111 protein-coding genes and 1 other RNA gene (2 of these 112 cut by a window edge) are annotated in these 115,343 nt (G+C 47.1%); 80 read left to right on the top strand and 32 right to left on the bottom strand.

What is annotated here, in order from left to right:
- Window positions 1-236: the 5' portion of a M16 family metallopeptidase gene (locus K6Y21_RS11955; RefSeq protein WP_233072080.1), read on the bottom strand. It extends 2,569 nt beyond the left edge of the window; only the first 236 of its 2,805 coding nucleotides appear in the window; its start codon is at window positions 234-236; its stop codon lies beyond the left edge, outside the window.
- 241 nt (window positions 237-477) lie between these two features.
- Between K6Y21_RS11955 and K6Y21_RS11950 the strand changes: the two genes are divergently transcribed.
- The gene (locus K6Y21_RS11950) at window positions 478-2,100 is read left to right on the top strand and encodes a SulP family inorganic anion transporter (protein ID WP_233072085.1); all 1,623 of its coding nucleotides are present in this window, start codon (window positions 478-480) and stop codon (window positions 2,098-2,100) included.
- A gap of 111 nt (window positions 2,101-2,211) precedes the next feature.
- Window positions 2,212-2,883: an NINE protein gene (locus K6Y21_RS11945; protein WP_233072079.1), complete on the top strand. Its 672-nt coding sequence runs from the start codon at window positions 2,212-2,214 to the stop codon at window positions 2,881-2,883.
- Between the two features lie 274 nt (window positions 2,884-3,157).
- On the opposite strand, the gene K6Y21_RS11940 is transcribed toward K6Y21_RS11945, so the two are convergent.
- Together K6Y21_RS11940 and K6Y21_RS11935 are read right to left on the bottom strand one after the other, a co-directional pair.
- Entirely contained in the window at window positions 3,158-4,078 is a 921-nt protein-coding gene (locus K6Y21_RS11940; RefSeq protein WP_233072078.1) for a manganese-dependent inorganic pyrophosphatase, read from the bottom strand.
- A gap of 146 nt (window positions 4,079-4,224) precedes the next feature.
- A complete protein-coding gene (locus K6Y21_RS11935) occupies window positions 4,225-4,644 on the bottom strand; it encodes a CBS domain-containing protein (RefSeq protein WP_233072077.1) in 420 nt (139 codons plus the stop codon).
- Between the two features lie 447 nt (window positions 4,645-5,091).
- Here K6Y21_RS11935 and K6Y21_RS11930 point away from each other — a divergent pair, with 447 nt between their 5' ends.
- The 8 genes from K6Y21_RS11930 (at window position 5,092) to K6Y21_RS11895 (ending at window position 13,459) form a co-directional block, all read left to right on the top strand.
- A complete protein-coding gene (locus K6Y21_RS11930; RefSeq protein WP_233072076.1) occupies window positions 5,092-5,442 on the top strand; it encodes a DUF4870 domain-containing protein in 351 nt (116 codons plus the stop codon).
- Between the two features lie 405 nt (window positions 5,443-5,847).
- Window positions 5,848-6,885, top strand: coding sequence for an NADPH-dependent curcumin/dihydrocurcumin reductase (locus K6Y21_RS11925; protein WP_233072075.1), 1,038 nt, complete (start codon window positions 5,848-5,850; stop codon window positions 6,883-6,885).
- A gap of 172 nt (window positions 6,886-7,057) precedes the next feature.
- On the top strand, window positions 7,058-8,518 hold the full coding sequence (locus K6Y21_RS11920) for an HDOD domain-containing protein (protein WP_233072074.1): 1,461 nt from the start codon (window positions 7,058-7,060) through the stop codon (window positions 8,516-8,518).
- 43 nt (window positions 8,519-8,561) lie between these two features.
- Window positions 8,562-9,158, top strand: a complete 597-nt coding sequence (locus K6Y21_RS11915; RefSeq protein ID WP_233072073.1) for a sugar O-acetyltransferase — start codon at window positions 8,562-8,564, stop codon at window positions 9,156-9,158.
- On the top strand, window positions 9,148-9,705 hold the full coding sequence (locus K6Y21_RS11910) for a YceB family lipoprotein (RefSeq protein ID WP_233072072.1): 558 nt from the start codon (window positions 9,148-9,150) through the stop codon (window positions 9,703-9,705). The genes K6Y21_RS11915 and K6Y21_RS11910 overlap by 11 nt, the downstream gene beginning before the upstream one ends.
- Before the next feature lie 24 nt (window positions 9,706-9,729).
- On the top strand, window positions 9,730-10,884 hold the full coding sequence (locus K6Y21_RS11905) for a sugar diacid recognition domain-containing protein (RefSeq protein WP_233072071.1): 1,155 nt from the start codon (window positions 9,730-9,732) through the stop codon (window positions 10,882-10,884).
- Between the two features lie 137 nt (window positions 10,885-11,021).
- Entirely contained in the window at window positions 11,022-12,287 is a 1,266-nt protein-coding gene (locus tag K6Y21_RS11900) for a GntP family permease (protein WP_233072070.1), read from the top strand.
- A gap of 26 nt (window positions 12,288-12,313) precedes the next feature.
- On the top strand, window positions 12,314-13,459 hold the full coding sequence (locus tag K6Y21_RS11895; protein ID WP_233072069.1) for a glycerate kinase: 1,146 nt from the start codon (window positions 12,314-12,316) through the stop codon (window positions 13,457-13,459).
- A 63-nt stretch (window positions 13,460-13,522) separates the two neighbouring features.
- Here the strand turns inward: K6Y21_RS11895 and K6Y21_RS11890 are convergent, their stop codons facing one another.
- A complete protein-coding gene (locus K6Y21_RS11890; RefSeq protein ID WP_233072068.1) occupies window positions 13,523-14,416 on the bottom strand; it encodes a coiled-coil domain-containing protein in 894 nt (297 codons plus the stop codon).
- A gap of 83 nt (window positions 14,417-14,499) precedes the next feature.
- Between K6Y21_RS11890 and K6Y21_RS11885 the strand changes: the two genes are divergently transcribed.
- From K6Y21_RS11885 to K6Y21_RS11875, 3 genes are all read left to right on the top strand, one after another.
- Window positions 14,500-14,964, top strand: a complete 465-nt coding sequence (locus K6Y21_RS11885) for a chemotaxis protein CheX (protein WP_233072067.1) — start codon at window positions 14,500-14,502, stop codon at window positions 14,962-14,964.
- Window positions 14,965-14,968: 4 nt separating this feature from the next.
- A complete protein-coding gene (locus tag K6Y21_RS11880) occupies window positions 14,969-15,853 on the top strand; it encodes a response regulator (protein ID WP_233072066.1) in 885 nt (294 codons plus the stop codon).
- A gap of 181 nt (window positions 15,854-16,034) precedes the next feature.
- The gene (locus K6Y21_RS11875; protein WP_233072065.1) at window positions 16,035-16,256 is read left to right on the top strand and encodes a (2Fe-2S)-binding protein; all 222 of its coding nucleotides are present in this window, start codon (window positions 16,035-16,037) and stop codon (window positions 16,254-16,256) included.
- A gap of 46 nt (window positions 16,257-16,302) precedes the next feature.
- Here K6Y21_RS11875 and K6Y21_RS11870 read toward each other — a convergent pair whose 3' ends face one another.
- The 3 genes from K6Y21_RS11870 to K6Y21_RS11860 form a co-directional block, all read right to left on the bottom strand.
- The gene (locus tag K6Y21_RS11870; protein WP_233072064.1) at window positions 16,303-16,992 is read right to left on the bottom strand and encodes a flagellin; all 690 of its coding nucleotides are present in this window, start codon (window positions 16,990-16,992) and stop codon (window positions 16,303-16,305) included.
- A gap of 425 nt (window positions 16,993-17,417) precedes the next feature.
- Complete coding sequence (locus K6Y21_RS11865) at window positions 17,418-18,947, bottom strand: COG3650 family protein (RefSeq protein WP_233072063.1); 1,530 nt, start codon at window positions 18,945-18,947, stop codon at window positions 17,418-17,420.
- Between the two features lie 133 nt (window positions 18,948-19,080).
- Window positions 19,081-20,103 carry an alpha/beta fold hydrolase gene (locus K6Y21_RS11860; RefSeq protein ID WP_233072062.1) on the bottom strand — a complete coding sequence of 341 codons (1,023 nt, stop codon included), beginning with the start codon at window positions 20,101-20,103 and terminating at the stop codon, window positions 19,081-19,083.
- A gap of 73 nt (window positions 20,104-20,176) precedes the next feature.
- On the opposite strand from K6Y21_RS11860, the gene K6Y21_RS11855 reads away from it, so the two are divergent.
- The 6 genes from K6Y21_RS11855 to K6Y21_RS11830 all read left to right on the top strand — a co-directional run bounded on the left by K6Y21_RS11855 (window position 20,177) and on the right by K6Y21_RS11830 (window position 26,734).
- Entirely contained in the window at window positions 20,177-21,070 is an 894-nt protein-coding gene (locus K6Y21_RS11855) for a DMT family transporter (RefSeq protein ID WP_233072061.1), read from the top strand.
- Window positions 21,071-21,083: 13 nt separating this feature from the next.
- Window positions 21,084-21,707: a homoserine/homoserine lactone efflux protein gene (gene rhtB / locus K6Y21_RS11850; RefSeq protein WP_233072060.1), complete on the top strand. Its 624-nt coding sequence runs from the start codon at window positions 21,084-21,086 to the stop codon at window positions 21,705-21,707.
- Window positions 21,708-21,798: 91 nt separating this feature from the next.
- Window positions 21,799-22,704, top strand: coding sequence for an AAA family ATPase (locus K6Y21_RS11845; protein WP_233072059.1), 906 nt, complete (start codon window positions 21,799-21,801; stop codon window positions 22,702-22,704).
- A gap of 10 nt (window positions 22,705-22,714) precedes the next feature.
- A complete protein-coding gene (locus K6Y21_RS11840) occupies window positions 22,715-23,692 on the top strand; it encodes a DUF58 domain-containing protein (RefSeq protein WP_233072058.1) in 978 nt (325 codons plus the stop codon).
- Window positions 23,692-25,680 (top strand): transglutaminase TgpA family protein, encoded by a 1,989-nt coding sequence (locus K6Y21_RS11835; protein ID WP_233072057.1) that lies wholly within the window; start codon window positions 23,692-23,694, stop codon window positions 25,678-25,680. The genes K6Y21_RS11840 and K6Y21_RS11835 overlap by 1 nt, the downstream gene beginning before the upstream one ends.
- Before the next feature lie 91 nt (window positions 25,681-25,771).
- Window positions 25,772-26,734 carry a KpsF/GutQ family sugar-phosphate isomerase gene (locus tag K6Y21_RS11830; protein WP_233072056.1) on the top strand — a complete coding sequence of 321 codons (963 nt, stop codon included), beginning with the start codon at window positions 25,772-25,774 and terminating at the stop codon, window positions 26,732-26,734.
- A 196-nt stretch (window positions 26,735-26,930) separates the two neighbouring features.
- Here the strand turns inward: K6Y21_RS11830 and K6Y21_RS11825 are convergent, their stop codons facing one another.
- The 4 genes from K6Y21_RS11825 to K6Y21_RS11810 form a co-directional block, all read right to left on the bottom strand.
- Window positions 26,931-28,766 (bottom strand): methyl-accepting chemotaxis protein, encoded by a 1,836-nt coding sequence (locus K6Y21_RS11825; protein WP_233072055.1) that lies wholly within the window; start codon window positions 28,764-28,766, stop codon window positions 26,931-26,933.
- Between the two features lie 108 nt (window positions 28,767-28,874).
- Complete coding sequence (locus tag K6Y21_RS11820) at window positions 28,875-30,710, bottom strand: methyl-accepting chemotaxis protein (RefSeq protein WP_233072054.1); 1,836 nt, start codon at window positions 30,708-30,710, stop codon at window positions 28,875-28,877.
- A 209-nt stretch (window positions 30,711-30,919) separates the two neighbouring features.
- Window positions 30,920-32,008, bottom strand: a complete 1,089-nt coding sequence (locus K6Y21_RS11815) for a rhomboid family intramembrane serine protease (RefSeq protein ID WP_233072053.1) — start codon at window positions 32,006-32,008, stop codon at window positions 30,920-30,922.
- Between the two features lie 11 nt (window positions 32,009-32,019).
- Entirely contained in the window at window positions 32,020-32,613 is a 594-nt protein-coding gene (locus K6Y21_RS11810) for a hypothetical protein (RefSeq protein WP_233072052.1), read from the bottom strand.
- Between the two features lie 163 nt (window positions 32,614-32,776).
- On the opposite strand from K6Y21_RS11810, the gene K6Y21_RS11805 reads away from it, so the two are divergent.
- From K6Y21_RS11805 to K6Y21_RS11790, 4 genes are all read left to right on the top strand, one after another.
- Window positions 32,777-34,738, top strand: a complete 1,962-nt coding sequence (locus K6Y21_RS11805; protein ID WP_233072051.1) for an intermembrane phospholipid transport YdbH family protein — start codon at window positions 32,777-32,779, stop codon at window positions 34,736-34,738.
- Complete coding sequence (locus K6Y21_RS11800) at window positions 34,735-34,920, top strand: YnbE family lipoprotein (RefSeq protein WP_233072050.1); 186 nt, start codon at window positions 34,735-34,737, stop codon at window positions 34,918-34,920. The genes K6Y21_RS11805 and K6Y21_RS11800 overlap by 4 nt, the downstream gene beginning before the upstream one ends.
- 10 nt (window positions 34,921-34,930) lie before the next feature.
- Window positions 34,931-35,245: a YdbL family probable chaperone protein gene (locus K6Y21_RS11795; RefSeq protein WP_233072049.1), complete on the top strand. Its 315-nt coding sequence runs from the start codon at window positions 34,931-34,933 to the stop codon at window positions 35,243-35,245.
- A 77-nt stretch (window positions 35,246-35,322) separates the two neighbouring features.
- Window positions 35,323-37,380 carry a S9 family peptidase gene (locus K6Y21_RS11790; protein ID WP_233072048.1) on the top strand — a complete coding sequence of 686 codons (2,058 nt, stop codon included), beginning with the start codon at window positions 35,323-35,325 and terminating at the stop codon, window positions 37,378-37,380.
- Between the two features lie 44 nt (window positions 37,381-37,424).
- On the opposite strand, the gene K6Y21_RS11785 is transcribed toward K6Y21_RS11790, so the two are convergent.
- Both K6Y21_RS11785 and K6Y21_RS11780 read right to left on the bottom strand, forming a co-directional pair.
- Window positions 37,425-37,745 carry a hypothetical protein gene (locus tag K6Y21_RS11785; RefSeq protein WP_233072047.1) on the bottom strand — a complete coding sequence of 107 codons (321 nt, stop codon included), beginning with the start codon at window positions 37,743-37,745 and terminating at the stop codon, window positions 37,425-37,427.
- A 56-nt stretch (window positions 37,746-37,801) separates the two neighbouring features.
- Window positions 37,802-37,981 (bottom strand): hypothetical protein, encoded by a 180-nt coding sequence (locus tag K6Y21_RS11780; protein WP_233072046.1) that lies wholly within the window; start codon window positions 37,979-37,981, stop codon window positions 37,802-37,804.
- A 696-nt stretch (window positions 37,982-38,677) separates the two neighbouring features.
- Here K6Y21_RS11780 and K6Y21_RS11775 point away from each other — a divergent pair.
- The 26 genes from K6Y21_RS11775 (at window position 38,678) to tldD (ending at window position 70,882) form a co-directional block, all read left to right on the top strand.
- The gene (locus K6Y21_RS11775) at window positions 38,678-40,585 is read left to right on the top strand and encodes an EAL domain-containing protein (RefSeq protein ID WP_233072045.1); all 1,908 of its coding nucleotides are present in this window, start codon (window positions 38,678-38,680) and stop codon (window positions 40,583-40,585) included.
- Between the two features lie 221 nt (window positions 40,586-40,806).
- Window positions 40,807-41,721 (top strand): type IV pilus biogenesis protein PilM, encoded by a 915-nt coding sequence (locus K6Y21_RS11770; protein ID WP_233072044.1) that lies wholly within the window; start codon window positions 40,807-40,809, stop codon window positions 41,719-41,721.
- Window positions 41,718-42,317 (top strand): PilN domain-containing protein, encoded by a 600-nt coding sequence (locus K6Y21_RS11765; protein WP_233072043.1) that lies wholly within the window; start codon window positions 41,718-41,720, stop codon window positions 42,315-42,317. The genes K6Y21_RS11770 and K6Y21_RS11765 overlap by 4 nt, the downstream gene beginning before the upstream one ends.
- The gene (locus K6Y21_RS11760) at window positions 42,314-42,973 is read left to right on the top strand and encodes a type II secretion system protein GspM (RefSeq protein WP_233072042.1); all 660 of its coding nucleotides are present in this window, start codon (window positions 42,314-42,316) and stop codon (window positions 42,971-42,973) included. The genes K6Y21_RS11765 and K6Y21_RS11760 overlap by 4 nt, the downstream gene beginning before the upstream one ends.
- Window positions 42,966-43,286, top strand: a complete 321-nt coding sequence (locus K6Y21_RS11755; RefSeq protein WP_233072041.1) for an MSHA biogenesis protein MshK — start codon at window positions 42,966-42,968, stop codon at window positions 43,284-43,286. The genes K6Y21_RS11760 and K6Y21_RS11755 overlap by 8 nt, the downstream gene beginning before the upstream one ends.
- 33 nt (window positions 43,287-43,319) lie before the next feature.
- A complete protein-coding gene (gene mshL / locus K6Y21_RS11750) occupies window positions 43,320-44,996 on the top strand; it encodes a pilus (MSHA type) biogenesis protein MshL (RefSeq protein ID WP_233072040.1) in 1,677 nt (558 codons plus the stop codon).
- Between the two features lies 1 nt (window position 44,997).
- A complete protein-coding gene (locus K6Y21_RS11745; RefSeq protein ID WP_233072039.1) occupies window positions 44,998-45,903 on the top strand; it encodes an ExeA family protein in 906 nt (301 codons plus the stop codon).
- Complete coding sequence (locus K6Y21_RS11740) at window positions 45,900-47,459, top strand: tetratricopeptide repeat protein (protein WP_233072038.1); 1,560 nt, start codon at window positions 45,900-45,902, stop codon at window positions 47,457-47,459. Before K6Y21_RS11745 ends, K6Y21_RS11740 begins: the two co-directional genes overlap by 4 nt.
- Window positions 47,460-47,490: 31 nt before the next feature.
- Complete coding sequence (locus tag K6Y21_RS11735; RefSeq protein WP_233072037.1) at window positions 47,491-49,218, top strand: GspE/PulE family protein; 1,728 nt, start codon at window positions 47,491-47,493, stop codon at window positions 49,216-49,218.
- Window positions 49,218-50,435 (top strand): type II secretion system F family protein, encoded by a 1,218-nt coding sequence (locus K6Y21_RS11730; RefSeq protein ID WP_233072036.1) that lies wholly within the window; start codon window positions 49,218-49,220, stop codon window positions 50,433-50,435. Before K6Y21_RS11735 ends, K6Y21_RS11730 begins: the two co-directional genes overlap by 1 nt.
- Window positions 50,436-50,543: 108 nt before the next feature.
- A complete protein-coding gene (locus K6Y21_RS11725) occupies window positions 50,544-51,038 on the top strand; it encodes a hypothetical protein (RefSeq protein WP_233072035.1) in 495 nt (164 codons plus the stop codon).
- Between the two features lie 60 nt (window positions 51,039-51,098).
- Complete coding sequence (locus K6Y21_RS11720) at window positions 51,099-51,716, top strand: prepilin-type N-terminal cleavage/methylation domain-containing protein (protein WP_233072034.1); 618 nt, start codon at window positions 51,099-51,101, stop codon at window positions 51,714-51,716.
- Window positions 51,717-51,744: 28 nt separating this feature from the next.
- On the top strand, window positions 51,745-52,200 hold the full coding sequence (locus K6Y21_RS11715) for a prepilin-type N-terminal cleavage/methylation domain-containing protein (protein ID WP_233072033.1): 456 nt from the start codon (window positions 51,745-51,747) through the stop codon (window positions 52,198-52,200).
- A gap of 11 nt (window positions 52,201-52,211) precedes the next feature.
- Window positions 52,212-52,757, top strand: a complete 546-nt coding sequence (locus tag K6Y21_RS21275; protein WP_285229741.1) for a prepilin-type N-terminal cleavage/methylation domain-containing protein — start codon at window positions 52,212-52,214, stop codon at window positions 52,755-52,757.
- Window positions 52,747-53,382, top strand: a complete 636-nt coding sequence (locus K6Y21_RS11705) for a type IV pilus modification PilV family protein (RefSeq protein ID WP_233072032.1) — start codon at window positions 52,747-52,749, stop codon at window positions 53,380-53,382. Before K6Y21_RS21275 ends, K6Y21_RS11705 begins: the two co-directional genes overlap by 11 nt.
- Complete coding sequence (locus tag K6Y21_RS11700) at window positions 53,382-54,209, top strand: PilW family protein (protein ID WP_233072031.1); 828 nt, start codon at window positions 53,382-53,384, stop codon at window positions 54,207-54,209. The genes K6Y21_RS11705 and K6Y21_RS11700 overlap by 1 nt, the downstream gene beginning before the upstream one ends.
- A 12-nt stretch (window positions 54,210-54,221) precedes the next feature.
- Entirely contained in the window at window positions 54,222-54,623 is a 402-nt protein-coding gene (locus K6Y21_RS11695) for an MSHA biogenesis protein MshP (protein ID WP_233072030.1), read from the top strand.
- Entirely contained in the window at window positions 54,624-59,288 is a 4,665-nt protein-coding gene (locus K6Y21_RS11690; RefSeq protein ID WP_233072029.1) for a DUF6701 domain-containing protein, read from the top strand.
- 543 nt (window positions 59,289-59,831) lie between these two features.
- Complete coding sequence (locus tag K6Y21_RS11685) at window positions 59,832-60,878, top strand: rod shape-determining protein (RefSeq protein ID WP_233072028.1); 1,047 nt, start codon at window positions 59,832-59,834, stop codon at window positions 60,876-60,878.
- 294 nt (window positions 60,879-61,172) lie between these two features.
- Entirely contained in the window at window positions 61,173-62,108 is a 936-nt protein-coding gene (gene mreC / locus K6Y21_RS11680; RefSeq protein WP_233072027.1) for a rod shape-determining protein MreC, read from the top strand.
- A complete protein-coding gene (mreD, locus tag K6Y21_RS11675; protein WP_233072026.1) occupies window positions 62,101-62,583 on the top strand; it encodes a rod shape-determining protein MreD in 483 nt (160 codons plus the stop codon). The genes mreC and mreD overlap by 8 nt, the downstream gene beginning before the upstream one ends.
- A gap of 33 nt (window positions 62,584-62,616) precedes the next feature.
- Window positions 62,617-63,180, top strand: a complete 564-nt coding sequence (locus K6Y21_RS11670; RefSeq protein WP_233072025.1) for a Maf family protein — start codon at window positions 62,617-62,619, stop codon at window positions 63,178-63,180.
- 65 nt (window positions 63,181-63,245) lie between these two features.
- Entirely contained in the window at window positions 63,246-64,715 is a 1,470-nt protein-coding gene (gene rng / locus K6Y21_RS11665) for a ribonuclease G (protein ID WP_233072024.1), read from the top strand.
- 8 nt (window positions 64,716-64,723) lie between these two features.
- Window positions 64,724-68,650: a YhdP family protein gene (locus K6Y21_RS11660; RefSeq protein ID WP_233072023.1), complete on the top strand. Its 3,927-nt coding sequence runs from the start codon at window positions 64,724-64,726 to the stop codon at window positions 68,648-68,650.
- Window positions 68,601-69,434: a carbon-nitrogen hydrolase family protein gene (locus K6Y21_RS11655; protein WP_233072022.1), complete on the top strand. Its 834-nt coding sequence runs from the start codon at window positions 68,601-68,603 to the stop codon at window positions 69,432-69,434. The genes K6Y21_RS11660 and K6Y21_RS11655 overlap by 50 nt, the downstream gene beginning before the upstream one ends.
- Before the next feature lie 2 nt (window positions 69,435-69,436).
- Entirely contained in the window at window positions 69,437-70,882 is a 1,446-nt protein-coding gene (gene tldD / locus K6Y21_RS11650; RefSeq protein ID WP_233072021.1) for a metalloprotease TldD, read from the top strand.
- 60 nt (window positions 70,883-70,942) lie between these two features.
- Here the strand turns inward: tldD and yjgA are convergent, their stop codons facing one another.
- Window positions 70,943-71,446 (bottom strand): ribosome biogenesis factor YjgA, encoded by a 504-nt coding sequence (gene yjgA, locus K6Y21_RS11645; RefSeq protein ID WP_233072020.1) that lies wholly within the window; start codon window positions 71,444-71,446, stop codon window positions 70,943-70,945.
- Between the two features lie 109 nt (window positions 71,447-71,555).
- Here yjgA and pmbA point away from each other — a divergent pair, with 109 nt between their 5' ends.
- Complete coding sequence (gene pmbA / locus K6Y21_RS11640) at window positions 71,556-72,899, top strand: metalloprotease PmbA (protein ID WP_233072019.1); 1,344 nt, start codon at window positions 71,556-71,558, stop codon at window positions 72,897-72,899.
- 56 nt (window positions 72,900-72,955) lie between these two features.
- On the opposite strand, the gene mgtE is transcribed toward pmbA, so the two are convergent.
- The 11 genes from mgtE to K6Y21_RS11585 form a co-directional block, all read right to left on the bottom strand.
- Complete coding sequence (gene mgtE, locus K6Y21_RS11635) at window positions 72,956-74,317, bottom strand: magnesium transporter (protein WP_233072018.1); 1,362 nt, start codon at window positions 74,315-74,317, stop codon at window positions 72,956-72,958.
- Between the two features lie 82 nt (window positions 74,318-74,399).
- Window positions 74,400-74,675: an HPr family phosphocarrier protein gene (locus K6Y21_RS11630; RefSeq protein WP_233072017.1), complete on the bottom strand. Its 276-nt coding sequence runs from the start codon at window positions 74,673-74,675 to the stop codon at window positions 74,400-74,402.
- Window positions 74,676-75,521 carry an RNase adapter RapZ gene (rapZ, locus tag K6Y21_RS11625; RefSeq protein ID WP_233072016.1) on the bottom strand — a complete coding sequence of 282 codons (846 nt, stop codon included), beginning with the start codon at window positions 75,519-75,521 and terminating at the stop codon, window positions 74,676-74,678.
- A gap of 11 nt (window positions 75,522-75,532) precedes the next feature.
- Complete coding sequence (ptsN, locus tag K6Y21_RS11620) at window positions 75,533-75,979, bottom strand: PTS IIA-like nitrogen regulatory protein PtsN (protein ID WP_233072015.1); 447 nt, start codon at window positions 75,977-75,979, stop codon at window positions 75,533-75,535.
- A gap of 8 nt (window positions 75,980-75,987) precedes the next feature.
- A complete protein-coding gene (gene hpf, locus K6Y21_RS11615; RefSeq protein ID WP_233072014.1) occupies window positions 75,988-76,275 on the bottom strand; it encodes a ribosome hibernation-promoting factor, HPF/YfiA family in 288 nt (95 codons plus the stop codon).
- Window positions 76,276-76,295: 20 nt separating this feature from the next.
- Window positions 76,296-77,747, bottom strand: a complete 1,452-nt coding sequence (locus tag K6Y21_RS11610) for an RNA polymerase factor sigma-54 (RefSeq protein ID WP_233072013.1) — start codon at window positions 77,745-77,747, stop codon at window positions 76,296-76,298.
- Window positions 77,748-77,839: 92 nt separating this feature from the next.
- Window positions 77,840-78,565, bottom strand: a complete 726-nt coding sequence (gene lptB, locus K6Y21_RS11605) for an LPS export ABC transporter ATP-binding protein (protein WP_233072012.1) — start codon at window positions 78,563-78,565, stop codon at window positions 77,840-77,842.
- A complete protein-coding gene (lptA, locus tag K6Y21_RS11600) occupies window positions 78,565-79,086 on the bottom strand; it encodes a lipopolysaccharide transport periplasmic protein LptA (RefSeq protein ID WP_233072011.1) in 522 nt (173 codons plus the stop codon). The genes lptB and lptA overlap by 1 nt, the downstream gene beginning before the upstream one ends.
- The gene (gene lptC, locus K6Y21_RS11595; RefSeq protein WP_233072010.1) at window positions 79,073-79,627 is read right to left on the bottom strand and encodes an LPS export ABC transporter periplasmic protein LptC; all 555 of its coding nucleotides are present in this window, start codon (window positions 79,625-79,627) and stop codon (window positions 79,073-79,075) included. Before lptC ends, lptA begins: the two co-directional genes overlap by 14 nt.
- Window positions 79,624-80,172: a 3-deoxy-manno-octulosonate-8-phosphatase KdsC gene (gene kdsC, locus K6Y21_RS11590; RefSeq protein WP_233072009.1), complete on the bottom strand. Its 549-nt coding sequence runs from the start codon at window positions 80,170-80,172 to the stop codon at window positions 79,624-79,626. The genes lptC and kdsC overlap by 4 nt, the downstream gene beginning before the upstream one ends.
- A 17-nt stretch (window positions 80,173-80,189) precedes the next feature.
- Window positions 80,190-81,152 (bottom strand): calcium/sodium antiporter, encoded by a 963-nt coding sequence (locus tag K6Y21_RS11585; RefSeq protein ID WP_233072008.1) that lies wholly within the window; start codon window positions 81,150-81,152, stop codon window positions 80,190-80,192.
- 141 nt (window positions 81,153-81,293) lie between these two features.
- On the opposite strand from K6Y21_RS11585, the gene K6Y21_RS11580 reads away from it, so the two are divergent.
- From K6Y21_RS11580 to murA, 7 genes are all read left to right on the top strand, one after another.
- Window positions 81,294-82,088 carry an ATP-binding cassette domain-containing protein gene (locus tag K6Y21_RS11580; RefSeq protein ID WP_233072007.1) on the top strand — a complete coding sequence of 265 codons (795 nt, stop codon included), beginning with the start codon at window positions 81,294-81,296 and terminating at the stop codon, window positions 82,086-82,088.
- On the top strand, window positions 82,085-82,858 hold the full coding sequence (gene mlaE, locus K6Y21_RS11575) for a lipid asymmetry maintenance ABC transporter permease subunit MlaE (RefSeq protein ID WP_233072006.1): 774 nt from the start codon (window positions 82,085-82,087) through the stop codon (window positions 82,856-82,858). The genes K6Y21_RS11580 and mlaE overlap by 4 nt, the downstream gene beginning before the upstream one ends.
- A 9-nt stretch (window positions 82,859-82,867) precedes the next feature.
- Entirely contained in the window at window positions 82,868-83,344 is a 477-nt protein-coding gene (gene mlaD / locus K6Y21_RS11570; RefSeq protein ID WP_233072005.1) for an outer membrane lipid asymmetry maintenance protein MlaD, read from the top strand.
- A gap of 2 nt (window positions 83,345-83,346) precedes the next feature.
- Window positions 83,347-83,988, top strand: a complete 642-nt coding sequence (locus K6Y21_RS11565; RefSeq protein ID WP_233072004.1) for an MlaC/ttg2D family ABC transporter substrate-binding protein — start codon at window positions 83,347-83,349, stop codon at window positions 83,986-83,988.
- Window positions 83,989-83,990: 2 nt separating this feature from the next.
- The gene (locus K6Y21_RS11560; protein ID WP_233072003.1) at window positions 83,991-84,320 is read left to right on the top strand and encodes an STAS domain-containing protein; all 330 of its coding nucleotides are present in this window, start codon (window positions 83,991-83,993) and stop codon (window positions 84,318-84,320) included.
- A 175-nt stretch (window positions 84,321-84,495) separates the two neighbouring features.
- Window positions 84,496-84,753: a BolA family protein gene (locus tag K6Y21_RS11555; protein ID WP_233072002.1), complete on the top strand. Its 258-nt coding sequence runs from the start codon at window positions 84,496-84,498 to the stop codon at window positions 84,751-84,753.
- Window positions 84,754-84,765: 12 nt separating this feature from the next.
- Window positions 84,766-86,019, top strand: a complete 1,254-nt coding sequence (gene murA / locus K6Y21_RS11550) for a UDP-N-acetylglucosamine 1-carboxyvinyltransferase (protein ID WP_233072001.1) — start codon at window positions 84,766-84,768, stop codon at window positions 86,017-86,019.
- Between the two features lie 112 nt (window positions 86,020-86,131).
- On the opposite strand, the gene degS is transcribed toward murA, so the two are convergent.
- The 3 genes from degS to K6Y21_RS11530 all read right to left on the bottom strand — a co-directional run bounded on the left by degS (window position 86,132) and on the right by K6Y21_RS11530 (window position 89,743).
- The gene (gene degS / locus K6Y21_RS11545) at window positions 86,132-87,241 is read right to left on the bottom strand and encodes an outer membrane-stress sensor serine endopeptidase DegS (protein WP_233072000.1); all 1,110 of its coding nucleotides are present in this window, start codon (window positions 87,239-87,241) and stop codon (window positions 86,132-86,134) included.
- 93 nt (window positions 87,242-87,334) lie between these two features.
- Window positions 87,335-88,687: a Do family serine endopeptidase gene (locus K6Y21_RS11540; protein WP_233071999.1), complete on the bottom strand. Its 1,353-nt coding sequence runs from the start codon at window positions 88,685-88,687 to the stop codon at window positions 87,335-87,337.
- A 420-nt stretch (window positions 88,688-89,107) separates the two neighbouring features.
- A complete protein-coding gene (locus K6Y21_RS11530) occupies window positions 89,108-89,743 on the bottom strand; it encodes a Z-ring associated ZapG family protein (RefSeq protein ID WP_233072084.1) in 636 nt (211 codons plus the stop codon).
- 245 nt (window positions 89,744-89,988) lie between these two features.
- Between K6Y21_RS11530 and zapE the strand changes: the two genes are divergently transcribed.
- The 8 genes from zapE to K6Y21_RS11490 all read left to right on the top strand — a co-directional run bounded on the left by zapE (window position 89,989) and on the right by K6Y21_RS11490 (window position 96,209).
- Window positions 89,989-91,095, top strand: coding sequence for a cell division protein ZapE (zapE, locus tag K6Y21_RS11525; RefSeq protein WP_233071998.1), 1,107 nt, complete (start codon window positions 89,989-89,991; stop codon window positions 91,093-91,095).
- Between the two features lie 209 nt (window positions 91,096-91,304).
- The gene (gene rplM / locus K6Y21_RS11520; RefSeq protein ID WP_233071997.1) at window positions 91,305-91,733 is read left to right on the top strand and encodes a 50S ribosomal protein L13; all 429 of its coding nucleotides are present in this window, start codon (window positions 91,305-91,307) and stop codon (window positions 91,731-91,733) included.
- A 16-nt stretch (window positions 91,734-91,749) separates the two neighbouring features.
- The gene (rpsI, locus tag K6Y21_RS11515) at window positions 91,750-92,139 is read left to right on the top strand and encodes a 30S ribosomal protein S9 (protein WP_233071996.1); all 390 of its coding nucleotides are present in this window, start codon (window positions 91,750-91,752) and stop codon (window positions 92,137-92,139) included.
- A gap of 330 nt (window positions 92,140-92,469) precedes the next feature.
- The gene (petA, locus tag K6Y21_RS11510) at window positions 92,470-93,060 is read left to right on the top strand and encodes a ubiquinol-cytochrome c reductase iron-sulfur subunit (protein WP_233071995.1); all 591 of its coding nucleotides are present in this window, start codon (window positions 92,470-92,472) and stop codon (window positions 93,058-93,060) included.
- Entirely contained in the window at window positions 93,060-94,337 is a 1,278-nt protein-coding gene (locus K6Y21_RS11505) for a cytochrome b (RefSeq protein ID WP_233071994.1), read from the top strand. Before petA ends, K6Y21_RS11505 begins: the two co-directional genes overlap by 1 nt.
- Window positions 94,337-95,074 carry a cytochrome c1 gene (locus K6Y21_RS11500; protein WP_233071993.1) on the top strand — a complete coding sequence of 246 codons (738 nt, stop codon included), beginning with the start codon at window positions 94,337-94,339 and terminating at the stop codon, window positions 95,072-95,074. Before K6Y21_RS11505 ends, K6Y21_RS11500 begins: the two co-directional genes overlap by 1 nt.
- A gap of 83 nt (window positions 95,075-95,157) precedes the next feature.
- Window positions 95,158-95,793, top strand: a complete 636-nt coding sequence (gene sspA, locus K6Y21_RS11495) for a stringent starvation protein SspA (protein ID WP_233071992.1) — start codon at window positions 95,158-95,160, stop codon at window positions 95,791-95,793.
- Between the two features lie 11 nt (window positions 95,794-95,804).
- A complete protein-coding gene (locus tag K6Y21_RS11490; RefSeq protein ID WP_233071991.1) occupies window positions 95,805-96,209 on the top strand; it encodes a ClpXP protease specificity-enhancing factor in 405 nt (134 codons plus the stop codon).
- A gap of 84 nt (window positions 96,210-96,293) precedes the next feature.
- Here the strand turns inward: K6Y21_RS11490 and dolP are convergent, their stop codons facing one another.
- From dolP to K6Y21_RS11470, 4 genes are read right to left on the bottom strand one after another with little or no spacing between them, the layout of a single operon-like run.
- A complete protein-coding gene (gene dolP, locus K6Y21_RS11485; protein WP_233071990.1) occupies window positions 96,294-96,869 on the bottom strand; it encodes a division/outer membrane stress-associated lipid-binding lipoprotein in 576 nt (191 codons plus the stop codon).
- A gap of 8 nt (window positions 96,870-96,877) precedes the next feature.
- Window positions 96,878-97,465, bottom strand: coding sequence for an SIS domain-containing protein (locus tag K6Y21_RS11480; protein ID WP_233071989.1), 588 nt, complete (start codon window positions 97,463-97,465; stop codon window positions 96,878-96,880).
- 6 nt (window positions 97,466-97,471) lie between these two features.
- On the bottom strand, window positions 97,472-97,855 hold the full coding sequence (locus K6Y21_RS11475) for a YraN family protein (RefSeq protein ID WP_233071988.1): 384 nt from the start codon (window positions 97,853-97,855) through the stop codon (window positions 97,472-97,474).
- Window positions 97,809-99,779: a penicillin-binding protein activator gene (locus K6Y21_RS11470; RefSeq protein WP_233071987.1), complete on the bottom strand. Its 1,971-nt coding sequence runs from the start codon at window positions 99,777-99,779 to the stop codon at window positions 97,809-97,811. Before K6Y21_RS11470 ends, K6Y21_RS11475 begins: the two co-directional genes overlap by 47 nt.
- A gap of 250 nt (window positions 99,780-100,029) precedes the next feature.
- On the opposite strand from K6Y21_RS11470, the gene rsmI reads away from it, so the two are divergent.
- The 15 genes from rsmI to ftsA all read left to right on the top strand — a co-directional run.
- On the top strand, window positions 100,030-100,869 hold the full coding sequence (gene rsmI, locus K6Y21_RS11465) for a 16S rRNA (cytidine(1402)-2'-O)-methyltransferase (protein WP_233071986.1): 840 nt from the start codon (window positions 100,030-100,032) through the stop codon (window positions 100,867-100,869).
- A gap of 50 nt (window positions 100,870-100,919) precedes the next feature.
- Window positions 100,920-101,276, top strand: an RNA gene (rnpB, locus tag K6Y21_RS11460) — RNase P RNA component class A.
- A 319-nt stretch (window positions 101,277-101,595) separates the two neighbouring features.
- A complete protein-coding gene (gene mraZ / locus K6Y21_RS11455) occupies window positions 101,596-102,054 on the top strand; it encodes a division/cell wall cluster transcriptional repressor MraZ (RefSeq protein WP_233071985.1) in 459 nt (152 codons plus the stop codon).
- On the top strand, window positions 102,054-102,998 hold the full coding sequence (gene rsmH, locus K6Y21_RS11450) for a 16S rRNA (cytosine(1402)-N(4))-methyltransferase RsmH (protein WP_233071984.1): 945 nt from the start codon (window positions 102,054-102,056) through the stop codon (window positions 102,996-102,998). Before mraZ ends, rsmH begins: the two co-directional genes overlap by 1 nt.
- The gene (ftsL, locus tag K6Y21_RS11445) at window positions 102,995-103,306 is read left to right on the top strand and encodes a cell division protein FtsL (protein WP_233071983.1); all 312 of its coding nucleotides are present in this window, start codon (window positions 102,995-102,997) and stop codon (window positions 103,304-103,306) included. The genes rsmH and ftsL overlap by 4 nt, the downstream gene beginning before the upstream one ends.
- Window positions 103,303-105,045 carry a penicillin-binding transpeptidase domain-containing protein gene (locus K6Y21_RS11440; RefSeq protein WP_432757991.1) on the top strand — a complete coding sequence of 581 codons (1,743 nt, stop codon included), beginning with the start codon at window positions 103,303-103,305 and terminating at the stop codon, window positions 105,043-105,045. The genes ftsL and K6Y21_RS11440 overlap by 4 nt, the downstream gene beginning before the upstream one ends.
- Window positions 105,045-106,517, top strand: coding sequence for a UDP-N-acetylmuramoyl-L-alanyl-D-glutamate--2,6-diaminopimelate ligase (gene murE / locus K6Y21_RS11435; protein ID WP_233071982.1), 1,473 nt, complete (start codon window positions 105,045-105,047; stop codon window positions 106,515-106,517). The genes K6Y21_RS11440 and murE overlap by 1 nt, the downstream gene beginning before the upstream one ends.
- Window positions 106,518-106,581: 64 nt before the next feature.
- The gene (locus K6Y21_RS11430; RefSeq protein ID WP_233071981.1) at window positions 106,582-107,958 is read left to right on the top strand and encodes a UDP-N-acetylmuramoyl-tripeptide--D-alanyl-D-alanine ligase; all 1,377 of its coding nucleotides are present in this window, start codon (window positions 106,582-106,584) and stop codon (window positions 107,956-107,958) included.
- Window positions 107,952-109,034: a phospho-N-acetylmuramoyl-pentapeptide-transferase gene (mraY, locus tag K6Y21_RS11425; RefSeq protein ID WP_233071980.1), complete on the top strand. Its 1,083-nt coding sequence runs from the start codon at window positions 107,952-107,954 to the stop codon at window positions 109,032-109,034. The genes K6Y21_RS11430 and mraY overlap by 7 nt, the downstream gene beginning before the upstream one ends.
- Window positions 109,035-109,052: 18 nt before the next feature.
- Complete coding sequence (gene murD / locus K6Y21_RS11420; RefSeq protein ID WP_233071979.1) at window positions 109,053-110,375, top strand: UDP-N-acetylmuramoyl-L-alanine--D-glutamate ligase; 1,323 nt, start codon at window positions 109,053-109,055, stop codon at window positions 110,373-110,375.
- Window positions 110,366-111,538: a cell division protein FtsW gene (ftsW, locus tag K6Y21_RS11415; protein ID WP_233071978.1), complete on the top strand. Its 1,173-nt coding sequence runs from the start codon at window positions 110,366-110,368 to the stop codon at window positions 111,536-111,538. Before murD ends, ftsW begins: the two co-directional genes overlap by 10 nt.
- Window positions 111,528-112,628, top strand: a complete 1,101-nt coding sequence (murG, locus tag K6Y21_RS11410; RefSeq protein ID WP_233071977.1) for an undecaprenyldiphospho-muramoylpentapeptide beta-N-acetylglucosaminyltransferase — start codon at window positions 111,528-111,530, stop codon at window positions 112,626-112,628. The genes ftsW and murG overlap by 11 nt, the downstream gene beginning before the upstream one ends.
- A complete protein-coding gene (gene murC / locus K6Y21_RS11405) occupies window positions 112,625-114,088 on the top strand; it encodes a UDP-N-acetylmuramate--L-alanine ligase (RefSeq protein WP_233071976.1) in 1,464 nt (487 codons plus the stop codon). Before murG ends, murC begins: the two co-directional genes overlap by 4 nt.
- Before the next feature lie 179 nt (window positions 114,089-114,267).
- Window positions 114,268-115,071, top strand: coding sequence for a cell division protein FtsQ/DivIB (locus K6Y21_RS11400; protein ID WP_233071975.1), 804 nt, complete (start codon window positions 114,268-114,270; stop codon window positions 115,069-115,071).
- Window positions 115,052-115,343, top strand: partial view of a cell division protein FtsA gene (gene ftsA / locus K6Y21_RS11395; protein ID WP_233071974.1) — the beginning only. It continues 965 nt past the right edge of the window; only the first 292 of its 1,257 coding nucleotides appear in the window; its start codon is at window positions 115,052-115,054; the stop codon falls past the right edge of the window. Before K6Y21_RS11400 ends, ftsA begins: the two co-directional genes overlap by 20 nt.

Here is a 115,343-nt window from a genome sequence, read left to right as displayed (position 1 = left end):
TCAAGTAGATGAGCGCCGCCTTTTTGCTCGAATGTTTCGTCAATCGACCCTGCTTTAACCCACAGATAGATTTGCACTCGATCGCTGGGCTCATCGACCGAATAAAGCCGATATTGAAAACCGTTATCTAATTGGTGAATTTGCCAGTTAGGGTCGCTTGGCAGAGGCTTAGCTTGCAGTGGACTACTCAATAACAACGTGAGCAGGGTAAGTAACGCATAGTGCATTATTTTCATGGTTGTTCCTGATGCTTTTCTAATTTTGAATTAGGTTAGCCGTCTAGGACATAATATGTCAATATATTTATTTGATGTTTTTGAGTGCTTTTTGTTAAAGGGATTGAGGTGAGATAGCCGTCTCTAACATAAAAAACACTACTCATCTGTGATGCAAATGGTAGAATCCTCGAAATTTAACCTAACATGGAATGCTGTTGTGTCTCTTCAAAGGTTTAAAGAATTCAATTTAAAAGGGGATATGTTCGGTGGTGTGACCACGGCCATTGTCTCTCTTCCCTTAGCGTTAGCCTTTGGTGTGGCCTCCGGAGCGGGGGCTGAAGCCGGTTTATGGGGCGCTATCTTAGTTGGCCTATTCGCTGCCTTGTTTGGTGGCTCTTCATCGCTGATTTCTGAGCCAACTGGCCCTATGACGGTGATCATGACCGCGGTGTTGACCGCCATGGTGGCTAAATACCCCGAAGCGGGGGTTGCCATGACCTTTACCGTGGTGATGATGGCGGGTCTGTTCCAAGTTATTCTCGGCTCATTAAAAATGGGCAAATACATTACCTTAATGCCTTACAGCGTGATATCTGGCTTTATGTCGGGGATTGGCGTTATCTTAATTATTCTGCAATTAGCGCCGTTAATGGGCCAACCCGCGCCTGCGGGTGGGGTGTCGGGCACCTTGATGGCTTTGCCTGATACCTTGCGCAATATGCAGTTAAGTGAGCTGTTTTTAGGCGGCTTAACCTTAGCCATTTTGTTTTTAATGCCCAAGGCGTATCGCAAATATGTGCCTGCGCAGTTAGTTGCCTTGGTGGCGGTGACGTTGCTTTCGGTGATCTTATTTGATACCGACAGCATTCGCCGTATTGGCGAGATCCCAAGTGGTTTGCCCAGTATTGTTTTTCCTACCATTACGCCTGAGCTGTTCACTACCATGGTGATCGACGCCTTAGTGCTGGGTACCTTAGGTTGTATTGATACCTTGCTGACCGCGGTTATCGGCGATTCACTTACCCGTAAAGAGCATGACTCAGACAAAGAGCTGCGTGGCCAAGGTATCGCCAACATGATTTCTGGCTTGTTTGGTGCGCTGCCGGGTGCCGGTGCCACTATGGGTACGGTGGTGAATATTCAAGTGGGTGCGCGCTCGCCGTTATCGGGGGTTATTCGCGCACTGGTACTGGCGTTAGTGGTGTTGGTTGCAGGCGGGTTAACCGAGCCGATTCCTATGTCGGTGTTGGCAGGTATTGCAGTGTATGTGGGCTTTAATATTTTGGATTGGAGCTTCTTACAACGCGCCCATAAAGTGAGTATGCAAAGTACATTTATTATGTATGGCGTGATGCTGCTGACGGTGTTTGTCGACTTGATCGTCGCGGTTGGTTTAGGGGTGTTTATCTCTAACATCATCATTATTGAAAAGTTAAGCCGCGAGCAGGCTAAGCAAGTGAAGGCCATCAGCGATGCCGAGGAAGATGTGCCATTAACGCCAGAGGAGCGTGAGCTGCTTGATCAAACCAATGGCAAGGTGCTGTTTTTCTACCTATCTGGGCCGATGATTTTTAGTGTGTCTAAGGCGATTACGCGCCAGCACAGCAGTATCAGTAAGTACCAAGCCATGATTTTGGACTTAAGTGATGTGCCTATGATAGATGTGACCGTGGCCTTGGCATTAGAGAATGCGATTAAGGATGCGGTGGAAGCGCGTTGTCAGGTATTTATTATTTGTCCACATCAAGATACCCAAACGCAGTTAGATCGCTTGTCAGTTTCTGAAATGGTGCCTGCATCGCAGTTTTTACCAAGTCGTCAGGCGGCGCTCGAAGCGGCCCTTAAAGTGGTAGAAGCCTCGCGTTTACCTTATTACAAATAATCCCTTTAGCACTTTTAGGGGCAGTTCACAAAAAACCTAAAGCCGGATTTGGTTTTAGGTTTTTTTTATGTCTTAATGCCTATAAATGAACTGGTTTTAGGAGTCTCCCCCTTGCAAGCATCTGATGTTAATCCTCCCGTACATGTTGAAGTGAAATACAAAAGCCGCATCGCGGCTGCCTTGTTGGCCATGGTTGGTGGCAGTTTTGGTCTGCACCGGTTTTTTCTAGGCCAGTGGTGGGGCGTGGGCTATTTGCTGTTTTGTTGGACCTTGATCCCTGCCGTAATTGGCATCATTGAAGGCATCGTATTTCTCGCCAGCGACCAGCAGCAGTGGAACAATAAGTATAACCAAGGGCGTCAGCTGGGCAATGAAAGCGGCGGCGTGTTGGTGGCCTTGTTGCTCTTGCCTTTGATGGGATTGCCTATGTTAGGTGTGTTAGCGGCTATCGCATTGCCGGCTTATCAAACTTATACCCTAAAAGCCAATGCGGCGATGGGCCATAGCCAAGCGCAATTAGTCAAGCAGCAAGTAGCCACCTATGTGGCTAAGTATCATGCCTTGCCTAAAGATAATGAGGCATTAGGGGTAGATAGATACCAAGATAGCCCTGTGATTGCCTTGCTCGATGTGTATAACGGCCGTATTCGCGTGGAATTTACCCCTTCGTCTAAGGTGGAAGGTTCACTGATTTATCAAGTGGATGTCGTTGGCGATCAATTAGTGTGGGATTGTCGCGGCTCGACGGTGAAGCCAGATTATTTACCGAAAGAATGTTGGTAAACAGTGGGACCTGAGCTCGCTCAGGGAATGGGGGTTAAAGTTGCTGGATGTACTTGTTATTCGCCGAGTAAGCTAGCCTTCCACAGGTGTGTGGAGCTGTGAACGAGTGGGGAAACTGTGGGACCTGAGCTCGCTCAGGGAATGGGGTTTGCAGTTGGTGAATGTGTTTGATATTCGCCGAGCAAGCTCGCCTTCCACAGGGCATGTTTTTATCATTCAGGCATAAAAAACCGGCTGAAACTAGCCGGTTTTTAACTTGAAACGCGTTACTTAATTAAGCAAAAGCGTCTTGTAGTGGTGGTACGACTTGCTTTTTACGGCTTAGTACGCCGTCTAACCACACGCGGCCATTTTCGGTCGCTTTGCCATAAGCGGCTTCAATCTTGCTCACATCATCGCTGACCACTAATAGCTCAGAGCCTTCTTTCATGATGTCAGTAAGCAGTAAGATCACGCTGTGACGCTTGCCTTCTTCTTTTAGCGCAGCAATGTCGGCTTCTAGATCGGCCTTGATTTGGTCAAATACAGACAGATCGATTACTTCTAATTGACCGATACCCACTAGGTTGCCGTTCATGTTGAAGTCTTTAAAGTCACGCATCACTAGGTCGCGCACCGGTGTGCCTTCTACCGCTGATTTAACTTTAAACATGTCCATGCCTAGGGCTTTGAAGTCTTCAACGCCAGCAATTTCAGCTAGGGCTTCAACACACTTGATATCGGCTGTGGTACAAGTTGGTGATTTGAAGATGACGGTGTCGCTTAGAATAGCGCACATCATGATGCCTGCGATGTTCGCTGGGATTTCAACCTTGTAGAAGTCGTACATCATCTTGATCACTGTGTTACTACAGCCAACCGGACGGATCCAACATTCAAGTGGGGTAGACGTTGTTAAGTCACCGAGTTTATGGTGGTCAACGATACCAACGATAGTGGCCTCGGCAATATCATCAGGGGCTTGCGTTAGCTCTGAGTGGTCAACGATGTAAACTTCTTCACCAGCATAGCTTTCCTTGAATTCTGGTGCTTCAAAGCCAAATTTATCAAGAATAAAGGCCGTCTCTGGTGACACTTCACCAAGGCGAGTGGCCACTGCGGGTTCACCGATTTGGTTTTTTAAGTAGGCTAGGGCAATTGCGCCACAGATTGAGTCTGAATCAGGGATCTTATGACCCACAACGTACATTGGCATGGTGTTACTCTCCTTTAATTTTCGGCGATTTTAACAAAGTTCTTAAGGGTTCGGAAACCTTAAAACGGTTAAAAAGTAACGCAAATGTTAAAAAAGGAAAGCAGGGCTAACCCCATCGGGGCTAGCTAGGAGAGTCAATCAGAGGCTTACGCAGGCTGGCGGGTATAACAGCTATTAAGATGTTGATTCACCGCTTTTAGTACATCGCGTCGGGTGATAATGCCGACTAGCTTGCCCGCTTCAACCACAGGGTAGCTTTTTGGTTTTTGGCCCAGCATTTGGCTGGCTAAATCGAGCACGTTATCTTGTGGCGAAGCGCTCAGCACTTGCGGTTTCATGATGTCTTCTAATAAGGCTGAGCCGTCGCAGTGATAGCTAGATTTAAGCATTTTATCTAGGCAATCTTGCTCGGACACCCAGCCAATCACTTGTTTGTTATCATCGACAATCGGCGCGCCAATTTGTGATGACTTGATCAAACGCTCAACAGCAACGGCGATAGGGGTATTAGCACTAAAGCTGACCACTTGTTTATTCATGTAATCTTTAACTTGGAGTGTAGGCATACTGCCTCCTTAAGCTGTTAGCAAATCACTGACTTGGTTAGTTAAATTAAGTGTACACCTTTCTACAAAAAGGGTTAGTGGATTGTTTCTAAGTAATCAATAGCCTGTAGCTATCAAAACCACCCTTCACGCGCTATGGGCACCTGTGGGAGCTGCAGTAATTTGTGGGAGCTGCAGTAATGCAGCGATATATGGGGACGCCCCATTACTGGGGCTCCCACAGAAAAAGCCCCGGTCCTCCATGGAGCGGTTTTTAAACCGCGAAAAAAAAATCAACGCGCTGTCGCTAAATTGTTCGCGATATAAATATCGCTCCTACTCGGGAAATGGACAGGTAAAATATTAGTCAAGTTATCCTTTGGTTATCAACCTGCGCTCACAGAAATGCAGATGACTTAACAATATAATTTATTTCTGATTTTTTAATTTATTGAACAGGGATTTACTATGAGTAACGAGATAGTTGATACGGTGGCGACGCCGAATCAAGATGCGAAAAACATTGCTTTGATCGGCTGGATTGCGACGATTTTCTTTGGTTTTATTCCGGGCCTAGCGCTTTATCTATTAAAGGCGGATGATGTTTATATCAAGGATCAAGCAATGGAAGCATTGAATTGGTCTATTACCACTTTGATTGGCTATGCTATTGCGACTGTGTTGACCTTTATACTTATTGGTGGCTTGATTTTTCCTGTTATCATGCTGTGTAACCTTATTTTCTGCATCATGGGCGCAATGGCTGCGTCTAAAGGGGAACAATTTAGAGTGCCATTTGCGCTTCGCCTGATTAAATAATGTTTGCGATATAAATATCGCTCTTACGCGTGCAGCGGCTCTCTGTGGGAGCTGCAGTAATTTGTGGGAGCTGCAGTAATTTGTGGGAGCTGCAGTAATTTGTGGGAGCTGCAGTAATTTGTGGGAGCTGCAGTAATGCAGCGATATATGGGACCAAATCGCCCCATCACTGGGGCTCCTACAGAAAAAAGCCCCCGCCCTCTATGGAGCGGTTTTCAAACCGCGATAAACCCCCTTTGCGGTCATCTCTTCATCTTCCAAGGCTAGTCTTAGTAAAAAATAACTGAAATGCTACGCAGATCGGTTTAATGGCTTTGCACGTAGACACTGGCATTGTTGCATGCGATATTGCAGCCTCTGTACGTGACTTGCTGATGCAGGTTGTTATTGATTAAGGAAGATCATATGAGCCAAGCACATTCTTATAACCGTCAGATTTTATTGAACTCTCGTCCTGTTGGTGAGCCAACGGCTGACAACTTTGCCGTAAACGAAACGACCATTCCTGAGCCTAAAGATGGCGAAATTTTACTTCGTACTATTTACCTTTCCCTTGATCCTTACATGCGCGGTCGCATGAATGATACCGAATCTTATGCCCCGCCGGTGGGGTTAAAAGAGGTGATGGTGGGCGCAACCATGTCTCAGGTGGTGCGCACCAATAATCCGAATTTTGAGCTAGGCGATTGGGTGCTGAGCTACAGTGGTTGGCAAGATTACGCTGTGTCTAATGGCGAAGGCTTGTTTAATTTAGGCAAAAATCCGGTTAATCCTTCTTATGCGTTAGGTATTTTGGGGATGCCGGGCTTTACCGCTTACATGGGCTTGATGGACATAGGTAAACCCAAAGCGGGCGATACCTTAGTGGTGGCGGCGGCAACGGGCCCAGTAGGCGCAACGGTTGGCCAAATTGCTAAGCTGCAAGGCTGTAAAGTGGTTGGGATTGCCGGCGGCGCCGAGAAGTGTGCCTATGCCAAAACCGAGTTAGGCTTTGATGAATGTCTTGATCATCGCAGCGAGGATTTCGCAGAGCAGTTAGCCAAGGCTTGTGATAAAGGCATCGATATCTATTTTGAAAACGTCGGCGGTAAGGTGTTTGATGCGGTATTACCACTACTTAATACCGGTGCGCGCGTACCTGTGTGTGGCTTGGTGTCGCAATACAATGCTACCGAATTACCGGCTGGACCGGATCGTTTATCGCAATTAATGGCGACCATTTTAGTGAAGCGCCTAACGGTGAAAGGTTTTATTATTTTTGAAGATTATGGCCACTGTTATGACGCCTTTGTGCCTGTGATGGACCAATGGTTAAAGTCAAAACAAGTGAAGTACAAAGAGCATCTTTACCAAGGGCTAGATGAGGTGGTGCCTGCCTTTATCGGCATGCTTAAAGGCGACAACTTTGGCAAGGTTGTGGTGCAGCTCAATAGCGCGGTTTAAGCGTTTTTTTACCTCCGTGCGGCGACCCGTGCGTCGCACATTTTCGATTCACCTTATATCTAACCCTCTATTTTCTCTGCGCTAATTCACAGCCCTTGACTTGCGAACTGCCTTTGTCTAAAGAATTACCTACACTTAGCTGATAACACACTTGTATTTTTGGTAGCGGTTAATGAGCTGTAAAGGTCTGTTTGGTAAAGAAGCGTGGGTGCGCTATATCAGTGAGCATGAAATGCCTGTGCTGCGCGATACCGTGACTAAGTTAGAGGCCATCGCCCAAGATGACACGGCTTCTTTGTCAGAACTTGGACAAGAAATATTACACGACCATGGGTTAACGGCGCGGATCCTACGTATTGCTAACAGTGCCTGCTATAAGCGTGGGCGTCATCAGGTCACCACGGTAAGCCGAGCGGTGGTGATGCTAGGTTTTCAAGCGATTAAGCAGGTTTGTATCACTGCACAGCTGTTGGATTCCTTATTGGCGGAGCAAAAGGTAGACAACCAAGTTTACCAGCGGCTTGTGATCCTGATTGCGCGCTCGTTACTGGCGGGGATGCTGGTTAAAAAACTCCTTCATAAACAGCATAATGATATTCAAGAAGAGTACTTTTTAGCGGCCTTAATGCGCCGATTAGGTGAAGCGGCCTTTTGGCGAACCAATAGTGATGTGGCCATTCTACTTGACCAAAAGCTGACTTATGCTGAGCAGCACAGGCTGTCGAAAATTCAGCAAAAGGAAATCGTGAAAGAGTTACTGGGTACCTCTTTTGAACGCATGAGCCAAGGCTTAGCCACTAGCTGGCACTTGGGTGAAGTGGTAGAAGCATCAATGGCCGATAAACCACCTCAGTCGACGTTAATGCGTACCTTATTGCTTGCCGATGAACTCAGTGCACAGCTCATTTCATCGCAACCCGACGAGGAGCATAAGCAACAATTAGAAGCGCAAATGGGGCAAATTTTAGGGGTGGGACCACAAACGGTGGCAAAAGAAATTGCCGCTTGCCAGCAAGATACCATAGAGCTGATGAATTCCTATGGTGCCCATAAGTTGGTGCAATTTTTAAACGTTAAAGGTGAGGCTGCTAAGCAGGTCGAAGAAGCGTCGGTGAGTAACGAAGCTCTGCAGCTTAAAATATTACATGAGTTGACCAATATGGCGGTGGAAAAGGTCGATATTAACATGGTCATGCACTCGGCATTAGAAGGGATATACCGAGGCATAGGGATGGATACCGTGTTAATTTTCATGTTAACGCGAGATAGACGAAGTTTAAAAGCGCGCTTTGTGTCGGGTAAAGATGCAATGCACTTTAAAGATGACTTTTCTATTGCGATTGCCGGTGAGCAAAATCTATTTTCTCATTGTTTAAAAAGTTTTGAGCCGATTTGGTTTGATCCTAGTTTGAGTCAGTGGCAACGATTTCTGACGGCTAAGCTTGCCCAACTTACCCCTAGAAGCGGTTTTTACATTGCGCCATTAGCGGTGGATAAACGCAGTATTGGCTTAGTGTATGCCGACCGTAAATCGGGCTTGATTCCCCTTGAAGAAACCTCTTTTGTGGCGTTTCAGCATTTTGTACAGCAGACTAACCTATGTCTCACTAAAATGATGAATCCAAATAGCTAAAGATCCGTTATCATGCGCCTAGATTCAGTGAGCCGAGGTGAGCATGACCGAGCTAGAAAAGATGCAGCGGGGGGAACGCTTTGATCCCCGCGATCAAGAGATCCAAGCCCTACGCCAACAAACCTTTACTCTTTTACAGCAATTTAATCGTACCTTTTCCGACAAAGGCCGTAGCCTAGCGAAAAAGCTGTTCAAACAGATAGGCGCAAGATCGGTGATCTCGCAGCCTTTTCTTTGTGAATTTGGTAAAACCATCAGTATTGGCGACAACTGCTTTATCAATATGGGCGTGACCATGTTAGATAATGCACCCATTACCTTAGGTAACCATGTGTTAGTGGGGCCCGCTTGCCAGTTTTACACCGCTTCCCATCCGCTCGATTATCAAGGTCGGCGTGCTTGGCAATTTAGTTGCCAGCCGATCGTCGTTGAAGATGATGTTTGGATTGGTGGCAATGTGGTGATTTGCCAAGGGGTGACGATAGGGGCACGGGCTGTGATTGCGGCAGGTGCGGTGGTGACGAAAGACGTGCCGCCCGATAGCCTCGTTGGCGGCAATCCGGCTAAATTAATTCGCTCTTTAGTGGATAAAAAGCGCGAAAATGATCAATCAATTAATAGGATAAAAAATGAAGACTAGCTTGTTAAAATCTTTGGTGATAGTGGCTGTACTTAGCGTGGTCGCAGGCTGTAGCCAAACCTATTCCTTGTCTGAGCAAGAAGTGGCGGGCTATATCAACGAAAAGGTAGGCTATAAGCACGAAGAGGGGATCCCGGGGATCTTATATGTTAAAGCCGAGCTAGGCCAAATTGAGGTCAGTTTAGGTCGCAATAATAGTCAAGCCATTCAAGTCTCGGGTACGTCAAAATTGGAGCTGCAAAACCCCATTAGGCCTTTTACTGGCAAGGTGACAGTGGATTTTAGTGCTAAGCCCTGGTACAGCGAGAAAGAAGGGGCAGTGTATTTAAAAGAGGTGGCCTTACAACAAGTGAGAACCGAGCCGGCGGACTTTGGTAATGAAATCGCTAAGTTGATCCCTCAGGTATCGCAAGCGCTGCAATTGTTTTTACAAACTCAGCCTATTTATGTGTTGGATGAGCAAGACAGTACCGAAGCCTTGATCAAAAAAGTGGGTAAAGAAATTAAGATTAAGCCGGGCAAAATTGAGTTTGTGATGGGCTTATAGCGCTTGCAAGATGAGGAATAACTGTTGGAAATAAATGCGTTTACCGCAAGGCAAATTGTCGAGCGAACCATGAAAATTATCCCTCATTCGGTGAATGTGATGGACTCATTTGGTTGCATTATTGGCTCCGGCGATCCTGCACGATTGCAACAAAAACATGAGGGCGCCAAGTTGGCTATTACCGAGCGCCGAGTGGTGGAAATAGACAGTGCCACCGCAGCCAATTTAAAAGGGGTTAAACCCGGTATTAACCTGCCGATTATCTACCTAGATAAAGTGGTGGGGGTCATCGGTGTGTCGGGAGAGCCTGAGCAAGTTCGCCAGTATGCTGAGCTGGTTAAAATGACGGCCGAGCTGATTGTTGAGCAAGCGGATCTGATGTCTCAGGTGCAATGGAATAAACGCCACCGTGAAGAGTTAGTGCTGCAGCTCATTGATAATGCCCCCGTCAATGTAGATCAAATGACCTCGGTGGCGGCGCGCTTGCAAATTGATTTGGATAAGCCGCGGATAGCGACCATTTTTAAAGTGATCCCAGATAAGGACACGGCTTTCTCACTGGAGCACTTGCAACAGTTAGTGCAATTGCTTGAATACCCTGAGCGGGATAACTTGGTGGGCATTTTATCTGTTTCTAACAATGAGGTGGTGGTACTCAAGCCCATCGCGCTCAATGCGTCTGGATGGTCACAGCAAGCTGAGCGCAAGCGCATTAACCAATTATTAAAGCGTATTAACCAGCTGGGTAAGTTCACCATTAAAATGGCCCTAGGAGATTACTTTCCTGGGCTGACAGGGTTGGCCCAATCCTTTGAAACGGCGCGCTTAACCCTAGATGCATTAAGTGGTGAGCAGGGGGGCGTGTTTTTTTATCAAGATCATAAATTACCGGTTTTACTTAGCTCTCTCTTGGCTGAGCCATGGAAAGCAGCACAAATTCGTGAGCCTTATGACTTACTTTGCCATCAAGATCCCAAGCAAGTGCTGCTTAGAACATTAATCGCGTATTTTCAGCAAGATTGCGACTTGAATCACACCTGTGAAGCGTTGCATATTCACAGAAATACCTTGAGGTACCGATTAGACAAGGTGGAACAAATAACATCCTTAAATATCAATAGTATATCTGGTAAATTGCACCTTTATTTGGCGATAAAGTTGTTCGCGATGAGAGGCTAAATAGATATGGTTTTGTGCGTTTGCACAATTTTCCCGATTGTTAAGGCGCAATATTCGTCACTATACCTAAAGATTAATTTATAACCCGTTCTTATAGTGTGCCTATTCCTAAAAGTCATCTGAAATAGGCAAACGCTATGATAGAAGTATCTACCCTTGGCGCGCTTTCGGCATTGGTTGTCGCGATTGCGCTTATATTGAAAAAAGTTCCGCCCGCATACGGCATGATCATCGGCGCATTAGTCGGTGGTGTGGTTGGGGGCGTATCGCTAACAGAAACAGTCGAGTTGATGATTGGCGGTGCGCAAGGCATTACCACTGCGGTATTACGTATTTTAGCCGCAGGCGTGTTGGCAGGGGTGTTGATTGAATCCGGTGCAGCTACTTCCATTGCCGAAACCATAGTGAAAAAAGTAGGCGAAACCCGCGCCTTGTTAGCCTTAGCATTAGCGACAATGATCTTAACCTCGGTAGGGGTGTTTGTTGATGTTGCTGTGATCACGGTTGCGCCGATTGCCTTAGCTATTGCACAACGTGCTGATCTGTCTAAGACGGCGATTCTGCTGGCCATGGTCGGCGGTGGTAAAGCCGGTAACGTGATGTCACCCAACCCGAACGCGATAGCCGCTGCTGACGCATTTAACGTGCCGTTAACCTCGGTGATGGCGGCGGGCATCATCCCCGGTATTTGTGGCATGACCTTGGCTTACTTCATTGCTAAACGTCTCAAGCACAAAGGCACTAAGGTCGCCGATCACGAAGTTGTATCGGTTGACCACAGTAAACTACCGCGCTTTGGTGCTGCTATCGTGGCGCCCCTTGTGGCGATTGCCTTACTGGCGCTACGCCCCATTGCAGATATCAGTGTTGACCCTCTCATTGCTTTGCCTTTAGGTGGCTTAATCGGTGCCGTGGTGATGGGCCGTTTTAAAGATGCGAATCATTTTGCGGTATCGGGTTTAGGTCGGATGGCGCCGGTTGCGGTGATGTTATTAGGTACAGGTACCCTAGCCGGTATCATTGCTAACTCAGGTCTAAAAGACGGTTTGATTGATGTGTTAACCAGCTCTGGCTTGCCATCTTACCTACTTGCGCCAATTTCGGGTGCCATGATGTCGTTAGCCACCGCTTCGACAACGGCCGGTACGGCGGTTGCGGCGAATGTCTTTAGCACGACCATTTTAGAACTTGGTGTGCCTGCATTGGCTGGCGCTGCGATGATCCACTCGGGTGCGACGGTACTTGATCATATGCCACATGGCAGCTTTTTCCATGCCACGGGTGGTGCCCTAAACATGGATATTCGTGAGCGTCTTAAAGTCATCCCTTATGAAACCGCGGTGGGTCTGATGATAGCGTTTGTTTCAACCATGATGTTTGGTGTGTTTGGCCTGTTCGTTTAAATTCTGAATAATTAAAGGTAACTGTTATGAAAATCATTATTGCTCCTGATTCGTTTAAAGAGAGCTTAACGGCCATGGAAGTTGCCAATGCGATAGAAAATGGATTTAAACAAGTGTTTGCCGATGCCCAGTACATTAAGTTGCCGATGGCCGATGGCGGTGAAGGCACGGTGCAATCGCTGGTGGATGCGACCCAAGGCAACATTGTTAATTGCCAAGTGAGTGGCCCTCTTGGTGAGCCTGTTGAGGCGTTTTACGGCTTGATGGGGGATGGCAATACCGCAATCATTGAAATGGCGGCGGCCTCGGGCTTGCATCTGGTGACTCCCGAGCAACGTAATCCTATGATCACTACAACCTTTGGTACGGGTGAGCTGATTAAAGCGGTGTTAGACAAAGGGGTTAAACACATTATTGTCGGTATCGGTGGCAGCGCCACCAATGATGGCGGTATTGGCATGGCTCAGGCTTTGGGTGCACGCTTTCTTGATGCAAACGGCAATGAGCTTGGCTATGGCGGCGGCGAACTGAATAAGCTTGCCAAGATTGATATCTCAGCCTTAGATGCCCGTTTACAAGATGTGCACCTAGAAGTGGCTTGCGATGTGGACAATCCCTTGTGTGGTGAAAAAGGCGCTTCTCGTGTGTTTGGCCCACAAAAAGGGGCAACACCTGAAATGGTCGCTCAATTAGATGCTAACCTAAGCCACTATGGCGACCTTATTCAGCAGCAGTTAGGTGTTGATGTTAAGCCTATGGCTGGCGCCGGGGCGGCCGGCGGTTTGGGTGCAGCATTGCTAGGCTTGCTGGGCGCACAATTGCGCCCCGGTATTGATATTGTGATGGATGCGGTGAACCTAACGAACGTGGTTCGCGATGCAGATTTAGTTATCACCGGCGAAGGCCGTATTGATAGTCAAACTATTCATGGTAAAACCCCTATTGGGGTCGCGCGAGCCGCTAAGCAATTTAACTTGCCGGTCATTGGCATTGCGGGTTGTTTAGCCGATGATTGTGGTGTGGTACATGATCATGAACATGCCATCGACGCGGTGTTTGCTGTGGTCAATCGGGCGGTCGATTTGCCAACCGCATTAGCCGAAGCCAAGCAAAATATTGAGCTAACATCGCGCAATATTGCGGCTAGTTTGGGGTTGCTTAAGTTGAAATAAGTCTACAAAATTTAGCTGAAATCATGAGTGAAAGCCGTTATGCGTCATTATCATCACGGCTTTTTAGTTTGTCTTATCGCCCGCGGCTTCGATAAATTTTTGCTCTAACATGGCGTATTCATTTTTTGCGCGACTCAGTTCGGCGGCGAGATCGGTGGCGTCCCCTGCGTTTTCTACTATTTCTAAAAATTGTTTTTCGATAAAGTCTTTTTCTCGGACTACTCGGCTGATTTCATCTTGCAGTTCGCTTAACTGGGTTTGTAATGCGGTGGTATCCTCACCCTCGGGCTCCCTTTGTTGAAGACGTTCTAATTCTTGCTCTAGTGACGCGACGCTCATTTTATATTGATCGATATCTTGCTCGGCCGCGCGTAATTTCTCGCTGAGCTGTTGATTTTCAACACCAACAGCTTCGGCATGGGCTTCCATTTGCGCTTGTTCTTCGGCACTGGTAGTGGATTTATTGACGGCTTCTTCAAGCATTTTTTTCAATTTTTCTTCTTGCTCGTTGGCTTCTTTACTGAAGTTGTCAAACTTCAAATAGCTTTCATTAAGGGCGACTGTCATTTCATCTATGATTTCGCCAGACTCGGTGGCTTGTTGTTTTAGTTGGGTTATATGCTGGGTAATGTTGTCGTGGGTGCCCTTGGTTTCACTGGGTAGCTCCGAAATGGCGGCGATTTGTTTAATCAGCTTAATTTGGGCTTGATAGACTAAGGTTAATTTTTGGCTTTTTTGTTGGCTCTGCTTTAATGCCTTGATCAGGTCCTCAGGCGGCGCGCTGCTGCTTTGTTGGATACCTTGTTTGAGTTTGGCGATGGTGAGTTCGGCTTGCTCAAGTTGCGCCAACAGGGCCTTTTTACCTTGGCGTTGCCAGTAGTAGCCAATGCCGAGCACAATCAGAAAGAAGATTGCCATTTCAATAACAAAAATGGTCATAAAGTGGTCGTCTTGCATTGTGCTACTCTTGAATAATCAGCCAACTCAGGTCTTTTTAGCATAATGCATAAATACCGTTTTAGTCGACAGGGTCGTGATTTATGATCATTCAAGCCGAATTTGAAGCTGTTGTCGGTGAATGTTGGCAGCATTTTTGCGATATTAAGTCGCTACCTTTTGTTTTGTCTGAGTTGTTGCAGTGTCAGGATGCATTGGTGCTGGGGGCTTGGGTTGAATTTGTTAACAACCAACATGGGGTGGTCGTGCTGGCAAGCTCAGAGGTGGGCACTTGTTTAGCCCAGGCCATGTTTGGTGGCCACCGTGAGCGGTTAACGGCAAAACAGGTGACCGATGCCATGGGGGAAATCACCAACATTATCGCAGGCCATGTGAAAACAAAACTGGCGATGAGCGACAATATGGCCGCCCCCGTGAGCTTATCTAGGCAACAGATAGCGCATTGGATAGGAGAGGTGGAATCGGTATTGCCTTGTGCCTTATTAGTCAATGCTGAGCCGGTTTATGTTTTTTATAGTCCTTGCTTAAAGCAGCCATCACAGGAGTGATTTTATGAAAATTTTGATCGTCGATGACAGCAAAGCAATGCAGGCGATTGTTAAGCGTTCATTAAAAGCTTGTGGCTATGGTGGCTGTGATATGCAATTAGCATCCGATGGGGTAGAGGCCTTGGCCATTATTAAGCAGTGGCATCCGGATATTGTGTTATCAGATTGGTATATGCCGAAGATGACCGGGATTGAGTTATTAGCGGCGGTGAATAAAGCGCAATTAGATGTAAAAATTGGCTTTGTGACCTCAGAGACCGAGGCCGTCAAGATCCAGCAAGCGAAGCAGGCGGGTGCAAGGTTTGTGCTATCTAAGCCCTTTACTGATGAAGCCTTGTATCAAGCCATGTTGCCTTTATTAGATGAAGAAGATAACGAGGCGAGTGCCTCGCAAGATCGGCCTGAGCTGATTAGGCTGCCCAAAGTCGAGGCGATCCATACCATAGTGAACGCGTTTGCGCGTAAAGAGGTGTTGATTGAATCGGTGCCTAGCGGGCCGTTTCATAATCGTTGGTTACCTTGTTTTCTTGCTGTGTTTGTTGATCCGGCGAAAAGAGTGCGTGCGGTTGCCGTGGTTGACTTTGCAGGCTTGGCTATTTTGGCGGCGAGTATGGAAGGGCTTGACGATCCAAAATTGCGCGAAATAGTGAATAAGAAGGCGTTACCCAAGGCCATGATGGCGAATGTTAATCGGCTGTTTAAGGTGTTGGGCACTAACTTGCTTGACCCGAAAACAGGTGACTTTTTAGCGTTGCAGAGCATTAACTTTGCGGCTAAGTCGATGCCTAAGCTTGAGAAAATGTTTAATAAACCTAATCAAGAGCGGGTTGATGTTGAGTTGGCTGTGCTAGGGTATGGTCAAGGTTATCTCACTATCGTTTGTTCTTGAGGCCTCATTTTATCGCCGCATGACTGCGGCTCCCACAGGGGCTCGCACCCCATAACAGGCAGCTATTTCTAGCAAATTTATATCAAACTGCCATTGCCTTTGTAATTCTTGTTGTTAATCATTCTTATTTTGATTTATAATCTGCGTAGATTTTGAGCAAGTTATTGAAACAGGTTGAATTGTGTATATCTGCATTTGCAAAGGCATCACTGATAAAACCATCCGCCAAGCAGTGGCTGATGGTAAAACATTTAAGATGTTAAAACGTGAGCTAGGCTTAGCGACTCAGTGTGGAACCTGTATTGAAGCAGCGGTGACTGAATACCAACAAGCTTTATTAGCGGAGCAGGTTGCTGCTAGTGTTCGTCCTCATGAAGTTATTGCGGTGCAGCAAGTCGCATAAAAAAAGCGAGTCAGACTCGCTTTTTACATCTAAGGGGTGAGCCCTATTAACCCAAAATGTTGCCCATTGCTTTTTTCTCGTTCTCTTCTTTCTCTTTTTGTGCCCTTACGCTTGCTTCCAGTAGGGTTTCAGCCTTACTTTGGTCTGAGGTTACCCGTGCATAATCCGTGTCTTCGATGCGTGAGCGAGCGGCACTTTGATTTTCAAACGCACTGCTTAACTGTCTTTGGTAAGAATCCGACGCATTGATTTGTGCGCCAAGGTCGGTTTGTGATGAAAGCAACTGCTCTTGTGCGGCTTGGCCTGCCGCGAGGTTGTCATCCACACTTTGGGTGGTGACATTAATGGTATCGAGGCCAAGATCGCTCGCGTTATCTATGCCGGCAACTAGCTCGTCAATTTCTGCTTGGATGGCCCCGAGCTCTTGCTCGCCGTTTAATCCGTTACCGCTTGCCACAACCAATTCATTAATGCGTTGCACTGAGTCAGATGAATTCTGTAGGCCGCTGCTTTCTATATTGGCGATGGACTGGTTGTAGGTTTCGTTAGCATTAAGCTGAGCCGATTGGTTGATTTGTGATGTTAAGCGCTGACTAATAGAAAAGCCTGCAGCGTCGTCTGCGGCTGAATTGATACGGCGGCCACTGGCGAGCTTTTCGTTTTCTTCTTCCTCTTTTTTCTTCTGTTGGGAAATGATATTTGAAGAAAGAAAAGATGATGTTGAACCGATTTGCATGAGGCCTCCGAAAATAGCTTTGCTGACTAAATTATAGTCTATACCCAATCAACTTGAAAATGCATGTTTCAGAGCGCCACCGTGTTTTCAATACTAGGCACGCTAATGCAGGAATGTAGACACCTTCTAAATCAGCGTAACAACGTAGTGGAAGCGCGGTGGCGTTCCCAAAGGGCAAGTTTTACAGGCGTTTATGCCGCGTTATTGATTTTGATAAGGGGAACGTCATTACCAGCAATCAATGCCTTGCCTAAACGCCTGTAAATTCTTGCTGAAATCAAGCATATCCAGGTCGATTGGGTATATCTAATGCAATTTTCTTATATCAATTTGAGGCCAAAACAGCTTTTTTGCGCGGGATTGGTTATCAGGCAAGCGGCCTCCCTGAGCTTGAGGTGGACAGAGCTCAGGGAGCGTGGCGTTTGTTAGCGAATGGCGTACCAAGTACGTGGTTTACCATTGGCAAACAGCACGACACCCGTGCTGCGGTCGGGAGAGGTACTGCTAAGGTGTTTGCTGTTACCTGGGTAGCTAACGCCATTGTAGTAAAGGCTGCGCCAGTCACCGGCGACTTGGCTATATAAGGTTTGCCAATGATATTGCTGGCTTTGTCCTACTAGGATAGGGGCTGCAACATGCTCGGTTCGGCTGAGAAATTGGTAGCCTTTGCCCGTCCCTTCAAATACCAACATGACGCAGCCATGCTTGCTACACCAGTTCAGTTGCACGATGGCATCATCGATGCCATCGCCATTGAGGTCATACTTCACCGCGCTAAACTTGGTGTTAGCGGGAGAGGTGCGGTGATAGCGGAAGTATTCAGCAACGGCTTGTTGTATCTGACGATCTAACCCCGTTGGATTAATATTGGCTGGACTAAAACGACGTTGTTTAGGTTGTGCTTGTGGGGCACTTGCCAATATTTGTCCGCCTGACATCTTATCGAGTTGAAACACGCCGCCTTGATATTGTGTCACGATGCCCGCGTTATTGCTCTCGCTGGCGGTTAACGCGAGGCCTTCGCGGCTAAAGATGATCTCTTTGGCAATGGGCTTGCCAGCCGATTGCGTGAGAAACAAGGACACTTCAGTGGGATTATTGGATTTCCAAAAACCCGACTCAGTCTTTTTGCCTTGTTGGGTTTGGGTAACAAGGGTGGCGGAGTAGTCTTCATTAAGGGCTAAATCCATCACGGTTTGGCCATAATGAAGCTTATTCCCCATGTAGTTGCCAATAATGCTGGTGTCCACATCAGGCCATGCCGGCTCAGCACAACCTTGGTATTTGCCCCAAGCCGCATCCGCTTCGGCTTGGTAGCCCCAATAAACGCGCCCGTTATCACTGTAACAATGGCCAGGGTTAAGACGCAATTGCAGTACAAAGCCATTTTTTCCTACCGCTCGAATATTGTTGCGCTGGGTGGTTTCAAACTTGGAAAGGTTGATGTCGTACTTTTGGCTGCTGGATTGAGTGGTAAAGGTCAGGTTTTGACCGGCCACTAAGGTATTCCAAAATGGATTGTCACCCTTGGCTTTAAAATGGAATCCGGTTACGGCCTTGGTACATTGCGGCGAGGTTTTACTCAAGGCCATATGATGCACGCGATCGACCCGTATTGATGCGTCGGTTTGATTAGCCGAAGGCACAATTTCACCCGCAAACTCAACATAGGTTGGTTCAAATGAACGAGGTGAGATCTTATTGTAAATCATCTTAAGATCATCACCATAGGTTAATGGAAAGGCTTCTTCGAAGCCGCAGGGGGTAAACCAGGCTTCATTGTCACCGAGCGCCAGTTGGCCACGAAAGTTCGTTTCAAGTACTTGGCTAAAGGGGACTCGGGTTAAGGTTGCAGATTCTGTTGTAATAGGGGCTTGGGGTGCTGGTTGAGGCGATTGAGCACATGACCAAAGCACGGGCAATGAGAGCATGGTGAGCAATGAGCGATATTTCATTTTAGGTCCCTTTAGCCAATCCATTCATTTATAAATATTATTTGTTTGATTGTAACAAAGACAGCACGGAGCGAATTTCATTATTTGGGCTATTTTTGTGCGCTAGAGCAAAGAGTCGAAAATTTCCCAAGGTCTAATTAAGCAAGAAAAAATCTAATATCCAGTTGATGCTGGGCACACGATATTTGTCTCGTTCTACCAGCAGTTCATGTTTTGCATGGCCAATAATGATCGGCTCTTCATCAAAACAGGGGCGGCCTGCTTGCAATAAGTTTGCACAAAATTGGTTTTGACCTTCAGGGTTCACAATCGCATCAGCCGAAGCTTGTAATATGATCAAAGGCGTTGTGATGTTAGCTGCATGTTGGATTATGTATTCCGTGGCTAAAATCGCTTGGTTTAGCCACTGGTGAGTGACTCCGCCGAGTTGCACTTCGGGATGGGCCTGGTAGATTTGGCGAAAAAAGTGATAGCGCACTGAGCTTTGAGTGAGTTCATTTTCCTCAAAGGGGGTATTTTGGTAACCCCCTTGCCCAGGTGCAAATTGTGGCGCGCGGCGCATCATGGCATTGGAGCGGATCGCTGCATTGGTAATAGAGAGCGCCATTTTGGCGCTAAATGGGCCCAGATTAATATCAAACATCGGACTGCAAAATGCCGCTCGCTCGAAGCGCTGGGGGTGGTCCATCAGATATAAAGCCGCAATGGCACAGCCCATGGAGTGGGCGATTAAATAGGTGTGATGATAGCGGTCAAGGGACAATGCTTGATCAACCCAGTAGGCAAAGTCGGTAACATAATCTGAAAATTGCGCCACATGGCCTTGTTGAGGGTTATCAGTCATGCGCCCGGACAGGCCTTGGCCTCGATGGTCGATAATATAAACGTCAAACCCTTGCTGGGCTAGGTCGTAGCTGAGCTCTTGATATTTGATGTAGCTTTCGATACGCCCTGGGGATATGACAATGGCTCGGGTATGTTCAGGGCGGCAAATACGGGTGTAACAAATGCGCACGCCATCCACCCCAATAAACTCATCGGGGCGACTGAATTGACGCCAAAAAGGGCCGATATGGCTGGCGTATTTCTCTGGTAGTTCGGACTCAAGGGTTAATTGATATTTGTTGTTATAGGCCACGTTATTCTGCTGTGTCATCATCGCTCATATGATGTTAAGTTTACGTTAGTTTTTCTTACTTTACCGATCAAAATCCCACTAGGGGGTTAATTTGTTACCATCAGCTTACCTACTACCCGCTTTATCGGCTTTATTTTGGTCGGGTAATTTCGTCTTTGCTCGCTATGTCGCCAGCGACATACCTCCCATCGCGTTAGCTTATTGGCGTTGGACTTTGGCCATGTGCCTGATTTTACCTTTTACTATCAAGCCGATTTGGCGTCAGCGGCATTTGATTAAAACCCATTGGCTGAAGTTATGTCTACTATCAACGGTCGGTGTGGCTGGGTTTAATACCTGTGTTTACTTAGGCTTGCAAACAACAACCGCGACCAATGGCTTGCTTATTAATTCGATGATCCCCATTTTAATTATCCTTTGCTCGTTAGCCCTAGGGGTAAAAATTCGCTTGATGCAAGGGCTTGGTGTTTTGACTTCCTTACTTGGGGTTATTTTTTTAGTTTGTCATGGCGAGCTCGAACGGCTATATCAGTTATCGATAAATACGGGTGATCTATGGGTATTGTTGGCCGCCCTGTTATGGGCCATCTATTCTATTGGCTTAAAGGTTAAACCGGCCGAGTTGTCGGCGATGGCTTTTCTTGGCTTTAGCATTAGTGTGGGCAGTTTAGTACTCAGTCCTATTTATTGGCTTAACTGGGCTGGCGAGCCTGCTTGGCAACTTAGCTGGCAAAATGGCAGTGCGGTGGTGTATACCGCGGTGTTTGCCTCCTTGGTTGCTTATTTTTGTTGGAACCAAGGCGTTAAGTTGGTGGGTGCCAGTATGGCAGGTCAGTTTATTCACCTGATGCCAGTGTTCGGTACCGTGCTTGCGGTGGCTTTTATTGGTGAGCAGTTGGCCTGGTTTCAGTTGATTGGCGCCATGGCCATTGGCTCGGGCATTTATCTTTCTTTGCGGCAAACTAAGCCCATCAAGCCATCCTAGCTTTGGAGCTAATATGACATTTGACGTATGGTTAGCCTATGTGGTGGCGGGGTTGTTCCTGAGTATCTCGCCGGGAGCGGGGGCGGTTAACACCATGGCCAGCGCCATGAATCAGGGTTTTCGTCGGTCTCTTGCTTCTATTTTTGGGTTGCAAGTGGGGCTTATCTTACTGTTTGCCTTGGTTGCGGTTGGACTAGGCGCTGTGGTGGCGCAATCGAGTTTGCTGTTTAATCTGATTAAATGGGCAGGGGTGGCCTATCTCATCTATTTAGGCGTCATGAAATTTCGTGAACAGGGCTCCCTCAATGTGGAGCAGTTACAAGGGACGCCTAAATCTTTGCGCAGCCTGTTTACATACGCCATGCTGGTTAATATCACTAACCCTAAAAGCATCGTTTTTTTACTGGCTCTGCTGCCTCAGTTTATTGACCCCCATGCCCCGCAGGCGCCGCAATTTTTGATCTTGGCTGCCACGTCGGTCGTTATCGATACTTGGGTCATGTTAGGGTACGCCTTACTGGCCACGCGATTATCGGTGCTGATTAAAAGCGACAAACACATGCGCTTACAAAACCGCATTTTTGGCGGCCTGTTTATCGGGGCAGGCTCTTTATTAGCTGCGACAAGTCACAAATAGTACGTTTTAATCCAGAGGCTTAGCGCTAAAAAGGTGTCTTTTTATCTGGCTATTGCTATGGTTGATACTCCCTGTTTTGGAAAGCAAGTTTATGAGAAATACCGTCGCTCCTATTTTATCTCAGTTAAATCAAGTCGTGTTAGGCAAAGAGCAGCAAGTCGAGTTGGCCTTGGTATGTATTTTGGCTGGGGGACACTTATTAATTGAAGATTTACCCGGCATGGGCAAAACCACGTTAGCTCAGGGTTTAGCGACCACCTTAGGACTGAGCTATCACAGGGTGCAATTTACCAGTGATATGTTGCCAGCCGATATTTTGGGGGTATCTATTTTTGACCCACAGCAGCAGGCATTTCATTTCCACAAAGGCCCTATCTTTAACCAAGTATTATTGGCTGATGAAATAAACCGTGCCAGCCCAAAAACACAAAGCGCACTGCTTGAGGCGATGGCTGAGCAACAAATCAGTATCGACAGTGAAACCTATGCGTTACCTGAACCCTTTTTCGTTATCGCAACGCAAAACCCACTCGACCAAGCGGGGACATTTCCGCTACCTGAATCTCAGTTAGATAGGTTTATGATGCGTATCGAGCTGGGCTTTCCTGACCCTAAGGCTGAACTAGCCATGCTACAAGGCCAACAATTTAGTGAGGTCACTAAGGTGATTGATGTGGCGCAACTGTTGCTGATGCAACAACAAGTGAAAGCCGTGAGCGCCAGTGAGTCGGTACTCAATTATTTGTTACGTTTAATTGGCCACAGTCGTTATAACGCCACTTATCCCAACCCTTTATCACCGCGTTGCAGTAAGACATTGTTGCAAGCGGCCAAGGCTAAAGCCTGGGTTGCAGGACGCGATTATTTGTTACCCGATGATGTGCAAGCGGTATTTCCGGCGGTAGCGGATCACCGTTTAGGCTTGCTAGGTGGCCCTCAAGCCAGTGGCGCGGCGTTAAGCGAAACCTTATTGCATGCGGTTGATCCTTTGGTCTAAGGGGGAATCATTGCAGACTCACCAATGGTTTAGCTCGCGCTTCGAACGATGGCTTCAGCGCCACGTTCCTGCTCGCTCGCATATCGTACTTAATCGTAAAAACCTATTTATCTTACCGACTTGGTTCGGTGTCACTTACTTAGTGACGTGTTTTACCTTGTTTCTATTGGGCACTAATTACCAAAATAACTTGATCCTGTTTTTATCCTTTTTGTTATCTAGTGTGTTTGTTAGTTGTTTGTTGTTAAGCCATAAGAATATGTCTGGATTAGCGCTGGAAGCCGCTGAGCCCGAGCCGCAATTTGCTGAGCAGGTGATGGCGTTCCCCGTTAAGATCCAACACAGCGCAGAGCAAGGACAATTTTATTTTAGTCTGCAAAAACAGCCCCATGTCCTTGACCCCGTGATTAAGGGGCAGCAGGTTGTGGTGTATGCAAAGGCGTGCCATCGAGGCTACTTTAAGCCTGGCCGCTTAACCGTTTACAGCTTGTTTCCGTTGGGGTTATTTAGAGTATGGAGCCATGTTGATCTCGGCTGGCAAGGCTTGGTTTACCCTAAGCCCATTGAGACAAACCTGGTATTAGACAGTGACGCAGGTGATCAGCAAGGGGATTTAGGGCGCAGTCGCGCCAAGGCCGGGTTTGATGAGTTTGCTGGGTTAAAAACCTATCAAGTCGGAGAATCACTTAAATCTGTGGCTTGGAAGCAACTCGCGCAAGGCAGAGGTTGGCATAGCAAGGCGTTTGAACAAGCCCAAGGAGCCCCCGTTTGGTTAACTCTCAATGAGCAAACCGGACGAGATTTAGAAACTAAGCTGAGCCAGTTAACGTCGCAAGTATTACAACTTGATGAGCAAAATGCCTTGTATGGATTACGCTTATCTGGGCAAAACATTACACCTGCGCAAGGCCCTAGCCATAAGCTAGCATGCTTAACCGCCTTGGCCACTTATGGCCTTACAGCGCCAACTAAGGCTGGGGTTAACTAATGGAGACATTTCTTAAGCGTCACCATTTACTGCTGATCTTACTTTGTTATTTCACCACGACGTTTTCTTTATTTGCGCAAATTCACTGGTTGATTTTTGTGCTGGCGTTGTTATGCATTGGTTGGCGATTAGGAATTTACTTTGGTCGCTTGGCCGCGCCTTCGGTGATGGTTAATCGCTTGGCTGCCATCTTGGGCGCGGCCTTGCTCATGGGCGTGGTATTTAGCCAAGGCTTATTTAGCGCCATGATGCACCTGATTGTGCTGGGCTATACCTTAAAGTTTTTGGAGTTGAGTGCTCGGCGCGATATCAATGTGTTTATTTGCACCGGATTGGTGCTGGTGGCCGTGTTCTATGTCTTTGAGACGTCTATCTTAATGGCGCTTTGGGGGATGGTGTTAGCGGTACTGCATTTGGCTCTAGCAATGAGTTTATACAGTGCTCATCTTAGTCAACATCGTCAAGCTAAATACTTAGGCCGGTTAGTACTGGTCAGTTTGCCTCTCGCTTTATTGTTGTTTTTATTGCTGCCTCGATTGCCGCCGATGTGGAAATTGCCACTGCAAAATCAAGCCAAAACGGGGCTTTCTGATACGGTTAATCCTGGGGATATCGCTGAGCTAAGCCGGTCCAGTGAGCTTGCCTTTAGGGCCAGTTTTGCAGCCGAGGTGCCTGCCCCTAATGAACGTTATTGGCGGGTAATGACCTTAGATCAATATCAGGGCAACCAATGGTCGCAAAGCCAATCCATCAAAAATGCCATTGATGTGGCTCAGCGTGGTGGCCATTTCAATATTGAAATGCAAGGTGTCATGCAAGCCTATGAGCTCATACTTGAGCCCAGTTATCAAACTTGGGTGCCTAGTTTAGCGGTGAGCCAAGGCCGAGCGAATCGGGCGAACCTGATGGCTAATTATACCCTGCGCAATGAAATCCCTATTGGCCAGCGTACCATGTTGCGGTTGCAACAGTTTGCCGATACCAAGATGCATTACATTGATTTAACCATGGCACGACAAAATACCTTATTGCCCAACACAGGTAACGAGCAAACTCGCGCTTGGGCTGCGCAGCTTGCGGCGCAATCGGGTTCAACCCAGCAAAAAATTAACCAAGTTTTACAGCGCTTTACTGGTGAGCGATTTAGCTACACCCTAAAGCCACCGCCGTTAGGGCCTCAGCAAATTGATGACTTTCTATTTGGTACTCAGGCGGGGTTTTGTGTGCATTACGCAGGTAGCTTTGTCTACATTATGCGTTTATTGGGAATCCCTGCACGTATGGTCACCGGCTATCAAGGCGGTGAATGGGACCCTGAAGGCGGCTTTCTGACGGTGCGCCAATACGATGCCCATGCTTGGGCCGAAGTTTACCTTGATGGCCGTTGGCAGCGCTTTGATCCAACTGCGTTTGTGGCTCCAGAGCGAGTAGAGCAAGGGCTTGAACTGGCGCTTCCTAACGAGTTTTTAGCCGATGACCCATTGAGCTTACTCAAGCTTCGTAGCAATCCTATGTTGAATCAGCTTTATCTGGCGATGGCGCAGTTTGACTATTTATGGGCGGTTTGGGTATTAAATTACGATAATCAAAAGCAATTCGAATTGATCAAACGTTGGTTTGGTGAGGTGGATTTCTTTGGCCAAATTTGGCTCTTTATTGGCTTATTTGTCGCCACTATCGTATTCATGTTGTTGTGGCATTTAAAACCTTGGCAACGCGTTCGCTTAAGCGTTGAAGACAAGCTTTTGCTGCGTTTACAAAAACGATTTAAGGCGAATGTTGGTGAGCGTCAGCAAGGCGAAACCGTCACGGATTATTGTCTAAGGTTACGAGAAGAAGCGGATTTTTCTCCTCAGCTAGCCGCGCAACAGCGGGCTAATTTACTTAAATTTGCCCAGTGTTATAACGCCCTAAAATATGCGCCATTAAGGGAACAACAGAGACAAGAGACCCTTGACCAACTACGACAGTTGTTGCGAGGGATTTAGGTGCTTTTACAGCTTGCTTAACTTTAAGGTGCTTTTACAGCTTGCTTAACTTTAAGTAGAATGGCGAAAAATTAACAACAAGGCGAAACCTATGTCTGCGCAGTTACATTTGTCTGATCAACGCATATTAGAAGCGGTACGTGAAGTATTTCAAGTGGAGTCTGATGCCCTTAAGCGTCTGGCGACAGCGGCAGACTCGCGCTTTATCGAAGCAATACGTTTAATTAAACATTGTCAGGGACGTTTGATCGTCTGTGGTATGGGTAAGTCTGGCCTCATCGGAAAAAAAATTGCCGCTAGCTTCGCTTCACTCGGTCAGCCTGCGTTCTTTTTGCACCCAGGTGAAGCGTTTCATGGCGACCTTGGCATGGTGCAACCGGACGATGTGATGCTGCTGTTATCCTACAGTGGTGAAACGGATGAAGTGCTAAAAATTATCCCGTCTATTAAACATTTCGGTAATAAAATTATCGCGATTACGGGTGGGTTACACTCAAGCCTAGCCACGAATGCCGACGTGGTGCTTGACGCTAGCATCGAAAAAGAGGCTTGCCCCAATAACCTTGCTCCAACCACCTCTACCACGGTTGCTTTGGCCATAGGTGATGCCCTTGCTGCCACATTAGCCTTGGAAACCCAATTTAGCCCAATGGATTTTGCGAAATATCATCCCGGCGGGAGCTTAGGTCGACGTTTGTTAACGCGTGTCAAAGACGTGATGCGCAGTGAAAACTTACCAAAAGTGACGCCGACGACGCCCATTACCGATGCCTTAATGGTGATGACAGAAACTCGAACCGGTTTAGCCTTAGTGATGGAAAATGAGCAGTTAGCTGGGGTGATCACTGATGGTGATGTGCGCCGTTACTTACTGGCGGGTCATCAAGTAGCAAGTGGTGTGGCTCAAGATATGATGACGCGCTCCCCACGAACCATTGAGCAATCCTGTATGCTGGCACAAGCCGAAGAGTTGATGCGTGAAAAGCATATTAAGTGGTTAGTCGTGCTCGACGACAATCAGCAGGTAGCGGGCATTTTAGAGTGGAGTCAGTAAGGCTCGAATTTTACATCTCGATATCTAAGGCCGGATCTGATGTTCGGCCTTATGATGTCAGTACCGTTATGACCTCTAGCGGCGAAACGAGTTGGTAGAGTAGGTATGCTGGCTTGTTGCTGTATCCTACTTCCTATTTCCTATATCCCGATCTCTAAGGCCGAATCTAATATTCGGCCTGATGATTTTAGAACCGCTATAACCTAAAGCGGCGAACTGATTTGGTGAGTATACTGGCTTGTTGCAGTATATCTTCACTGGCTTGTGACGTTTGGGTCGCCGCGAGATTTGACGCCTCGGCAATATCGCGAATATTGACGATATTTTTATTGACCTCGGCGGCCACCGTACTTTGCTCTTCGATTGCGGCGGCGATTTGGGTGCTGGTTTCGGAAATGTCGGTCACATCTTGGGTAATTTGCTCGAGTAACTCACCTGCGAGTTGAGCTTGTTCGGTACTCTCTTGACCTTGAACGTGACAATCTCGGATCAGACTAACAATACTGCCCGTTTTCTCTTGTAATGAAGAGATGATATTGCTGATCTCTTGGGTTGAGTTTTGGGTGCGTTGGGCCAGGCTTCTGACTTCATCAGCTACGACGGCAAAACCGCGACCTTGCTCACCGGCCCGGGCTGCTTCTATGGCTGCATTGAGTGCCAGTAAGTTGGTTTGTTCGGCAATGCCACGAATGACCTCTAATACTTGGCCTATGGTTTGGCTTTCTTGCTCCAGCTCTTCCACTGCACCCGATGAGCGAGTGAGGCTGTCTGCCAAAATATTAATTTTAGTGATGGTCTGCTCGACACTTTGACGCCCTTTAAGGGCATTTTGGTTGGTATTTTCAGCGCGACTGGCTGCGGCATCTGTGTTGTTGGAAATCTCCTCTATGGTACAGCCCATTTCGGTGACGGCCGTGGCCACCATATCGGTTTCATCAAGCTGACTTCTCATGCCTCGCTGCGTTTCCGCGGCATTGAGGGATAACTCTTCCGAAGCACTCGATAGGGTGTCGACCGCATGGTTGACGTCTTGGATCAGATCCTGAAAAGTGGCAAGCATTTCATCAAAGTTATGACCCACATCGGCAATTTCATCTTTACCATTGATGTTTGCTCTTTTTCCTAAATCTTTGTTTAAGTTGATTGTTCTTATGGTAGAAGTAATGTGGTTGAGAGGAACAATGATACTGCGAGAGAGTAAGATACTAAATAGGATAATGGCGCCAATGATCACGACGAAAATAATGATGCCTTGAAGTTTAGCATTTGCGCTGGCGTCTTCGATGATGGTGCGAATTTGCGTTTCGACGGTATCAAGGGCGGTTTCTGTTTGATGTATGGTGCTTCTTAGGCTCCCCATTAAGCCGTCTTGTGGGGTTAGACCAATGGCGACCATTTTTTCTACGTAATCGTTAAAGCGTTGTTTGTAATTGGTGAGGGTGATTTTGGTCTGCCCTTGATTGGCGCTGATCATCTTATCTATCAGCTTATTAAACCGATCTAGGTACTTGCTTTGAAAGCGCAGCATAAAGTCTTTTTCAAAGCGCCTTAACATCAAATAATCTGACAGGGCTTGATAATCACTGGTGTCTTTATAAACCTGCTCGGTGGCGTGGGCGCTTTTTCTTAAGGCGCCGTTTAAACCAGATTCATGATCTAAACCAGCAGCCACTTGCAACATAACCAATTGGTTAAACAGTTTATGATAGTCTTTCATGGCCTTGATGGTGAGGTCTAAATCGGCCATAGGTAAGCCATTTTCAACATAGAAGGACTTCAACTCGGCTAAATGTTTGTTGGTCACCTCGATGGTTTCGTTAAATTTACCTTGGTATTTAAGGTCATTGCGGGCAATGAAGTCTTTTTCGTGGCGGCGCAGGGTCAACATATCTGTTTTAATTGACTCTGCAATCAGTAGGGTGGTGGAAAGCTTTTCGAGTTCGTTGGTTTTACCCAGTAACAAAAAGAACAAGAGTATTAAACCGCCGGTGATGACTACGCTATTCGCGATAAACTTGTGTTTGATTAGCATGCAAATCCCATTGCGTCAGTTATGCCTGACGATAAGTTTAGACGGGATTTTAAACAAGGGAGGGTCAAGGCTATAAAATAGCCTTGAATTGATATTTATTTGTTTGATTTATATTTTAAATATCTTCACCGCCTGATGTAATTTAGTGGCTTGTTCGAGGACTTTTTCACTGGCAACCACACTGTCATCTGCCGTTTGTTGGCTGGCTTGGGCACTGTCTTTGATGTTAACGATATTGCGATTAACTTCATTGGACACCAAACTTTGCTCTTCAATGGCGGCGGCAACCTGGATGCTCATATCTGAAATTTGACTGACGTTTTGGGTAATTTCATTCAGTAATTGTCCCGCCAGTTCGGCTTGTTGGCTGCTGTCTTTACCTTGTTGGTCACAGGCGGCAATTAAGCTGACAATACTGCGTGTACGTTGTTGTAATGAATCGATAATTTCACTGATTTTATGGGTTGATTCTTGCGTGCGTAAAGCCAAGCTTCTCACCTCATCAGCCACCACGGCAAAACCACGGCCTTGTTCACCCGCGCGAGCCGCTTCAATCGCCGCATTGAGGGCCAACAAGTTGGTTTGCTCGGCAATGCTTTTTATCACTTCAAGCACCTGATCTATGGTTTGGCTTTCCTGTTCAAGGATGCCTACCGCTTGTGACGACTCACGTAACTTATCGGAAAGCTGGGTGATTTTAACTAGGGTGTCCTCAACACTTTGTTTACCTTCAAGGGCACTATTATTGGTGGATTCCGCAACTTGAGCCGCGTTTTCGGTGTTTTGCGCTATCTCTTCTATGGTGGAGCCCATTTCGGTGACGGCGGTAGCCACTTGGTCGGTTTCATCGAGCTGCTTGTTGATTTCTAACTTATTGCGGTTGGCATTAAGGGAAAGTTGTTCCGATGAGGCCGATAGCTCACCAACAACCTTGTTGACGTCATCAATGATGTGTTGGAAGTTTTCCAGCATGTGATTAAAGCTGCGACCAAGTTGGTTGAGCTCATCCTTACCTTGATCATTGGCGCGCAAGCTAAGGTCGTTGTGCTGTTCAACCTGTTCAATCACATTCACCAGCGCATCCACCGGCTTAAGCACGATGCGGCTGATGTAAATGTTCGCAGTGATCAAGATAACAATGATGATGATGAACAAGATTAATGCTTGCTGGGTCATGTCGTCGACTTGCTGGTCGATAAGCACTTGCAAGTCTTGTGCGACCTGAATGAGTTCGTCTTCGGTGTTTTTGATGGTGCTGCGCATTTGCCCTAGTAACCCAAGGTTATGGTCAAGGCCTAATTGGGATAAGGTGCTAACGTATTGATTAAATGTGGTGCCAAATGTGGTGAGCACGCCTTGGTCTGACGTTGATAATAGCGGCAACATGGCGCTGACTTGCTGATTCAGGCGCTCTGCGTATTTGAGATCGTGACGCTGCATAAAGTCTTTTTCACTGCGTCGTATCATCAAGTAATCGGCTAATAGCTTGTCGTTATTGTTTTGCTTTATGTGCTTTTCTAGTTGATGGGCGGCTTGGCGCAGTTCACCGTGTAACCCGGATTTGTGGTCTAAACCCAGTTGTTGTTGCAGTGTCACTAACTGGCTAAACTCAGCCTGATAGGTGTTGATCGAATTGGCCAGTTGATTAAGTAAGGGACTGGCTTGGCCTGCGCTTTGATAAAAGGCACTGAGCAACGCGATTTTATCTAGGGTGCGGCCGATCTCTTGATTGAATTTGTCTTGGTATTTCAGATCTAACCGCGCTAAGAAATCTTTTTCGTGTTTACGGAGCGCCAACACATGGCTGTTAAGCTGCTCAGCTTGGCCTACCTTAACGCCCAGCTCTTTCAGTGTGCTTGATTCCTGCAGCAACAATAGCAACAATGCCAGTAGTCCAAGCCCGGTGAGCAAGGTGTTAATCAGCATTTTGTGTTTTATTTTCATTGGCTAAACCTTCTAAATACGAGAGTCAAAAAAACAGATCTCTAGAATGGATATCGACTCAAAAGGCCTGAAATCGTTGGCGTTGAAGTCAAATTAGGTAAACCAGCAATATATTAGAAAAGCCACTTCCAAAACAGGGGGTTAGTCTGTAGTAAGTGGCCTTATGTGAAGGAAAATTTGGTATTTTGTGATCTTGATGTTAGGTATAACTATTTGCTCGTTTCTAGCTTGATATCATTGTTATTTACAAAGGATATAACTGGGTTTTTAGCTAATACCTTATTGTAATAAAGTTTGCCGGCGATGAGCCCGGCGATAAAGCCGCCAATGTGCGCCGACCAAGCGACCCCAGCGGAGCTTTGTACAAAGCCGTAAATATTCAACCCTAACCAAATCATAAAATAGGCCCAGGCGGGTAAACGCGCTTGATAGACGAAAAACATGTAACTGAGCTTCGCCTTTCTAAACAACACGATATAAGCGCCAAAAAGTCCGGCGACAGCACCACTGGCGCCCACCATCGGCGCCATTTCACCTAGATGAACCCCATAAAAAGCCAGCCCGCCTAGGGCACCAAAGCCAAGGTACAGTAATAAATAAGGGATTTTGCCTAAGGCGTCTTCAAGGTTGTCGCCAATGACGTACAGGAAGTACATGTTGCCCAATATGTGTAACCAACTGCCATGTAAAAATTGATAAGTGAACAAGGTCCATGGTGCATCGGCGAAATAGATGGGATCCATCACTAAGGCTTGGCTTAAAAATGGCTCAGGAATCAGCCCTGTTAAGGTAAAAATAAAGAAAAGCACGTTAATGACAATTAATGAAACGGTGATAACGGGAAAGTTTTTCGGTTTGATATTGTACTCAACGGGCATTTGCGTGATGAATTGAAAGATATAACTCGCAAAATTGTTGGTTTTATTCAGTGCCAACATGGCTTGACGCAAACTGGGGGTGTGTTCAACTTGTTCTAACTCGTGTTTGTCGATCCAAACGCCACTACAGCTGGTACACAAATCGATTTCAACATCAAAATTGTCAATAATTTTAAATGTTTCTAGTGACTTATTACAATCTGGGCAGGCTTTATCACTGCTGCAGACATAAGCACCGATATTTTCTTTTAGGCTATGTTGCTGTTGTTGGTGAGCATAACTGGCCTCCAGCTCACCGCCTTCGAACCACAGCCCCCCGCATTCGGTGCACAGGTCAACTTCTTGGTTTTGATATTGGGTTTGCTTGAGCGGCTGCTTGGCGCAGCAGGGACATAATTTATAGTTGTTAGAATAATGCATAAGGTGTTTTCTTATTTTGCTTGATACGATAACAGTTGATCGGCATCGACATTATGTTGGCTCAGTACATCTCTTATCTGAGCGAGGTCGGCTTTTATGTAAGCCAAGGTGTGCTCTTTGGTTTGCACCGAGAGGGCATCGAGTCGCTCGATGACCACGTTACGGCCAAGGTATCGTTTGTCTAGCCGCATCAAGAGGTCGTCAACTTCATTATGAAACCGCCTCACGCCAGTGAGGATGGGGGCGGGGGTCTCCATGGTACGTGGTGAAAAGCGCATGGCTTGCCAGATATAGGTATCGAACTTTGGGCGATCTTTTTCAGCGTGGTAGCTGTGACCTTGGCGCAAGTAGTCAATGGTCTTATCGAGTTTATCCAGATTATCACTCAGCTCATCTTTGAGTGAACGCCTGAGGTGGTAATTGTCTGTTAAGTTGTTGATGTCATTAAATGTCATGGCTTGTGACATACCTTCTTGCGAAGCAAGGTAGACACCCAACATGGTGGCGATTAACATAAAGACTTGGCCAACCCAAAACCCTGTTTTTATTAGATCTGAGTTATCCAGTTTTTTGACTGCGGCCTTAATGGGGATGTTTTTTGGCATGTATCTGTACTTCTTCCTTGAAATGACAAACGGGGTATAAAAATGTTATTGCTGGTGAATTCTACAAAATCATCATATTTTTGTCAGTTGCTATCTAAGGCAGTTATTTATTTTGCCCGTTTTATTTGAACTTGGTGCACCCTAGGGCGATGAGGCTTTATTGATGCGTCAACATCCGCACAAATCACACTGGCTCGGTGCCATGTTACTGCGCTATTGGTTACTTAGCTGGGGTTGCTTGAGTCCCTTTTTTGCGAATGCCATGGATTTTAGCTGGCTTGCAACAGGGAACCTTGAGTTACAACGTATTAACCTAGACGATGCTTGCCCAAAACGGTATCTGCAAGGTATTCGGGTCAGTAAGCAAGCCAATGATGATCCTGTTATTCATGTTGACGAAGTGCACTGGGCGCTAACTTGTACAAGTGAAACCGCACCGAAGGCTTCAGCGCCCGTTGAACCAACCACACCGCAGACTCCGCAGCAAAGGGTAGCAGCGGTGGCCGATCTACTGAATCAATTGGGTCTGGTTGAGCGCGTTGCGCAATTGCCTAATATCACCCTTAACATCAAGGGAATTCGTCTGTATCAAAACGAAAAACCTTGGCTTGATCCTTGGCAATTACAGGCCAATATCACGTCTAAACGGGTCGATATTCGCCTCTACCAACAAGCTAACCAACTCACGTTAGGGCTAGACAGGATCGCGTCACAATGGCAGATACAGGCTAAGATAACCACCATTTTGCTAGAACAATTAAACTTGCCTCTGCCTGCGCCAATCCTGTTACAGCCGCAAATCAGCATCAGTGGAAACTTGCACCAGCCGACGCTTTTTGCCTTGCAGGTCTCATCGCCTATTCAGGTGATGCCTTGGCTCGAAAAAGGGCAAGTCAAAGGGAAAGCACAGTTGGATCTGGCTAAACAACGCGTGTTGTTAACAGAATTTAATCTGTTATCCATGTTGCGCTGGCAGCAGTTAAGGGTGAATAAAGGGCAATTGAGTCTCGCTGAGCCTGCCGTGTTTGACTTGACCCAAGCAACATTGAACGCTGAATTTCTGGTGCAAAAAGCCAAATGGGGTAAACACGCTTTGCCTGATATTCGCCTAGCCAGCAAGACGCGTTATCAAATAGCACCGTCGCGCTTAGATGCCACCCTTTCACTGTCTAGCCTGATGCAACTGATCGAAACTAAGTTGACCTTGGCGGGCAATCAGCTCAGGGTTGAGCTGATTCCGGGGGAGCTTAATTTGGTTGAAGCCAATAAAACGGCAACCGGGTTACGCTGGCTTGATAAAACCCAAATTGACAGTGGCAAAATCGGTTATACAGGAAGCTTGAATTATCATTTAACGCGCGGTGATGGTCGCTTGGATGTGGCGATTGATGCAAAAAGTATCAGTGGTTTGGTGCAAGATTTTGTGGTCGAAAACGCAGCCCTATCCCTAGTACAAGGTTATGAGATAGCCCACAACCAATTAAGCTCGAAGCAAGATGATAACCATTTAAGCATCGATTTATTAGATATCGGGGTCCCTTTAAGCGCGATTGACTTGGACTTTAAAGCGGATATTCATCAGCCTGAAATCCGCGACTTGAGCGCTTATGTATTAGGGGGGGAGTTACGTATTAAACGCTTTAAACCCTTGGCGTTAGGGCGCACTGATGTGAGTATAAAAGGTGTTCAATTAGCAGGGCTACTTGCCTATGGACAACTGCCCGGTGCGTCGGCAACTGGGGTTTTGGATGCCAATATTCCCTTGCTCAAAGAAGCCGATGGGTTTCATATTTATCAAGGTGAAATCGCCGCGCGAGCACCCGGTGGGCATATCGCGATACCCGATTCAGATGTGGTGAGCAGCATTGCCAGCACCAATGTTGGGGTAGAGTTTATTTTTAAGATCTTGGAAGACCTTCGCTACTCTGACTTGGTTGGCAAGTTAAATTATCAACCCAATGGCGACATGCAAATAGAGGCGAAGATCAAAGGAAATAGCCCGCATGTGAGTAAAACGCGGCCGATAGAGTTTAATTATTCCCATCAAGAAAACCTGATACAATTATTACGTAGTTTGCGTTTTTCCAATGAGTTGGAACGAAAAATTGAGGAAAAATATTTATGATAAGGATCCTAATGCCCTTGGGGTTGAGTGTGGCGTTACTCGCTTGTACGCCTAGGGTGGAAGTTGCGGTGCCTGATAAGCCAATTACCGTCAATTTAAATGTGAAAATTGATCACGAGATCCGGGTCAAGGTGGATAAAGATCTTGAACAAATTTTCAGTGACGAAAGCGGATTATTTTAAGGAGTTTAGGATGAAAAAATGGCTATTGATTTTAATGACGGCTGTGAGTTTTAACGTACTTGCATTAGATTTGCACTCGGCTAAAGACCAAGGTTTAATCGGTGAACGCCCTGATGGCATGGTGGGGGCGGTTCAGGCCTCGGCCGAGGTGAACAGCATAGTGGCATCCATCAATGCTCAGCGTTTAGAAGCCTACAAGAAGATCGCGAAGAAAAACAACATGACCACCGAGCAAGTGGCTATTTTAGCAGGCGAAAAAGCCCTGCAAAAAACACCTTCAGGGCAATATATTATGAATGGTGCAGGCAAGTGGGTTAAAAAGTAATTTAACCCCTTAAGAAATCAAAAGCCGATATTGCCTATATCGGCTTTTTTTGTTGTTCAATCCAATAAGGTTTATTTATGCGCCCTCCTCAGGCTGAGAAACGGCCATTTTTGATTAAACACCACCAAGATATTCGCCAAGATGATTACTATTGGTTACGTGATGACAGTCGCAGTGACGCTGATGTATTGGCGTATTTACGCGCTGAAAATGCCTATTGTGACGCGTTGATGGCTCAGTGGGCCCCGCTGCAACAGTCCCTGTTTGAGGAAATGACGGCCCGACTGCAGCCCGATGAGGCCAGTGTGCCTTATTATAAAAAGGGATATTGGTATCAGCAGTTATATCTTGATGGTTGTGATTACCCAAAACTGGTGCGCTACGCACAATCGCTGAATGCTGAGCCACAATGCTTGCTGGATTTAAATCTTCGCAGTCAGGGTCATGAATATTATGAGCTTGGTGAAGCGCGAGTTAGCCCAGATCAACAGCGTGTGTTGTTTAGCGAAGATTGTCTCGGTGGGTGTTTGTATCAGTTGGTATTACAAGATATTGCCACTGGTGACATCATAGAGCATGGACCTGATGATACCTCTGGTGACCTGGTGTGGGGCAGTGACAGCCAACACTATTATTATGTTAAAAAACATCCACACACCTTAGTGCCTTATCAAGTTTGGCGTCATGTAGTGGGCCAAAATTTCAGCTTGGATCAACTTATCTATCAAGAGGCTGACGACAGTTATTACCTCGGGCTTCATGTCTCTCGTTCGGAGCAATTTCTCATCATTGGCTGTTATGCCAGTACCAGCAGTGAGGCTTGGTTGGTTGATCTTAACCAAGTTGATGCAAAGGCGGTGAGGTTTCAGCGTCGCCAGTCAGGGATCGAGTATGAGCTTGACCATTTTGCCGGCCAATTTTTTGTCAGAACAAACGCATTAGGAAAAAACTTTTGTTTAGTGGCGGCGAATGAGGCCCTTGTAGAATCATCTGAGTTAGCCTTTGTTGATTGGGCGGTGGTGTGCCCGCCACGAGATGATGTGTTGTTGGAAGACTATCAATTATTTGATGACTACTTAGTGGTGCAAGAGCGTCATCAAGGGCTAGTTAACCTTGGTTACCGGCACTGGCAGGAGGATGAATTTCGTTCTGTCAGTTTTCATGATCCCTGTTATAGCGCTTGGCTCGGGCATAATCCTGAGCCCAGTTCAACACGGTTACGTTTTGGTTACTCCAGCTTAACAACGCCAACCAGTACATTAGAGATAGCGTTAAGCTGTGGTCAGCAACGTTTGTTAAAGCAACAAACCGTGTTGGGGGGATTTGATGTCGCTCATTATCACAGCGAGCGTTTGTGGATCTCGGCTCGAGATGGCACTCAAGTTCCCTTATCCTTGGTTTATCGTCAAGGCCAGCCATTGGCTAGTCGCCCCTTGCTGGTGTGTGGCTATGGCGCTTATGGTTTAAGTGAAGAGACGGCGTTTCGCAGTGACGTATTATCTTTACTTGATCGTGGTTTTATTTATGTCATTGCCCATGTCCGAGGCGGTGAAGAGCTTGGCCGTCATTGGTATGAAATGGGTAAATTAGCTGCCAAGCACAATACCTTTAATGATTTTATTGATGTCACTCAGGGTCTGCTAGGGCAAGGTTATGGTGATGCTAAACACGTTTATGCCATGGGGGGGAGCGCGGGCGGCTTACTGATGGCAGTGGTCGCGAATCAAGCCCCTCATTTGTTTCATGGCATCGTAGCGCAAGTTCCCTTTGTTGATGTATTAACGACCATGTTAGATGAATCTTTGCCGTTAACCACGGGAGAATATGAGGAGTGGGGCAACCCCAATGTTCAAGGGGATTATGAATACATTAAGTCCTACAGCCCTTATGATCAGATACACCAACAAGACTACCCTAATTTATTAGTGATGACAGGGTTACACGATTCTCAAGTGCAATACTGGGAGCCGGCCAAGTGGGTGGCTAAATTGCGGCAACATCATTTGGGTGAGCAAGTATTGCTGTTGCACACGGATCTCAATACGGGTCACGGCGGTAAATCAGGGCGCTACCAGCAATATCATGATGTGGCGATGGAATACGCGTTTTTGATCGGTTTGGCTCAAGCCGACTGAAGCGGCCTGTTCAGAACAGGCATGTTGATGCTCAATGCCAGCGCTTACTCCGAGAGATAATGCTCGACTTCATGGATCAGCGCTGCTTGTAGCTTCGCGACTTGTTGCCAATGCGCTTGATTTGGCTCTTGCTTAAACGCCTTCAATGCCAGTTCTAATGGCTTGGCGCAGACTAAACTGGCGGTTCCTTGCAAGGTGATAAGGAGTTGCTTCAGTCGCAGCTCGTCCTGTTGTTCAAAAGCGGCTCGCAGCAGAGCTAAATCGCTGTTTGCATGGGTTAAGTAATCTTGTAATAGGGCTGTGCGCAGCGCCGAGTGACTTAATTTAAGCTCAAGTACGGCTTTGTCTAACACGCAATAAATCATACTAACCTCCTCTCATTGGCACCAAGGTTAGCGGCTTTTATGGCTTGTTTAAAGATCTAATGCGCTGGCGTTGGTAAGATATCTAGGGGGTCAATAAGCTGATGGGCATGTAAGCTGAAGTAATTAAATGTGTTTGAGCTGGGCTCTTGGTGAGAAATGATATTGGCTGCAAGACCATGTCTCGGGTGATGTGGCGCGAGCGGCTCATGTGAGAGTTGGCTTGATTGACTATCCATGTTTAACCCTTAGCTTATAGTGAGCTGACACTTGGTTTCATTCGGTATGTAAATCATGACGCGCATATGTGACGCCAAGATGACAAGGATAAGGTGCGAAAAGGGCAATATGGCGGGTCTCACCTCTATTATTCGATATCAAAATTGTAAGTTAAATACTTTCCCTGTTGTAAGATATTTGCCATTATTTAGGTGGGTTTTCTCCTTATTTTAGTGATTATTTACATAGTAAAAATGCTAATGCACTAGTATTAAAGGTATTGTAGGCGGGTGTAACCTAGATGTAACAGTACCGGATTTCTGATTTCTCTCTGTTATATTTTTTTGATGTTATTTCAAGTGTATAGTTAGGCCGTTATAATGGGTCTTCAGTTTTGGGGGTTAATGCAAATTGCTTAGCCTGGTAACGTTTATTGAATGCCGTTAACAATTTACCTTAGGGATAAGGGTAAAGGTCAAGGGATCGCAGGGAGCTAGGTTTCCACGGATGATAACTATGACCGTTTTACAAAGGGCGATGTGAGAGCATCGCCCTTTTCTTTCATCGTTTGTTTTATTCCGCCCTTCGATCTGCAGCGCATTTTTATATATTTGTAAGCTGCCCCGCCATGCTTGCGTGTTACATTAAGTATGTTTTATTTCTTTACTGTTACGAATCATGCTTATGTGGTTGTCAAGGACGGTTACCCAACGCGTATGAAGTTTACCAATCGCTATATCTTCTTTATTTGCTTGTGCATTTCCGCCTCGGCTCTATGTGTGGTGATTGGCGGTGCGGTTAGCTTTCGTGAAATTGTTTACAAACATCAACAGATCCAGATTGGCGCTGTGGTTGAAGTGATCGACAAGCAGTTGGGCTCAAGGCAAGGCTCCCCTGAATTTGCAGCCTGGCTACCTAATTTATTGCGAGCACATGGCATTGCTAAGGTCGAAGTCGGTAATGATCAAGGCGTGGTGTACCGTTTTAATAGTGTTAACGAAACGGATGCTGTGAGACATGTCTACTACAAATATTACTTGCAGGCCCATCCCGGCTTTTATGTGGCGATTTCAGTGTTACAGCCATTTCACTTCATGGATTACGGGTTTAAGTCTTACCTTGGCCTGTTTTTAGCCCTGTTGACCGTGTTAGTGGGCAGTGTGATTTCGATTCGTTGGCTCAAGCGGCAATTTGCAGGGGCGGAGAAATTAGAGCGCAGAGCTAAACTAATTGAATTGGGTGAGATAAAAAATAATGCCCACCGTGATTTAGATGAGTGGCCGAGTGCAGCGGCAAAGGTGATAGATTCTCTCTTAGTGCAACTCAATGATGCCCAGCAAGAGCGGAGCAGGTTTGATACCTATATCCGTGCCAATGCCTTTGTTGATGATAAAACCGGTCTATCCAACCGCCTCGCTTTTGATAATCGACTGCAATCAGCGGTGCGCGATGACAGTATTTCAAGCGGTGCTGTGATGCTGGTGGAGCTGGCAGGGTTAAGCGAAATAAACCACACCATAGGCACCAATCAGGGTGATGACGTGCTTATTGAGGTGGCGAATGTGATTAAAAACTTTGGCCAAAAATACACTGGTGCATTTTATTCTCGCTATGCTGGAGCACACTTTGCTTTGTTATTTCCGCAAGTCTCCCTCAAAGAAACCCAAGACATTGCAAATCAACTTTGTAAGGTGCTGAACAAGGTACCACTGCCTGAGGATATTGAACATGATGATTTCTATTATGTTGGTGTGACCAGTTATCTGGTTGGCAATAAGTCTTCAGCGGTGATGGATGAAGTCGACAAAGCGGTGCGAGCAGCTCGTTTAGAAGGGGCGAGTGGCTGGTACATGTTTGAGTCTTCTCAGCCCCCTCCTGAATTAGCTAAGGGCAGTATACGTTGGCGCGCTATCCTAGAAAAAACAATACAGAACAAAAGCTTGCTTCTTTTTTTACAGCCCATATACAGCGCGGTGGATGGCCGGGAAGTGGGCCACGAGGTGATGGCTAGATTACGGGATGAAAAAGGCCGCGTGGTGAATGCCGGTGAGTTCTTACCTATGGCGGAAAAAGTAGGGATGACACTGGAGATCGACCGTGCCATGACTGCAAAGACGTTAGGCTTACTGCGCCAGCGCGGAGAGCTAAGCTCGCCCCTTAGCCTGAATATATGCGCCAATACCATTCTTGATGAAGATTTTCGTAAGTGGCTTAATTTTGAGTTAATACAGTTACCTAAGCCATTATTGCAAAAGTTGATCGTGGAATTACCTGAAGAAGATATCGCTAAGCATCAGGAGCAACTCTTGCCCGCGTTAAGGGCGCTTAAAGGGATGGGCTGTAAATTGGCCGCCGATCATGCCGGCCAAAATGTGGTCAGTACCCAATACATCAAGGATTGTGAAATCGACATATTGAAGCTGCACCCGAGCCTAGTGCGTGAGATCAACTCTGAAAAAGTGAACCAAATGGCGCTGCGCAGCTTGATGGGCGGATGCCCCGACAGTGAGGTCGAATTGATTGCGGTTGGGGTGGAAAATGCTGCTGAATGGGATTACCTGAAAAGAATTGGCGTAAATGCAGGGCAGGGCTACTATTTTGCACCGCCAAAGCAAGTGATATAATACTAACTTACTAGAAGGCGTGGAGGCCGTCTCGGCGACATCTGGCCGGGAAGCATCCCGTGTCAAAGTGATAACGAGAACGCCCGGTTTCACCAGCATTGTCAATATTGTCATTTGATTGCAATGACCGTCACACTTTTGGGCCATTGAAGTCATAATTTTGTTTTAATAATGATGCTTTCATCTAGCATATAGATAACCTTTAATTACAGGCAGTTATAATGTTTAGTCGAGGATTGCAGCGCAACGCAAATAAGGTACTGGGGGTGTATTTACGTCCCGACAGTGTTGCCTTGGCCATCGTTGAAAAAAAGCAAGTAAGCCAACTGCTTACCTTTCCTGTCTCGTCTTCGGAGCAATGGTTAGCCGCTTTGTCGGAGCAGGTTGCTAAACTGGGTTGTAAAAAACACCTCGCCTTTGTTGTGTTGTCACAACACTTCTATCAGCAAGTACAGATTGAGCGGCCCAATGTTCCAGATGAAGAACTGCTTGCCAGCTTACCGTTTGCCATTAAAGAGTTAGTATCAGAGCCATTGCGTGATTTAGTATTAGATTACGTTAACGTGCCGGCCGTGCCCATGATGGCCGAGCGACTCAATGTTATTTACAGCCCAAAAGCCGTGATTCAACGGGTGGTGTCGGCCGTTTCTGAAGCGGGGTTAAAGCTACAACACATAGGTGTTGAAGAGCTTACCTTAGCAAATTTGCTTGATGCTAAAGATGAAACCCAAATGTTGATATATCAACACAGCGCCGATGATGTCCTGATTTCTGTGGTGCGCAATGGCGCCTTGTATTTTTCTCGCCATCTACGCGGCTTCCAGTCACTGTGCCAGCAAACTCAGGTGGTTGATACCTTCTTGCTTGAAGGCTTGGGATTAGAGCTACAACGCTCTTTAGATTATGTTGTCGCGCAGTTGAAAATTGCCGATGTAAACCAGATTAAATTAGCCTTACCTAACGAGCATGTTGAGCAAATAGCCCGTCAAATTGGTGAGAGTCTAGGGCGAAATATCCAAGGCGTTCCCTTGACCGACAATCCACAAGAATGCGATGTGCTGCCTGCCCTTGCTGCTTTACCTAATGTGGCGCAACTGAATCTCATGTCGACTGACACCGTGGAGGAAGCGTCATGAAAACGCGCGTCAACCTCTATACCCAAGAGTTTATTCCGAAGAAAGTTTGGTTTTGTCTGCGCCAAATGTGCATTATCTGGGGGATGGCAATCGGGGTGGTATCGGTGAGTTATTTTTGGCTTGAAGGGCAGTATCAGCTCAGTCAAGCTACCCAGCAGCAAAGTCATCAAGCCTTAGCCAAGCAACAACAAGCCCTTGCCGTGTTACAAGCTAAGGTTGACCAGCGTGTGCCATCGGCTAAGTTAGCGCGTCAATTATCCCAAATGCAAGCCGAGCTAAGTGTGAAGCAGAAACTATTGGCGGCGGTGGGGCAAAACGAGACCTTTAAAAATGCCGGTTTTGCCGGGGTATTAACGGATTTAGCACGACTTAATGATAAAGATATTCGACTCACAGAAATCCGCGCAGAATCTGGCCAAATTAGCTTGTCAGGCATTACCTACAGTAACCACGCGGTTCCGCGTTGGATCAAAACATTTAAAACCAGTGATACCTTAGCTGGCCAAGAGTTTGCGGTACTTAAAGTCGTGCGCAATGACAAGCAAGAAATGGTCTTTGAGTTGGTGGCGGCCGCGGGCAAGCAGGAGCAACCATGAGCATGACGAAAACCTGGCAGCAATGGGACAGCAAACTGATGGCGTTATCGCTGCGTGAGCGGGCGATGATAATGCTAACCGGTTTGGTATTAGTGTGTTTTCCAGCCTACAGCTACTTGCTTGACCCTTTATGGCAAGGAAAGCAAGCGGCAGAGCAGCAACATCAACAAAATTTACAGCAGTTGAAACTCGCCCAAGGGGAAATCGAAATCGCCAATATTTTGCTTGAGCGTGATCCCGATGCTGCCGTTAAGCAAGAAATCGAGGTTTTGAATCAAGGTATTGATGAGCTTGATAAACAGTTAGAAGCCGGGACCCTTGATCTCATTTCAGCGCAAAAAATGGCGGGGTTATTGGAAAAAATGTTAGCCAATAGCCAAGCCTTGACCTTAGTCAGTGTTGAATCCATTGCACCGGTGCCACTATTACCCGTTGAAGGCGAATTTAGCCAAGATATTAATTTATTTCAGCATGGCTTAACCTTAACCTTTACAGGTAGTTATTTTGCTGTGCAGGATTTTTTAGCCAATTTAGAACAGTTGCCCGATAAATTTTATTGGCAATCCATGCATTACCAAGTTGTGCAGCACCCTAATGCAACGGTGGAGTTGCAACTTTATACCTTAAGTACCAATAAGGACTTTATTCGTGGTTAACGTATTGGTTTGGATATTGACTTTACTCGGCTGCGCCATGGCTAATGCGCAGCCTTTGAATGATCCGACGGCGCCAAGGCAACCCGTCAAACAGGTTGAAACTAAAACGCAAGTGGTCGTTGCCAAACCGAGGTTACAGAGTATTTTAGTGCAAAATGATCATCGTAGTGCCGTGATTAATAATCAAAATGTGGGCGTAGGCGATCGGGTCGACGGCTACCGTGTTACCCGGATCACGGCGAATTATGTCTTGCTACAGGGCAAGGGTGGAACCATTAGGCTATCACTATTCAATGCTGACTTTATTAAATAGCAGCAGCTGAGTATTCAGTCAGGGAAGTAAATAATGAAAAATACCGCTTTATTGTTGTGCGCATTAATTTTGGTTGGGTGTAAAACCACTGAAACCTTAGATGCAAACGAACAAAAAGAAGCTTTGTCCAACTCGATTGAAAATAATCAGCGCCAGTCAGTAACACCGGTGGCTCCCGTGCCTGTGCCAGAAACGGTCATGAATGAGTTATTGCCTGAGTCCGACTTTGCGAGTAACCAGCAGCGAGTATATGAAAAGCGCTTTCAGGTGTCGGCCAATAATGTGGAAGCCACACAGTTTTTTGGCTCCTTGGTGCAGGGCACGCCATTTAGTATGGCCATTCACCCTGGCGTTGAAGGCTACATTAGCTTAGATCTCAAAGATGTGACCCTCGATGAGGTGTTGGCCGTCACTAAAGATATGTACGGTTATGATGTACAACGTAAAGGTCGGATTTACCACGTTTATCCCTCTGGCTTACGGGTTGAAACCTTTAGCATGAACTATTTGCTGATGGAGCGTGATGGTGCCACTAAGACGACGGTCGCCACAGGGCATTTGGCGGATCAAAACAATAATACCAATAACTTTGACTCAGATAGCGACAGTAATAGCAGCTCATCGAGCAATAACAGTAATAGCAGTGGCAGCAATAGTAATACTAACGGTACGCGAATTATTACGCGTACCAACACCACGTATTGGCAAACCTTAGAGAGTGCCTTGGTGGGGTTGATTGGCACAGGTGACGGCCGCGCGGTGGTGACCAACCCGATGGCGGGCCTAGTGACGGTTAAAGCCTACCCCGATGAGCTAAAAATGGTGGCCGATTTTATTAAGCAAGCCGAGTCTCGTTTGCATCGCCAAGTGATTTTGGAAACCCAAATTATTGAAGTGGTACTGGATGATAATTATCAACAAGGTATCTCTTGGGAGAATGCAGGCGGTACGGCTCAGACCACAGACATTCTCTATGATAGTGCGTCGAAAATTGCTGAAAACGTGATCCGCAATACCATAGGTGGAGGCGGTGCACTCACCATCAGTAATGGTGATTTTAAGGCTGTGGTGTCGTTATTAGAAACCCAAGGTGACGTGAACGTGCTCTCTAAGCCGAGGATCACCGCCACCAACAACCAAAAAGCCGTGATAAAAGTGGGTAATGATGAGTACTTTGTGACCGATGTGTCGACCACGACCGTGACGGGTAATGCCACCACCTCAACGCCGAATGTTGAGCTAACGCCTTTCTTTTCAGGAATATCACTTGATGTGACGCCGCAAATTGATGAGCAAGGTGGCGTTTTGTTACATATTCACCCTTCCATTATTACCATTGAAGAACAACAGAAAAAAATCAGTTTTCGCTCATCGGGCTCATCGGATGCCACGATTGGCTCTGAAGATGGGCTGGTGATCCCCGTCGCCAAAAGTGAAGTGCGTGAGTCGGATACCATAGTCAAAGCCCAGTCCAATGACGTTATCGTTATCGGTGGCTTAATGAAAACCTTAACCAAAGATTTGGTTTCTAAGACCCCTGTGCTGGGTGACATCCCTTGGCTTGGCGAATTATTTACCAATCGTTCGAAAGAGTCTTACAAGACAGAGTTGGTTATTTTGCTCAAACCCACCGTGGTGGTCGACGGCACTTGGGAGCAAGAATTACAACGATCTTCAACCTTGCTAGAGAAGTGGTATCCAGCTCAATAATATGTACTTAGCGCATTTTGGTATGGCATCTTTGCCTTTTACCTTAACCCCAGACACGGACTTTTTTTATGAGCTAACGCCTCATGCTGAAGCCCTAGAAGTGCTAATGGCTGCATTAAACAGTGGTGAGTGTCTGATTAAGGTGGTTGGTGAGGTGGGCACAGGTAAAACCTTACTTTGTCGTAAGGTAATGAAAGAGCTAGATAAGAGTTATGTTAGTTTATTTCTGCCCAATCCCTATGTCAGCGCTCACGAATTACGTCAAGCCATTGCGTCACGATTGAAAATCGATTTACTTCAGTACAATAACCCAGCCAATTTAACCTCAGCCATCGAGCGCCGTTTAGCGTTATTGCATCAACACGGTAAAAAGTTGGTGCTGTTTATCGATGAGGCGCAAGCGCTGCCTGACGAAACCTTAGAAGCCATTCGCTTGTTTACCAATATAGAAACCGAGCAACATAAGCTGATCCAAGTGGTGTTATTTGGTCAGCCTGAGCTAGATGTACGCCTCAAGCAAGGTCGGTTTCGTCAGTTTCAACAGCGTGTGGTGTTTAGCTATCAGTTAAGATCATTAAGTCTGGCTGAAGCCAAGCTGTATATTCAATACCGGCTTAAGATCGCAGGCTATCAAGGTGAGCCGCTGTTTGATGCGAGTACGGTAAAGTTAATCTGGCGCGCTAGCCGGGGGATCCCACGATTATTGAATATTCTTTGTCATAAAGCCTTGATTGTGACTTATGGTCAAGGCGGCGTTACCGTTGCAGACCGTGCGGTTAAAGATGCCATTGCTGATACCGAAAATGTGTCGCGCTTACCTCGGGTACCGACTTGGGTGCTATGGCTGATCCCGCTCGTTTTGTTTGAGTGCTATGTCATTGTGGCTTGGTTGCGGGGGGCGTCATGAGTGTGATCAACCAAATGAACCGAGATTTAAAGCGGCGTCAAGGGGGCGACGACAATGCTTTATCTCCCGTATTAACCAACCTGCCTTGGTGGCATGGCTTGGCCTTGTTTAAGAGTGTTGCCGTTTTGATCCTTGTTGGCTTAACGCTGGTAAGTGGCTACTTACTCTGGTTTGCAGAGCCGCGTTCCTTACCGAGGGAAGCTGTGGTAGCGGATACAGTGGCAAATACCGACGCGGATACAGAAATAACAGTCAAAGAGGCTATGACTCAGACCTCCACTGAGCTAAGTCTAAGCTCAGATAAGGTGAAGGCGAGCCAGTCAGCTGTGGAACAAGGGAGTAAACAAGCCCAACAGCCCACTCATACCAGACAAACCATTGATGCCCAGTCTCAGGCTATGTTAGCGGCGGTCACCTCCAGCGATGGTAACAAGATTAAGGTGTTAGACGCCAAAGTGGTGTTTATATCCGATTTTGATACACCGAATAATGATTTAGCTGGCGCCGTTGTCGATGCCGAGGCTGAAAGTTTAGATCAAGCTGTTAATGAAGTGCCCAGTCAAGTTGCTGCCACTGTGACTGCTGAGCCTAGCGTTTTGCCTTCAGAGCCCCCTGTTTCAGCCCCTACATCTGAACTGATTGTATCCAAAGAACAGCAAGTGGCCGTGCAAATTAGCTCTGCAGAGGGAGTGACTGAGCCAACAGTAACATCTGGGTCGAGCGTAGCCTCCGCGTCTGTTATTCCTACACCAGAGCAGGCTGTCGCATCAGAGTTGACGGCAAAATCAACGCCGTCAGCCGCACCAGCAATGACCGCAAAATCAGCGCCCGAACCCATTGCCATTGTACCAGTGGCGCAAACCAAGCCCAAACAAGCCCAAAGCAGCAATAGCAATACGGCATCTCGCTCAGCCCATGAGGAAGTGAAAATCAAACCTACCCCATCAGGCCCAAGCAGCTTATCTATCAAGCCTGTGGAGTTGACGGAATCAGAATTGATTGCCCTTTATCAAAAACAGGCTCGTGCGGCGAAAACCAAGGGGGATCTTGGCGCCGCTCAAAGTCGGTTACAAAAAGCCTTAACTCTGGATCCCCGCCATGTTGAAGTGCGCAAAGAGCTGGCGGCGCTCCATTATGGTCGCGGAGAATACAGTCAAGCCATGAGCGTATTGGAGCAGGGGGTCACTTTGGTACCCAGCAATGCCGACTTTCGCTTGATGCAGGCCCGTATTTATTTGGCAGGTCAGCAGCAAGCTCAAGCACTGCAAGTGCTGGATGCGTTAACGCCTAATGTGGCTAACAATCAAGATTATTACGCCACCAAAGCGGCCCTGTCACAGCAATTAAACCAAGACAATAAGGCTTTAGAGGCCTATTTGGCGTTAGCTCGGATCCAACCCAAGCAAGGCAAGTGGTGGTTAGGGCTTGCTATCAGTCAAGAAAAGCTAGGTCAGCAGGAGCAAGCATTGCGCAGTTATCAACAAGCTGAATTGGTGGGTGGCTTGTCGTTAGCGTCGATGGATTATGTCAAAGGTCGGATCGCCGTTTTGCAATAACAATCGGCCCGGCCATAAGAGGGGTATGTTAATGGCTCAACCAAAATTAAAAAAACGCTTAGGTGATTTGCTGGTTGAAGAAGGCATCATCACCGAAGACCAACTGATGCAAGCGTTGGCTGAGCAGCGTAAAAATGGCCGTAAGTTGGGGGCTACCTTACAAGGTTTAGGCTTTTTAAGTGAAGATGACATGCTGGGCTTTTTATCTCGCCAGCTCGGCATACCTCTGGTTGATATTAACCAATTACGCATCGATGAACAGGTTGTCGCCAAGCTACCCGAAGTGCATGCGAGACGACTCCGCGCATTAGTGGTACACGACGATGGCCAAAGTGTCACCGTGGCCATGTCTGATCCTGCCGATTTACGTGCCCTTGATACCATTACCGGCTTATTGTCTGATCGCAATGTGAAGTTGGCGGTGGCGCGTGAGTCGCAGCTGATCGAGTCATTTGATCGTTTATATCGGCGCACCAAGGAAATTGCGTCCTTTGCTGAGCAATTGCAAGAGGAGCATGGTGATAGCGTCGAGCTTGATATCGGCCTGTCTGGCCTTGAAGCGGAAGGCTCGGAAGCCACCGTGGTTAAGCTATTACAATCTTTGTTTGAAGATGCGGTGCAGGTTGGGGCATCGGATGTGCATATTGAGCCTGAAGAAAAGTTATTGCGCATTCGCCAGCGGGTTGATGGGGTATTGCAAGAAAACGTGCTCAATGAGGTGAGCATTGTTGGTGCGCTAGTATTGCGATTGAAGTTGATGGCGGGGATGGATATTTCCGAAAAACGCTTGCCTCAAGATGGCCGTTTTAATATGTCTATTCGCGGTCACAGCATTGATGTGCGTGTCTCGACCATGCCGGTGCAATATGGTGAATCTGTGGTGATGCGCTTGCTCGACCAAAGCGCAGGCATTTTATCCCTAGAAGAAACCGGTATGCCTGCTGAGTTATTGCCGCGTTTTCGCCGTCAGTTGCAGCGCCCTCACGGTATGATCTTAGTGACAGGGCCGACGGGTAGCGGTAAAACCACCAGTCTTTATGGCGCGTTATCTGAGCTAAACGCACCGGGGAAAAAAATTATTACGGTGGAAGATCCGGTGGAATATCGCTTACCTAGGATCAACCAAGTTCAGGTTAATACCAAAATTGGCTTGGGCTTTTCCAACGTATTGAGGACCACCTTACGTCAAGATCCAGACATCTTATTGGTGGGCGAGATGCGTGATCATGAAACCGTAGAAATCGGTCTACGTGGTGCGTTAACCGGTCACTTAGTGCTTTCAACCTTACATACCAATGACGCCATTACTAGCGCCTTGCGTTTAATTGATATGGGCGCGCCGGGCTATTTAGTGGCCAGTTCGTTGCGTGCCATCGTGGCGCAGCGTCTGATCCGCAAGTTATGCGTTAACTGTAAGCAGCCTCATGAGGTAGAGCCAAGGGAGCGAGTTTGGTTAGAAAACTTATCGCAACAGTCATTGGCCGACACACAATTCTATCAGGGAACAGGATGTCAAAATTGTAACTTTACCGGTTATAAAGGCCGCGTGGGTGTATTTGAAATGCTTGAGCTGGATGAGCCAATGATGGAAGCATTGCGACGCGATGATCCAGAAGGCTTTTCTGCGGCCGCGAAGCAAAGTAAACATTACCGACCACTGGCATTTTCTGCATTGGATTATGCGATGCAAGGTATCACGTCATTGGAAGAGGTGCTGCGTTTGGTTGAGCAAGTGGATTTGTGGCAAGGTGATGCCTAATGGCCAGCTTTGAATATAAAGGCAGAGATGCGCAAGGGGCGCCAGTAAATGGTCGCTTGGAAGCCAGCGATGAAACGGCCGCCGCGGATATTCTATTGCGCCGTGGTGTGATGCCTATCAGCATTACACCGGCCAAAGCGGAATCGGATTTTGATTTAAGCCTGTGGTTGGAGCGCTCTATTCCCCTTGATCAGATGGTGATTTTTACCCGGCAGATGTATTCCTTAACTAAGGCTGGGATCCCCATTATTCGCGCTATTAATGGCTTGGCCGATTCTACTCACAGTAAATTATTACAGCGCACCTTGCAGGATATCTCAGAGCAGATGCGTAATGGTCGGCCCATGTCGGTGGCCATGCAAGCTCACCCTAAGGTATTTAACTCGTTATTTTTATCTATCGTTAACGTGGGAGAAAATACGGGTCAGCTGGATAAAGCGTTTTTACAGCTCAGTGAATACATGGAGCTAGAGCAAGAAACCCAAAAGCGGGTGAAAGCGGCGATGCGCTATCCGAGTTTTGTATTGATGGCGCTGGCGGCGGCCATGGTGATCTTAAATATTTTCGTGATCCCAACCTTTGCCGGTATGTTTGGCAAATTTGGTGTAGACCTGCCTTGGTCCACTAAGGTGTTGATGGGGACGTCGGCATTTTTTGTTAATTATTGGCCCCATATGCTGGTGGCCTTAGTGATCAGCTATTTTGCCATCAAGGCTTGGTATAACACCCCTTCGGGCCGCCTTACTTGGGACCGTTACAAACTGCGACTGCCCATTGTCGGCGATATCATTAATCGAACCTTACTGGCCCGTTATGCCCGCAGTTTTTCGATGATGTTAACCGCTGGGGTACCGTTAAACTCGGCTTTAAGTTTTGTTGCTAAAGCAACCGATAATGCCTACATGGAACAGCAAGTGCTAGGCATGCGCGCAGGCATTGAGCGTGGTGAAAGTTTACTGCGCACCTCTAACGCCAGTGGTTTGTTTACCCCGCTGGTGTTGCAAATGATCGCCGTGGGTGAAGAAACCGGCCAAGTGGATGAATTATTGCAAGAAGCCGCTGAGTTTTATGAACGTGAAGTGGATTACGATTTGAAAAGCTTGACCGCCAAAATAGAGCCAATCTTAATTGCGATTGTCGCTGGCATGGTGTTGATACTGGCCCTCGGTATCTTTACACCGATGTGGGATATGATGCGCGCATTCAAGGGCGGTTAGTGATTGATAATTAGGTGAAATGCTCGCACTGTGCTTAGGTATCTTCACTGCGAAATAGTAGGATATGAGTGGGATATGATGCGCGTTCATGGGGGGTAGGCAGGACCGATGAAAGATAAAGAAGTGTTAGCACAAACGTTACGAGGTTTTGGTTTAAAACAAATCGCGTTGATCATCGTGGTTTGTTTACTTGGCTACTTTGTTTATCTTTATCAGAAAAGCCAAGGGGTGATCAACGACACCAGCTTGGCTTTAAGTGCCAATCAATTTGCGCAGTTTAGTGGCGAGATCCATTTGCAATGGTTGCGCCAAGGTAAGCCTAAGCAACTAATATGGAGAAATAAAACCGTCATACTTAACCAGCAAGGTTGGCCAGAATCGGTTGCAGCTAACAAAAACGGACTTAATTGTGCTTTATTATGGCAAGGTCTGCTTGATACGGATATGCTTTTAAATAATCAAATGGTTAGGGTTAAAGTGCTGGGTGATAATTTAGGTTATGACAGCGGCTGCTTGTTTTATTTAGCTGAGCAAACCGGCTTTGAATACTGGAGTAAAACCGGGCAGGTTAGGTTGGTGCAAGTAGATAAAACACTGTTGTAATTTGGCTTTACTGATATAATACACTGCTGTATTTAAGTTATCTCTTGTTTTGAGGTGTTAATGAGTAAAAATTCAGGTTTTTCTCTTATCGAATTGGTGATTGTGGTGGTGGTGTTGGGTATTTTAGCCGTGACTGCATTACCGCGCTTTTTAGATGTCACTGAAGAGGCCAAGAACGCCAGTGTTGAAGGGGTGGCAGGCGGTTTTGCGACCGGCGTGTCGTTAACGCGCGCGCAGTGGGAAGCCATAGGTCGACCCAAAGAAGCGGCCAAGAATGTGGTGATTTATGATGGTACTAAGCTTTACCTGACGACGCCAACCGACGCTGAAATTAATGCGGGTACAGTTTCACCGGGCTATCCCATGACTAATGTCAATGAAGATGTCACGCCGTCCTCATTGACGCCCGCTAAGTGTGAAGCGGTATGGAATTCCATCTTACAAAATCCGCCTCGCATTACCAGCAATTTTAATGATGTGAGTGGTCAGGGCGATTTTTACAAATTCTATGTCACTACCACCAGTAGTGGTACAGATACTAGCTGTTTATTCTATTTGGTTAACAGCTTAGATAAGGGCGGAAATGGCCTTTATTTGAATCCCGGCTCGGATACCGGATCCTTTAAAAACTTTACCTATAAACCGGCAACGGGACAGGTATCAGCTAACATTAATTAATAAAATCATTGAGATAGAAGGGGTTTTTATGAACAAAAACGTAGCAAAGCAGTCGGGTTTTACGCTGATTGAACTAGTTATCGTGATTATTGTGTTAGGTATTTTAGCGGCCACCGCTGCACCTAAGTTTATCGACTTGCAGTCGGATGCGCGTATTTCCTCTTTGCAGGGTGTGAAAGCGGCACTTGAAGGTGCTGCAACCTTGACCTACAGTAAAGCAGCTATTGCTGGCAAAGAGAAAGCGGCTTCTGGTGAAACGGTTGATATCAATGGTGAGACTGTCAATCTTGTTTATGGTTACCCACAAGCCGCTGCCTCAGACATAGCGAATGTGGTGGAGTTAAGCACGGGTGACTGGACCATCTCAGGCGCAGATCCTACCTTAATTTATGCCAGCGGTGGTGTTTCTACTTGTAATGCCTCTTACTCTGAAGCAACCAGTACAGCTAGACCAACCATAGTGGTTAATGAAACTGGTTGTTAATTTGCCATGTTATGGCCAGAGCACGCCGAGCTAACTTAACGACTCAATGCACCGGCTTTACCTTGGTAGAGCTGGTCATCGTGATTATTATCATTGGTGTGCTGGCCGCTTTTGTTCTGCCTAAGCTACTCTCCTCCGGTGGCTATCAAGATTATACCGTGCGCGACCAGCTGGCCACGCGTTTGCGGCTTACCCAATTGCAAAATATGAATGCGGATCCTAATGATGGCAGCGTTAATGCGTGTTATTGGACCGTAGTGCAAGTCGCTGCCAATGCATCGTGTTTTTATTCCATCGAGTCGGCGCGAGTGAGCGGTAATTGCGCAGTCCCTGCCAGTGTGTCTTGTGATCCTAATGCGCCAGAGCATGCAACTGACCCTTACGACTTAGTTCCCTTTTCACCTAACGTGGCTATCAGTCCTGCCACTTTTTTATTTGATTACCATGGCATAGAGCAAGTGGCTTGCGGCGGCAGCTTTCCGTGTGATATCAGCATCAATTCAGGTAATAACCTAACGCTGCGCATTGAACAGCAGGGGTATATTCATGTGCCTTAAGCGTAACTGGCGTCAAATGGGCTTTACCTTGGTCGAGCTGGTGGTCGGGATCGTGGTGATGGCGGTGGCTTTTACCATTATTACCACCATGTTGGTGACGCAATCGCGCGACAGTATCGATCCCTTGCATCAAATGCGTGCGGCCGAGTTGGGCCAAAGTGTGCTCAATGAAATCGTCTCACGCTCTTATGATCAGCACTCAGATCACAATGGCGGCGTGTATCGCTGCGGTGAAATATGGTGGCAAGGTGAGGCGAATCAAAGTGGTAGCAGCTGGTTTGATCAAGGCAGCCAAAGCTGGCTACTTTGGGATACCAACCCCAGCGCCGTTGCGGTCAGTTGTGCTAGCGCGTTAGGCCCCGATGCGGGGGAAGTGCGCGGTGGCGGTGAAAATACCTTTAATGATGTGGACGACTATATCACCCCTTGGGTGGATGCGGTCAGCTTTGGTGATGCCTTGGGCTTGCCGCTGGAATCAGTGTATCAGAATTACCGCATTAAAATAGACGTGGTGATAGATAGCAGTTTTGGTGGCGGTGCTGATACGGCTAAACGCATTGATGTGTTGATTGTCACCCCTAATGGTAGTGAGTTGGTCTTTAGTGCTTACCGGGGGAACTACTAATGGCGTTTGCTATTTCCCCTAAACAAGGTGGTTTTACCCTAGTGGAGCTCGTGATCGTCATCATTTTGCTGGCCATTTTAGGTATCGCCGTCAGTCATTATATTGGCTTTGGCACTTTGCTATATCGCGACGTCGCCGCGCGTGAAAACATATTAAACAGTGCGCGTTTTGCCATTGAACGACTCAATCGCGAAGTACGCTCGTCCTTACCAAACAGCCAGCAAATCACTAATAACGGCAACTGTTTGCGCTTTGTGCCTGTGGTGGCCAGTAGCCAGTATTTAGAGCTCGCGGTTGCCCCCGCGGCGCCAAGTAATCGTGTCACCAGTTTTGCCTTAGACGGTTACATCTTTCAAGCTAGCCATAGGCTTAGCCACAGATTGGCCGTATATGCCCTGAGCAGTGATGATATCTATGGGGCAAGCTCAACCACATTAAAAGCTTTTAGTGATTATAGTGATTCGGTTAACCCTGCTGAATTTAGCTTTGCTAGCCCAGTCCGCTGGCCGTTAGCGTCGCCTTCGCAGCGGTTATATCTGGTTGAACGACCTGTGCGCTATTGTGTACTCAGTAACGGTAACTTACAACGCGAGGTGCTAAGTTGGGCATCTGAATCACCACCCGAGCAAGTGTTAGAAACTAGCCTAATGGCTGAGCAGATCCAATTATTAGCCATCACCGCGCCCAACTATCAACCGCCGTTTGCGGTGCGTGAGGCGACCTTAAGTCGCAACGGTGTGGTTAAGATATTTTTAAATTTTGTCGCCAATGAGGGTGCTGAGTCGCTGGTATTTCATCACAGCATACACATCCAGAACGTACCCTAAGGAAGAGAGCCTGTGCAGACCCCTCGCTTACAACAAGGCAGTGCCATCGTTATCGCGGTGTTTATTATCGTGGTGATGTCCTTGTTAGCGGCCGCGTTAACTCGCATGCTACAAGATTCGCACCAAGGCATAGGGTATGAGGTCTATGGTACGCGCGCCTATTTAGCGGCGAATGCAGGGATAGAGCAAGGCTTATTAAAGCTCTTTCCCTTAGGGGGGGGGGCGCCAGTTTGTGGCAGTGCCTCCTTGGATTTATCCGCCCAAACCGCATTTCATGGCTGTGTGGTTGAATATGCTTGCGTAGAGAAAGTCGTTGATAGTAAAAAGGTTTATCAAATCGACAGTACGGCCAAATGTGACGCGGGTGAGTTTATTACCCGGCGTAAGATCCAAGCGCAAGCTAAGGAGCTGTAGATGAGTCGTTTGTTTTACTGGGTTGGGTTATTCCTTGGCATTGCTTTATCCTTACCCAGTTGGGCCGATACCACCTTGTTCGGAAGCATGAGGATCGGAGGAGATAATGATTCGATCCCGCCAGGTGTGGCGATCACCCAGAGTGTCGGGGGGCCTTCACCTGTTTATCAGCCCATTTATCCCATCCACTTTCAAATCACCGAAGACTCCACCCTGACTCAAATTCGGCTCAGCAATGTGAATACCACCGTCACCTCACCCGTTTTGGTCATTTGGGATAACAATGGCAATCAACTTTATCGCGGGCTCGCCACTCCCGGCTCCGGGGTTTTTAATGTCAGTAATCTTAATCTGGTTGCTGGCGACTACCAGCTATTTGCTTGGGGCCAGTGTTTGCAGGGGCGGGGCAGTGAATTTCAGCGTAATTGTAACTCGTGGGATCTACTCACTTTTAACGATATCGAGTTAATCGGCGCGGTTTCTGACGATATCGCATTTATTGAGCGTCAACATATCGGTCCCACCAATAATAATGATGGCTATACAGGTTCGAGTTTATTTCCCAATGCTGGCGTGGCCAATCCGCTCGATTTGACCTTTACCCTCCAAACAGTAAGTAACTTTAATCGCCTAAAAATGTTTAACGTACGTAACCCGGCTACCCAAGCCGAGCTGCTGTTAATTGAGCCGGACAATACCATTAACTCCATCGGTTTTATTGGTGGCGAGGGCGACTTCATTGTTGAAAACCCCACCTTGGCGGCGAAAGATTTAGCCGCGGGCACTTACACCTTACGCATCAATGAACGTTTTGGTCGCGATATCTCTTGGGATGATATCGTGCTGGACTTAGTCAGTCGCGTCTCTACCTTGCCCCTTTGTGAAGACGTATTCAATGGCCCTGTTAATGCGACCAGCAGCGATCTTTTATATATGCCACCCAATGATGGCTCCGATGGTCAATATCAGCGCTTAACCGGCGCTGGCGATGAGACCTTAGCAGCGCGGGATTATTTCTATATTGATGGCTTTGTTCAGTTTGCTAACGACAGCTTTCGCCTCAGTAATAACAGCGCCACCACCCGCATGCTGTTTAACAGTAACTTTTCGACCTTTGCCAGTGGCGGCACGATTGTGCTCAATGATTCCAACTTGACAGAGCACTTATTGATTGCCACCAAGGCTAATGTCGAGATTGGTGCCAATACCACAGTGAATGGGTTTATCTTCGCCGAAGGCACCATTAGTATCGCGCCTGGCGCGGTGGTTAATGGTGCTATTACTGCCGCAGGGCAAATAACCAATAACGGCACGGTCAACTATCGCCCCGATGCCATTGCGAAAACCGATTTTAATGGCATGTGTCGCAATGGTGTCACGCCCACGCAAAATGAGTTTCAGTACGGCCAAACGGCGCTCGGTGCGGTCACCTTTGAGCAGCCTTTTAGCGATGTGCCCTTAGTGTTTGTGATGCCAAATTTAGATCCTGGTGATCCCGATGCCGATGGCCCGGCTTCGGTGCGGGTACTCAACGTCAGTGAGACCGGCTTTAGCGTGGAGCAAATTAGCCCGCCAAATAATTTTGGGGGGGTGGCTAAACCTATGCCAAATGTGGATTATGTGGCCTTGTTACCTGGTGTGACCGAGTTGCCTGATGGCCAAAAACTCTATGCGGGTAGTCTGGCTACTTCCGCTTTCCAACGTGGCCAGCAAAGTGGCACCTGGCAAAGCCTAGATTTAAGTGCAGCCGGCTTTAGTCAGACTCCGGGTGTGCTGTTACAGCGAGCCAGCTTTAATAACAACTGTTGGCTAACGGCTACAGGGCAAGTGTCATCTAGCGATCCACTAACCGCGTTTGATGTTGCTCTTGAAGCATCAGAAGTTTACGACGTAAGCGGCGTCTCAGGGACTTGTGTGCCAGCGGGCACAAGCTTAGATAGCCTTACCCCTGAAACCGTTAATTGGTTGGCAGGGCCTATCGGGGCAAGTCGCTTTACCCAAGGTAGTGAAGAAATTCGATACGAGTTTGGTGTGGCCCGTAACCATGACTCTGGTGCAAATACCTTGAATGTGTCTCAGCAGTGTCAAACCCTTAACGACTTACAACAAGACTACGTTACTCCGCCATTATTGATAGCCAATAAACGGGGGCGTAACGGTGGTGATGGTGGCTGGGCAAGGCGCTGTAATATTAGCCGCAGTCAATTTGGCGTTGCTGTTGATGAGGATCAATACCGCGATCCCGAACGTCAGCATTTTCAAGAGCAGCTAAGCTACTTCGCCATTACCAATCAGAGTCAGACGGTGCGTGATGGTTTGGAGTGGATCGCAGAGGTTGATGCCCTGACTTGCGAAGCTCATAGCATCAAGCTGCGCGCGTTAAAAGATGGCCGTTTAGATACGCTCTACACGGGTTTGGTTCAGCTTTCTACCAGCTCAGGCATTGGCCGTTGGGGGCTAGTCAATGGTAATGGTACCCTTTCGCCTAACCCCACCTTAGATAATGGCTTAGCGAGTTATCAGTTTGTCAGTGCAGATAATGGTGAAGTGGAGTTAAGTTTGTTTCACGAACAGGCGGGCTTAGTCACTATTTTGGCGCAAAACAATGATAATGGCACCTCGGCTACCACAGACATCACCTTTCGTCCTTATGGTTTTAGCATAGCGCCAGTGGATAACAGCGGAGTAGGAGCAGGGCAATATCATTACAGCAATAAACCCTTTAGTGTCACCTTAACTGCGATCGGAAAAGATGCCACGACGGGAAATTGTGGCGTGATCACCGCTTATACAGGCGAGCAAACCCTGAAATTTTGGTCGAGTTATGATGCGCCAGCGGTGGTAGCCGGGCGTGATGTGGAGGTTAATCAAGCCAGTATTGGCAAAAACGCGCAAAATGCCATCGAGCAAACGATCGTGTTTAATGCGGGCGTCAGTGAAAGCATTAATGTTAATTATCCTGATGCGGGGCGTATTTTATTATCTGCCCGTGATGATGTTGGCATAGGTGCACCGCCCATTGGCGAAGATGATGAAATTGTGCAAGGTAGCCAATTATTCACCTTTAGCCCTAAGACGTTAAATGTGCGCACTAGTTCGGTATTGGGTTACTTGCGCGATGGCACAGGCCAAACCGCGGTGAATAACGGGGTGGGAGCTGATGCAGGCTTTATTCGCGCAGCCTTACCTCGCGCGGGCATAGACTTTGACACTCAGCGCGACTTTGACACCTTTGATCTTGAGGTCGAAGCCTTAATGGATTGCAGTGATGATCCTAACGGTCATTGCTTGACTAACCCAGTCACCGCCAGCTTTTATCACCCCCTCAATCTTAGTCACAGTGTCACCTTACCTAGCAGTGCTAATCTGGGCGTGGTGACATTAGCGGGGAATAATGTCACGGCCACCCCTTATAACATGCAGCCAGCCGAGCAGGGCGTTGCCAGCATCAAGCACCTTGCTTGGAACGAGGTGGGGCAACTGCGATTGATGGTCGCTGCCAGTGAATACCTCAATGATCCGGTTGCGCAAAGTGCGACGCCGATTGCCTTAGCCGAGCATGAGATCGGGCGCTTTTATCCGGCCTACTTACAAGCACAAACAGCCTTGACCTTACCAGCTTGTGCTGTGGGTGGCTTTAGTTATTTAGATCAGCAGGCCATTTCTTTGGATCTGACCTTGGCTGCTTTTTATCAGGGGGATGCTCCCGCTAAGGTGACCAATTACGATACGGCCAAAGGTTACCCGACGGCCGATGAGACAAATCAATTATGGCAATGGTCGTTGGCTAACAGTGCGGGTGAGCTGAGCCAAGGTGACGGCAGTACTCGACTGATGATGGATGCCCATTCTTTTGATTGGCAATTAGGGGAGTTTACCCTGTCTGCCTTGCCTATTGGCGCAGCAAAACTCAACCCCCATGGCGTAGATGGCCCATTTATTAAAAACCAGCCTACTGAAGCCCTGTTGCAATTACAGATCATCGGGAAAGATGGGGAAAAGCTACAACAAGATGCCACTACGCCTTGCATCGATGGCGGCACAGATGTGTGTACTGTGGCTGGTCTGGGCAATCTGTATTATGGCCGTTTAGTCAGCCCTTCTCGCCATGGCAGTGAGTTAGCATCGCTCAGGGTTCCCCTCGCTGTTGAACGTTTTGAAGAGGGGCAGTTTATGATTAACCCTGACGATAGTTGTAGCAGCGTCAGTTATAACCCCACGGCCCTTGCCCCGATTGCTGAGTTTAACTGGGCGGTGGATTCAAACAAGGATGGTGTATTAAATTTGGGGGGGAAAGAATCACCCATACCCATTGGCACAGGAAGCAGCGCTATCGATCTGGTTAATGCTCGCGCGGTGGCTGGGCAAATTACCTTACAATTTGGTGCGCCTAACCAAACGGGGCGCTTTAGTTATGCCCTTGATCTGAACCCTTCGAGCGGGGCTAATTTATGTTGGCTTCGATTTGATTGGGATGATTCGGGCCAAATAGCTAATCTTTGTGGCACTTGGCAAGGTGGTTACAGTGAATGTTACGAGCAAATGATCAGCGCGTCTGGTGGTGCCAATACGGCCCGAGTCGATGATTGTCCTGTTGGTGAGGTGGAGTTTGGTTTATTCCGAGGTAATGACCGAATCATCTATCGATTAGAGGTCAATAACTAGGGCCTGTTTACCTTTTGGGCTTGTTTTTGCAGCGATTTGTTGGGTATTTATACTAGGCAGAGACTTTGTAGCATAGTCAACTATGCAAAAAGGCGCTAACGCAGTAGAAATGACCAACAAACGCTGTCCTCTGGATTCGGCTAAAGCCCTTCGGGCGTAAGCATTCTGTTCGTTGTTGAGCAGTATTTACTTAGAATGCTAAGCTACACACTGCTCGCCTTGCCCAAAACGCTTTTAGACAGGGTGTCTCCCACTCGAACAAAAATTTACCACCAAAGATAAACAGGCCCTAAGCTTGCGTCTCTCAGGCTTGGCCGGCGGGAAAATGGCTCCGCCTAGCCAGATGAAGAATAATTAACATAATTCATTTTATGCCGATTTTCTTTGTGTTTTCGGGCCATTACTCGACGATTATGACGTATCAGCTCAACTTAATGGGTAATTACTCACACTATGGCCCCTGTTAGGCGATGCGGCGCTTGCTGAATAATTACTGGGTTGGTAAAGTTAGCGCAATTCCGCCTTTATATTTGCAGGATCTCCATGTTTAAGAAGCTTAGAGGCCTATTCTCCAACGATTTGTCGATCGATTTGGGGACGGCTAATACATTAATTTACGTCAAAGAGCAGGGTATCGTACTGAACGAGCCTTCAGTGGTTGCTATTCGTCAAGAAAGAAATGGCAGTGGTCCTAAAAGCGTCGCGGCTGTGGGTAGCGATGCAAAACAAATGTTAGGCCGTACTCCTGGCAACATTAAGGCTATTCGCCCAATGAAAGACGGCGTGATCGCCGACTTCTATGTCACCGAAAAAATGCTGCAGCATTTTATCAAACAAGTACACAACAATAACTTTTTACGCCCCAGTCCACGGGTGTTAGTTTGTGTCCCTTGTGGCTCCACCCAAGTTGAGCGCCGTGCTATTCGTGAATCAGCCCAAGGTGCAGGCGCGCGTGAAGTTTACTTGATTGACGAGCCGATGGCGGCCGCGATCGGTGCCGGCTTGCCGGTCTCTGAAGCAACCGGCTCTATGGTGGTTGATATCGGTGGAGGGACCACCGAAGTAGCTATTATCTCGTTAAATGGTGTGGTGTATTCGTCTTCTGTGCGCATCGGTGGTGACAAATTTGACGATGCGATTATCAACTATGTGCGTCGTAACTATGGCAGCTTGATCGGTGAAGCAACGGCTGAGCGCATTAAGCACAGTATTGGCAGCGCTTACCCTGGCGATGAAGTGAAAGAGATTGAGGTTCGCGGTCGTAATTTGGCCGAAGGTGTACCAAGAAGCTTCACCCTCAACAGCAATGAGATCTTAGAAGCACTACAAGAGCCCCTAACGGGTATTGTCAGTGCTGTTATGGTAGCCCTTGAGCAATCGCCACCTGAACTTGCATCCGACATTTCAGAGCGAGGCATGGTGTTAACGGGAGGTGGTGCGTTATTAAAAGACCTCGATCGCTTATTAATGGAAGAAACGGGGATTCCTGTCGTGGTCGCTGACGACCCGCTGACTTGTGTGGCGCGTGGTGGTGGTAAAGCCTTAGAAATGATAGACATGCACGGCGGCGATTTATTCAATTACGAATAAATTGGCGACCCGTTGGGTAACCATTGGTTAAACATTGGCTAGCCAATTGGGCAACAACAAGATGTTGTAGGGAGCACAGGATGTGCTCCGTTTATCTTGGATTTCAGGTGAATGGAACACCTTAGGTGATGCCAGCGTAATGGCTTTACCTTGGAGTAAAACAAGTTAGATAATATTCTTGATCTTGGCGGTTTCGGTGGTGTTTTCTTTGCCAGGGTTGGGGTTATTTTTCATCATTTACGTGTCGCGATGTATTCGTTTGATTGGAGCGGCCTTGTTTTTTAGCGATAATTCATGAAACCTATGTTTGGCCGTGGGCCATCTCTACAACTCAGGTTACTGCTGGCTGTGGTCGCCTCCGTATCTCTGATCTTTCTTGACAGCAAATTAGACCTTTTCTCGCCTTATCGTGTGTTTCTTAACTCCTTAGTTAGCCCCTTGCAGTACATGGCCAATGCGCCAAGTCAGCTATTGGATACGGTCGCCGATAAGGTGATCAGCCGAGAGCAACTGCAAGCCAAAAATAAGGAGTTAGAGCATCAGGTTTTTTTAGTGCGTAGCGATTTGCTACAAATGGAGCACCTTAAAGAAGAGAACAAACGCTTACGCCAATTGTTGGGCTCACCGGTGCGCCAAGATGCACGCAAAATGGTGGCTGAAATCATGGAAGTGGATTCAGATCCCTTTACTCATCAAGTGGTGATTGATAAAGGCTCACTTAACGGGGTATTTGAAGGCCAGCCTGTGGTGAATGACCAAGGGGTTGTTGGTCAGGTGCTGCGAGTTGGCAGCACGACCAGTCGGGTGCTTTTGATCACCGATAACAGCCATGGTATCCCGGTGCGCTTCCAACGTAATGATATTCGTGCGCTTGCCAATGGTACCGGCAACTTGGAGCGTTTGGATATTCCTTTCGTCCCTCATAGTACCGATATCCAAGAAGGGGATGTACTGGTGACGTCTGGGTTAGGCGGGCGCTTTCCTGAAGGGTATCCTATCGCGGTGATTGAGCGTTTTGAATATGATGAAGGCATGCCTTACGCGCGCGTTGATGCTAAACCTGTGGTGCCATTAGATCGTATCCGTTATTTGCTATTGCTTTGGCCTGGTGAAGCGGGAGGCCCTTCGACCCCTGTACCGGTGAACCCCGAGGAGCGAGAGGTGAGTGAGTTGCCAGCCGCCGAGGTGACGCCTGCGCCAAGCCAATCAGAGGAGCCAAGCAATGGATAAGGGCAATAGTCGTAGCATGATATATTTGTCGATTGTGGTGGCTTTGATGTTGGCCATTTTACCTTTGCCTGCGCAATTGGATGCATTTCGACCTGACTGGTTGACCTTAGTGGTGCTGTATTGGGTGCTCGCTTTACCTCATCGAGTGAATGTTGGCACCGCTTGGTGTGCGGGATTAGTTTTGGATATTTTATTGGGCTCAACCTTAGGGGTGCGCGCCTTAGGCTTGGCGGTGGTGACCTATGTGGCGGCGATGAATTACCAGCTGATTCGAAATTTTTCCGTTTGGCAACAAGCCGTTGTGATTGGGGTGCTGACTTTAAGCTGTAAGTTGTTGATTTTTTGGGCTGAACACCTGGTTTCTGACATCATTCTCATGCCGCAGTATTTTTGGTCCATTTTGAGTACCATGCTAATTTGGCCTTGGGTGTTTTTGATTTTAAGACGTACTCGACGTCACTTTGGTGTGCGTTAATTCGGCCCGTAACCTAGACGATAAGAGACTTTTATGGCGCAACTTTACTTGGCTTCTGCTTCTCCCCGACGGGCTGAACTGTTAACCCAATTGGGCATTCAATTTGAATTGGTGCTGCCTAATATTGAAGAACGCAGGTTGGCCGATGAGCTGCCGGCTCAATATGTGACACGTTTAGCGTTACAAAAAGCACGCGCAGGCGAAGCCTTAACCGCCAAGGATAAACCTGTACTGGGTGCCGATACCATCGTCGTTTGCCACGATCAGGTGTTGGAAAAACCTAAGGATTTTAACGATGCTTGTCGCATTTGGCGTTTACTTTCAGGGGCTCGGCATCAAGTAATGACGGCGGTTGCCTTAGTGAGAAGTGATCTTGAGCAAGTCGTTTGTGTGCAGACTGACGTAGAATTTGCCTCATTATCTGATACGGATATGCAAAGCTACTGGGCTTCGGGTGAGCCTCAAGATAAAGCCGGCGCTTACGGCATTCAAGGTCTTGGTGGCCAGTATGTCGTGGCCATTAATGGTAGCTATAGCGCTGTTGTTGGCTTGCCTTTGTATCAAACTAACGCTTTAATTAAGCAATTTATTCAATAGTTTATTCTAAGCTTTTCTTTACGGAGCGGGGACATAGACAACCATGGTAAGGCCATAGAACTGTTATGAATGTTGAATTACTTGTCAATGTAACTCCGAGCGAAACCCGTGTTGCTATTGTCGAAAGTGGTATCTTGCAAGAGATGCACGTTGAGCGCCAAGCGAAGTTAGGCATAGTGGGCAATATCTACAAAGGCAAGGTAAGCCGTGTCTTACCTGGGATGCAGGCTGCTTTTGTTGATATCGGTTTAGATAAGGCCGCCTTTTTACATGCTTCTGATATCGTGCCTCACACCGAATGTGTGGCCAAGGTAGAAAAAGAGCACTTTCAAGCAGGTAATATTGCTGAGCTGGTGCGCCAAGGTCAAGATATCATGGTACAAGTGGTTAAAGACCCCTTAGGCACAAAGGGGGCTCGCCTGACCACAGACATTACTCTGCCTTCTCGTTACCTGGTGTTTATGCCTGGTAGTGCTCATGTGGGCGTTTCGCAGCGTATTGAAAGTGAAGCCGAACGTGAACGATTAAAAAATATTACGGCTAATTATGTTGATGAGCTCGGCGGCTTTATTATTCGCACCGCGGCCGAAGGGGCGGGCGAAGAGGAACTTCGCCAAGATGCTGAATTCTTACAGCGCTTATGGCGTAAAATATTAAGCCGTAAAAGTGCGTATAAACCCTGTCGCATTTTATATGAGGATCTAGGCTTAGCCTTTCGTATCTTACGTGATTTTGTGGGCACAGAGATTGAGCGGATCCGCGTGGATTCAAAGCAAACCTTTGATGACCTGACTTTGTTTACCCGAGAGTTTGTACCTGAGTTGACCGCAAGACTGGAGTATTATCCAGGAGACCGGCCGATATTTGATATCTTTGATGTTGAAAATGAGACCCAGCGTGCTCTTGAGCGAAAAGTGGAGTTAAAGTCCGGTGGCTATTTGATCATCGATCAGACGGAAGCCATGACCACCATAGACATCAATACAGGCGCATTTGTTGGTCATCGCAATCTTGAAGAAACCATCTTTAATACCAACACCGAAGCCACCCAAGCCATTGCGCGGCAATTACGATTACGTAATCTAGGTGGCATTATCATTATTGACTTTATTGATATGCAATCGGAAGAACACCAGCGGCGCGTGTTACACAGTTTAGAACAAGCCTTGGCCAAAGATCGCGCTAAAACGAATATCAGTGGCTTTTCTCAATTGGGGTTGGTGGAAATGACCCGCAAACGCACGCGAGAAAGCCTTGAGCATATTCTTTGCTCTGAATGTCCGGAGTGTCATGGCCGCGGCCGAGTGAAAACGGTTGAGACTGTCAGCTATGAAATTTTACGTGAGATCATGCGGGTTAACCGTGCCTATGATGCCGATAGGTTCTTAGTTTATGCCTCCAGTGCTGTCGCCGAAAGCTTATTAGGCGATGAATCCCATAGCTTGGCTGAGTTGGAAGTGTTTATCGGTAAACAAGTCAAGGTGCGCGCTGAGCCTCTTTATGCTCAAGAGCAATTTGATGTTGTGATGATGTAGGCGTGTAGGTGAAACAGTTTAGCTTACGCTGGTTACGTCGGTTTTGGTTACTTGGGGCCATCGCGCTGGTGCTGCTGACGGTGTTCATCAGCTTGATCCGCGCCACCTTTCCCTTACTCAATAATTACAAAGGCGATTTAAGTGCTTGGTTACAAGCTGAGTATCAGCTTGATGTTCAGTTACAGCGCTTAGATGCTTCTTGGGATAAATATGGCCCGGCTTTGGTTGTGACCGATGCGCGTTGGCTGTCGGCGCCTGAACAAGGGGTGGAGTTGGCCATTGGGCAAACTCGGGTGCGCCTCGATGTCATGAAGAGCCTTAAAAATAAACAGTGGGTGTTTAGTCGCATTGCGTTAACCGGTGTTGAGCTAAGAGTGGATGTGGATAAGATCCAACGCGATGCCGATGCCAGTGAGGATGACGTATGGGAGTCGGTGCAAGCTATCTTGCTTGAAAAGATCGATGACTTTGCCATTCGTCAAGGCCGCCTTTCCCTGTACCAACATAACCAGCTTTGGAAGCAGGTTGAGATTGAGCAGTTAAGTTGGCTCAATCAAGGCAAGCGCCATCAAGGGGTCGGTCAAGCCAAGATGCTCGGCTCAGATGCCAGTCGTGTTAAGTTTGTGGTCAACATCAATCAAACGGAGTCCAGCTCGTTATCTGACTGGTTAGGTCAACTTTACATTCAGGGAGAAGGCCTTAATTTAGCCCCTTACTTAACGCCATTCATTGACCAGTCAAATCAATTACAGCAAGCACAAGGGAATTTTGAAGCTTGGATTGATTTCTCCTTAGATCAAATCGACAAAGCTCACTTAGTGTTAGGCCCCTCACAACTGCACTGGCTTTCGCCACAAGGGGCAAGGGCGCTATCATTACAGCAGGGGCAGCTCAGTTTTCGGCCAACAACAACGGGTTGGCAACTGGATGCTCAAGATTGGCTATTTGAGTCCACTTTTTCGGCAGGTGATCGCCGCTTCTCACAAGGGACTGAAACAGAACAGCCAGCACAAGCCCTTACCTCTGCGATCAATTTTCAAGCTTATCAACAAGGTGGCTACGTGATAGCGTCAATGGATAAGCAGGATATTTTGCCCCTGATATCCTTAGTAAACTTATTTACCGCCAAGCCATTAGATTATATTGAATCACAGGAATACCAGGCCGAGCTTCACTCAGGGCTGTGGCAGCTTTTATATCACATCGAAAGCAAAAGCTATTTAGCTCACGGTAGCCTAGCGTTTCAGGGCCATACGAATGTCGTTGGTACTGATGTTGAAGGCGCTAAAGGTGAGCAGGTGAATATCGTGGGGCGTTTTCTGGCTTCTAACCAAGGAGGCCGCGTTACCATAGAGGTTAAAGATAGCTTGCTGGCGTTGGATGGTCACTTTCAGGCACCGCTGACCATTGCCAGCCTTAGCCTCCCTCTCAACTGGCATTACACCGAGCAAGGTGCCGAGATCAGCAGTGCTGGCTTTATTCTGGCTAATTCGGACTTAACGTGGCAAGGCCAGTTTAAGTTGGATTGGCCAAGGTCTGGCTCGCCATACTTAACTGGCTACAGTGAAGCCAGTGTGAAACAAGCTGAGTATGCTGATCGTTATTTTCCCATTCAAGCCATGGGGCAAAATGTGTATGACTACCTGCAACCCACGATTGCCGCGGGTGAGGTAGACACCGCCAAACTGCTCTGGCATGGACAACTCGATCAATTCCCTTATGCGCAAGGTGACGGTATTTTTCAGGCTTGGGTGCCGCTCACCAACACCGAGTTTCATTTTTATCCGGGATGGCCGCCACTGAGCAAGATGAAAGTTGATTTGTTATTTGAAAATGATGGTTTGATGATAGCGAGCCAAGATGCCAGCTTGATGAAAGCGCACTCGGATAAAATCAAAGGGACCATTATGCACTTCTCGCCTGATGCGCAATTACAGATTGACGCTAAGGTAAGGGGATTGAGTGAAGATGTGAGTGATTACTTAATCTCATCCCCCCTTGCCAGCTCGGTGGGCGTTGCATTACAGACATTACATATTGAAGGGCCGATATCTGGGGAGCTGGCATTAACTATCCCCCTTAACGGCGATGATGCGCAGGTGAGTGGCTCTGTGTCCTTAGAGAACAACACCATGTCATTGCCTCTTAGTGGCGATGGTAAAAAAACGCCGTTAAAGGCAGTCAATGGACGTTTTAATTTTAACCAAGGCGATCTGAGCAATGGGCTTGTTGATGCCACATGGCAAGGGCTACCGATTAAGGTGCGATTTAATGGCGTTGAGCAAGAACAAGCCTATCAAGTGAATTTAAATGCCTCGGCCGACTGGCCGGTGGCAGCCCTTGAGCAGCAATGGCCACATTTACAGGGTTTAAATGGCTCGGGCCAATTTGGCTGGCGATTACAGGTAGATTATCTGCAGCAAGACCAAGGGGATTACCGTTTTAATGCTAAGTTACACTCTGACTTAACGGGGCTAGCATTAGAATTACCTGAGCCCTTTCATAAAAACAGTTTACGAGAGTGGCCGCTCACTGTTTCTTTATCGGCAGCGCAAAGCCATTACCAGCTGCGCGCACAGATAGATAATAAACTCTACTTTAACTTACAGCCGGCCCCTAACGATCCGCAGCAAGCTAACTGGTGGCTTCATTTTGGTCAACATTTACCCAGCAAAGCGCCTAGCCAAGCGCGTGCGGTTACCTTGGCCTATCGCCAGCTCGACATTGGCAGTTGGCTAACATGGTGGCAGCAACAAGCCGACCGTGTCGCTCGAGATTCCGCCGCTTTACCTGCAGTGGTGAGTCCAAGCTTAGTGAAACTTAACGTGAACAAAGGGGCGTTGTGGGGAGAACAATTGAATGGCCTCTCCCTCTCGGCTAACAATCAGGCGCAAGGTTGGCAACTGCAAATCACATCAGACAAGGTCAAAGGCACGGTGATGGATAATGCCGATACCCTTGATATTGATTTACAGCGTATCAGTTTACCTGATCTGCTCTGGCCTCAAGGTGATGGCGATGACGAGATCAAAGCCTGGTCATTGGATCAGTTTAAAACCACGATGTTTAACTGTGATGCCTGTCAAGTTGGGCCCTATCGTTTAGGTAAAGTCAATGGGCGATTGGTTAAAACAAAAGGCAGTATTGAATTAACGCAGCTGAGCTTGCTGTACGGCCATTCTGATATTCATTTAAGTGGGCTTTGGCAAGCTCAGCCGCTGCAAACACAGCTAAAGGCAAAAATCCAAAGCCATGATGTGGCGAAACTGGCGCAAACGTTAGGCCAAGATAGCCCAATGAAAGAAACCTCAGGGGTTGCCGAGTTTGAACTGACGTGGCGTGATAGCCCAAATCGTTTTGCTACCGAGCACCTTAACGGTCAGTTGTCTTTTACCACCAATGAAGGTTACATCGCTGACATCAGTGATAAAGGAGCGAGGTTGTTTAGTTTACTCAGTTTAGACTCGATTAGGCGTAAACTTAACCTCGACTTTCGTGATGTATTCGCCGACGGTTTGTATTTTGACTCGATCAAAGCCACCGCTAAGATAGAGAATGGCATTTTGGTGAATGACGATTTTGAACTGGATGCGGCAGCAGGCCATATGATAGGCAAAGGAGAGCTGGATCTTAACCAATGGCAAATGAACTATGCCATGGCGTTCTACCCCAATGTCACATCGAGTTTGCCGGTGTTAGCGGCTTTTACTATCACCCCTGTGACGGGGTTGTATGTATTATTGTTATCGAAAATTTTTGAGCCCGTGGTGGATATTATTACCCAAGTTAATTTTAGCCTGACGGGGGACATATCCAATCCGATCATCGAAGAGGTGGGTCGCGAGCAAGGGGCGATTGAGTTACCGAAAGAGGTCAAGAAATCGTATGAGCAACGTATCACTGATTCAATTAATAAGTTGCAACCACGTCGATAAAAATTTCGCTCGGATTGCGGACTTATTAAAACAACTTCAACCGCAACCTAAACAATGGGTATTGTTACCTGAGAATGCGATTGTTTTTGGTGATAAACAAGATTATTTACGATGCAGTGAAGATCTAGGCCATGGCCCATACCAAGCGCGCTTAAGTCAGCTTGCCCAAGCGTTTGATATTTTCTTAGTGTGTGGCAGTTTTCCAATCAAAAGCCCAGAAGCGTCAAGGGTGTTTACCACTACCTTGGTGTTTTCGCCCCAAGGTGAGCTGGTGCAGCACTATCACAAGCTGCATTTGTTTGATGCGTTAGTGGCGGATGAAAAAGGCGCGTACCAAGAATCTGCCACCTTTAAGCCCGGCAATCACATTACCTGTGTTTCAACACCGACCTTAAATGTCGGGCTCTCCATCTGTTATGATTTGCGCTTTCCCGCACTCTTTCAACAGTTGCGAATGGCGGGAGCTCAGGTGATCATGGTGCCAGCGGCTTTTACTTATACCACAGGACAAGCTCATTGGTTGCCCCTATTACAAGCGCGGGCGATAGAGACCCAATGTTATATTGTGGCGGCTAATCAAGGGGGGGCACACAGTTTTGAGCGGAAAACCTGGGGCCATTCCTGTATTATCGACCCTTGGGGTGACGTGATCGGGCAATTAACAACGGGTGAAGGTGTGTTAACCGCCCCCATCGACCTGGTTAAACTGGCTCAAATTCGCAATAGTATGCCTATATTGGAACATCAACGTATAGTTGGGCAAAGACTCAACGAAAAGGAATAGCAATGAGTTTTGAAACCGTTTGTCAGCATATATTGGCACCGACTGAATTAAACAGTGACAAGCTAGAGTCTGTGCTCGCGAGTATGTATCAGCACGAGTTAGATTATGCCGATCTGTTTTTTCAATCGAGTCGTCATGAGAGCTGGGTGTTGGAAGATGGTATTGTTAAAGAAGGCAGTTTTAACATCGAGAAAGGTGTTGGGGTACGTGCCATCAGCGGTGAAAAAACCGGCTTTGCTTATTCCGATCAATTAAGTATGGCGGCGCTGCAACAAGCTGCCAATGCCGCTCGCGGTATTGCTGGGGCTGGACAGAATGGCAAAATTAAAATCCTGACGCCTAAGCCGGCACCGTTAATTTATCCAGAATTAGACCCTTTGGCTTGTTTAGAAAAAGAGGCCAAAATCAGTTTATTGAAACAAGTGGATGCTTATGCCCGTAGCTTAGATCCCGCTGTTACCCAAGTGATCGTGAGCATGGCTGCGGTTTATGAAGAAATGCTGGTGGCAGCCAGTGACGGTACTTTTGCTTCGGATATTCGCCCCCTTATACGCTTTAACTGTTCGGTGCTAGCCGAGAAAAATGGCCGCCGTGAACGTGGTAGTTCAGGTGGCGGTGGCCGGCACAGTATGGCGTATTTCACCGAGCAAGTAGAAGGCCAGCAACGTGCCTTTGGTTACGCTAAAGAAGCCGTTAGACAAGCGCTGGTTAACCTTGAAGCCATTGATGCGCCAGCGGGAGCCATGCCTGTGGTACTTGGCGCAGGTTGGCCTGGGGTCTTGCTACACGAAGCCGTCGGCCATGGTTTGGAGGGGGACTTTAACCGCAAGGGCGCCTCGGCGTTTTCGGGCCGCGTAGGTGAAAAGGTTGCGTCAGAACACTGTACGATTGTTGATGATGGTACCTTAGCTAATCGCCGTGGTTCGGTGACCGTTGATGATGAAGGCACACCAGGGCAATATACGGTGCTCATTGAAAATGGCATTCTAAAAGGCTACATGCAAGATAAGCTCAACGCGCGCTTGATGGGCGTTGCTCCCACAGGCAATGGCCGCCGAGAGTCTTATGCTCATCTGCCTATGCCGAGGATGACCAATACCTATATGCTGGCGGGTCAATACGAGCATGATGAACTGATTGCCAGTGTTAAAAAAGGCATTTATGCACCTAATTTTGGTGGCGGTCAGGTTGATATTACGTCGGGCAAGTTTGTGTTCTCTGCATCGGAGGCTTACCTTATCGAAGATGGTAAGGTCACCGCGCCTATTAAAGGAGCTACCTTGATCGGTAACGGGCCTGAGGCCATGTCTAAGGTCTCTATGGTGGCGAATAACCTCGCATTAGATGCCGGTGTGGGAGTCTGTGGCAAAGATGGCCAAAGCGTGCCGGTTGGCGTCGGTCAGCCTTCGTTAAAATTAGATGAAATGACCATAGGCGGCACCAACTAAATTGGATGACGAGCGCCTCTCGGGTGAGAGGCGTTAGGGCTGGTCGTTTTAACGGTTTTTCTACTTTTCTAATACCATTTCACGCAGGTACTTAAATAATTCCCGTGCCGCTTTAGGTGGCTTATTTCCGGCCGCTTCCTTATTGGCTTGGCGAACTAATTGTCTTAGCTTTTGACGCTCGAGTTGTGGCTGAGTTTCCAACAGCTCTGAAATCGCACTGTCACCTTCGCTGATGAGTTTATCTCGTTGTAATTCAAGTTGATGAAACGCATGGGTGGCGGCTTGGTGTTTGTTGGCTAACACGTCCAGCGCTGCCTCAATAGGCTCAGGATCCTCAAAGCGCATCAATTTGCCTATGTATTGCATTTGGCGACGCAAGGCTTCGTGCTTATTGCTAATTTTATGGGCCAGTTTGATGGCATCGGCCAGCCCTTCAGATAAGGGGATCTGTTTTAATTCGCTAGGGCTAAGTTTGACTAAACGCTGGCCTAGCTGTTGTAAAGCCTCACTTTCACGTTTCAGCTCGGTTTTGCTGATGAATTCATTATCGTCTTCGTTATACATATTGGTTCTTTGTTTGCGTTTTGATACCTCTATCTTACCAGCAAATTACATTAAGCTCCTCATGTCGTGATATGCTTAGCAAAAATGTATCTAAAGTAGAGCAAGGAACATGGATTCAAGTCGTCTCATCGCGCAAGAACAAGCGCAGCTCAAACAGGCCGTTGCTGATGCCGTCTCGATGGCAACGAAACTCGGTGCCGATCAGGCCGAAGTGGCGGTCAGTCGCCAAACCGGAATTTCTGTCAACACACGTATGACTGAAGTCGAAAATATTGAGTTTAATCATGACGGTGCCTTGGGGATCAGTGTGTATGTTGATGGTCGTAAGGGCAACTCTTCCACTTCTGATATTAGCCAAGAGTCGATTGCTCGAGCGGTGCAAGCGGCCATCGAAATCGCCAAGCATACCAGCCAAGACCCATTCTCAGGCTTGGCGGATCCTGAGTTACTTGAGCGTGCGCCGCAAGATCTCGACTTATTTCATCCTGCGTCTCTTGATCCCGATGAAGGGTTAAGTATTGCCAAAGCGTGTGAAGAAATCGCACTTAATGCCGACAGCCGCATTGTCAACTCGGATGGCGCAAGTTACAGCAGCCATTTGGGGATCAAGGTGTACGGTAACAGCCATGACTATGTGCAAAGTTATTTAACCAGTCGTCACAGCTTGAGCTGCGTGTTAATTGCACAGCAAGGCGATGAAATGCAGCGAGATTACAGTTATACCATGGCCCGTAATAGCGCTGACCTTTGGCAACCAGAGCAAGTGGCGAAAGAGGCCATTGAGCGGTCTGTAGCACGTTTAGGCGCGCGCAAAATCGACACCTGTAGCTGTCCTGTGCTATTTTCGGCCGACAGTGCCGTCAGTTTATTTGGTCACTTAGTGAATGCAATCAGTGGCGGTAGCCTTTATCGTCAATCCTCATTCTTGCTTGAACGCCTCAACACGCAAGTCTTCCCGCCTTGGTTCAATATTAGCGAGCGGCCTCATATTTTGGGCGGCTTGGCCAGTTCACCATATGATGCGGAGGGGGTGAAAACCCAAGATCGCGATATCATTCTTAATGGCGACCTTAATTCATACCTGTTAACGAGCTACTCTGGCCGTAAATTAGGCATGCCAACGACAGGTCACGCTGGTGGGATCCATAACTGGTTTGTAAACAGTAACCATGGTGATTTACAGGATATGTTACGCCAGCTTGGCACGGGTTTATACGTGACTGAGTTAATGGGGCAGGGTGTGAATGCCGTGTCGGGCGACTATTCACGCGGTGCAGCTGGGTTTTGGGTTGAAAATGGTGAAATTGCTTTCCCGGTTCATGAGGTCACCATTGCCAGCAACCTCAAAGACATGTTTATGGGGATCCAAGCCGTGGGCAGTGACGTGGATTTGCGCAGTAGCTTACGTACGGGTTCGGTATTAATCGATAATATGAAAGTGGCTGGCAGTTAACACAACGCTGGTTTGGCCCTGTTTGAGCAGGGCCATTGCTTTAGGGGCGTAATAATTCAGGCGCGTAAAAATAGGGTCGCCATGCCTAAAAATGAGAAAAGCCCCACCACATCTGTGATGGTGGTTAATGCCATTCCCCCCGCTAATGCCGGATCGATGTTGAACTTCTTCATGATCAGCGGAATACATACTCCAGCTAACCCCGCCACCGATAAGTTGATAAACATGGCACCAGCAATCACATAGCCAATATTGACATCGCCTTTCCAGATCACGACCGCCACGGCCACCAAGATCGCCCAAATCAACCCGTTTAATAAACCGATTGCCGCTTCTTTCATGATCAAGACGCGGCTGTTTGCATCGCCGATATGGCCAACAGCCATACCACGAATAACGAGGGCAAGGGTTTGGTTGCCGGCAATGCCTCCCATGCTGGGTACTATGGTCATGAGCACGGCAAGGGTGGCTATTTCAGAGATGGTGGCCTCAAACATGTTAGAAACCGAAGCGGCCAGCAGCGCGGCACCTAAATTGACGGTCAACCAAAAGGTACGGCGCTTGGTACTTTTAAGAACGGGAGCAAAGGTATCTTCATCATCATCCATACCTGCCATCCCCATCATTTTATGGTCGGCATCTTCACGAATAATATCGACCACGTCATCAATGGTGATCCGGCCCAGTAACTGACCGTGCTGGTCTACCACCGGTGCACTGATCAGGTCACGACGTTCAAAGATTTTCGCGATTTCGATTTCTTCCATCTCGACGGGAATACGCTGTTTACTCTTATCCATCACGTCACTGACACGTGAAGAGGGGTCGACTGTAAGCAAGGTTGCGAGCGTGACTTCCCCTAGTAGAATATCCTTTTTATCAACGACATATAGAGCATCTGTGCCTTCTGGTAGCTCAGTTTTAAGGCGCAAGTAACGCAGTACCACATCGATGGTTACATCAGGTCTAAGGGTGACGGTGTCGGTATTCATCACGCTACCGGCGGTATCCTCGGGGTAGGCCAGTGCTTGCTCTAGGCGTTGTCTGTCTTGTGCATCCATTTGCGACAACACGTCTTGATATGCATCTTCGTCAAGGCCACTTAATACATACGCCAGATCATCGGTATCCATGCCTTCGGTGGCAGCAACGAGATTTTCCGTGTCCATTAACGCCAGAATACTGTCGCGGGCATCCTCGTTTAATTCTTCAAGAATTTCGCCTTGCTGTTCAGGATCGGTCAGTTGCCAAATGTTACGTCGCTCGCCTTGGGGTGACGATTCCAGTAATAGAGCAATGTCTTCAGGGTGGAGCTGTTGTAGTATGCGCCTGGCATGAACATACATGCCACTATTGAGGGCTTGGTTTAATTCGGTTAGGCGTTCATGTGTATTGAGATTAACTAGTGTATCTAGCATCCGTCACTCCCCCTTAAGAACTGTACTATCAAAATGTAACGTACCATTGGGGACGTTTAAGGTTGCGATAGTAAAAATTTAGTTACTCTTCTTCTTCAAATTTATCTTCTATGAGTTGTTTGACCGCCTCCAATGCATTATGGGCATCGGCTCCTTGCGCTTGAATTACAATTTGTTGGCCCTGGCAGGTTTCTAGCATAAGTAAACCCATTACACTGGCCGCTGAAGCTGACTTGTCGCCGTGAACTAGCGTCACGGTGGCGTCGAATTTTAACGCTAATTCAGCGAGTTTTACAGCCGCTCTTGCATGTAAACCCAATTTATTTTTTATCGTTATATATTGTTCTAACTGCGACATTTAGCGTTTTTCCAAGGTTCGATGGCGAATTTGCACTTGATGCTCTTGTTTAAAATACTCGGCGAGCTTTTCGGCGATATAGACAGAGCGGTGTTGACCTCCCGTACAGCCGATGGCAATGGTGACATAGCTGCGATTGTTGCGCTCGAGATGGGGTAGCCAGGTGCCTATTAAGTTTTCCAGTTGCCAAATAAACTTCACCACCAAGGGCTGCTCGGACAAATAATGCTGCACCTCGGCATCTAAACCGGTTTGTGGTTTGAGTTCTGGTACCCAGTGTGGATTGGGGAGAAAGCGGGCATCAAATACGTAATCCGCGTCTTTGGGTAAGCCGTTTTTAAAGCCAAAAGATTCGATTACTAATACCAGTTCATGATTTTTTTGCCCCAGCACGCGCTGTTTTACCAATTCACTAAGATCATGAATCGACATCTCACTGGTATCAATGCGCAGATCGGCCGATTCAGAAATCGGCTCCAGTAATACGGTTTCTTGATCAATGGCTTGGGACAAAGATAACTTCATCTTTGCTAATGGGTGCAAACGCCGTGTTTCACTGTAACGGCGTACTAGGATGGCGCTACTGGCATCTAAAAATAGGGTGGTGAGCTCGACTTGGGTTGCCAGCGTTTGAATGGTGTTATGCAGTTCACTCGGATCGAGGGGTAAGTTTCGTACATCGATGCTGACGGCGACGGCCTCGTAACTTTCTTGCAAGCTTTGAATTAAAGCGGGAAGTAAAGGCAATGGCAGATTGTCGACACAGTAATAGCCTAAGTCTTCAAGTACCCGCAATGCGACTGTTTTACCAGAGCCTGAGCGACCACTCACAATGGTGAGTTTCATAATGGTTCCGTTTAAGAGGTGCAGATAACGTCAAACAATTCCGCGTCGGTTTTCGCTGCACGCAGCTGACGACAGACTTGTTTATCTGAGAGTTTACCCGCAATAAGTGACAGGGTTTTTAAATGTTCGCTACATTGGCTTTCTGGCACCAACACAGCAAATAATAAATCAACGGGTTGGTTATCAATGGCGCTATAGTCGATGGGGCTTTCACATTGGATAAAGATGCCCGTTACTGGGTAGTCGTCGCTGATCCTCGCGTGAGGAATCGCGATGCCACAACCCACACCGGTAGTGCCAAGGCGCTCACGAGTGAGTAAGTTTTCAAACACAAGTTTGGCGTCGATGCTGAGCTTATCGGCTGCTAACTCGCTAATGATTTCCAGTGCTTTTTTCTTGCTTGAACAAGAAACTGCACTTAACGTGCAGTCTTGAGTTAATAATTGATTAATTTGCATAGTTGAGCTTAAGACTGTTTCAGCTTTTCCTTTTGCTTAATAACTTGTCGATCGAGTTTGTCGACTAAGGCGTCGATTGCAGCATACATATCAGCATCTTGAGCGTTAGCAAACACTTCACCACCGGTTAAGTTAATTTTGGCTTCCGCGATTTGATTTAATTTTTCAACGTTAAGTATCACCTGAATAGAGTTGATGTTATCAGAATGACGCTCAAGTTTAGAGAATTTCGTTTCGACATAATTGCGCATTGAATCAGTGATCTCAATGTGATGACCTGAAAGGGTGATTTGCATATCGACTCTCCTATTGTTGTCTAAAGTAGACTCTTACGTTGGTTTGAAGGCGGAATATTTAATGATTCTCTGTACTTAGCTATGGTTCTTCGAGCCACCTTGATGCCTTGATCGGCTAAAAGCTGGGTTATTTTACTGTCACTGAGGGGTTTTGCTGGGGTCTCGGCTGCGACCAATTTCTTGATCAGTGCGCGAATGGCGGTTGAAGAGCATTCGCCACCACTTTCTGTGGCCACGTGACTAGAGAAAAAGTATTTCAGCTCAAAAATGCCCCTCGGGGTGTGCATGAATTTTTGCGTGGTGACACGGGAAATGGTTGACTCATGCATCTCTACGGCCTCGGCCACGTCATTGAGCACCATAGGTTTCATGGCTTCGTCACCATATTCAAAAAAAGCGACTTGATGCTGGACGATGCAGTTAGCGACCTTCATCAAGGTTTCATTTCTACTCTCTAGGCTTTTAATAAACCATTTTGCTTCTTGCAGGTGGGAGCGAATAAACTGACTATCGTCGCTGTTGCGAGTTTGTTTAGCGAACGCAGCGTATTGATCATTCACGCGAATTTTAGGCATGCTATCCGGATTCAACTCAACAACCCAGCGCCCGGCTTTCTTTTGTACCGAGACGTCGGGCACGATGTATTGAGCGTCTAATTCCACCACGGCATTGCCTGGGCGTGGCTCTAAGGTATGAATTAAGCGCATTACCTCGCGCAGCTCTTCTTCTTTGAGTTTGGTTTTACGGCTTAACGTGCGATAGTCACGATTCGCGAGTAAGTCCATGTGCTCTTTGATGATGCTAATGGCTTCATCTAACCAAGGGGTGTCGGGCGCTATTTGATTGAGTTGGATCAGCATGCACTCTTGGGCCGACCTTGCTCCCACCCCTAGGGGATCAAAATGCTGTAATCTTTTGAGAACCGCTTCTACTTCATCTAATTCAACGTCTAGGTTTTCAGATGCGACACTTTCTAAAATATCTTCACTGGAAACCGTCAGGTAACCGGATTCATCAATGGCATCGATGATGGCCAGTGCAATGGCGCGATCGGTTTCACTAAAGGGAGTGAGCTCCATTTGCCAGATCAGGTGATCTTGTAAATTCGCGGTGGTCTCGCCTTGGTAAATATAATCGCTGTCTTCTCCGCCAGAGCCGACGCCTGAGCTGCTTGTACCTGCGTTGGTGGTGAAAGTGTCATCCCAAGTTGAGTCGGTGGGTAAGTCATCGGGAATGTCGTTTTGCGCCATGGCTTCGGAGGTTTCAAGCTGGCTACTGGTGTCGTTGTCATAACTTGACTCATCACCGCTTGGTTCGTTTTCTTCAACTTCGAGCAAGGGGTTTGACTCAATGGCTTCTTGAATTTCTTGCTGTAACTCTAATGTAGAAAGCTGCAACAAGCGGATCGCTTGCTGTAGCTGGGGGGTCATGGTTAACTGCTGACCCAAACGCAACTGTAGGGTTGGTTTCATTAAATTCCTGTTACATAACTCTGAAGGTTTAAAAAAATCAGGATGCAAAGGACGTTGACTTGGTTGCATCCAAAATTTGTTTACCTTTAAAACTATAGCTTGAATTGATCGCCTAGGTAGACTCGTTTTACTTGTTCGTCTTGTAAAATTTCGTCTGGGGTACCTGTGGCAATCATTTCCCCATGACTCACTATATAGGAATATTCACATACATCTAGTGTCTCTCTCACATTATGATCAGTGATTAATACACCTAAGCCTCTGTCCCGTAAGTGTTCTATGATTTTTTTTATATCAATTACAGAGATGGGGTCAACGCCCGCAAAGGGCTCATCGAGCAAGATAAATTGTGGATCGGCAGCCAAGGCGCGGGCAATTTCAACTCGCCTTCTTTCCCCCCCAGACAGGGCCATCCCTTTACTGTCTTTGATGTGGGTAATATGAAACTCTTCAAGTAGTTCATTGAGCCGGTCTTGTTTTTGTTCGGCGGAGAGCTCATCTCGAATTTCTAAGATGGCCATGATGTTTTGCGACACGGTTAAACGGCGAAAAATGGAGGCTTCTTGTGGTAAATAGCCAATGCCTTTTTGTGCTCGCACATGCATCGGCTGGCTTGATATCTCTTCGTCATTAATGAATATTTGGCCTTCATCGCGTTTCACTAGGCCGACTACCATATAGAAAGTGGTGGTCTTACCGGCTCCATTTGGTCCCAGTAAACCCACGATTTGGCCTGTTTCTACTTGCAAACTAACGCCGTTGACGACGCGGCGGTTTTTATAACTTTTTGCTAAGTCTTTTGCTTGAAGTATTGCCATTATTGCGCCGTTTTATCAGATGAGTTTGATTTATTTTTTTGTTCGATTTGTGCCGGTAAAAATACGGTTCGAGTTTGCTGGTCACCTTTTTTACCTTCGATTTGGCGCGAGGTGATGTTATAGGTGATTTTTTCGGCGGTATAATTACTGTCTAGCTGCGATAAGGTTGCGTTTTTGCTCAAGATAATTTGATTGGTTTTCTTCAAATAACGTATCGTGTTGGCACGAGCTTCAACGGGTTTTCCGTCATCCATCATTTGATAGAAGGTCGCCGGATTGCCCGTGGCAATCATCTCTTCTTCACCTGCCTTATGACGTATGCCAACTAATTTATTGGCCGTCATTTTTATGCTGCCTTGGGTGACTACCACATTGCCTGAAAAGGTGGTGGTATTATTGTCTAGGTTGGCGGTGTTCGCGTCAGCGCGGATCACGATTTCTTTGGTCGAGTCTGATTTAAGGGCGTAGCTAGGAGCGCTAAGCAGAAGCAAAGATGCGAGTAATAGATTAAGGTTTTTCATTTAAATAAGTCGCCGTTACTTGATTTAATAAACTGATGTTTTTGCCATTTAACTCACCGAACAGGCCCGTACCTTGTTGCTTGATTTGATCGCCATACAGGGTGACAAGATCGTCTGAATGAAGCTCGTTTTTAATCAAATCCAATGTTAACTTTTCTGTTGTAATCAAATTGATATGTTGATCATGTGTTAGGTTAGTGATGGTCACATTATCACTGAGCTCAAAACTATCACGGTCGAATAAGGTGCCATGATCACCGGTAATTTGCCATTGAGTTTGATCATTATTGCGAAACACGACCACAACGGGTTTGGTAAACTCGGTGATGAGTCGATCTTGATAATGGTGCATTTGTGTGGCAAAAACCTGATAGTCTACCGTTCCATTGGGGGTAAATAGCGAGCTTTGGATCTGGTTTGCCACAAAATAAGCTTGGGAAGGATCGCGCTCTTTTTTGGTTGCTTCCTCGGCTTTAAAATATTGCCAAGCACCGAGTGATATCGCAAATAGAATGAACAGCCAAGCATTTAGCTTATTCATACACTGGTTCCTTTGGCTTGATCCAATAAGCCCCGACTGCACAAAAGTAGGTCGCAGACTTCTCTGACCGCGCCATGGCCACCCTTGATACAGGTAATATAATCCGCTTGTTGTTGCACGATAGGATGGGCGTCGGCGACCGCGATACCTAAACCAACGTGATTCATGACGGGTAAGTCAATGACGTCGTCACCGATATAAGCCACTTCAGCAGGGCTGAGTTGCAGTTGTTCGAGTAGTTGATGATAGGGGAGCAGCTTGTCGTCTTGTCCCTGAAAAATGTAAGGCACGCCAAGGGCGCTCATTCGATTGTTAACAATGGCCGATTGCCTACCTGTGATCACGGCAACGGCGATGTTTGCATTAAGTATCGCTTTAATTCCGAAGCCATCTCGGGTGTGAAATGCTTTGAGCTCTTCCCCTTGATTACCCATGTAAATCCTGCCATCGGAGAAAACCCCATCAACATCACAGATCAATAGTTTGATTTGATTGAATTGTTGCTGCTGCGCCTTGGTTAATTCGCCATAGGGGGTTTTCAACATAACTTACCTTAATGAGATTACATGGTGTAAAACAATAATACCTGATAAGCGACAAAGCAGGCTAACAGTAATCCGCCTTCAACTCGGGTTATTTCTTTGATCTTGCCATTGCCCGCCACAATCAGCAGCAAAATAGTGACGCCCAGCATATAGTACATGTCGCGTCCAGCGGCACTGGCATCGATTTCGCCTGGGGCGATAAGACCCGGAATAGCCAACACAGCTAAAATATTAAAGATGTTAGAGCCGACAATATTACCTAGGGCGAGATCGCCCTCTTTTTTCAACACGCTGGCAATACAGGCAGCTAATTCCGGTAAGCTGGTACCGATGGCTATAATGGTTAAGCCAATGACGAGATCTGAGATACCAAAGTATCGCGCGATATCGACTGCAGAGTCGACTAATTTGTCAGAACTGTATATCAGTAAGGCGAGGCCAAACACTAACCAGAATAGTGCTTGCCAGAGGGGAACGTCAGACGGGATCTCTTCTTCGAGTTCACTGACTAAGGGGTCTTGGTTGTCTGGATTTTTTAAGGCCATGTAGGTGAGGCCGCCGATGGTGGCAAAGAAACCAAGCAGTAATAATGAGCCTTCAACCAGTGTTAACTGTAAATCCCACAGTAACCAGGCAGCTAATAAACTGGTGAGCATCACCATGGGAAGTTCTCGGCGCATGGTGGAAGAAGCGACGAGCATAGGTCTAAGTAGCGCCGTTAAACCCAGTACTAAGGTGATATTGGTTATGTTTGAGCCGATGGCATTGCCTATCGCGGTATTGGGTGAGCCATTTAAACTGGCACTGGCTGCCACCATCATTTCGGGGGCGGAAGAGCCCATTGCGACGATGGTCAAGCCGATGATCAAAGGCGAAATGCCTAAATTTCGGGCGATAGCAGCAGCACCAAAGACAAATTTGTCTGCACTCCATACTAATGCTGCTAGGCTAACTACTAGCCAAAGGATATTCGCTTCCATAATTCCTTTCTAAAAACTGTGATCTAAAAACGGTATTTTCCCGTTTCTGGTCACAAATGTGAAGTGTTTGAGTATGTTTATTATTAAGCATAAAATAATGCTCTGTATTTTCTCTAAATTTGTAATAGTGGAAACACGTTAATGGACCATCTTGTTGAGGTTTGTGGGTTGCACTTTGCTCGCCAGCAACGTGTGCTATTTGAAGACTTAAACTTAACGGTTAGGCGCGGTCAAATTACGGCTATCTTAGGTCCCAGCGGTATCGGAAAAACGACCCTTTTAAAGCTAATCGGTGGTCAGCTTACTCCGACACAAGGTGACGTTTTGTTTGCTGGTCAAAGTGTCACCCATGCGAGTCGACCTGCACTTTTTAAGATGCGTCGTAAAATGGGCTTGCTATTTCAAAGCGGCGCTTTGTTTCCCGAATTAACCGTGTTTGAAAATGTGGCTTTCCCATTGCGCGAACATACCCGCTTAAATGAAAGGGTATTACGCACGTTAGTGTTAATGAAGCTGGAATCGGTTGGCTTGCGCGGTGCACAACACCTATTGGCCACGGAATTATCTGGCGGGATGGCGCGAAGGGTGGCGTTGGCTCGCGCGACCGCTCTCGACCCTGAGTTGATGATGTACGATGAACCTTTTGCGGGCCAAGACCCCATTTCAATGGGGGTGTTGTTAAAGTTAATTCGAGACTTGAACCAAAGTTTAGGGTTAACCTCCATCGTGGTCAGTCATGATGTTAAAGAAGTGCTTGAAATCGCGGATTATGTTTATGTTTTAGCCGAGAAAAAGATTATCGCCGAGGGCTCGCCGCAGGCTATAAAAATAAACTCAGATCCCCGCTTGATCCAGTTTATTAATGGGCTACCCAATGGACCTGTGCCATTTCATTATCCCGTGTCAGATTTTGCTAAGGATGTCATGTTATCGTGATAGATGCGATTCAACAACTTGGTCAGCGTAGCATTAGCTTTGTCCTGCGCCTAGGTGCGGCAGGCACGATGCTAATCAGTGCATTATTTACAAAACCCACTTTAAAATGGGCTCGCTTGGTGTTGCTGCAAGTTTACCAGTTGGGCGTATTGTCCTTGCCTATCATTGTGGTAGCTGGCTTGTTCATCGGCATGGTGCTAGGGCTGCAGGGCTATAATGTACTGATTAATTACGGCGCTGAGCAAAGCCTAGGTACCATGGTAGCACTGTCTCTATTGCGTGAACTAGGGCCCGTGGTCACCGCACTGCTGTTTGCTGGCCGGGCTGGCTCGGCATTAACCGCAGAGGTGGGGCTAATGAAGGCCACCGAGCAACTGTCGAGTATGGAGATGATGGCCGTCGATCCCTTAAAGCGCATTATTGCGCCGCGATTCTGGGGGGGCGTGTTAGCCATGCCCATGTTGGCTTTTATGTTCTCTTTGATCGCCATTTGGGGGGGAAGTGTTGTCGGTGTGAATTGGAAGGGCATAGATAGCGGTGGCTTCTGGTCGGTGATGCAGGCCAGCGTCGATGTTAAATTAGACATCGTATATGGTTTTATTAAGAGTGCCGTATTTGCGTTTGTGATTGTTTGGGTGGCGCTCTACAACGGTTATTACGCTAAGCCGTCATCGGCAGGTATCAGTGAGGCAACCACTCGAACGGTTGTCAATGCGTCACTTTTGGTGCTGGCGTTAGATTTTATATTAACCATTTTTATGTACGGTTAGGAATGCGTAATGAGTGAAAAGAAAATTCATTTTGCGGTAGGCTGTTTTATTCTAGCCAGTTGCTTGGCTTTGGTATTGCTTGTTATGCAAGTTGCTGGCTTTTCTTTTAGCCGCGATCAAGGCAGTTACACCTTGCTGGCCAAATTCGACAATATTGGTGGCTTAAAAGTACGCTCACCGGTGAAGCTAGGTGGTGTGGTGGTGGGCAGGGTTGAAGCCATCACTTTGGATCCCGACAGTTACACCCCTTTGGTGACGTTAAAGATGGAACAAAAATATGGCTATTACCCCGAAACCAGTTCCCTTTCAATTTTAACGGCAGGCTTATTGGGTGAGCAATTCATCGGTTTGCGCCCCGGCTTCATTGATGAAGACATTGAGTTATTGGCCGATGGCGATACCATCTATGACACCAAATCCGCGCTGGTACTGGAAGATTTGATCGGCCAGTTTTTATTTTCCATGCAAGATAAAGGAAAGGAATAATCATGTTTAAGGCTTGGTTTAGCTGTGTTTTTTTAGTGTTGTTTAGTTCGTCTGTTGCCGCGGTGCAGCAGGAGTATCAAGATCCTTATCAGCTTGTCGAAGAAGTGGCAACTAAGGTGTTTAGCCGAGTGAAAAAGGAGCAAGAGAAACTAACACAAGACCCCAGTTACGCAGAACACATCGTACGTGAAGACTTGCTCGGTTATGTTGATATTAAGTACTCAGCATATAAGGTGATAGGACCTGAGCTTAAAAAGACAACGCCCGCGCAACGCGCCGCATTTGTGGATGCCTTTGGCGATCATATGGTGATCACGTATTCGAATGTGCTGTTTCAATACGACCAACAAACCTTAAAACTGGGCTCGAGAAAGGACGTGACAGGGCAAAAAATCGTCAGTGTACCGGTTTCTTTCGTTCAAGATGGGGCGCCCGAAATTAATGTTGTGTTCAAATTAAGAGCGGGAAAAAGCCAAAACAAGAGCAACAAAACGCCGGTATGGCGGGTATTTGACGTGATCACCGAAGGCGTAAGTTTGTTAACCACTAAACAATCCGAGTTAGGCGGCTTGATTCGCAAGCAAGGGATAGATGAAGTGACGGAACAATTGATTGCCAAAAATAACGCCTTGGCAAAGGAGTAATAATGGCGTCAAAGACCTGCGCGAGTGACCATGCTGACAGTACTGGATTACGTTATGCTGTGGTTGCAGACACCTTGTTGCTAACGGGCGATCTGACTTCGAGTCAGGTTGAAGCTCTGCTCCCGTCAATCACTCCCGAGGTGAAACGGGTTGACCTTAGCGGTGTTAATCGCTTTGACTCCGCAGGGTTGGCTTGGCTGGTCACGTATTTTTCTGGTACGCAAATGCAATTTGTGAATTATCCCACTAGATTATCCCAGCTTGCTGATTTATATGGCTTAACGCCCTTATTTCCTGCCTCAGCTAGCAGCCATGAAAAGCGTGGCTGTTAACAAAAACCGGAATAATCACACCTTAACTGTTTAACTTAACCGCAATTGGTGATAAAACAGCTGGCTTTTGTGGCATCTGTACCCAGGTTTCTTTTGTAACTTGGGTATAATACTGGTCCTGCTATCAGCTAGCCCAAGTTTTCGTATTTTTTCTAATTTAAAAGTAGGATTTAAAATGGATCCAAAAGAGATAGAGGCGAAGTTATTAGCTGCACTCCCTCTTGCAGAGTGCTATGTCAAAGGTGAAGGCAATCATTTCCAAGTGATCGCGGTCGCCGAGATGTTTAATGATATGAGTCGCGTTAAAAAGCAACAAACCATCTACGCTCCCTTGATGGAAGAGATTGCTGCCAACACGATCCACGCTCTCAGTATTAAAGCTTTTACGCCTCAGCAATGGCAGAAAGAAAAAATATTTAATCAGCCATCCTAATTCGAGGTATTAATGGACAAGTTTTTAATTCAAGGTGGGTGCACCTTAAATGGTGAGGTCACCATCTCTGGTGCGAAAAACGCAGCGTTACCTATCCTGTTTGCCACCTTGCTCTCTAATCATGAAGTGGTGATTTCTAATGTGCCAAAATTGCGTGATATTCGCACGACGTTAGCATTATTGCGTGAACTGGGCGCGAGCGCCGAGCAAAATGATGAAGTTGTGATCAACGCGGGCGGTGTGAACTGTCAAAAAGCGCCTTATGATTTAGTTAAAACCATGCGTGCATCTATTCTTGCCCTTGGCCCATTAGTGGCGAAATACGGTCAAGCGGATGTGTCGTTACCCGGCGGCTGTGCTATTGGCGCTCGACCTGTCAACCTTCACATTCATGGCTTAGAGCTAATGGGTGCGAATATTGTCGTTGAAGATGGTTATATCAAGGCGCGAGTTGACGGTCGCTTAAAAGGCGCGCATATCGTCATGGATATGGTCAGTGTAACGGGCACCGAAAACCTGATGATGGCCGCGGCACTTGCCGACGGCACAACTGTGATTGAAAATGCTGCGCGTGAGCCCGAGGTTGTTGATTTAGCTAACTTTATCAATGCGTTGGGAGGCAAGGTTTCAGGTGCGGGTACGGATACCATCACCATTGAAGGTGTTGCTGAGTTAACCGGTGGTCGCTATGAGGTTCAACCGGATCGCATTGAAACGGGTACCTTTTTGGTGGCAGCAGCAGTGACAGGCGGCAAGATAACCTGTCGTAAAACCAGCCCTCGTTTACTTGAGGCGGTGCTTGCTAAGCTAGAAGAAGCGGGCGCATTAATTGAATCTGGTGATGACTGGATTTCTTGTGATATGCGTGATCGTACACTTAAGTCGGTTAATGTTAAAACCGTTCCTTACCCTGGTTTCCCAACGGATATGCAAGCTCAGTTTACGGTGCTCAATGTGGTCGCTGAAGGTGCGGGTCGGGTGACCGAAACCATCTTTGAAAACCGCTTTATGCATGTACCTGAATTACAGCGTATGGGCGCCGATGTAGAACTTGAAGGTAACACCGCAATTTGTGCATACACTAAGCAGTTATCCGGTGCACAAGTGATGGCGACCGACCTACGCGCCTCTGCCAGCTTAGTCATCGCAGGCTTAGTGGCAAAAGGTGAGACGATAGTTGATCGTATTTACCATATCGACCGTGGTTATGAGTGTATTGAGAATAAGCTGATTCCACTGGGCGCGACCATGGAGCGTATCGCTTAAGTTCTGTTAAACAAACATTGCTTAACAACACAGTACATAGCCGCACTTGCGGCTATTTTTTTATCCGTAAGCTAAGTGGCAAGCGGGGCCGCAAGCAGGAGCAGTAAAGAAATTAATACTCGCTGAAGGTGGCTTGCTGTTGCCTGAGTACATCGAAATCAGCCACTTCAATCGTCAGCTCCAATTGTGCACCATCGCGCAATAGCTTGACCGATATTTTTTCACCCGGGCGAACTTCTGCGACTCGGTCAAGCACATCTGATACACCGCTGACGGGCAGATCATTAATGGCTAACATCACATCGGATGTTCTCATGCCCGCTAAGTCGGCAGGGCCATCAGGCATCACACCGGTGATCATAATACCTTGTTGAGCCTCTATCCCCCATAACTTAGCCATCACGGGGTTGATTGGGCCGCCCAGTACACCAATCGAGCCACGGATCACTCGACCATCTTTGATTAAACTGTCCATGATGCGGGCCACAAGTAGATACGGCACAGCAAAGCTAATGCCATAGCTATCTAAGCTTTGAGTGACATGAAAGGCTGACGTATTGATGCCGACCATCTCGCCACGACTATTAATTAAGGCGCCACCCGAATTTCCGCGGTTGATGGCGGCATCGGTCTGCAAGAAATCCTGTCGACCTGTTGAACTGATGCCAGTGCGCCCCGTTGCACTGATGATGCCTTGGGTGACCGTCTGACCTATGTTGTAAGGGTTACCTATCGCCAAGACGAGATCGCCTACTTTAGGTGAGTAGGCTGGGTTTTGTGGGATGACAGGCAGGTTCTCGGCATCAATTTGTAACACGGCCAAGTCTGTCACCTTATCGGCTCCGATCATCTGAGCCGTGAGTAAACGCCCATCTTGCAAGGCAACTAGGACTTGATCGGCTTCTTCAACCACGTGCATATTGGTGAGCACATAGCCTTTTTCACTCATAATAATGCCCGACCCTAATCCGGTTGGACGCAGCTCTGGGGGGCTGTTGATGTTAGAGCGCTGGTAATTCTGTGAATAGATATTGACCACGGCGGGCGCCGCGCGACGCACGGCGCTACTGTATCCATCCACTTGGCCGCTATAGGTTTCAATCTGATCAGCAAAAGGGAGCTCATGATTATTGCGTAGCTGTGGAAAGAATATGAGTAAAAAGATGGCAATAAACAAGCCGATAGCAACGGATTTGAATATATAGCGCAGCGCTGAAGACATGGTCAGTTCGTTGGTCAAATAAAAGAAACAGAATAGCAAAAAATGAGGTAAAAAAAACGCCCGCATTGCGGGCGTTTGAGCAAGGCCATTGTTTTAGCGGATCACGCGGTATAAAGAAGCGTTGCCACGTTGGATATTAAGGGCAAGCACGGCCGGCTTGTCCTCAATTACCTTGCGCATGTCATCCATGTCTTTAACCCGATAGCGGTTGATGCCTAAAATTATATCGCCTTCTTCAAGGCCAGCACGGGCTGCGGGAGAGTTAGGCAGGACTTTTTCGACTAACACGCCTTTGATCTTACCGTCGCTGCTACTTAATGTCGCGCCATCAAGTGCTGGATGGAGAGATTTAGCGGCAATATTGGTTTCCTTCGCTTCTTGCAAGGTGACGTTAAATACCTGCTCTTTACCATCTCTGACCACCGTAAGGCTGACTTTTTTGCCAGCGCCTAGGGTCGCTATTTTGGCGCGTAGCTCACTAAAGGTGCGGATTTTTTGATTGTTTAGCTTGGTGATAATATCCCCAGCTTCGATGCCCGCTTTTTCTGCTGCCGAGCCCTCCATCACTTGATTGACAAAGGCGCCGTGTTGGGTGTCGTGACCAAAGGCTTCGGCTAGCTCAGGCGTGAGCTCTCCTCCGGTGATGCCTAATAACCCGCGGCGCACTTCACCGTATTCAAGAATTTGCGCGGTGAGGTTTTTCACCATATTTACGGGGATGGCAAATCCGATCCCTATGTTACCGCCATTAGGTCCTAAAATGGCGGTATTGATGCCGATGAGCTCACCATTTAAATTAAGTAGTGCACCGCCTGAGTTACCACTGTTAATAGCGGCATCGGTTTGAATAAAGTTCTCATAGTTTTGCATGTTGAGGCCGCTGCGGCCTAAGGCGCTAACAATACCTGAGGTGACCGTTTGCCCTAAGCCGAATGGGTTACCTATCGCGATGGTAAAATCTCCCACGCGCAGATCATCGGAATTGGCTAGCTTGATTTCGGTCAGATCTTTGGCATCTATTTGCAGGAGCGCAATGTCTGATTGTTGATCTTCACCGATCTTTTCGGCGAGGTATTCTTTGCCGTTGTTCAGGGTAACCTTGATTTCATCGGCTTGATGGATCACGTGATAGTTGGTGATCACATAGCCTTTATCGGCATCAATAATCACACCTGAGCCCAGGCCGCGAAAAGGCTGTTTGGCACCTTCAAGGGCATCGGGGCCGAAAAAATGACGAAAGGGCTCGGGGATATTTTGCCGTGTGACTTTGGTTCCCGCGACCGAAATGTTCACTACGGCCGGGGTTACCTGCTCTAATAAAGGCGCTAGACTTGGTAAGTTTTGGCCATCGACTTGGAGTGGATGCGCAGCTTGCGCAGAAAGGCTACCGAACGCCATCGCGGTGGATAGTGCAATTGCGGTTAATACGGAAACGGATTTTTTCATAAAGCGTGCTCTCCTAAAAATTCGATGTTGTCTTTATACCTCACTAAAGACCTGTCATTTAAGCGCTTGTTCAGGTCTTTACAGAACTTTACCCTAGTTGACAATGCCTTTGCCCACAAGCAACAACACGGGGTTGGGGGCGGGCAAAGGCTAGGGCCTGTTGACCTTTTGAGCTTGTTTTTGCAGCGATTTGTTGGGTATTTATACAAGGCAGAGACTTTGTAGCATAGTCAACTATGCAAAAAGGCGCTAACGCAGTAGAAATGACCAACAAACGCTGTCCTACGGATTCGGCTAAAAGCGTTTTGTTCGTCGTTGAGCAGTATTCACTTAGAGTGCTAAGCTACACACTGCTCGCCTTGCCCAAAACGCTTTTATCTCGAACAAAAATTAACCTCCAAAGATAAACAGGCCCTATTTTTAGTCTTTCTTTTCTACGTTCTTTGGTTGATCTTGTGACGCTACAATCGTTTCTTGTTTCTTTGGCTCGGTTGATTCTCGTGCTTGCGAGTCTTGTTCGCTGTCTTTTGGTTTGCTGTCTTCTTGTTGGCTTAGTTGTGTCGCTGCTGTGGAGTCAGGCTCAGCTTGCGCGACTGTTTCTGCTTGTTCTTGAGCCGCTGTCGTTGTGGATAGCGGCGCTCGCTCAGAGGCTTGCGTTTGGGTCTCACTCAATTGGGCGATGTCTGACTCATGCTTATTACGCTTAAAGATGGAGATGCTGCGCGACGCTTCTTCGGCAGGCAGTAATTGCGCCGCATCGGTAGACATGTGCTGGTACAGGGTTTGATATTGCTGCGCGATACTGTCCATCAGATCGGCAGTTTTAGCAAAATGGGTTGAGACTTGTTGCTGATACTTGCTTTGATCGGCGGCTTGTTGTTTTAGATCGTTTTGGCACGCTGTCAGCTTACTTTGGTAATCATTCAATTGTTGCTGTTGTTCGGTGACCTGCTGCTCGAATTTGGCGGCTTGTTTGTTACTCGGAAAACGACGACCTATCATAAATCCAATGACTAAGGCGAATAAGAAAACACTGATAATGGTGACTTCTGTCATGCTCACTCCGGCTCTTTATAGAGGGTTAAAGGTAATAATGGGGCATCTTGGTCAATGAGCGACGCTTTGCCCTGCCATAACGTAAAATACATTCAAATGATAAAACCAAATGTTACTGTTATTGAACTTGATTATATATGTTTGGTTATCGATAGCAGCTCATCGCTGTTGCAATTTTGTGAAAGATTGGTAAAGCTTTGCGAAAACCGATTCAGCTTAACCATTCAAGGATATTAATAAAGCCTGTGACGCCATTACTCAAGTACCAAAATGATTTAAAGCGCGAAGATTTTTTCTACGATGCGGCTCAAGAGCAGGCTGTTTTCGCCCTTGATAGGCTGTATCACGACTTGCTAAAGCCTCAACCTAGGCCAGCTCAGACCAGCTGGATTAATCGAATCAAGCTTACATTTCAAAAGCCTGAGCCGATCGAGCCGATCCGAGGTTTGTATTTTTGGGGTGGGGTAGGGCGTGGCAAAACCTACTTGGTAGACACCTTCTTTGATTGTTTACCCTTTAATGAAAAGATGCGTGTACACTTTCATCGCTTTATGCACCGGGTACATCAAGAGCTTGGTTTATTGAAACAACAGAGCGATCCCTTGCTGATCATTGCGGATAAGCTCGCCAAGGAAGCCCGCGTTATTTGCTTTGATGAGTTTTTTGTTTCTGACATCACAGATGCCATGTTGCTCGGCACCTTATTTGAAGCTTTATTTGAGCGGGGTGTGGTGTTGGTCGCCACATCCAACATCATTCCTGATGAGTTGTATCGTAATGGGTTACAACGCGAGCGCTTTTTACCGGCAATCAAGTTAATTAATCAGCATTGCCAAATCGTCAATGTTGATAGTGGTATCGACTATCGCATGCGTACCTTAGAGCAGGCGGAAATTTACCATGCGCCTCTTGATGATAAGGCCAATGAAAACCTTCAGCGCTACTTTTTACAGCTCTCCAGTGAACCACGCCAGTATGATCTATCGATAGACATATTAAATCGCCAGATCCCGGTATTAGCCGAAGCTGACAGCGTACTGTTTATCGACTTTTCTGCCCTGTGTGAAAGTGCGCGCAGTCAAAACGACTATATCGAAATAGCGAAAATCTATCACACGGTGCTGCTTGCGAATGTCTGCGTTATGGGTGGAGACAAGGATGATGCGGCGAGGCGCTTTATTGCCATGGTGGATGAGTTTTATGAGCGTCACGTCGCGCTGATTATTTCAGCTGAGGTGGAAATGGAACAACTTTATCGCGGTGGTCGGTTAAGTTTTGAATTTCAGCGCTGTTTATCTCGATTGCAAGAGATGCAGAGTAAAGAGTACCTAGCAAGAGAGCACTTGGCTTAACCTATTGCACCAAAAATAGCGACAAAAAAAGGTGATTTCTAAAATGGTTTTCCGTATAATCCTGCGACCCCCAGTTACAATCACCAACTTTGGTGGATTTGTTGGCACCAAGTGTTCGTATTCGAAGGGGTACGAAGGTGGTATTTAATCGCTACTTTAAGTGTTAAGTAGTCATTTCGTAACATTTTTTAATTTTGGGTAAGAGTTTAATGAAAACTTTTGTTGCAAAACCAGAAAGCGTACAACGCGACTGGTATGTGGTAGATGCTGAAGGTAAAACTTTAGGTCGTTTAGCTACTGAAATCGCTTCTCGCCTACGCGGTAAGCATAAGGCAGAATACACTCCACACGTTGACACTGGTGATTACATCATCGTTGTTAACTGTGAGAAAATTGCTGTAACAGGTAATAAAGCTGCTGGTAAGATTTATCACTCTCACACTGGTTACCCAGGTGGTTTGAAATCTATCTCTTTCGAAAAGCTAATCGAAAAAGCGCCAGAGCGTGTGATTCAATCAGCTGTTAAAGGTATGTTGCCAAAAGGTCCTCTAGGCCGCGCAATGTTCCGTAAATTGAAAGTTTACGCGGGTTCTGAGCATCAACATGCAGCTCAACAACCACAAGTTTTAGACATCTAATACGGAATTCAGGCAAATGGCAAATCAATACTACGGCACTGGTCGTCGCAAAAGCTCTACTGCTCGCGTTTTCCTAAAAGCGGGTAGCGGTAACCTAACAATCAACAACCGTACTCTAGAAGAGTTTTTCGGTCGTGAAACTTCTCGCATGGTTGTTCGTCAGCCACTAGAGTTGACTGAACTGACTGACAAGTTCGACATCAAAGTAACGGTTAAAGGTGGTGGTACTACAGGTCAAGCTGGTGCTATCCGTCACGGTATCACACGTGCTCTAATGGAGTACGACGAGTCTCTACGTGGTGAGCTACGTGCAGCAGGCTTCGTAACGCGTGATGCACGTAAAGTTGAGCGTAAGAAAGTGGGTCTACACAAAGCGCGTAAACGTCCACAATTCTCAAAACGTTAATACTTCGTTTTTCGAGAATACAAAACCCGACTTTTGTCGGGTTTTTTTTTGCTCTTTGCATCGATCAATTTGCAATACGCAGCGTATGTAGTTAGGACGTATTTTTTGACTGAGTTGGGCTTCCCTTGTTGTCAACTCTCAGAATTAGATGCTGAAAAAATGTTAAAGACATTATCAGCTTGTCAAATTGCGCCTATTTCTTTAGAATTCACACGATTTTTCTGTGACAAATATACCGACCCCGTAACGCAGAAATCTGCATAAAAGCTAGAATTGATTTACCGCAAGGGAAATAATAATAATCGCGGAGTCCGTAGGGAGAGTTTTTGGATGAGCAATGCGCCTGTGAATACTGGCCGACGTATGTTTCTTACTGCGACAACAGCCGTTGTCGGAGCAGTAGGGGCTGTGGGTGTCGCCGTGCCATTTATCAAATCATGGAACCCGAGTGCTAAGGCTAAAGCCGCTGGTGCACCGGTGGAAGTGGATGTAAGTAAAATTGAACCTGGTCAATTAATTCGTATTGAATGGCAAGGTAAACCGGTATGGGTCGTATCCCGTACCGAAGCTGCATTAAAAGATCTTGCAGCCCATGATGACAAATTACGAGATCCTAATTCGCAGGAGCCTCAACAGCCTGATTATGCTGCCAACCCAGAGCGTTCAATCAGGCCTGATATATTTGTTGCTGTTGGTATTTGTACCCACTTAGGCTGTTCGCCGACGTATTTGCCAGATAGCTTTGGTGAACTTGTTGAAGGCGTGAAAAGTGGTTTCTTCTGTCCGTGTCACGGCTCTAAATTTGACATGGCAGGACGTGTATTCCAAAACGTACCGGCACCGTTGAACTTAGCTATACCTCCTTATCACTTTAAAGATGAGAATACTGTACTAGTAGGTGTATCAGAGGGAGATGCATAATGATTAAAGGACTAGTGACAGGTGTCATAGATTGGGTTGATGCGCGCATTCCTATGTCTGACACTTGGAATAAACATTTAGCCCAATATCCAACGCCAATCAACTTTAACTTTTGGTACTTCTTTGGCTCATTGGCCATGTTAGTACTGGTTAACCAAATCCTAACAGGTATTTGGCTAACCATGAACTACAACCCTTCTGCGGAAGGCGCGTTTGCTTCTATCGAATACATTATGCGTGATGTGGAATATGGCTGGCTGCTCCGCTATATGCATTCTACGGGTGCCTCTTTCTTCTTCATCGTTGTTTACCTGCACATGTTCCGTGGCCTTATTTATGGTTCTTACCAAAAGCCGCGTGAGCTGATCTGGGTATTCGGCATGTTGATCTTCTTCGTCCTGATGGCTGAAGCCTTCATGGGATACCTACTTCCTTGGGGACAAATGTCATTCTGGGGTGCACAGGTAATTATTTCATTGTTTGGTGCTATCCCTATTATTGGTGATGACCTAACACAATGGATCCGTGGTGACTTCGTTATCTCTGGCGCAACCTTAACGCGTTTCTTCGCATTACACGTTGTTGCTTTACCGCTTGTGCTAGTTGTACTTGTGTTCTTACACATAGTTGCACTGCATGAAGTGGGTTCTAATAACCCTGAAGGTATTGAGATCAAGAAGAAAAAAGGCACTGTTCCAGAAAGCGAACTGAGCCCATTTAAATATCACAAACAGTTCTCAGGCAAAAAAGACATCGTTGATGCGGCTCCCTTCTTCCCTTACTTTGTAGTGAAAGATGTAGTGGGTGTGGCTGTATTCCTGTTCTTCTTTGCGGCAGTGATTTTCTACTGGCCAGAAGGCGGTGGTTACTTCCTTGAGCCACCTAACTTTGAACCGGCAAATGGTTTGAAAACACCTGAGCACATTGCACCTGTTTGGTATTACACGCCGTTTTACGCGATTTTACGTGCTATCCCAGACAAATTACTTGGTGTTATTGTGTTTGGTAGCTCGGTAGCTATCTTAATCTTCCTACCTTGGATTGACCGTGGTAAGGTTCGCTCGATTCGTTACCGTAGTACGTTGCACAAACTAAACATTGTTCAATTTACAATTTGTTTCATTATCTTGGGTATTTTGGGTGCACTACCAGCGACACCGCTGTACACCATTATCTCTCAAATATGTTCATTTGGTTATTTTGCCTTCTTTGTCTTGCTGTTTATCTACAGTAAAAATGAGAAATGTAAGCCAGTGCCAGAGAGGATCACCAAATAATGAAAAAGTTACTTATTACTTTATTTGCGCTGCTGCCAAGCCTAGTGCTCGCAGCGGGTCCAAGCATCCCTTTGGACAAAGCAGATTACGATTTAACCGATAAAGCATCACTGCAAAATGGTGCCAAGTTGTTCATGAACTACTGTTTTGGTTGTCATGCTACGGGTTATCAACGTTATGAGCGTGTTGCTAATGATCTAGATATTCCAAATGACATCATGATGGATAATCTTGTGTTCACCGACCAAAAGATTGGTGACCTAATGCACAACGCCATGGACAAGAAAGAAGCGGCTAAATGGTTTGGTGCAGCGCCACCGGATCTAACCTTAGTTGCCCGCTTACGTGGTGCTGATTGGTTGTACACTTACTTACGTTCGTTTTATGCTGATCCAAGTCGCCCATTTGGCGTGAACAACAGCGTGTTCCCGGACGTGGGGATGCCTCATGTTCTCGAAGAACTGCAAGGTATTCCCAATGCGGTTTTTGAAACTGAAATGGTTGATGGGGTAGAACACAAGACCTTAGTTTCTATTGAAGCCGATGGTAGCGGTGAGCTTAGTACAGATGAATATAACCAAGCCGTATTAGATATGGTAAACTTCCTTGTCTATGCTGGTGAGCCGATGCGTGTTGAGCGTGAACGTCTAGGTGTATTCGTATTAGGATTCATCTTTATCTTCTTCATAATTGCCTACTTACTGAAGAAAGAATTCTGGCGCGACGTTCATCATTAATCGAGCCGCAATAAAAATTGTTACTAATGGCAATGGGGTTTAGCCTCATTGCCTTTTTATGTTTGTGAGAGTTGGAGGATTAAATGGCAGTTGCTGCTAATAAACGCTCTGTGATGACCCTATTTTCTGGTTCATCGGATTTATACAGCCATCAGGTTCGTATTGTGTTGGCTGAAAAAGGCGTCAGTGTCGAAATCACTCAGGTGGATCCCGACAATTTACCCGCTGAGTTGATTGAGCTCAATCCATACCACACGGTTCCTACTCTAATCGATCGTGAACTTGTGTTATATGAATCGCAAATCATCATGGAATACCTAGATGAGCGCTTCCCACATCCTCCATTAATGCCCGTTTACCCTGTAGCACGTGGCACTAGTCGTCTGATGATGCACCGCATCAAGAATGATTGGTACAGCTTAGCTGACACCATCATGACAGGAACGGCTGATCAAGCTCAAGCAGCGCGTGCGAAGTTGAAAGAGTCCTTAACTACCATTGCCCCTGTATTTGATGAAATGGACTACTTTATGAGCGAAGAGTTCACCTTGGTGGATTGCTATATGGCTCCGTTATTATGGCGTTTACCTGAGTTGGGCATTGAGCTTAACGGCCCTGCAATGAAAGGCATGAAAGGTTATATGATCCGCATTTTTGATCGTGAGTCTTTCCAAGCGGCGCTTACCGAAACAGAACGTGACATTCGTGTGCTAATCTAGTGATGAGTGAAATGACCCCGAATCGCCCTTATCTACTAAGGGCATTTTATGACTGGATTTTAGATAACGAGTACACACCTCATCTCGTGGTTGATGCCATATTGCCTCATGTGGCAGTGCCTCAGCAGTTTGTTAAAGATGGCAAGATAGTATTAAATATCGCGCCAAGTGCTGTTACGGCATTTAATATGGACAATGAAGCGGTGAGTTTTAACGCTCGTTTTTCTGGCTCGCCCTTTCAGGTATACATACCTGTTTATGCCATTGAAGCTATCTATGCGCGTGAAAATGGCGCTGGAACCATGTTTCCTGCTGAGCCGGTTTATGATGAGATGCTCGCTCAGGAACAAGCGCCTGAGCCTTCTGAGCCAGCCGCTGAGGAAAAACCCAAGCCTGGCTTGCGTGTTGTAAAGTAAATAAAAAAACCGCTAAGTTAGCGGTTTTTTTGTGTCCGGTGTTATGCCAAGCCAATGGCAATTTTGTTCCTAGCGCTAGCTTTATTATTCGGGGATATATTCAAATACTTTAATCACTTGCGTAACCCCCTTTACGTGACGGGCGACGTCAACGGCTTTGTCTGACTCTTTCTCGGTGACGAGACCAATTAAAAACACTTCCGTATCTTCGGTAACCACCTTTATTCTCAGTGATGCGATTTCAGGTGTATCTAACAACAATGATTTTACCTTTGTCGTGATCCAAGAATCTGAACTTTGTTTAGATAAACTGATAGGTTTCTTTAGCCTGATCTCATTGAAAACACGCCTTACCCCATCAATGTTCTTGACCATCTTTTCAACTTGACTCTTGTTGGCGCTGGTCGGGGTTTGGCCAATCAACAGCACATTGCCATTATTTGCAATCACCGAGATCCTTGATGCTTGGTATAGGGTAAGCTCCTCTTTGATTGCTCCATAAGCCTTTGACTCGATGTTCTGATCACTCATCTGTACGGAAAGGCTACGGCTATCACCCGCGACAGAGGCGGTGCCAGCTGCGCCAGCAACAATGACACCCGCGCAGCCTTGCATCAGTGTCAGGCTGGCAGCGAAACTTATAATTAACAACGTCTTCATATTAATACTCAACTCTCGGTGGAAAACAGGGTTTGATCGATTAGATCACTGATACAGTTCAGTACAAAAAGGTGCATTTCTTCAATGCGACAGCCTTTAGGCGAGGGCGTGCGAATTTCTACATCGGTCTCGCTTAATAAGCCTGCCATTTCCCCGCCGTCACCACCGGTCAGTGTGACTATTTTCATGTCACGGCTAACAGCGGCTTCAACGGCTTTAATGACATTTTTGCTGTTGCCACCATGAGAAATGGCTAACAGAATATCGCCGGCTTGGGCCAATGCTCTAACTTGCTTTGCATAAATTTCATCGAAATGGGTGTCGGTGGCAATGGCTGATATCAGGGTCGAATCTGGGGTGATGGAGATAGCGGGCAGACTCGGGCGCTCGGTCTCAAATTTATTGAGTAAGTGAGAGGCAAAAATTTGCGCGAGGGCCGCATTACCCCCATTGCCGCAAACAATGATTTTATTACCGTTGAGTAGGCTGTGGACCATCATCAAGGCGGCTTTTTCTATGTATTCCGGTAATGCTTCTGCTGCGGCAATTTTTGTTTGAATGCTTTCGGTAAAGTTTTCTTTTATTTTATCGCGCACTGTCGCTTACTCCTGGAATGCGTTTTTAAGCCAAATAGGCTCGCCTGCTGATTCGAAAGCGATGATATCGAAACGGCAATAGACTTCAAAGGGTTTTTGGCTGAGGTAATGTTTTGCTGTTTTTAAGATACGGTTTTGCTTACTGGTTGTGACTGATGCTAGGGGCCCACCAAAGTCTTTATTACTACGATAGCGAACTTCAACAAAGACTAAGGTGTCTCCGTCTTGCATAATAAGGTCAATTTCGCCAAAACGACATTGGTAGTTTTGGGTGATTAGCTTCAAGCCAGCCGCAGTTAAAAACTGGCTGGCTTGATCTTCATATTGATTGCCAATCTGGCGTTTAATATTCGGCCTCGTTGTCGACAGTTGCTTGGTTTTCGTCTTCAACTTGTGTATCAGGTTCAAGCAAAATCTCTTCATCAAAACTGATCCGGCTCTGTTCATCAAGCAAGGTATTCAGGCTTGTATCTTCAACCGACTTGGCAGTGCCGTATTGATGGTCACCTTGTCCGCGGTTGATGGTTTGTGCAGAAACCAATACCCGCTCGCCATTTTCATAAGTAGCCCAAGCCAGGTAATTGTCTATGTTCGCATCACCATTTAACTTCAATGCACCAGAGAGCCCTTGCACTTGGTAGTCAGGATCCGCGCGCAGCGCTGCCAGCTCAGGAACCAAATGCCATGCGTCAATGCCTAATGCATAGAAGCGTAGGTCGTCTAAATCACGATCTGGCCATAGCATTTGCGCTTCGGTCAGCACAGGGTTTTCTGGCTCAAGGATCACCGGCAAGTCGCTGTATAATACGCCAGTTAAGTCTTGCTTCTCAGAATGGTTCATGTTGGCTGGGTGGCTTCGAGCCCCTGAGTAGATTTGGATGGGAGGTAGTCTTGGGTCGACCGTGACATCAAGAAATGGCTTAAACATACGCAGCTCAACGGGTTGTGCCACAACATAAAACCCATCGATATCTTGGCGGTGGCGGGTTTGTGTTTTGGCATCAAATGCAACTTGTTGACGAATACGATTAGCACGATTGCGGCTTAATTCACCATGCATTAAGCTGGGTACAAAGGTTTGTAGCTGATTACGATTGGTAAAATAATGGATTTCAGGCTCATAGCCTGTTAATTCTTGCCACTTATCACTAAACGCGGTGGCCATACGTGAGCCAAAGCTGCCTTTTGCGGCGACCACGACAGGATAGGTTCTGCCATCGTCAAACATCTTTTGTGCGGTTTGCTCCGCTTCACCTTCAGGTGACAAAGAGAAGAAAAATTGCTGAGCGTTTTGCGGCATGCCTTCAAAACGATTTAGCGCCAGCATGGGCAGTTGGGAGTTGATAGCCACGAGGCGAGCAACATTACTTTTTAGTAAGGGGCCAACAATAAAGTTACTACCTTGGTTTATTGCATTTTGGTACAAGGTTTCTACGTCGTTGGCATTGGTATCATAAAAATTGACCACAGAAATAGCGTTGCTATCGGTATAGGCTTTCAGCATACCGTCGCGGATAGCTTGGCCTTGAACCTGATATTTACCGGTTAAGGGTAGAAAAACAGCAATATTATCCGTTGCGATGGGTTGCGCATTGAAGCCTTGTAACAAAGCCGTGGGGGCAAAAGTGGCTGCAGGGTGGGCAACAAACTCACTTTGCCAAAACGCAACTTGTTGTTTTAAGACATCCGGTTGAATGCTGAATTGCTTATAAATCAGTGCGAGGTCTAACCAAGCTTGGGTGCTTGCATCTACTGTGGTTTGGCTAAGTTGTTGTAGCTCGTCTTGACTATGGTTAGTCAGTAAGCGCCAAATTTCGTCATTGTTAGCTTGGAGCGCTTCCGCTGAGCTGAGGTAGCTTCCCAACTGGATTAGAGTCAACATAGCCGGTGTATTTTGGCCAAGGTTAAGCTCGGCACGGCTCTTCGTGTTTAAATAACTTGGCCAAGCTTGGCTGCTTAAATACTGGCTATCAACCTGTTTTAAATATTCGAGGGCACGGGTAGAGTTACCTTCAATGGTGAAGCTTTGCGCTTGGATCAGGCTTTTTTCAGTGTGTTGTTGAGGCGATAGCGGCACCTTGTCTAACTGTTGTAATACAGCAAGGGCTTGTTGGGTATGGCCGCCCGCTAAAAACGAACGCGCAGCGAGTAGCTGCCAATTAATGTTGTTCGCGCCTTGGGTTTTGGTGGCTTGCTCTAAATAATAGTCTGATGTGGCCGTTAACGGGGCCATTACGGCTGGCGGCGTCAATTCACTCGCACTCTTTGACTGCTCGGTGGTTGTACAGGCACTTAATGTGAGAAGGGTCGCCAAACAAAGGCTGCTGCGTGTTACACTAAAAGACTTAAATAAAGAGTTCAAAACCATTAGTTCATTTTCCACTGTAAATGTGTGCATAGTTTAATCGCCTGATGTTTTTTTAACAATGACTGTGGCGCGAACAGCGGGAATTAATTCTGGATTATCTTTTATTGTCGAAAACTTGGCTGTCTGCGACAAAAAATGTAAATAGCTATAAAAAACAATCACTCGGCTTTGTCGCCAAGAGAGGATAAACAACACAATGCTAGAAACTGCCGCCTTATTTATTGTGCCTACCCCGATTGGCAACATCAAAGACATCACAGAACGTGCCCTTGAGGTATTGAGCCAAGTGGATCTTATCGCCGCTGAAGATACCCGTCATACCGCCAAATTACTTAATCATTATCAAATCAGTAAACCTTGCTTTGCACTGCATGATCATAATGAGCAACAAAAGTCCGCTGCGCTAATTGCAAAGATGCAACAAGGACAATCCATTGCGCTCGTCTCAGATGCTGGAACACCACTTATCAGCGATCCGGGTTATCATTTAGTGAATGATTGTCGTGCAGCGGGCATCAATGTTGTGCCATTGCCAGGGCCTTGTGCTGCTATTACAGCCTTAAGTGCCTCTGGGCTGCCTTCAGATCGATTTTCATTTGAGGGTTTTTTACCCGCCAAAGATAAGGCAAAAACCGACGTGTTGACCGCCTTAGCCGAAGACACTCGTACTCTGGTTTTTTATGAGTCGCCTCGTCGCGTGCTGGATACGGTAGAAAAGATCATTGCGGTGATGGGGCCCGAGCGAAAAATCGTACTGGCTCGGGAAATAACGAAAACCTTTGAAACCATACATGGCGGCCCAGCAGGGGAAATATTGCCTTGGTTGCAAGAGGATGACAATCGGTTACGTGGCGAGTTTGTGCTTCTGATTGCCGGTTTTAAACCCGATCCAAATGCGTTAACCCAGCCAGTATTGCAAACATTAGCCCTACTGATCAAAGAGTTACCCCTCAAAAAAGCAGCGGCATTAACAGCAGAGATCCATCAGGTTAAGAAAAATGCCTTGTACAAATGGGGAATAGAAAACTTGTCATAACCCGCTTGGCGCATTGCTATTTCATATGGGCCTAGCTATAATCCGCGCCCTGAGTTGGCCAGACCGTCGTCGCTTGTTCATTTAGGTGAATAGGGGGAGGAAAGTCCGGGCTCCACAGGGCAGGGTGCCAGCTAACGGCTGGGGGGCGCGAGCCTACGACAAGTGCAGCAGAGAGAAGACCGCCTAAGCGCATAGCGCCGGTAAGGGTGAAAGGGTGCGGTAAGAGCGCACCGTACCGCTGGTAACAGTGTGTAGCAGGGTAAACTCCACCCGGAGCAAGACCAAATAGGCTTCCTTACGGTATGGCCCATATCGGAAGCGGGTAGGTTGCTTGAGCCAGTGAGCGATTGCTGGCCTAGACGAATGACGGTTCACGACAGAACCCGGCTTATCGGCCAACTCACCAAATCTAACCAGGTAGACGCTGTCTACCTGGTTTTTTTTGTCATCAAAATCAGCTGTTCACACGTTTTGAGGTGCGTAAGTCATTGTTGAAGATGAATTATTCTTCACAAAAGCGCAAAGCTGCAAAAATTAATCATAATCCCCATCCGTTAATTACATCTAAATCATAGGCTTCCAGATTGTGATGAGAAATTAAACAAAATAATGCGACATGGAATCATGATCCTCACTTGCATTGGTTGAAAAGCGCCTTAAAATTAGGTTTTGTGGGAAAAAGTGTAGATTTGTGGGAATTTGGGGCTAAGTTAAGGACGTTATCACGTGTTACGCGGTGCTCAAGGGATCAACCTTGATAGTAAAGGGCGTTTCGCCATACCAACGAAATACCGCGACTGGCTATTCGATGAGTGCCAGGGGCAATTGGTGTGTACCGTGGATATTTGTCACCCCAGCTTATTGCTTTACCCATTACACGAGTGGTTAGAAATAGAAAAAAAGCTGAGCAAACTGTCCAGTATTCAGCCGCAAGAACGACGCTTACAGCGATTGTTGTTAGGGTACGCCACAGACTGTGAATTGGATAAAGCGGGGCGTATTTTGTTAACCGCCCCCCTGCGACAATACGCTGGGCTTGAAAAAAAAATGATGTTGGTTGGCCAACTCAATAAATTTGAACTTTGGGATGAAGCGAAATGGCTAGAGCAAGTTGAGCAAGATGTGGTGGCTCAGCGTCTCAATAGCGAAACGCTTTCTGAAGGATTACAGGAATTTTCTCTTTAATGACAACTGAATTTGTCCATACCACCGTACTACTTGATGAAGCCGTGGCAGGGTTGAATATTCAACCTGACGGTATCTATGTTGACTGTACCTTTGGTCGCGGCGGTCATTCCCGCCATATCTTATCGCAGCTTGGCGCCAACGGTCGCCTTATCGCCATTGACCGTGACCCGCAAGCCATTGCCGTTGGTCGTGCCCTTGCCCAGCAAGATCCTCGTTTTCAAATCGTCCATGGCCCTTTTTCTGGTTTGGCTCAGTATATAGAAGAGCTTGGCTTAACCGGCAAGGTGGATGGTGTTTTGATGGATCTTGGGGTGTCTTCACCTCAGCTTGATGATGCCGAACGTGGTTTTAGCTTTTTGCGAGATGGCCCACTGGATATGCGCATGGACCCCACTTCTGGCATCAGCGCGGCCGACTGGCTTGCTAAAGCGGATGTTGACGATATTGCTTGGGTATTAAAAACCTTTGGCGAGGAGCGCCATGCCCGTAAAATTGCCCGTGCGATCGTGATGGACAGAGTGGAGCGTGAGCCATACACCCGCACCAAACCCTTGGCCGAGATGATCGCTCGAGTCAATCCGAGTAAAGAAAAGAATAAGCACCCTGCTACTCGCACATTTCAGGCCATTCGTATTTATATCAACAGTGAGCTGGAAGAAATAGATAAAGCCTTAATGGGGTCACTCGATGTGCTTAAGCCTGAAGGCCAGCTATCTGTGATTAGCTTCCATTCTTTAGAAGATCGCATGGTTAAGCGTTTCATTCGCAACCAAGAAAAGGGGCCTGAAGTGCCCGCAGGTTTGCCTTTAACCGAAGAACAATTAAATCAAGGGCGAACATTAAAATCCGTGGGTAAGGCCATGAAACCGAGCAAGGAAGAAATAGAACAAAACCCGCGAGCAAGGAGCTCTGTGTTAAGGGTTGCCAAAAGGTTAGCATGATTTTTAAACCCAGTTTGTTACAAATTGTTGTTAAAGACTTGCTTAAATACAAGTTTACCTTGTTATTGGCGTTAGCTGTTGCAGCTAGCGCCTTTGCCGTTATATTAGCGACCCATGAAACACGCCTGATGACGGCAAAGCGAGAGATGCTTCGAGCAGAAAAAGACAACCTAGACATTGAGTGGCGTAACTTATTACTGGAACAAAATGCCTTGGTTGAGCATAGCCGGATCCGGCGTATAGCCAATGAACAATTAAACATGCAGCGGGCGAAAGGTGAGTCTGAACAGGTGGTTGAATTACCATGATCAAGCGTAATCCGAAAGCAAAACCAAATTTCATTAACTGGCGCTTTATGACGGTGTCGGTGGTGATCGTGTTGGTCTTTGCTTCGTTGCTTGCTCGAGCCGCCTACATTCAAATTATTGAACCTGATCGACTGCAAAAAGAAGGCGACTTGCGTAGCTTGCGCACCACGTCAACTCAGGTGCAACGGGGCATTATAAGCGATCGCAATGGAGAGCCGCTCGCCATCAGTGTGCCAGTCCAGGCGGTATGGGCCGACCCTAAGGTGATTCACGAAAAAGGCAGCTTAAGTAACAGCAAAGCATGGCAGGCGTTATCTGATGTATTGTCAGTAGAAACAGAGAAACTGCTCGCTAAGGTCGAAAACCCCAAGAAGCGCTTTATCTATTTAAAACGTCAAGTCAGCCCAGCAATGGCGCAATACGTTAACCAGCTGGCACTGCCTGGCGTCTACCTTAAGCCTGAATCTCGTCGCTTCTACCCCGCAGGCGAAATAAGCTCACAAATTATTGGCTTTACCAACATCGATGACAAGGGCCAAGAAGGCATTGAAAAGGCTTACGATGACTGGCTTACGGGCATTCCAGGGCAACGTAAAGTGCGTAAAGATCGACATGGGCGTGTGATTGAAGATATCTCGGTCGTAAAAGAAGCGCAGCAAGCGAAAGATATTACACTCAGTATCGATCAACGCATTCAGTCTATTGCTTATCGCGCATTGAAAAAATACGTCAAGCTAAACCGTGCGACTTCCGGCTCGGCCGTGGTGATTGACGTGACCAACGGCGAAGTACTGGCCATGGTTAATTCGCCTTCATTTAACCCGAATAACCGCGGCCAATATCAAAGTTTTAGGGTTCGTAACCGCGCCATCACCGATACCTTTGAGCCGGGCTCGACCGTGAAGCCCTTTGTTGTGGCGAGTGCACTCATCAATAATGTGGTTGAACCCGATGCGGTGATAGATACCTCACCCGGTTGGATGCGAATTGGCGGGCGCCGAGTGGCAGACCATCGTAATTATGGTGAAATGGACTTAACCACCATCTTACAAAAATCGAGCAATATCGGGGTTAGTAAATTAGCGCTGGAGCTGACGGCGCCACGTTTACAGCAAACTTTTGCCGATGTCGGATTAGGCTCGGATACTGGTATCGGTCTTATCGGTGAGACATCAGGCTTGTTGCCATCGCGTCGTCGTTGGTCTGATTTTGAATTAGCCACCATGTCATTTGGTTACGCCATCACGGCCAATACCTTACAGCTAGCACAAGCCTACGCCATTCTTGGCAGCGGTGGCGTCAGCTACCCCTTATCTATGGTGAAGCGGGATCAAGCGCCGCAAGGTGAACAAGTCATGCCCAAAGAAACGGCATTGCGTCTTGTTAGTATGCTTGAGAGCGTGACGCAAAAAGGGGGGACGGGGACCCAAGCGCAAGTTGAGGGATACCGTGTCGCAGGTAAAACCGGTACTTCTCGAAAAGCCGTTGCAGGGGGGTATGGTGATGATTATGTGGCTGTGTTTGCGGGAGTGGCACCTGTTTCTAATCCAAGGCTAGCGATTGCGGTTATCGTTAATGAGCCCAAGGGCGACCGTTACTACGGCGGTGATGTTGCTGCGCCTGTGTTTGCCGAGGTCATGGGGGGCGCGTTGCAATTACTCAATGTCGCCCCTGATGATAAGGCGGTGCGTTTAAGTCGTCAGCGTCCCATCAGCGAAGCATTAATACAGGAGCCATAATGATGAAATTATCTGATCTACTTGATCATCTCGCTCCTGAAGTGAGTGATATTAGTTTTACTGGCTTGTGTCTGGATAGCCGTAAGGTACAAGCCGGCGAGCTGTTTGTTGCGATTAAAGGTTCGCAGCAAGACGCGGCGGCCTATGTGCCTCAAGCCTTAGCTAATGGTGCGGTGGCTGCGTTGGTTGAAACCGAGAGCCCAGAGCAAGATGGGCAATATGATTTCGGACCGCAAGGGCAAGCCATTATTTCTCTCTATCGGTTGTCGCATCAGGTTTCAGCCTTGGCTGGGCGCTTTTATCAACAGCCCGGTGAGCGAATGACCTTAGTTGGGGTGACTGGAACCAATGGCAAAAGTACGATTTGCTGTTTGATGGCGAACTGGTTGACCTTGTTGGGGCAACGCGCTGGTGTACTAGGTACCATAGGCAACGGCTTATACGGCCAGTTGGTTGCGGGCTTAAATACCACAGGTAGCCCGATTGAAATTCAGCACCAGCTGGCTGAGTTACAGCAACAAGGTGCGCAATGGGTCGCAATGGAGGTGTCTTCTCACGGTTTAGACCAACACCGCGTTGCCGCTTTGCCTTTTAATACCGCTATTTTTACCAACTTGACCCGAGACCATTTAGATTATCATGGCACCATGGCCGCCTATGGGGCAGCCAAAAGACAGTTGTTTGACTTCGCGTCTTTAGAGCACAAAATTATTAACTGCGATGATGAACTTGGCCTAGTTTGGCTGGCTGACATGCCGGATGCCATCAGTGTTGGTTTTAATCGACCTGCCAATCATCAAGGCCCGTTTTTACAGGTCACCTCGGTCCAGTATTTAGCCCATGGCTTGCAGTTTGATTTTGTGTCCAGTTGGGGCGAGGGGCAAATACAAGCTCCCTTGTATGCTCAGTTTAACGTCTTTAATCTCGCTTGTGTGTTGGCGGCCCTCCTTTGTCAAGGCGTTGAGTTAGCTGGTTTGCTGCAAACCGCCTCGAAACTCTCTCCCGTTGATGGGCGCATGGCACGCTTTATTGCTGACGATAAACCTACCGTGGTCATTGATTATGCTCACACCCCCGATGCACTAGCACAAGCTTTACAAGGGTTAGCATTACATTGTGATGCAAAATTATGGGTGCTGTTCGGCTGCGGGGGGGATCGTGATAAAGGTAAGCGGCCATTGATGGCTCAAGCCGCAGAGCAATATGCCGATCAGGTGATCGTGGTCGATGATAATCCGCGAACAGAGCCCGCGACTGAGATTGTCGCCGATATTATGGCCGGGTTCACGCGTCCAGAGCTGGTCAATGTCATTCACGATAGGGCCAGTGCGATAGCGTTTGCATTAATGAATGCAGCGCCGTCCGATGTGATTTTAGTGGCAGGCAAAGGCCATGAAACATACCAAATTATTGGTCAGGAAACGTTTTATTATAGCGACCGAGACACGGTCGAGTCTTTATTGCAGGGGTAAGGCGCAATGTTAATTGAGTTATTATCTTCTGAATTTTTGTTAGTAATTGGTTAATAGGTAACGCATGATCCGTTTAACTCTCAAAGAGATAGCTGCAGCGGTAGAGGGCCAGTTTATTGGTGCTGATGCAGACATAACCAGTGTCACCACGGACACGCGACAAATCGCGGCGGGAGATTTATTTATTGCCCTCGTTGGCGCTTCATTTGATGGTCATGAATTTGTTAACCAAGCTGCGCAGCTTGGCGCTGCTGCGGTGATCGTTGAACGTGCGTTGGATGTGGATATCGCTCAAATTGTGGTGGCCGATAGCCAGCATGCCTTAGGGGCATTGGGCGCGTTTGTGAAGGCCAAGGTCAATCCTAAGACGGTCGCCATCACAGGCAGTAACGGCAAAACCACCACCAAAGAAATGGTGGCAGCTATTTTGGGACTTGAAGGTAAGGTGCTCGCCACGGCGGGGAATTTTAATAACGAAATTGGTGTACCACTCACCTTATTACGCCTGACTCATGAGCATCAATTTGCGGTCATTGAATTGGGTGCTAATCACAAGGGCGAAATTGCCTATACCAGTTCGTTAACCCGCCCCGATGTGGCGTTGATAAATAATGTGATGCCTGCGCACATTGAAGGTTTTGGCTCTATTCAAGGGGTGGCCCAAGCTAAAAGTGAAATTTTCTCTGGTTTAAAAGAGCACGGGGTTGCCATCGTGAATGGCGACAGTGACTTCTTAAGTTATTGGCAACAAAGAGTAAAAGATAAACCTCTGAAATGGTTTTCGAGTCAAAATCAAGATGCCCATGTGTTTGCCACCGACATTGAGTTGAACGAACAAGGCTTAGCCTCATTTATCTTACATGCAGCTCAAGGTCAGCAAGCCATCAGCTTACCTGTTCCCGGCCTACATAATGTTTCAAATGCCTTAGCGGCGGCCAGTTTATGTTTAGAAATCGGGGTGAGTTTGGCCACCATCGCCGCAGGGGTTGGCCACATGCAAGCGGCCAAAGGGCGGTTGAATGTGCATCAAGTGCGCCCAAACTTAACCGTCATCGACGATACCTACAATGCTAACCTAGCTTCGGCGCAAGCTGCGATAGATTTACTGGCGCTTTACCCGGGCAAACGCATGTTTGTGGTCGGTGACATGGGCGAGCTGGGCGATCAAGCCCGTCAATATCATCAAGCCTTAGGTGAATATGCGTTAGCTAAGCAGGTCGATGCGGTGGCTGCTGTTGGCGTGTTGAGCTTGCATACCGCAGAAGGCGCCGCGAGTGTCGGCCACTATTTTGCTGACAAGGCGGCCTTATATGCTTGGTTAGCAGAACAATTATTAGACGAAACACAACCCATTAGCATTTTAGTGAAAGGCTCACGCAGTGCCCATATGGAAGAAGTTGTTGCATTTATTAATCAAAATCAAAAGGCGCAAGCATGTTAGTTTGGCTGGCTGAGCTATTAACGGCTCATTTTTCTTTTTTCAACGTAGTGTCATACCTGACGTTTCGTGCGGTAATGAGTATTTTAACCGCATTAGTGGTTGCCTTGTGGATGGGCCCCAAGTTAATTCGCCGTTTGCAACTGCTGCAAATTGGCCAAGTGGTACGCCATGATGGGCCGGAGTCGCACTTTAGTAAACGGGGTACGCCAACCATGGGAGGCGTACTGATAGTGGCGGCCATTGCTATTTCTACCTTACTGTGGGCGCGCTTAGATAATAGTTACATCTGGGTGCTATTGTTTGTGTTATTTAGTTTTGCGGCCATTGGCTTTGTTGATGATTACCGCAAGGTGGTGCACAAAAATACCGATGGATTAATTGCGCGCTGGAAATATTTTTGGCTTTCGGCTGCGGCTATTTCAGTCGCTGCATTTTTGTATTTTACCGCCAACAGCGAAGGGCAAACTCAGCTTGTCGTGCCTTTTTTCAAGGATGTGATGCCTCAACTTGGGCTATTTTTCATCATTTGGACCTACTTTGTCATCGTGGGCAGCAGTAATGCGGTGAACTTAACCGATGGCCTTGATGGTCTCGCTATTATGCCTACTGTGATGGTGGCGGCCGCCTTTGGTATCATTGCCTACTTAACAGGTAACGTTAACTTCTCGTCATATTTATTTATTCCCTATATCCCGCAGGCCAGTGAAGTTTTGGTTGTGTGTATGGCGATAGTCGGCGCAGGGCTTGGTTTCTTATGGTTTAACACGTATCCGGCACAAGTTTTTATGGGCGATGTGGGCTCACTTTCTTTGGGGGCCCTATTGGGTACGATTGCGGTATTGGTGCGCCAAGAAATTCTACTGGTGATCATGGGCGGCGTGTTTGTGATGGAAACCTTATCCGTTATTTTGCAGGTGGGCTCTTATAAGTTACGTCGTCAACGCATTTTTCGCATGGCACCTATCCATCACCACTATGAGCTAAAAGGTTGGCCCGAGCCTCGGGTGATAGTGCGCTTTTGGATCATTACTTTAGTGCTGGTACTAGTGGGTCTAGTGACGCTTAAGTTACGTTAATTTGGGGTAAGCAAAGTGATGTCACTACATAAGCAGCAAAACATCGTCATTTTAGGACTGGGCATCACAGGCCTGTCTTGTGTTGACTATTGCTTACAATTTGATGTGATCCCTAAGGTGGTGGATACGCGTGCTGAGCCGCCAGGGAAAGATCAGCTACCTGACCATGTGCCGCTCTATGCGGGCGAAATCGATCAAGCTTTGCTGAATCAAGCTGATTTAATCATTGCCAGCCCAGGTATTGCATTGGCGTCACCCGCCCTGGTTGAAGCGGCGGCCAATGGGGTTGAGATTATCGGTGACATTGAGCTATTTGCACGGGCGGTGAACAAGCCTGTTATTGCGATTACTGGCTCCAACGGTAAAAGCACGGTGACCAGCTTAGTCGGTGAGATGGCGCAACAAGCCGGAATAAAGGTTGGGGTGGGCGGTAATATTGGCGTGCCTGCTTTATCCTTACTTAAGCAAGATTGTGATTTATACGTACTTGAGCTATCGAGCTTTCAACTGGAAACCACCCATAGCCTAAAACCTCGCGTGGCCACGGTACTTAATGTCTCGGAAGATCATATGGATCGCTATGATTCGTTTGAGGCTTACCGTCAAGCTAAGATGAGCATCTACCAAAACGCCGCTTATGTATTAGTCAACCGCGATGACCCCTTGACGTTCCCCGAAACCACGTCGGCGCAGATAGTTTCTTTTGGCACTGATGACGAAGATGACTATGGTTTACAACCCAGCTCGACGGGTTTCGCATTAACTAAAGGCGAGCAAGGATTACTCACGAGCGATGAAATGCAGTTATCTGGACTGCATAATCTGGCCAATGTATTAGCGGCTTTAGCCATTGCAGACTGCGCAGGGATTGAACGTCAAGCAGCCATCAAAGCGGCTAAAAACTATAAAGGATTGGCTCATCGTTGTGAGTTTATTAAACAAGTCAACGGGGTTCGCTGGATCAATGATTCTAAAGCGACCAATGTTGGCGCAACCCTTGCAGCCATTGATGGTTTAGCGCCTGTCATCACAGGGCAATTACACCTGATTGCGGGTGGCGATGGTAAAGGCGGTGACTTTAGCCCGCTGGCTCCCGCTTTTGCTGAGCGCATTGCCAGCGTCGTGTGTTTTGGTCAAGATAAAGCCGAGATTGCGCGTTTGCATGAAAAATGCGTGATTGTTGATGATTTAGATGCGGCCGTAAATTATTGTGCAAAACGCTCAGAGCAAGGCGACTGGGTGCTTCTCTCTCCGGCCTGTGCCAGCTTAGATATGTACCCTAACTATATGGCTCGCGGGGAACACTTTCGCCAGTTAGTCGAGGCATTGCCATGTCCTTAAGCCGATTAAAAGGCTGGTTATTTCCAGCCGCCACACATAGCTTTTACGACCGTCAATTAGTGGTATTGGCTCTTAGTCTAGTGGTGATCGGTTTAATTATGGTGGCATCGGCGTCGATTCCCGAAGGGATTGCATTACAAAATGATCCCATGATGTTTGTTAAGCGTCATGGGGTGTTTGTTATTGCCGCTTTGGTGATGGGCGCAATTGTGCTGATGTTGCCGATAAGTTTTTGGCAAGAAAATAGTGGTCGTTTTTTATTGTTAGCCATCGTCTTGTTAATTGCCGTGCTGATTGTTGGGCGCAGTGTTAATGGGGCGGTGCGCTGGATAGGGGTTGGCCCTATTAACATTCAACCTGCTGAGTTTGCTAAGTTTGCTTTGTTTGCTTACCTCGCCAGCTACTTAGTGAGGCGCCAACAAGAAGTTCAAGAAACCTTAAAGGGCTTTTTCAAACCCTTGATCGTGTTATTCGTGTTAGCTACCTTACTGCTGGCGCAACCGGATTTAGGTTCAGTGGTGGTAATGATGGTCACCACGGTTGGGTTATTATTTTTGGCTGGTGCCAAGATAGGCCAGTTTATTGCCATTTTGATCACAGGGGTATCCGCCGTGATCTTGCTGATTGTGGTTGAGCCTTATCGGATGCGCCGTGTCACGTCATTCTTAGACCCGTGGCAAGACCCCTTTGGCAGCGGTTATCAATTAACCCAATCATTGATGGCGTTTGGCCGTGGTGGATGGTTTGGTCAAGGGTTAGGCAATTCGGTACAAAAGTTAGAGTATTTACCTGAAGCACACACTGACTTTGTGTTTGCCATTTTAGCGGAAGAAACCGGCTTTTTTGGTGTGATGGTCGTGCTCGGTTTACTGCTGTGGTTAGCGATGAAGGCGCTATGGATTGGTAAAAAAACGCTGCAGCATGATCAGCTCTACAGTGGGTACCTAGCGATGGCGATAGGGATCTGGTTTAGTTTTCAAACCGCGGTCAACATAGGCGCGGCAGCGGGTATATTACCCACAAAAGGGCTTACTTTACCCTTGGTTAGTTATGGTGGGTCGAGTTTGTTAATGATGGCGTTAGCTGTAGGAATATTAGTGCGTATTGATTATGAGTTTCGTCGTGATACCTGCCAAGCTCGGGAGGTGAAACATGAACGATAAGTTGGCGGTGAAACAAGCAAAAACGTTATTGATCATGGCGGGCGGCACAGGTGGCCACGTGTTCCCGGGAATTGCCGTAGCCAAGGCGTTGGCTGACCAAGGCTGGCAAATTCGCTGGCTGGGCACAGCAGACCGGATGGAAGCCCAATTAGTGCCGAAACATGGCTTCATGATTGATTTTATAGACATTGCCGGGGTAAGAGGTAATGGCTTAAAACGCCTATTACTGGCGCCATTTCGTATTGTTAAGTCGATTTTACAAGCGCGTAGGATCCTACAACAGCATCGCCCAGATGTGGTTTTGGGGATGGGGGGATTTGCCAGTGGGCCGGGCGGCATAGCCTGTTGGTTACAAGGCATTCCCTTAGTGCTGCATGAGCAAAATGCGGCAGCGGGCATGACCAATCGCATTTTAGCCAAGTTTGCTACTCGCGTATTAATGGCTTTTCCTGATACCTTTAGCGGAGCTGAGCTGGTGGGCAATCCCGTACGCACCGAAGTCGTTGCTTTGGCCTGCCAGCCAATCGTTGCTCCTAAAGGCCCTTTAAAGGTGTTAGTGGTCGGGGGCAGTTTAGGCGCCAAGGTATTAAACGACACCGTACCTCAAGCCGTCGCGCAGTTAAGTGCCAATAGTGTATTTGTTCGCCATCAAACGGGTAAGGGTAACAGCACGGCGGTTAATCAAGCTTATCAGCAACAAGGTGTGGATTTATCTCAAGTCACTGCCACTGATTTTATTGATGATATGGCCGAGGCCTACCAATGGGCCGATGTAGTGGTGTGTCGAGCGGGGGCGTTAACCGTTTCTGAACTGGCTGTTGCGGGCGTTGCTGCGATATTTGTCCCTTTACCTCATGCGGTTGATGATCATCAAACTAAAAATGCATTGAGTTTAGTCGAGCTGCAAGCAGGCATCCTTATGCCGCAACCAGAGTTATCGCCGGCTACCTTAGCCGAGCAATTAAACCAATTTATGCAGCAACCTGAGACAGTGGTCGCCATGGCGACCAAAGCGCGTGAATTAGGCATTACCGATGCCACCGCGAGGGTTGCTGCGATATGTAATGAATTAACAGAGAGTTGTAAATGAGCAAAGTTGAGCTAGATAAATTAAGAGCCATGATCCCAGAAATGCGCCGTGTTAAACAAATCCATTTTGTGGGCATAGGTGGTGCGGGTATGGGCGGTATTGCTGAGGTCTTGCTCCACGAAGGTTATCATATTACTGGCTCAGATATTGGCGAGAACCAAGTTGTACAAAGGTTACGCAACTTAGGGGCAACCATCACTATAGGTCATGATGCAGAAAATATCACTGGCGCTTCTGTGGTGGTGGTATCGACCGCAATCAATAAAGAAAACCCTGAAATTATGGCTGCTGCCGAGCTGCGTATTCCGATTGTAAGACGTGCTGAAATGCTGGCTGAACTGATGCGTTATCGTCATGGTGTCGCTATTGCGGGCACCCATGGTAAAACCACGACCACGAGTTTGATTGCCAGTATCTATGGGGAAGCCGAGCGCGATCCTACCTTTGTTATCGGTGGCTTATTAAACAGTGCCGGAACGAATGCAAAACTTGGTGCTAGTCGTTATTTGATTGCTGAAGCCGATGAAAGTGATGCGTCGTTTTTACATTTGCAACCTATGGTGTCGGTGGTGACGAACATCGAAGCGGACCACATGGATACTTACCAAGGTGACTTTGAAGTATTAAAAAATACCTTCATCGAGTTTTTGCATAATCTGCCGTTTTACGGTGTGGCCGTATTGTGTATCGATGATGAAGTCGTTGAGTCGTTATTACCGCGAGTGGGTCGTCAATATGTGACTTATGGCTTTTCAGAGCATGCCGATGTGCGTATTTCGGATTTTGTGCAAACCGCGAGCGCTTGCCAGTTCATCGTACATCGCAAAGATAAGGCACCGCTGTCGATTGGCTTGAATTTGCCGGGTCGCCACAATGCGTTAAACGCAGCCGCAGCGATTGCTGTCGCCACTGAAGATAACATAGAAGATGAAGCCATAATTAGCGCATTAGAGAAGTTTGCCGGTATCGGTCGACGCTTTGAGCATTACGGTGAATTTGAGACCGGGCGCGGTAAAGCCATGTTAGTAGATGACTATGGCCATCATCCAAGTGAAGTCTTGGCTACGATTAAAGCGGCAAAAGCTGGTTGGCCGGAACGCCGTTTAGTGATGGCCTATCAACCGCACCGCTTTACCCGTACCCGTGACTTATATGAAGACTTTGCGACTGTGTTGTCACAAGTGGATCAATTGATTTTGCTGGATGTGTATGCCGCGGGTGAGCAACCCATACCGGGGGCGGATAGCCGAGCATTATGCCGAACGATTCGCCAACGCAGCGATAAAGAACCTATCCATGTGGCAACTGTTGCAGAATTACCCGGTGTACTCGCTGATGTGCTACAAGATGGCGACTTAGTGTTAACTCAAGGTGCGGGTAATATCGGCTCCGTGGTGAAGGAATTGGCAAAATTCGAGTTAAATATCACTTTGATGAAGCAGGCGGCGGAAAAAGTTTAAAAAAAGACTGAATAATGATTGAGTTTTGGATGATTTATTGGTGTTAAGCACAGTAATGAGATTGAACCTAGAACAATGCTCGATATAATGCAGCGTTTCTAACATTTTTTTGCACTCGGTGTGTAATGGGGTGCGGGTAAGCAGATAGGGTGGCTTACCCTTTGTTGAAAGGAATAGCAGTGACGGCACGTGTCGCTAAAAGAAATAAAAAAGAAGAGCCTCAGGCGGCGCAGCAGCTCAATGACGCGCGCCCCCCGAGTCGAGCCGCTTTTTTGGCTGGCCTTACTTTTTTTATCTGCGTGCTAATTGGGCTTTATTGGGGTGGCTTGCGGGTGGCGCAATGGTTAACAGACCAAAAGCACTTGCCATTGAGTGAGTTAATCTTGCTGGGCGAACGTCAGTACGTCAGTGACGATGAAGTGCGCCAGGTGTTACTCGCTATCCCTGAGTCGCAAAACTTTTTCACCTTGGATGTGAATCAGTTACAAGAAAATTTACAAAGTATGCCATGGGTTTACTCTGCATCAGTACGTAAACGCTGGCCAGATAGATTAAAAGTGTTTTTACAAGAGCAAAGGCCAAGTGCATTTTGGAATGAAACGGACTTGCTGAATATTAAAGGCGAAGTGTTCAATGCACCACAGGATAAAATCCAAGCGCCTTTAGTGTATTTATACGGCCCTGAACATAGCTCGAAAGAAGTATTGGAAGTGTACCAGCAGTTGGAAAGCTTGTTGGCGCTAAATGGCTTTAGTATTGATGGTCTTGAACTTACCCACAGATATGCGTGGAATATTCAGTTAAAACAAGGCATAGAGCTAAAGTTAGGGCGTGAGCAGAGAGTCGATAGGGTACAAAGGTTTATTGATATTTATCCATTACTGGATGCACAAAAAGTCGCCTACGTTGATTTACGCTATGACACCGGCGTAGCGGTGGGTTGGAAACCAGAAAGAGAGCCAGATGACCAAAGCAACGGATAAAAAACTAATTGTTGGTTTAGATATAGGCAGTACTAAGGTCGCCGCATTAATCGGTGAAGTGTTGCCCGATGGCGAACTTAACATTATTGGTACCGGGATCCATAAATCAAAAGGCATGGATAAAGGTGGCGTGAACGATCTTGACTCTGTGGTGAAATCCGTTGAGCGCGCCTTGCGTGAAGCGGAGTTAATGGCTGATTGTCAGATCACCTCGGTCTACCTAGGTATTTCCGGTAAGCACATTAGCTGTCAAAACGAGATCGGCATGGTGC

Source organism: Motilimonas eburnea (genome assembly GCF_021295345.1).
Classification (GTDB): domain Bacteria; phylum Pseudomonadota; class Gammaproteobacteria; order Enterobacterales; family CBDFNC01; genus Motilimonas; species Motilimonas eburnea.
This window is presented reverse-complemented; position numbering and strand designations above follow the sequence as displayed.

Coding starts and splice junctions, on each gene's coding strand:
- K6Y21_RS11950 (WP_233072085.1), top strand. CDS start 478: ATGTTCGGTGGTGTGACCACGGCCATTGTCTCTCTTCCCTTAGCGTTA.
- K6Y21_RS11940 (WP_233072078.1), bottom strand. CDS start 4,078: ATGCCAATGTACGTTGTGGGTCATAAGATCCCTGATTCAGACTCAATC.
- K6Y21_RS11935 (WP_233072077.1), bottom strand. CDS start 4,644: ATGCCTACACTCCAAGTTAAAGATTACATGAATAAACAAGTGGTCAGC.
- K6Y21_RS11930 (WP_233072076.1), top strand. CDS start 5,092: ATGAGTAACGAGATAGTTGATACGGTGGCGACGCCGAATCAAGATGCG.
- K6Y21_RS11925 (WP_233072075.1), top strand. CDS start 5,848: ATGAGCCAAGCACATTCTTATAACCGTCAGATTTTATTGAACTCTCGT.
- K6Y21_RS11920 (WP_233072074.1), top strand. CDS start 7,058: ATGAGCTGTAAAGGTCTGTTTGGTAAAGAAGCGTGGGTGCGCTATATC.
- K6Y21_RS11915 (WP_233072073.1), top strand. CDS start 8,562: ATGACCGAGCTAGAAAAGATGCAGCGGGGGGAACGCTTTGATCCCCGC.
- K6Y21_RS11910 (WP_233072072.1), top strand. CDS start 9,148: ATGAAGACTAGCTTGTTAAAATCTTTGGTGATAGTGGCTGTACTTAGC.
- K6Y21_RS11900 (WP_233072070.1), top strand. CDS start 11,022: ATGATAGAAGTATCTACCCTTGGCGCGCTTTCGGCATTGGTTGTCGCG.
- K6Y21_RS11895 (WP_233072069.1), top strand. CDS start 12,314: ATGAAAATCATTATTGCTCCTGATTCGTTTAAAGAGAGCTTAACGGCC.
- K6Y21_RS11890 (WP_233072068.1), bottom strand. CDS start 14,416: ATGCAAGACGACCACTTTATGACCATTTTTGTTATTGAAATGGCAATC.
- K6Y21_RS11885 (WP_233072067.1), top strand. CDS start 14,500: ATGATCATTCAAGCCGAATTTGAAGCTGTTGTCGGTGAATGTTGGCAG.
- K6Y21_RS11880 (WP_233072066.1), top strand. CDS start 14,969: ATGAAAATTTTGATCGTCGATGACAGCAAAGCAATGCAGGCGATTGTT.
- K6Y21_RS11870 (WP_233072064.1), bottom strand. CDS start 16,992: ATGCAAATCGGTTCAACATCATCTTTTCTTTCTTCAAATATCATTTCC.
- K6Y21_RS11865 (WP_233072063.1), bottom strand. CDS start 18,947: ATGAAATATCGCTCATTGCTCACCATGCTCTCATTGCCCGTGCTTTGG.
- K6Y21_RS11860 (WP_233072062.1), bottom strand. CDS start 20,103: ATGACACAGCAGAATAACGTGGCCTATAACAACAAATATCAATTAACC.
- rhtB (WP_233072060.1), top strand. CDS start 21,084: ATGACATTTGACGTATGGTTAGCCTATGTGGTGGCGGGGTTGTTCCTG.
- K6Y21_RS11845 (WP_233072059.1), top strand. CDS start 21,799: ATGAGAAATACCGTCGCTCCTATTTTATCTCAGTTAAATCAAGTCGTG.
- K6Y21_RS11835 (WP_233072057.1), top strand. CDS start 23,692: ATGGAGACATTTCTTAAGCGTCACCATTTACTGCTGATCTTACTTTGT.
- K6Y21_RS11830 (WP_233072056.1), top strand. CDS start 25,772: ATGTCTGCGCAGTTACATTTGTCTGATCAACGCATATTAGAAGCGGTA.
- K6Y21_RS11825 (WP_233072055.1), bottom strand. CDS start 28,766: ATGCTAATCAAACACAAGTTTATCGCGAATAGCGTAGTCATCACCGGC.
- K6Y21_RS11820 (WP_233072054.1), bottom strand. CDS start 30,710: ATGAAAATAAAACACAAAATGCTGATTAACACCTTGCTCACCGGGCTT.
- K6Y21_RS11815 (WP_233072053.1), bottom strand. CDS start 32,008: ATGCATTATTCTAACAACTATAAATTATGTCCCTGCTGCGCCAAGCAG.
- K6Y21_RS11810 (WP_233072052.1), bottom strand. CDS start 32,613: ATGCCAAAAAACATCCCCATTAAGGCCGCAGTCAAAAAACTGGATAAC.
- K6Y21_RS11805 (WP_233072051.1), top strand. CDS start 32,777: ATGCGTCAACATCCGCACAAATCACACTGGCTCGGTGCCATGTTACTG.
- K6Y21_RS11800 (WP_233072050.1), top strand. CDS start 34,735: ATGATAAGGATCCTAATGCCCTTGGGGTTGAGTGTGGCGTTACTCGCT.
- K6Y21_RS11795 (WP_233072049.1), top strand. CDS start 34,931: ATGAAAAAATGGCTATTGATTTTAATGACGGCTGTGAGTTTTAACGTA.
- K6Y21_RS11790 (WP_233072048.1), top strand. CDS start 35,323: ATGCGCCCTCCTCAGGCTGAGAAACGGCCATTTTTGATTAAACACCAC.
- K6Y21_RS11785 (WP_233072047.1), bottom strand. CDS start 37,745: ATGATTTATTGCGTGTTAGACAAAGCCGTACTTGAGCTTAAATTAAGT.
- K6Y21_RS11780 (WP_233072046.1), bottom strand. CDS start 37,981: ATGGATAGTCAATCAAGCCAACTCTCACATGAGCCGCTCGCGCCACAT.
- K6Y21_RS11775 (WP_233072045.1), top strand. CDS start 38,678: ATGAAGTTTACCAATCGCTATATCTTCTTTATTTGCTTGTGCATTTCC.
- K6Y21_RS11770 (WP_233072044.1), top strand. CDS start 40,807: ATGTTTAGTCGAGGATTGCAGCGCAACGCAAATAAGGTACTGGGGGTG.
- K6Y21_RS11765 (WP_233072043.1), top strand. CDS start 41,718: ATGAAAACGCGCGTCAACCTCTATACCCAAGAGTTTATTCCGAAGAAA.
- K6Y21_RS11760 (WP_233072042.1), top strand. CDS start 42,314: ATGAGCATGACGAAAACCTGGCAGCAATGGGACAGCAAACTGATGGCG.
- mshL (WP_233072040.1), top strand. CDS start 43,320: ATGAAAAATACCGCTTTATTGTTGTGCGCATTAATTTTGGTTGGGTGT.
- K6Y21_RS11745 (WP_233072039.1), top strand. CDS start 44,998: ATGTACTTAGCGCATTTTGGTATGGCATCTTTGCCTTTTACCTTAACC.
- K6Y21_RS11740 (WP_233072038.1), top strand. CDS start 45,900: ATGAGTGTGATCAACCAAATGAACCGAGATTTAAAGCGGCGTCAAGGG.
- K6Y21_RS11735 (WP_233072037.1), top strand. CDS start 47,491: ATGGCTCAACCAAAATTAAAAAAACGCTTAGGTGATTTGCTGGTTGAA.
- K6Y21_RS11730 (WP_233072036.1), top strand. CDS start 49,218: ATGGCCAGCTTTGAATATAAAGGCAGAGATGCGCAAGGGGCGCCAGTA.
- K6Y21_RS11725 (WP_233072035.1), top strand. CDS start 50,544: ATGAAAGATAAAGAAGTGTTAGCACAAACGTTACGAGGTTTTGGTTTA.
- K6Y21_RS11720 (WP_233072034.1), top strand. CDS start 51,099: ATGAGTAAAAATTCAGGTTTTTCTCTTATCGAATTGGTGATTGTGGTG.
- K6Y21_RS11715 (WP_233072033.1), top strand. CDS start 51,745: ATGAACAAAAACGTAGCAAAGCAGTCGGGTTTTACGCTGATTGAACTA.
- K6Y21_RS21275 (WP_285229741.1), top strand. CDS start 52,212: ATGGCCAGAGCACGCCGAGCTAACTTAACGACTCAATGCACCGGCTTT.
- K6Y21_RS11705 (WP_233072032.1), top strand. CDS start 52,747: ATGTGCCTTAAGCGTAACTGGCGTCAAATGGGCTTTACCTTGGTCGAG.
- K6Y21_RS11700 (WP_233072031.1), top strand. CDS start 53,382: ATGGCGTTTGCTATTTCCCCTAAACAAGGTGGTTTTACCCTAGTGGAG.
- K6Y21_RS11690 (WP_233072029.1), top strand. CDS start 54,624: ATGAGTCGTTTGTTTTACTGGGTTGGGTTATTCCTTGGCATTGCTTTA.
- K6Y21_RS11685 (WP_233072028.1), top strand. CDS start 59,832: ATGTTTAAGAAGCTTAGAGGCCTATTCTCCAACGATTTGTCGATCGAT.
- mreC (WP_233072027.1), top strand. CDS start 61,173: ATGAAACCTATGTTTGGCCGTGGGCCATCTCTACAACTCAGGTTACTG.
- mreD (WP_233072026.1), top strand. CDS start 62,101: ATGGATAAGGGCAATAGTCGTAGCATGATATATTTGTCGATTGTGGTG.
- K6Y21_RS11670 (WP_233072025.1), top strand. CDS start 62,617: ATGGCGCAACTTTACTTGGCTTCTGCTTCTCCCCGACGGGCTGAACTG.
- rng (WP_233072024.1), top strand. CDS start 63,246: ATGAATGTTGAATTACTTGTCAATGTAACTCCGAGCGAAACCCGTGTT.
- K6Y21_RS11655 (WP_233072022.1), top strand. CDS start 68,601: ATGAGCAACGTATCACTGATTCAATTAATAAGTTGCAACCACGTCGAT.
- tldD (WP_233072021.1), top strand. CDS start 69,437: ATGAGTTTTGAAACCGTTTGTCAGCATATATTGGCACCGACTGAATTA.
- yjgA (WP_233072020.1), bottom strand. CDS start 71,446: ATGTATAACGAAGACGATAATGAATTCATCAGCAAAACCGAGCTGAAA.
- pmbA (WP_233072019.1), top strand. CDS start 71,556: ATGGATTCAAGTCGTCTCATCGCGCAAGAACAAGCGCAGCTCAAACAG.
- mgtE (WP_233072018.1), bottom strand. CDS start 74,317: ATGCTAGATACACTAGTTAATCTCAATACACATGAACGCCTAACCGAA.
- K6Y21_RS11630 (WP_233072017.1), bottom strand. CDS start 74,675: ATGTCGCAGTTAGAACAATATATAACGATAAAAAATAAATTGGGTTTA.
- rapZ (WP_233072016.1), bottom strand. CDS start 75,521: ATGAAACTCACCATTGTGAGTGGTCGCTCAGGCTCTGGTAAAACAGTC.
- ptsN (WP_233072015.1), bottom strand. CDS start 75,979: ATGCAAATTAATCAATTATTAACTCAAGACTGCACGTTAAGTGCAGTT.
- hpf (WP_233072014.1), bottom strand. CDS start 76,275: ATGCAAATCACCCTTTCAGGTCATCACATTGAGATCACTGATTCAATG.
- K6Y21_RS11610 (WP_233072013.1), bottom strand. CDS start 77,747: ATGAAACCAACCCTACAGTTGCGTTTGGGTCAGCAGTTAACCATGACC.
- lptB (WP_233072012.1), bottom strand. CDS start 78,565: ATGGCAATACTTCAAGCAAAAGACTTAGCAAAAAGTTATAAAAACCGC.
- lptA (WP_233072011.1), bottom strand. CDS start 79,086: ATGAAAAACCTTAATCTATTACTCGCATCTTTGCTTCTGCTTAGCGCT.
- lptC (WP_233072010.1), bottom strand. CDS start 79,627: ATGAATAAGCTAAATGCTTGGCTGTTCATTCTATTTGCGATATCACTC.
- kdsC (WP_233072009.1), bottom strand. CDS start 80,172: ATGTTGAAAACCCCCTATGGCGAATTAACCAAGGCGCAGCAGCAACAA.
- K6Y21_RS11585 (WP_233072008.1), bottom strand. CDS start 81,152: ATGGAAGCGAATATCCTTTGGCTAGTAGTTAGCCTAGCAGCATTAGTA.
- K6Y21_RS11580 (WP_233072007.1), top strand. CDS start 81,294: ATGGACCATCTTGTTGAGGTTTGTGGGTTGCACTTTGCTCGCCAGCAA.
- mlaD (WP_233072005.1), top strand. CDS start 82,868: ATGAGTGAAAAGAAAATTCATTTTGCGGTAGGCTGTTTTATTCTAGCC.
- K6Y21_RS11565 (WP_233072004.1), top strand. CDS start 83,347: ATGTTTAAGGCTTGGTTTAGCTGTGTTTTTTTAGTGTTGTTTAGTTCG.
- K6Y21_RS11560 (WP_233072003.1), top strand. CDS start 83,991: ATGGCGTCAAAGACCTGCGCGAGTGACCATGCTGACAGTACTGGATTA.
- K6Y21_RS11555 (WP_233072002.1), top strand. CDS start 84,496: ATGGATCCAAAAGAGATAGAGGCGAAGTTATTAGCTGCACTCCCTCTT.
- murA (WP_233072001.1), top strand. CDS start 84,766: ATGGACAAGTTTTTAATTCAAGGTGGGTGCACCTTAAATGGTGAGGTC.
- degS (WP_233072000.1), bottom strand. CDS start 87,241: ATGTCTTCAGCGCTGCGCTATATATTCAAATCCGTTGCTATCGGCTTG.
- K6Y21_RS11540 (WP_233071999.1), bottom strand. CDS start 88,687: ATGAAAAAATCCGTTTCCGTATTAACCGCAATTGCACTATCCACCGCG.
- K6Y21_RS11530 (WP_233072084.1), bottom strand. CDS start 89,743: ATGACAGAAGTCACCATTATCAGTGTTTTCTTATTCGCCTTAGTCATT.
- rplM (WP_233071997.1), top strand. CDS start 91,305: ATGAAAACTTTTGTTGCAAAACCAGAAAGCGTACAACGCGACTGGTAT.
- rpsI (WP_233071996.1), top strand. CDS start 91,750: ATGGCAAATCAATACTACGGCACTGGTCGTCGCAAAAGCTCTACTGCT.
- petA (WP_233071995.1), top strand. CDS start 92,470: ATGAGCAATGCGCCTGTGAATACTGGCCGACGTATGTTTCTTACTGCG.
- K6Y21_RS11505 (WP_233071994.1), top strand. CDS start 93,060: ATGATTAAAGGACTAGTGACAGGTGTCATAGATTGGGTTGATGCGCGC.
- K6Y21_RS11500 (WP_233071993.1), top strand. CDS start 94,337: ATGAAAAAGTTACTTATTACTTTATTTGCGCTGCTGCCAAGCCTAGTG.
- sspA (WP_233071992.1), top strand. CDS start 95,158: ATGGCAGTTGCTGCTAATAAACGCTCTGTGATGACCCTATTTTCTGGT.
- K6Y21_RS11490 (WP_233071991.1), top strand. CDS start 95,805: ATGACCCCGAATCGCCCTTATCTACTAAGGGCATTTTATGACTGGATT.
- dolP (WP_233071990.1), bottom strand. CDS start 96,869: ATGAAGACGTTGTTAATTATAAGTTTCGCTGCCAGCCTGACACTGATG.
- rsmI (WP_233071986.1), top strand. CDS start 100,030: ATGCTAGAAACTGCCGCCTTATTTATTGTGCCTACCCCGATTGGCAAC.
- rsmH (WP_233071984.1), top strand. CDS start 102,054: ATGACAACTGAATTTGTCCATACCACCGTACTACTTGATGAAGCCGTG.
- ftsL (WP_233071983.1), top strand. CDS start 102,995: ATGATTTTTAAACCCAGTTTGTTACAAATTGTTGTTAAAGACTTGCTT.
- K6Y21_RS11440 (WP_432757991.1), top strand. CDS start 103,303: ATGATCAAGCGTAATCCGAAAGCAAAACCAAATTTCATTAACTGGCGC.
- murE (WP_233071982.1), top strand. CDS start 105,045: ATGATGAAATTATCTGATCTACTTGATCATCTCGCTCCTGAAGTGAGT.
- K6Y21_RS11430 (WP_233071981.1), top strand. CDS start 106,582: ATGATCCGTTTAACTCTCAAAGAGATAGCTGCAGCGGTAGAGGGCCAG.
- mraY (WP_233071980.1), top strand. CDS start 107,952: ATGTTAGTTTGGCTGGCTGAGCTATTAACGGCTCATTTTTCTTTTTTC.
- murD (WP_233071979.1), top strand. CDS start 109,053: ATGTCACTACATAAGCAGCAAAACATCGTCATTTTAGGACTGGGCATC.
- ftsW (WP_233071978.1), top strand. CDS start 110,366: ATGTCCTTAAGCCGATTAAAAGGCTGGTTATTTCCAGCCGCCACACAT.
- murG (WP_233071977.1), top strand. CDS start 111,528: ATGAACGATAAGTTGGCGGTGAAACAAGCAAAAACGTTATTGATCATG.
- murC (WP_233071976.1), top strand. CDS start 112,625: ATGAGCAAAGTTGAGCTAGATAAATTAAGAGCCATGATCCCAGAAATG.